This is a genomic window from Streptomyces sp. NPDC031497 (assembly GCF_055580905.1).
The window spans coordinates 1-115,343 of sequence record NZ_JBVIKO010000013.1 but is presented as its reverse complement, the minus strand read 5'-3'; the positions used below and the strand labels follow the sequence as shown (position 1 = coordinate 115,343).

The 115,343-nt window shown below is 72.6% G+C and carries 54 protein-coding genes (1 of these 54 running past the window's edge); 15 read left to right on the top strand and 39 right to left on the bottom strand.

Annotation, left to right across the window (positions count from 1 at the left end; all coding sequences use genetic code 11):
• Window positions 1–453, bottom strand: partial view of a Zn-ribbon domain-containing OB-fold protein gene (locus ACZ5K7_RS26045; RefSeq protein ID WP_468916695.1) — the 5' portion only. The gene continues 489 nt to the left of window position 1, outside the view; only the first 453 of its 942 coding nucleotides appear in the window; it begins with the start codon at window positions 451–453; its stop codon lies beyond the left edge, outside the window.
• A 12-nt stretch (window positions 454–465) separates the two neighbouring features.
• Complete coding sequence (locus ACZ5K7_RS26040; protein ID WP_468916693.1) at window positions 466–1,266, bottom strand: crotonase/enoyl-CoA hydratase family protein; 801 nt, start codon at window positions 1,264–1,266, stop codon at window positions 466–468.
• 186 nt (window positions 1,267–1,452) lie between these two features.
• On the opposite strand from ACZ5K7_RS26040, the gene ACZ5K7_RS26035 reads away from it, so the two are divergent.
• A complete protein-coding gene (locus ACZ5K7_RS26035) occupies window positions 1,453–3,063 on the top strand; it encodes an acyl-CoA synthetase (protein WP_468916690.1) in 1,611 nt (536 codons plus the stop codon).
• 302 nt (window positions 3,064–3,365) lie between these two features.
• On the opposite strand, the gene ACZ5K7_RS26030 is transcribed toward ACZ5K7_RS26035, so the two are convergent.
• The 4 genes from ACZ5K7_RS26030 to ACZ5K7_RS26015 form a co-directional block, all read right to left on the bottom strand.
• Window positions 3,366–4,202 (bottom strand): alpha/beta fold hydrolase, encoded by an 837-nt coding sequence (locus ACZ5K7_RS26030; protein WP_468916687.1) that lies wholly within the window; start codon window positions 4,200–4,202, stop codon window positions 3,366–3,368.
• A 62-nt stretch (window positions 4,203–4,264) separates the two neighbouring features.
• Window positions 4,265–4,984 carry a class I SAM-dependent methyltransferase gene (locus ACZ5K7_RS26025; protein WP_351707458.1) on the bottom strand — a complete coding sequence of 240 codons (720 nt, stop codon included), beginning with the start codon at window positions 4,982–4,984 and terminating at the stop codon, window positions 4,265–4,267.
• A gap of 28 nt (window positions 4,985–5,012) precedes the next feature.
• A complete protein-coding gene (locus tag ACZ5K7_RS26020; RefSeq protein WP_468916684.1) occupies window positions 5,013–6,548 on the bottom strand; it encodes a purple acid phosphatase family protein in 1,536 nt (511 codons plus the stop codon).
• Window positions 6,549–6,615: 67 nt separating this feature from the next.
• On the bottom strand, window positions 6,616–8,118 hold the full coding sequence (locus ACZ5K7_RS26015) for an acyl-CoA synthetase (RefSeq protein WP_468916682.1): 1,503 nt from the start codon (window positions 8,116–8,118) through the stop codon (window positions 6,616–6,618).
• Window positions 8,119–8,226: 108 nt separating this feature from the next.
• On the opposite strand from ACZ5K7_RS26015, the gene ACZ5K7_RS26010 reads away from it, so the two are divergent.
• From ACZ5K7_RS26010 to ACZ5K7_RS25995, 4 genes are all read left to right on the top strand, one after another.
• Window positions 8,227–10,635, top strand: coding sequence for a penicillin acylase family protein (locus ACZ5K7_RS26010; RefSeq protein ID WP_468916679.1), 2,409 nt, complete (start codon window positions 8,227–8,229; stop codon window positions 10,633–10,635).
• 247 nt (window positions 10,636–10,882) lie between these two features.
• Window positions 10,883–12,340 carry a cytochrome P450 gene (locus ACZ5K7_RS26005; protein ID WP_351707446.1) on the top strand — a complete coding sequence of 486 codons (1,458 nt, stop codon included), beginning with the start codon at window positions 10,883–10,885 and terminating at the stop codon, window positions 12,338–12,340.
• A gap of 5 nt (window positions 12,341–12,345) precedes the next feature.
• Window positions 12,346–13,353, top strand: coding sequence for a (-)-alpha-amorphene synthase (locus tag ACZ5K7_RS26000; RefSeq protein ID WP_468916675.1), 1,008 nt, complete (start codon window positions 12,346–12,348; stop codon window positions 13,351–13,353).
• 187 nt (window positions 13,354–13,540) lie between these two features.
• Window positions 13,541–16,450, top strand: a complete 2,910-nt coding sequence (locus ACZ5K7_RS25995) for an ATP-binding protein (protein ID WP_468916672.1) — start codon at window positions 13,541–13,543, stop codon at window positions 16,448–16,450.
• A gap of 13 nt (window positions 16,451–16,463) precedes the next feature.
• On the opposite strand, the gene ACZ5K7_RS25990 is transcribed toward ACZ5K7_RS25995, so the two are convergent.
• The 9 genes from ACZ5K7_RS25990 to ACZ5K7_RS25950 all read right to left on the bottom strand — a co-directional run bounded on the left by ACZ5K7_RS25990 (window position 16,464) and on the right by ACZ5K7_RS25950 (window position 27,349).
• Window positions 16,464–18,017, bottom strand: coding sequence for an acyl-CoA synthetase (locus ACZ5K7_RS25990; protein WP_468916669.1), 1,554 nt, complete (start codon window positions 18,015–18,017; stop codon window positions 16,464–16,466).
• Window positions 18,014–19,123 (bottom strand): nitronate monooxygenase, encoded by a 1,110-nt coding sequence (locus tag ACZ5K7_RS25985; protein WP_468916667.1) that lies wholly within the window; start codon window positions 19,121–19,123, stop codon window positions 18,014–18,016. The genes ACZ5K7_RS25990 and ACZ5K7_RS25985 overlap by 4 nt, the downstream gene beginning before the upstream one ends.
• A 190-nt stretch (window positions 19,124–19,313) precedes the next feature.
• A complete protein-coding gene (locus tag ACZ5K7_RS25980; protein WP_468916665.1) occupies window positions 19,314–20,879 on the bottom strand; it encodes a phytoene desaturase family protein in 1,566 nt (521 codons plus the stop codon).
• A gap of 111 nt (window positions 20,880–20,990) precedes the next feature.
• Window positions 20,991–23,219 (bottom strand): serine/threonine-protein kinase, encoded by a 2,229-nt coding sequence (locus ACZ5K7_RS25975; RefSeq protein WP_468916663.1) that lies wholly within the window; start codon window positions 23,217–23,219, stop codon window positions 20,991–20,993.
• A gap of 120 nt (window positions 23,220–23,339) precedes the next feature.
• On the bottom strand, window positions 23,340–24,185 hold the full coding sequence (locus tag ACZ5K7_RS25970) for an oxygenase MpaB family protein (RefSeq protein ID WP_351707426.1): 846 nt from the start codon (window positions 24,183–24,185) through the stop codon (window positions 23,340–23,342).
• A 9-nt stretch (window positions 24,186–24,194) separates the two neighbouring features.
• A complete protein-coding gene (locus ACZ5K7_RS25965; protein WP_468916660.1) occupies window positions 24,195–25,373 on the bottom strand; it encodes an acyl-CoA dehydrogenase family protein in 1,179 nt (392 codons plus the stop codon).
• 103 nt (window positions 25,374–25,476) lie between these two features.
• Complete coding sequence (locus ACZ5K7_RS25960) at window positions 25,477–26,709, bottom strand: MFS transporter (RefSeq protein ID WP_468916657.1); 1,233 nt, start codon at window positions 26,707–26,709, stop codon at window positions 25,477–25,479.
• Between the two features lie 15 nt (window positions 26,710–26,724).
• Window positions 26,725–27,198 carry a cyclase family protein gene (locus tag ACZ5K7_RS25955; protein ID WP_468916655.1) on the bottom strand — a complete coding sequence of 158 codons (474 nt, stop codon included), beginning with the start codon at window positions 27,196–27,198 and terminating at the stop codon, window positions 26,725–26,727.
• Window positions 27,191–27,349, bottom strand: a complete 159-nt coding sequence (locus tag ACZ5K7_RS25950; protein ID WP_468916652.1) for a hypothetical protein — start codon at window positions 27,347–27,349, stop codon at window positions 27,191–27,193. The genes ACZ5K7_RS25955 and ACZ5K7_RS25950 overlap by 8 nt, the downstream gene beginning before the upstream one ends.
• A gap of 196 nt (window positions 27,350–27,545) precedes the next feature.
• On the opposite strand from ACZ5K7_RS25950, the gene ACZ5K7_RS25945 reads away from it, so the two are divergent.
• Window positions 27,546–28,532, top strand: a complete 987-nt coding sequence (locus ACZ5K7_RS25945; protein WP_468916649.1) for a methyltransferase — start codon at window positions 27,546–27,548, stop codon at window positions 28,530–28,532.
• Between the two features lie 140 nt (window positions 28,533–28,672).
• Here the strand turns inward: ACZ5K7_RS25945 and ACZ5K7_RS25940 are convergent, their stop codons facing one another.
• Complete coding sequence (locus ACZ5K7_RS25940; RefSeq protein WP_468916647.1) at window positions 28,673–29,959, bottom strand: cytochrome P450 family protein; 1,287 nt, start codon at window positions 29,957–29,959, stop codon at window positions 28,673–28,675.
• A 628-nt stretch (window positions 29,960–30,587) separates the two neighbouring features.
• Between ACZ5K7_RS25940 and ACZ5K7_RS25935 the strand changes: the two genes are divergently transcribed.
• Complete coding sequence (locus tag ACZ5K7_RS25935; protein ID WP_468916644.1) at window positions 30,588–31,484, top strand: hypothetical protein; 897 nt, start codon at window positions 30,588–30,590, stop codon at window positions 31,482–31,484.
• Between the two features lie 55 nt (window positions 31,485–31,539).
• Here ACZ5K7_RS25935 and ACZ5K7_RS25930 read toward each other — a convergent pair whose 3' ends face one another.
• On the bottom strand, window positions 31,540–34,503 hold the full coding sequence (locus tag ACZ5K7_RS25930) for a helix-turn-helix transcriptional regulator (protein WP_468916641.1): 2,964 nt from the start codon (window positions 34,501–34,503) through the stop codon (window positions 31,540–31,542).
• 203 nt (window positions 34,504–34,706) lie between these two features.
• On the opposite strand from ACZ5K7_RS25930, the gene ACZ5K7_RS25925 reads away from it, so the two are divergent.
• Window positions 34,707–35,351: a sigma-70 family RNA polymerase sigma factor gene (locus tag ACZ5K7_RS25925; protein WP_351710703.1), complete on the top strand. Its 645-nt coding sequence runs from the start codon at window positions 34,707–34,709 to the stop codon at window positions 35,349–35,351.
• Between the two features lie 28 nt (window positions 35,352–35,379).
• Here ACZ5K7_RS25925 and ACZ5K7_RS25920 read toward each other — a convergent pair whose 3' ends face one another.
• The 6 genes from ACZ5K7_RS25920 to ACZ5K7_RS25895 form a co-directional block, all read right to left on the bottom strand.
• Window positions 35,380–38,112 (bottom strand): ATP-binding protein, encoded by a 2,733-nt coding sequence (locus tag ACZ5K7_RS25920; RefSeq protein ID WP_468916638.1) that lies wholly within the window; start codon window positions 38,110–38,112, stop codon window positions 35,380–35,382.
• Between the two features lie 96 nt (window positions 38,113–38,208).
• A complete protein-coding gene (gene eccCb, locus ACZ5K7_RS25915; RefSeq protein WP_468916636.1) occupies window positions 38,209–42,222 on the bottom strand; it encodes a type VII secretion protein EccCb in 4,014 nt (1,337 codons plus the stop codon).
• A 40-nt stretch (window positions 42,223–42,262) separates the two neighbouring features.
• Complete coding sequence (locus ACZ5K7_RS25910) at window positions 42,263–42,661, bottom strand: YbaB/EbfC family nucleoid-associated protein (protein WP_351710697.1); 399 nt, start codon at window positions 42,659–42,661, stop codon at window positions 42,263–42,265.
• A 183-nt stretch (window positions 42,662–42,844) separates the two neighbouring features.
• Window positions 42,845–87,292 carry a lonely Cys domain-containing protein gene (locus ACZ5K7_RS25905; protein ID WP_468916633.1) on the bottom strand — a complete coding sequence of 14,816 codons (44,448 nt, stop codon included), beginning with the start codon at window positions 87,290–87,292 and terminating at the stop codon, window positions 42,845–42,847.
• 13 nt (window positions 87,293–87,305) lie between these two features.
• The gene (locus tag ACZ5K7_RS25900) at window positions 87,306–87,836 is read right to left on the bottom strand and encodes a WXG100 family type VII secretion target (protein ID WP_351710693.1); all 531 of its coding nucleotides are present in this window, start codon (window positions 87,834–87,836) and stop codon (window positions 87,306–87,308) included.
• Between the two features lie 14 nt (window positions 87,837–87,850).
• Entirely contained in the window at window positions 87,851–91,105 is a 3,255-nt protein-coding gene (locus ACZ5K7_RS25895) for a WXG100 family type VII secretion target (protein ID WP_468916629.1), read from the bottom strand.
• Between the two features lie 197 nt (window positions 91,106–91,302).
• On the opposite strand from ACZ5K7_RS25895, the gene ACZ5K7_RS25890 reads away from it, so the two are divergent.
• On the top strand, window positions 91,303–92,025 hold the full coding sequence (locus ACZ5K7_RS25890; RefSeq protein WP_351710689.1) for a hypothetical protein: 723 nt from the start codon (window positions 91,303–91,305) through the stop codon (window positions 92,023–92,025).
• Window positions 92,026–92,100: 75 nt separating this feature from the next.
• On the opposite strand, the gene ACZ5K7_RS25885 is transcribed toward ACZ5K7_RS25890, so the two are convergent.
• Both ACZ5K7_RS25885 and ACZ5K7_RS25880 read right to left on the bottom strand, forming a co-directional pair.
• Window positions 92,101–94,818, bottom strand: coding sequence for a right-handed parallel beta-helix repeat-containing protein (locus ACZ5K7_RS25885; RefSeq protein WP_351710687.1), 2,718 nt, complete (start codon window positions 94,816–94,818; stop codon window positions 92,101–92,103).
• Window positions 94,815–95,636, bottom strand: coding sequence for a hypothetical protein (locus tag ACZ5K7_RS25880; RefSeq protein ID WP_468916625.1), 822 nt, complete (start codon window positions 95,634–95,636; stop codon window positions 94,815–94,817). Before ACZ5K7_RS25880 ends, ACZ5K7_RS25885 begins: the two co-directional genes overlap by 4 nt.
• Window positions 95,637–95,886: 250 nt before the next feature.
• Here ACZ5K7_RS25880 and ACZ5K7_RS25875 point away from each other — a divergent pair, with 250 nt between their 5' ends.
• Complete coding sequence (locus tag ACZ5K7_RS25875) at window positions 95,887–96,585, top strand: response regulator transcription factor (protein ID WP_351710683.1); 699 nt, start codon at window positions 95,887–95,889, stop codon at window positions 96,583–96,585.
• 103 nt (window positions 96,586–96,688) lie between these two features.
• On the opposite strand, the gene ACZ5K7_RS25870 is transcribed toward ACZ5K7_RS25875, so the two are convergent.
• The 8 genes from ACZ5K7_RS25870 to ACZ5K7_RS25835 all read right to left on the bottom strand — a co-directional run bounded on the left by ACZ5K7_RS25870 (window position 96,689) and on the right by ACZ5K7_RS25835 (window position 106,969).
• Window positions 96,689–98,083 carry an EsaB/YukD family protein gene (locus tag ACZ5K7_RS25870; RefSeq protein WP_468916622.1) on the bottom strand — a complete coding sequence of 465 codons (1,395 nt, stop codon included), beginning with the start codon at window positions 98,081–98,083 and terminating at the stop codon, window positions 96,689–96,691.
• Window positions 98,084–98,132: 49 nt separating this feature from the next.
• On the bottom strand, window positions 98,133–98,456 hold the full coding sequence (locus ACZ5K7_RS25865; RefSeq protein WP_351710679.1) for a WXG100 family type VII secretion target: 324 nt from the start codon (window positions 98,454–98,456) through the stop codon (window positions 98,133–98,135).
• A gap of 65 nt (window positions 98,457–98,521) precedes the next feature.
• A complete protein-coding gene (locus ACZ5K7_RS25860) occupies window positions 98,522–98,845 on the bottom strand; it encodes a WXG100 family type VII secretion target (RefSeq protein ID WP_351710677.1) in 324 nt (107 codons plus the stop codon).
• Between the two features lie 205 nt (window positions 98,846–99,050).
• Window positions 99,051–101,594 (bottom strand): hypothetical protein, encoded by a 2,544-nt coding sequence (locus ACZ5K7_RS25855; protein ID WP_468916618.1) that lies wholly within the window; start codon window positions 101,592–101,594, stop codon window positions 99,051–99,053.
• 131 nt (window positions 101,595–101,725) lie between these two features.
• Window positions 101,726–104,224 carry a hypothetical protein gene (locus tag ACZ5K7_RS25850; protein ID WP_468916616.1) on the bottom strand — a complete coding sequence of 833 codons (2,499 nt, stop codon included), beginning with the start codon at window positions 104,222–104,224 and terminating at the stop codon, window positions 101,726–101,728.
• Between the two features lie 201 nt (window positions 104,225–104,425).
• Entirely contained in the window at window positions 104,426–104,863 is a 438-nt protein-coding gene (locus ACZ5K7_RS25845; RefSeq protein WP_468916613.1) for a YybH family protein, read from the bottom strand.
• Window positions 104,864–104,909: 46 nt separating this feature from the next.
• On the bottom strand, window positions 104,910–105,746 hold the full coding sequence (locus ACZ5K7_RS25840) for an EamA family transporter (protein ID WP_468916611.1): 837 nt from the start codon (window positions 105,744–105,746) through the stop codon (window positions 104,910–104,912).
• The gene (locus ACZ5K7_RS25835; RefSeq protein WP_468916608.1) at window positions 105,746–106,969 is read right to left on the bottom strand and encodes a Glu/Leu/Phe/Val dehydrogenase dimerization domain-containing protein; all 1,224 of its coding nucleotides are present in this window, start codon (window positions 106,967–106,969) and stop codon (window positions 105,746–105,748) included. The genes ACZ5K7_RS25840 and ACZ5K7_RS25835 overlap by 1 nt, the downstream gene beginning before the upstream one ends.
• A 274-nt stretch (window positions 106,970–107,243) precedes the next feature.
• Between ACZ5K7_RS25835 and ACZ5K7_RS25830 the strand changes: the two genes are divergently transcribed.
• Window positions 107,244–107,693, top strand: coding sequence for a MarR family winged helix-turn-helix transcriptional regulator (locus tag ACZ5K7_RS25830; protein WP_468916932.1), 450 nt, complete (start codon window positions 107,244–107,246; stop codon window positions 107,691–107,693).
• A gap of 63 nt (window positions 107,694–107,756) precedes the next feature.
• Here the strand turns inward: ACZ5K7_RS25830 and ACZ5K7_RS25825 are convergent, their stop codons facing one another.
• Together ACZ5K7_RS25825 and ACZ5K7_RS25820 are read right to left on the bottom strand one after the other, a co-directional pair.
• Window positions 107,757–108,887 (bottom strand): ABC transporter permease, encoded by a 1,131-nt coding sequence (locus ACZ5K7_RS25825; RefSeq protein ID WP_468916606.1) that lies wholly within the window; start codon window positions 108,885–108,887, stop codon window positions 107,757–107,759.
• A 193-nt stretch (window positions 108,888–109,080) separates the two neighbouring features.
• A complete protein-coding gene (locus ACZ5K7_RS25820; protein WP_468916604.1) occupies window positions 109,081–109,866 on the bottom strand; it encodes an SDR family NAD(P)-dependent oxidoreductase in 786 nt (261 codons plus the stop codon).
• 270 nt (window positions 109,867–110,136) lie between these two features.
• Between ACZ5K7_RS25820 and ACZ5K7_RS25815 the strand changes: the two genes are divergently transcribed.
• Both ACZ5K7_RS25815 and ACZ5K7_RS25810 read left to right on the top strand, forming a co-directional pair.
• Window positions 110,137–110,802, top strand: coding sequence for a TetR/AcrR family transcriptional regulator (locus ACZ5K7_RS25815; protein ID WP_468916602.1), 666 nt, complete (start codon window positions 110,137–110,139; stop codon window positions 110,800–110,802).
• Between the two features lie 286 nt (window positions 110,803–111,088).
• Window positions 111,089–112,162, top strand: a complete 1,074-nt coding sequence (locus tag ACZ5K7_RS25810) for an alkene reductase (protein WP_468916600.1) — start codon at window positions 111,089–111,091, stop codon at window positions 112,160–112,162.
• Window positions 112,163–112,187: 25 nt separating this feature from the next.
• Here the strand turns inward: ACZ5K7_RS25810 and ACZ5K7_RS25805 are convergent, their stop codons facing one another.
• Both ACZ5K7_RS25805 and ACZ5K7_RS25800 read right to left on the bottom strand, forming a co-directional pair.
• Window positions 112,188–112,511, bottom strand: coding sequence for a hypothetical protein (locus ACZ5K7_RS25805; RefSeq protein WP_468916599.1), 324 nt, complete (start codon window positions 112,509–112,511; stop codon window positions 112,188–112,190).
• 107 nt (window positions 112,512–112,618) lie between these two features.
• Window positions 112,619–112,993 (bottom strand): four-helix bundle copper-binding protein, encoded by a 375-nt coding sequence (locus ACZ5K7_RS25800; RefSeq protein ID WP_351710655.1) that lies wholly within the window; start codon window positions 112,991–112,993, stop codon window positions 112,619–112,621.
• A 138-nt stretch (window positions 112,994–113,131) separates the two neighbouring features.
• Between ACZ5K7_RS25800 and ACZ5K7_RS25795 the strand changes: the two genes are divergently transcribed.
• The gene (locus tag ACZ5K7_RS25795; protein WP_351710653.1) at window positions 113,132–113,497 is read left to right on the top strand and encodes a DUF6479 family protein; all 366 of its coding nucleotides are present in this window, start codon (window positions 113,132–113,134) and stop codon (window positions 113,495–113,497) included.
• Between the two features lie 2 nt (window positions 113,498–113,499).
• On the opposite strand, the gene ACZ5K7_RS25790 is transcribed toward ACZ5K7_RS25795, so the two are convergent.
• Window positions 113,500–113,955 carry an RpiB/LacA/LacB family sugar-phosphate isomerase gene (locus ACZ5K7_RS25790; protein WP_468916595.1) on the bottom strand — a complete coding sequence of 152 codons (456 nt, stop codon included), beginning with the start codon at window positions 113,953–113,955 and terminating at the stop codon, window positions 113,500–113,502.
• Between the two features lie 97 nt (window positions 113,956–114,052).
• Window positions 114,053–114,448: a peptidoglycan-binding domain-containing protein gene (locus ACZ5K7_RS25785; RefSeq protein WP_351710649.1), complete on the bottom strand. Its 396-nt coding sequence runs from the start codon at window positions 114,446–114,448 to the stop codon at window positions 114,053–114,055.
• A 533-nt stretch (window positions 114,449–114,981) separates the two neighbouring features.
• Here ACZ5K7_RS25785 and ACZ5K7_RS25780 point away from each other — a divergent pair.
• Window positions 114,982–115,343, top strand: a 362-nt coding sequence (locus ACZ5K7_RS25780; protein ID WP_468916593.1) for a DNA-directed RNA polymerase subunit alpha, incomplete at its 3' end; no start/stop codon positions are given.

Sequence of the window (115,343 nt, the reverse complement as noted above, 5' to 3'; positions counted from 1 at the left end):
GGGTTCGGCCGCTTCACCGTCGTACGGTTCGAAACAGGCGATGTCGGTGATGGCGCCCGACCGTTCCTCGGCCCAGCGGACACGGACCCGCATGCCGGTGCGGACGGCCTCGGGGCCGGGGGCGTCCAGGGCGTGCAGCAGGGCGGTGTCGGCGCCGTCGAGGCGGACCAGGACCCAGGCGAAGGGGGTGCCCAGGGGCTGGCCGCGGCGGGGCTCGTGGTTCCAGGCCCAGGTGGTGACGGTGCCGGTGGCAGCGACCTCGACCAGGTCGCGGATCTCCTCGGCGGTGACCGGGTCGTACTCGACGGGCGGGACGAGGACGCGGCCGTCGCCGGCCTTCACACCGAGGACGACGCGTTCGCGCAGCCCGGTGAGGAATGCGCTCTGGACCGGGCCGAGGGAACGGGTGAAGGGGAACTCGACGACGAGGGGGGCTTTGAGGACTTCTGGCATGCCCGGTCTCCTTCAGTGACGCTGGTAGAGGGGCGGTCGCTTCTCCGCGAAGGCGCGGGCGCCTTCCTTCGCGTCGGCGGTGTCGAAGACCGGCCAGCCGCGCTTGAGTTCGGCGGCGAGCCCGTCGGTCTCCGTCATCTCCGCGGTCTCGTACACCGACGCCTTGACCGCCTCGACGGCCAGCGGCCCGCAGGCGTTGATCTGTTCGGCGATCTCCAGGGCCTTGCCGAGCGCTCCGCCGTCCGGGACGACATGGCCGACGAGGCCGATGCCGGCGGCCTCGCGGGCGGTGTACGGCCGTCCGGTGAGCAGCATCTCCAGGGCGTGGGTGCGCGGGATCTGGCGTTGCAGCCGGACCGTGGAGCCGCCGATCGGGAAGAGCCCGCGTCTCACCTCGAAGAGGCCGAAGGTCGCGGACTCGCCCGCGACCCGGATGTCGGTGCCCTGGAGGATCTCGGTGCCACCGGCGACGCAGTAGCCCTCGACGGCGGCGATCACCGGTTTGCGCGGGCGATGGTGGCGCAGCATCGCCTTCCAGTGCAGGTCCGGGTCTGCTTTCAGCCGGTCGCGCAGGTGCTCGCCCGCCATGCCCTGTCCGGCCAGCGCCTTGAGGTCCATCCCGGCGCAGAAGGCGCCGCCGGCTCCGGTGAGCACGATCGAGCGGACCTCGTCGTCCTCGTCGGCCTCGATCCAGCCGTCGTACAGGCCGACGAGCATGGAGATCGAGAGCGCGTTCTTGGCCTCGGGCCTGTTGAGCGTGAGCACCAGTGTGGCGCCCTCGCGCCGTACGGTGAGGTGTTCTGTCCCACCCATGGACCTCTCCCCTCTGCCGGAACGAGAACAGGTTGCAGTAGGGCGGGAGGCACTTCAAGGGTTTTCTGACAGACAGTCAGATTTCTTCGCGGGAACCCTTCCCACTTGCCGCGCCCTTTGCTCTGATGACCGGCGAACCGACAAGTGCGCCTTTCTTCGCCATGGTTGCCGGGGTCAGGAGGAGCGGTGGAGTACAACCTTGCCGATCTGTTCGAGTCGGTCGTCGACGTGGCCGCGGACCGCGAGGCGCTCGTCTACCTCGACCACCCCGGCACGGGTGCGGAACGCCGGCTGACCTACGCGGAGCTGGACGCGGCCGCCAACCGCATCGGCCACCACCTGGCCGACAGCGGGATCCGCCCGGGCGAGCACCTCGGGCTGCACCTCTACAACGGGGTCGAGTACCTCCAGACGGTGCTCGGCTGCCTGAAGGCGCGGGTCGTACCGGTCAATGTCAACTACCGCTATGTCGAGGAGGAGTTGGCGTACCTCTACCAGGACGCCGACCTGGTCGCGCTGGTCTTCGACGCGGAGTTCGACGACCGGGTGGCGGCGGCGCTGCCGCGGGCACCGAGGCTGCGGCATCTGCTGCGGGTGGGCGAGCCGGGGTCGGGCCCGAAGGCCGTGCCCTTCGCGGAGGCCGAGGCGGCGGGGTCGCACGGACGGGGCTTCCCGGCGCGCTCGGCGGACGACCAGTTCATCATCTACACCGGCGGCACCACCGGGATGCCCAAGGGCGTGATGTGGCGTCAGGAGGACCTGTTCTTCGCGGGGCTGGGCGGTGGCGCGCCGACCGGAGAGCCGGTGAAGCGGCCGGAGGAGCTCGCCGAGCGGGTCGCGGCGGGCGGCGCGGGGATCACCTTCTTCCCCACTCCCCCGCTGATGCACGGCACGTCGACCCTCACGACGTTCATCGGCTTCAACTTCGGGCAACGGGTGGTGATCCACCGCCGGTTCGTGCCCGAGGAGGTTCTGCGGACCGTCGAGAAGGAGAGGGTCACCAGCATGTCGCTGGTCGGCGACGCGATGCTGCGCCCGCTGATCGACGCCCTGAAGGGGCCGATGAAGGGCACCGACTGCTCCTCCATGTTCAGCGTCTCCTCCTCCGGCGCGATCCTCTCCGAGACCGTGCGCCGGCAGTTCAGCGAACTCGTCCCGAACTGCATGCTGCTGAACAACTTCGGGTCCTCCGAGTCCGGCTTCAACGGCACCGCGACGAACGACTCCGGGGCCGGCAGCCAGTTCCGCGTCCGCGTGAACTCCCGTACGCGGGTGGTCGATCCGGCCACCCATGAGCCGGTCGCGGTGGGCGAGATCGGCCGGGTAGCGCAGAGCGGCCATGTCCCGCTCGGCTACTACAACGACCCGCGGAAGACAGCCGAGACCTTCTTCGAGAAGGACGGCCGGCGCTGGGTGCTCCTCGGCGACATGGGCACGGTCGACGAGGACGGGGTCGTCACGGTGCTCGGCCGGGGCTCGCAGTGCATCAACACCGGGGGCGAGAAGGTGTACCCGGAGGAGGTCGAGCAGGCGCTGAAGTCCCATCCGGACGTGTACGACGCGCTGGTGGCCGGGGTGCCGGACGCCAGGTGGGGCAACCATGTGGCGGCCGTGGTGCAGCTGCGCGAGGGCGCCGGCCGGCCCTCTCTCACGGACATCCAGACCCACTGCCGTACCCAGCTGGCCGGATACAAGATCCCCCGTCAGCTGGTGATCGCCGAGTCCATCCAGCGGTCGCCGAGCGGCAAGGCGGACTACCGGTGGGCGCGGGAGGTGGCGGTGGCCGCCGACCGGTAGGGCGCAAGGGTGTGCCGGCGCTGTGGGTCGGCCCGGTGGCCGTACTCTGTGCGCGCGATTCGATGTGGATCATGCGCGCGGTGTTACGACGGCCGCTCGGAAGGACCTCCGGTGTCGCACCCCACGCCTCCTCAGCCGCCGGACACCGACGCCCCGTCGAAGGCCCCGCCCGCACAGGCCGGGCCCGGCGGTGACGACGGCCGGCGGCGGAGCCACCGGCCTCTCGCCCGGGGGGTCACCGTGGGGACACCAGTTCCGCGACCGCTTCCTGAAGGCGTACGGGCCACGGAACCGAGCCCGGTTCAGGCGTTCAGGAATCCGACGGTACGGCGGACGAACTCCTCGGGGTCGTCGAGCCAGGGGTAGTGCGCGGCGCCGGGCTGGACGGTGACCTGGGCGTTCGGGAAGGCCGCGGCGGCGCGCCGGACCAGTGCGGGGCTGGGTCCGCCGTCGGCTTCGCCCGCGTACAGCAGGACGGGGGCGGTGAGGGCGCGCAGAGCGGTCCGGGTGGCGTCGGGGGTGAAGGCGCCGTCGGCGAAGTAGCGGTCGCCGGCCTCGTCATTGGTCTGTTCCTCGGCAGCCGCGTCATGGGCCCGGGCGGCGTCGTCCCAACGGCCGTAGAAGAAGGGCATGAACACCTCGTCGAAGTCCCCGGTGCCGTTCAGCCACGCCTCCAGCGCGGGGAACGCTTCGGCGAACCAGGGCTCCGCGGCCCGCTGCCGGGCCGCCGCCAGCCGCTCCTGCGGGGTGGTCCGCAAGCCGAGGGCCGAGGGGTTTCCGGTGATCAGCGCGAGCCGCCGTACCCGGTGCGGACGGGCCGCCGCGTACAAGATCGCCAGGCTCGCGCCCGCCGAGTGCGACAGTACGTCCATGTGGTCGAGCCCCATGTAGGCCCGCAACATCTCCACATCGTCGACCTGTTGGTCGCAGCGGTACGACGCCGGGTCGACGGGCACCGCGGAGTCGCCGGTCCCCCGCAGATCGAGCAGGATCAGCCGGCGGTGGGCTGTCAGCCCGCCCAGGTCGCCGAGGTAGGCGGAGGCACGCATGGGTCCGCCGGGCAGTACGACGAGCGGTTCGCCCTCGCCCCGGACGTGGTAGGCGAGGCGGGTCCCGTCCGCCGCGGTGAAGGTGGGCATGCGGCTGATCATGGGGGACGGCGGCGCGGTGTCGCAACGGGGTTCGACGGGCGGCGCCCGAGTCAGACGCTCGCGCCCGGCTTGGTCACCCGGAAGGCGAACTGGCCGCAGAACGTGAGTTTGCGCAGGTTCACCAGGGCCGTGTGGCGTCCGCTCTTGCGGGCCCAGGTGTCGATCTCCGTGTTGAGCGGCGACTCCGTCTGCCAGAACCGGCCGTACTCCTTCTTCCGCGAGGAGTGGTAGGTGCGCATGATCAGGGTCACACCGTCCAGCGAGGGCCGGATCTCCTCCAGGGCCAGGCCGGCCTCCTCCACCAGCACCCGGAAGCCGTACGGCGTGTAGTTCCACAGGCTGAAGGAGTGGTAGGGCTCGAACTGGGAGGTGCTGCCGATGAACAGTCCGCCCGGACGCAGCACCCGGCCCACCTCGGCGAGCAGTTCCCTGGGCCGGGCGACGTGTTCGAAGACCTGGTGCGAGTAGACCAGCGGCACGGCGTCGGAGCGGAACGGCATGTTGACGCCGTCGAAGTACACCACCGGGTCGCCGCCGGGCGAGCGCTGCGCGGCTTCCGGGGAGTCGCTGATGTCGAGCCCCACCCACCGCACGTCCGGGGCGTGCCGGCGGAAGAGCCCGGCCGAGGTGCCGCGCCCGCATCCGAGGTCGACCACCCGGTCCGGTGCCCGCGGCGAGCTCATGGCCTCGTCGAGGTAGTAGCGGGAGGTGACCTGGCGGGCGTGGTCGTCAGGAATGCAGTCGTGCATGAGTTCCCACAGGGTCGACATGCACCCACGCTACGGAGGCGTCCGTGCCTCAGGCCGCATCCAGGCGGGGAATCGGGACGGCCGTCATCCCTTGGGGCGAACCGGACGGCGCGGACGGCTGTGCCGGGCGGCCGATGCCGGACAGGTCGTGGACGGCCACGCTGTTGCGGTCGGCGACCGTGCGGCCGAGCGCGTGGTACGGCCACAGTCCCCCGGCCTGCCGTCGGCTGCGCTCGTTCCACTCCAGGGCCTCGGTGCGGCGGGCCCGGAAGAAGTTGAGGGCGTAGCCGCCGGAGTGGATCCGCAGCAGGAAGAACCCGCCCGGGTACTCCTTGGCGGCGCCGACCTCCTGCAGGGTCACCCGGGGGGCGAGGGGCACATGGGTGCGCTTGTTGCGGTGGGTGTGGCCGGCGTGGTGGAGGAACACGCCCGGGGCGGCGGCGTAGGCCCGCAGGATCGCGCGGGCCTGGCGGCGCCCGAGGCGCTGTCCGGGGCTCACCGGGAAGAGGGCGTCCCGGACGGTGAGCGGATGGTGTCCGAAGACCACGGTGGGCTGTTCCCGGTGGGCCCGCAGCCGGCGGCGGAACCAGGACAGCTGCTCGGCGCCGAGACCGCCGGCGTCACCGCCGTTGCCGCGCTTGTCGTAGGTGTCGAGGCCGATGATCCGCAGCCCGCCCACGTCGTGCTCGAAGTAGCCGGGACCGTCGGGCGTACCGAACGCGCGGCGGAAGGTGTCGCCCTCCTTCGCGTTGCGGTCGTGGTTGCCGCGGACGACGAAGTAGTCCCGCCGGTGGGTGCCGAAGCCGTCCAGGATCCCTCTGGCCTCCGCCAGGTCGCGCGGTGCGCCGCCCGCGGAGATGTCACCGGCGGCCAGCAGCAGCTCGGCCCCGCGGTGGCGGGCCTCGTCGACCACGGCGCGGCTCATCAGCTCCGGGTAGGCGGTCAGCCCGGCCCGCTGGGCCACGCCCCGCAGGAAGGGCACGCCGGCCACCAGACCGGCGACGGTCTCGCCGATGTGCAGGTCGTTGCAGAGGGCGAGGGAGAGCAGGTGGCGGCCGGGCGGGGGCTGGGGGGTGGTGAAGGAGTAGGGGCCGCCGGGCGAGCCGAGGCCGTGCCGGGAGGTGCCGGCCGCGTTGCCGCGGACCAGGTGCAACGCGGTGGGTGTGGCGGGCACGCCCTGGGAGCGGGCCTGGTAGTAGTAGGTCTGGCCCGGTTCCAGGCCGGTGAGTTCGACATGGTGGTGGGCGGTGGGCCGGTCCTCGCCGGCGGTGCGGTTGAGGCGGGCGGGATGGGTACCGTAGACGATCTCGCCCTCCGTGACGGCGGGCAGCATGCGGCCGGTGCCGTCGTCGGTGCCGGGCAGGGCGGTGTGCCAGGTGATGACGGCGCGGTCCTCGGTGAGGGTGACCAGTTCCAGGTGGACGGCGGCGAGGGAGCGGGGGTGACGGGGCGCGGGGGCGGTGGCGGACCTGAGCAGGGCGGGTGCGAGCAGGAAACCGGAGCGCAGCATCTCGCAGGGGCCGGGGATGCCCGCGAGTGCGCCGAGGGGGACGGGGAGGCAGCAGCGCATGTCTGCTATGTGCACGCCACCGGTGAACGGCGGACGTGGTGCCGGAAGCCGCGCAAGGTATGGAACCAGACGTCTTGGGTCCTCACGGGGCCTCACCGAACCGCTCCCGCAGTTCCCGCTTCAGGATCTTCCCGCTGGCGTTGCGGGGCAGCGCGTCCACGAACAGCACCCGCTTGGGCGCCTTGAAGGCGGGGATCTTCTCCTTCACATGGGCGATCAGCTCGGCCTCGCCGACCTCGCCGCGCGCCACGACGACCGCGGTGACGGACTCGATCCACCGCTCGTCGGGCAGCCCGATCACGGCGGCCTCGGCGACCGCCTCGTGGGTGTAGAGCGCGTCCTCGACCTGTCGTGAAGCGACCAGTACGCCCCCGGAGTTGATGACGTCCTTCACCCGGTCGACGATGGTGAGGTAGCCGTGGGCGTCGCGTACCGCGAGGTCGCCGGAGTGGAACCAGCCGTCCCGGAAGGCCTCCTGCGTCTCCTCGGGCTTCTCCCAGTACCCCTCGCACAACTGCGGGGACCGGTAGACGATTTCGCCGGGCGTGCCGTCGGGGACGTCCTCGCCGTCCTCGTCGACCACCCGCGCCTCCACGAACAGCACGGTACGGCCGCAGGAGTCCAGCCGCCCCTTGTGCTCCTCGGGCGCCAGTACGGTGGCCAGCGGCCCGATCTCGCTCTGTCCGAAGCAGTTGAACAGGGCCAGTTTCGGCAGCCGTTCGCGCAGCCGCTCCAGGACGGGCACCGGCATGACCGACGCCCCGTAGTAGGCCTTGCGCAGTCCGCTCAGGTCGCGTGCTGCGAAGTCGGGCCGGTTGGACAGCCCGATCCACACGGTGGGCGGCGCGAAGAGGCTGTCCACGCGTCCGGCCTCGACCAGGTCGAAGAGGGTGTCGCCGTCCGGGCCGTCCAGGATGATATTGGTGGCGCCGACCGCCAGGTAGGGCAGCAGGAACACGTGCATCTGGGCGGAGTGGTAGAGCGGCAGCGCGTGCGCGGGCCGGTCACCGGCGCTCAGGTCGAGGGCGGCGATCGCGCTCAGGTACTCGTGCACCAGCGCCCGGTGGGTCATCATCGCGCCCTTGGGCAGCGCCGTGGTCCCCGAGGTGTACAGCAACTGCACCAGGTCCTCGGTACGCGGTTCGGGACCGTCGTACGGCGACGCGTCCGCGAGCCGGGCGAGGAGCGAGCCGTCGGCGTCCCGCAGCGGCAGCACCCGTACGCCGTCGGGAAGCCGGCCGGCGAGGTCCGGGTCGGCGAGCACCAGTGAGCTGCCCGACTGGCCGACGATGTAGGCGAGGTCGTCGCCGGTCAGGTTCTGGTTGACCGGCACGTGCACCAGGCCGGCCCGGGCGCAGGCGAGGAACGTGATCAGGTAGGCGTCCGAGTTGTGCCCGTAGGCGCCGATCCGGTCGCCGCGGGTGAGGCCCTGGTCGAGCAGGACGCTCGCCGCCCGGGAGACGGCGTCGTCGAGTTCCCCGTACGTCCACCGGCGCTCGCCGTACTCCAGCGCCACCCGCGCGGGGGTGCGCCGGGCGCTGCGCCGCAGCACCCCGTCAACCGAGCTGCCCTGTCCGTGCGTCATGACTCGTGATCCTCTGCCCGTCGCCGGGAGAGGTCAAGCACCATGGCACCGCACCCGCGCGCCACCGGGCTCAACCGCTTTGTCCCGCAACGACGTTGGGAGACACAGATGCGTACCACCCGCGCGAGACGGCTGCTCGTCGCAGCCGTCGCCCTGCTCACCGCCTCGGCCGCGTTACCGGCCGCCTCGGCCGAGCGGGCCGCCCGTCAGGACCGTCCCTCGCACGGCTCGCTGTCCGCCGTCATCCGCTACACCGAGTACGGCATTCCGCACATACTCGCCGAGAACTACGCCGACCTGGGCTTCGGTACCGGCTGGGCCCAGGCGGCCGACCAGGTCTGCACCCTCGCCGACGGCTTCACGACCGTACGCGGCGACCGCTCGCGCTTCTTCGGTCCCGCCGCGGCCACCGACCTCTCGCTCTCGTCGGCCGGGAACAACCTCTCCAGCGACCTGTACTTCCGGGGCGTACGCCAGTCCGGCACGGTGGCGAGGCTGCTCGCCGAACCGGCGCCGCTGGGCCCGAGCCGGCAGGTGAAGGACCTGATACGGGGGTTCGCCGCCGGATACAACACCTGGCTCGCGAAGCACCGGATCACCGACCCGGCCTGCACGGGCGCCGCCTGGGTGCGGCCGGTCACCACGCTGGACGTGGCCACCCGTTACTACGCCCTCGCCGTGCTGGGCGGCCAGGGCGGTGCCGTGGACGAGATCACCGGGGCGACGCCGCCCACCGGCGCCCCGGCCGCGGAACGGGGCGTTGATGCCGCGGCCCTGGTCAAAGCCGTACAGGACCGGTCCGCCACCGCCGACATGGGATCGAACGCGGTCGCCTTCAGCGGCGCCACCACTGCGAACGGCCGGGGTCTGCTGCTGGGCAACCCGCACTACCCGTGGCAGGGCGGGCGCCGGTTCTGGCAGTCGCAGCAGACCATTCCGGGCGAGCTGAACGTGGCCGGCGCGGCCCTGCTCGGCACGCCGACCGTGGCCATCGGCTACAACTCCCGGGTGGCCTGGAGCCACACCGTCGCGACCGGCGTCCCCTTCAACCTGACCCGGCTCACCCTCGACCCGTCCGACCCCACCGTCTATCGGGTGGACGGCAGACCCGAGCGGATGACCAGGCGGACCGTGACCGTCGCGGTCAAGGACGGTGCCCCCGTCACCCGCACCCAGTGGTGGACCCGCTACGGCCCGGTGGTCGCCGACCCGGACGGCGATCCGCCGCTGCCCTGGACCGCCACGACGGCCTACGCGTTCAACGATCCCAACGCCGCCAACTTCCGGTTCCCCGACACCTCGCTCGGCTTCGGCAGGGCGCGCTCCACGGCGGACGTCCGGGCGTCCCTCGACCGGCACCAGGGGCTCCCCTGGGTGAACACCGTCGCCGCGGACTCCGCCGGGCACACGCTGTTCACCCAGTCGCAGGTGCTGCCCCGGATCACCGACGACCTCGCGGCCCGCTGCTCCACCGACCTCGGCAAGGTCACCTATCCGCAGGCGGGGCTCGCGGTCCTCGACGGCTCGCGCGCCGACTGCACGCCCGGCAGTGACGCCGACGCCGTCCAGCCCGGGACCTTCGGGCCCGCCCGGATGCCCGTCCTCCAGGACGCGCCGTACGCGGAGAACTCCAACGACAGCGCCTGGCTGGCCAACGCCGACCGGCCGCTCACCGGGTACGAGCGGATCTTCGGCTCGGTGGGGACGCAGCGCGGGCTGCGGACGCGGGGCGCGATCGAGGACGTGGCGGCGATGGCGGAGCGGGGCGGGCTGACCGTCCAGGATCTTCAGCGACAGGAGTTCGCGAACCGGGTGCCCGCGGGCGACCTGGCGGCGGCCGACGCGGCGAAGGCGTGTGCCGCGCTGCCGGGCGGGACGGCGACAGGCAGCGACGGCACGGCGGTCGACGTCTCCGCGGCCTGTCCGGTGCTCGCGGCCTGGGACCGGACCATGGACACCGGTAGCCGGGGCGCCCTGCTCTTCGACCGCTTCTGGCGGAAGCTGACGGCCGCGGTGCCGACGGCCCCGCGGTGGCGGGTGCCGTTCTCGGCGACCGACCCGGTGCACACCCCGAACACGCTCAACACGGCCACGCCCGAATTCGCCACGGCCCTCGCCGACGCCGTGGCCGAACTGCGCGCGGCGGGCATCCCGCTGAACTCCCGGCTCGGCGAGCACCAGTTCGTCGTGCGCGACGGGCAGCGGATCCCGGTCCCGGGCGGCACCGAGGCGCTGGGCGTCTGGAACAAGATCGAGCCGGTCTGGAACGCCGGCCAGGGCGGCTACACGGACGTCGCGTTCGGCTCCAGTCACATCCAAGCGGTGGGCTGGGACGACAGCCACTGCCCGGTGGCCCGCACCCTGCTGACGTACTCCCAGTCCTCGAACCCGAACTCGCCGCACCACAGCGACCAGACCCGGCTGTTCTCGACCGGGAAATGGGTGACGGCGCGGTTCTGCGAGAAGGACATCCTTTTGTCCCCGGCGTTGAAATCCATCCGGGTGCACCAAAGCTGAGTGCGTGCGGTCCCGTTCCTCATGGGGCGGGACCGCACAGGAGTGACACGAGGAAATCCCGGTCGACGCGTATCGCATCAAAAGTCGGGCAGACCAGGGGGATTCTGCTTCAGCGTGCTCCCGTGCGCCCCTCTGGGGAAAGGTTTCGGGAAATCGAGGAACGTGAAACCTGGGCAGGACTTGTCTCGGACGTTCAACCCGAGACAGGTTCACTCATGTCACGTGTAGCACCGGGCAGGAGGTTTCCATGAACCGTGCTGTGCCTGAACAAAAACGAACATGGACGACGGGTACTGCTCCCGGCATATTCCCTCTTCTCGGCCACGGTATCGCCTTCTACCGTCGGCCGCTCGCGTTTCTGAATTCTTTGCCCGCACACGGGGATCTGGTCGAGATACGGCTGGGCCCCCAGCGTGCCTGGATGGTCTGCCACCCGGAGCTGACCCACGAGGTCCTCATGGATCCGCACACCTTCGACAAGGGGGGCCCGCTCTACGACAGACTGGGCAGTCTGATGGGCGACGGCCTCGTCACCTGCCGCCAGCCGACCCACCGCGACAAACGCAGGCTGCTGCAACCGGCCTTCCGTCCCTCCCACGTCGCCGCCTACACGGACCTCGTCACCGAGGAGGCCGAGTCGGTGTGTGAGGCCTGGCAGGCGGGCGGGACCGTGCCCGTCACCGAGGCGATGATGACCCTCACGACCCGTGTGATCAGCCGGGTCCTGCTCTCCGACTCGCTGGACGACACGACGACCGCCGAGGTGCGGGACTGTCTCGCGGACGTCGTGCGCGGCCTGTTCCTCCGCACGGTCGTCCCGGTCGACGTCCTCTTCCGCGTCCCGACCCCCGCCAACCGCCGCTATCGGCGCGCCCTCTCCCGCCTGCACGCGATCATCGACACGGCGATCGCCGGGCGCCGGCTCGGTGCCGACCGCGACGACGTGCTCGGCGCACTGCTGGCGGCCGCGCGCGGCACCGACGGAGCGGCGGCGATCACCGACCAGGAGATCCACGACCACCTGATCACGCTGCTGCTCACCGGCGCCGAGACCTCGGCGCTGGCTCTGGCCGCGGCCTTCAGCCTGCTGGCCCGCAACCCCGAGGCGGAGCGCCGTCTGCACGCCGAGCTCGACGCCGTCCTCCCCGACGGCCGCCGGCCCGGCCCCGACGATCTGCCGCACCTCGTGCACACCCGGTGCGTCGTCTCCGAGACGCTGCGCCACTCCTCGCCCGGCTGGCTCTTCACCCGCGTCACCACCAGGGCGACCGAACTCGCCGGGTGCCGGCTGCCCGCGGGAGCCACCGTGCTCTACAGCCCCTACCTCCTGCACCACGATCCGTCGTGGTTCCCCGACCCCGAGCGTTTCGACCCCGACCGCTGGCTGCCGGGGCGGCCCACCGCCGCACAGCGTCGCGCGACGATGCCGTTCTCCGCGGGCAACCGCAAGTGCCTCGGCGACGAGTTCGCCATGGTCGAGGTCACCCTGGCGCTCGCGACCATCGCCGGCCGCCGTCGCCTGCGCCATCTGCCCGGCGCCACCGAACAGGCACCCCGCCCCGCGATCACGCTGGGCCCGCGTTCCCTGGTCATGACCTGCGAAGCCCGTTCCCGCATGCCGTCGGGCGCGACGCCCCGCGCCGACTCCCCCGCACCCCGAGCCGCAGCCGCCCCTCGCGCCTCGGACTCCCGAAAGGGCAGGTGACCACGTTGTCGGCAACACATGAGGACATCCCGGTCGGCGTACTGGACGAAACCCCGGTCGCCAACCTCCGCGACCTGATCGACACCCACCTCCACATGCCCTTTCCCTTCCAGCGCAACCCCCATGAGGCCGAGGCCGCCGCCGGCGTCGACGCCTGGCTGAGCAGGTGGGGTCTGACCGGCGAACCGGGCGTGGCCTCGATGATCGCGCGCACCCGGCCGGCCGAGCTCGCGTCGTACACCAGCCCGGCGGTGGACTGCGATCTCCTCCAGATCGTGGCCAATCAGATCGCCTATCAGTTCGTTTTCGACGACCTCGCGGAAGAGGTCGGTCGGTGCTCTCCGGGCAGGCTGCTGCCCATGCTGTGCGAGAGCGTCGCGATCCTGCGGGACGGCCGGCCGGCCGGCACCCCCCTCGGAGCGGCTCTGACCGATCTCCACCGACAGGTCCGGGAACGATGCACACCGGCACAGGCCGCGCGGTGGGCCTGGAAGAGCCGTGAATACGTACACGGGCTGCTGTACGAAGCGGTGGCCCAGGACCACCCCTTCCTCCTGCGTTCCGCGGACTGCACCTCCATACGGTCGCTGACCGCGGGAGTCGAGCCGTTCTACCCGCTGTACGAGGCCGCCCAGCCGCTCGAAGTACCCCTCTCCGAACTTCACCACCCCGTCGTAGAGCGACTCAGCCGGCTGTCGGCCGATGCGGCCGTGTGGACGGCCGACCTGTTCTCCGCTGTGAAGGAGAAGCGTGCGGGCGAAATGATCAACTTGGCCCTGGCACGCCAGCGCGAACACCGATGCTCTCTGCAGACCGCCGTCTTCCTGGCCGTTCAGCAGATCAACGGCACGGTCGAAGAGTTCCAGGAACTCCACAAGGCCGTCGAACCGGAGTTGAGCGCCGCCGGAATGGGCTACGTGGAGGGCATGATCGGCTGGATCCGCGGGTGTTACCACTGGTCCCGAACCGTGCCGCGGTACTCGGATGTGGCCACGGTCCCCGCCATGCCCTAGAGTCCCCGGCGCGCTCCGGCGACAGCGCAATCAGAGATGTCCATTCAACCGCCCGTACCCACTGGGCGGGCATTGTCCCCTCCACAGTTCATGATTCACCCTATGGTGCCCAATCCGGCCTACCGCACCTCGACGAGGCGTACGCTCGGCTTTCCCGCAGGCCGAACGACAGAAAGCGGTACGGCACATGGCAACGAAGCCGCGGCAATCGATCACGGACCAACCGACGTTGATCGAGCGCCGACGGGAACTTCAAGCCCTCGACGCCGCATTCCGGGAGCTGCGCCGCACCACGGACGGCAGGCCACGCGCAGGGCGCAAAGGACGGCTCGCCTTCACCGGGTCGGCCGGATTGGGCAAGACCGCGCTCATCACCGAAGCTCGCGCCCGGGCCGCGGCACACGGATTCACCGTACTGTCGGGCCAGGGTGGCGAGACGGAACAGGGGTCGGCGTTCCGCGTGGTGCGCCAGTTGATGCAGCCCTCACTGGCGAGGATGGACGCGGCCGAACTCCACACCTTCCTGGGAAGTTGGTACGACACCGTCGCCGCCGTGCTAGGTCTCGAAGCGAAGGGACCCGCCCCCGCGCCGGACCCGACGGGCGTCCGCGAAGGCCTCGACTGGGTCATGACGCGCCTCGCGGTGAAGAAGGCTCCGATCGTCCTGCTCCTGGACGACCTGCACTGGACGGACCTCGAGTCACTGAGCTGGCTCGCCTCCTTCGCACCACGGGTCGACGACCTCCCCCTGCTGATCGTGGTGGCCTACCGGCCCGACGAGCTGCCGTCCGAGGCGGGCGAACTGCGCACGCTCGTGGGAGATCACGGGGACCGCCCCCACAACCTGGCGCTGCTCAGTCCCGAGGGCGTGGCGAAGATCGTCAGGAACGAGATCGGAGAGGAGGCCGAGGACCAGTTCTGCAAGGAATGCTGGTCGGCCACCAGTGGGAGCCCCTTCGAAGCGGTGGAGCTCGCCATCGGACTGGCCGAGCGGAAACTGAGCGGCACCGAGGGCGACCTGCCCGCGATGCGTGAGCTGGCCGCGACGATCAAGGGCCCTGGGCTGATCGAGCGTCTGGAGCAGCTCGGCACGGCGACCGTCCGCTTCGCGCACACCGCTGCCGTGCTGGGGTCGCCCTTCTCGCCACAGCTCGCCGCGACCATCGCGGTGCTCGGCGACGAGGCCGTCACCGAGGCGACCGACAAGTTGCGCGCGGCCCGGATCCTGGCCGACGGTCACGGCCCCGAAGGCGAACTCGCGTTCGTGCACCCCCTGATCACCACGACGATCTACCGGTCCATCCGCACAGGCTTCCGCACCGGTCTGCACAACACGGCCGCGCAGGCCGTCCTGGCCGCGGGATACGGCCCCACCAAAGCCGCCCGGCACCTTCTGGAAGTCCCCTGCGACGACCGTCCCGAGACGGTCGCCTGTCTGCGCGAGGCTGCTCGCGAATACCTTCGCTCCGGGGCCACCGAGGCGGCCCGGCGTCTGCTGACCCGCGCGCTGCAGGAGCCGCCCCTGCCCGAGGACCGTGCCGCGGTACTTCACGAACTGGCGTGCGCCACGTTCCTGATCGAGCCCACGGCCACGGTGCGGCATCTGCGCCAAGCGCTGGCGCAGCCCCACGTCGACCCCGATCTGCGTGCCTCCATCGTCTACCGGCTGACGACGGCCATGGCCCACACCGATCAGCTGGCCGAGGCCGTGACCGTGGCGGCCGAAGAGGCTCGGCAGGCCACGAATCCGCGCATCAGACTGCGTATGCAGGCCGATCAGTTCGTGTGGAGCATGGTGCGTCCCGACGACGGCAACTCGCCCGCCCGCTCCCGGACACTGGCACGTCTGGCCGAGCAGTTGCCCGGTCGCAGCCTGGAGGAACGCTACATCCTGGGACTGCGGGCCTGGGACGCGGCCATGCGCGGCGAACCGAGGCAGACGTCCCTCGCGTATGCCGAGAAGGCCCTGAGCGGCGGCATGAGCTGGACCGACGAGAACCGGGGGTTCGAGGTGCCCCTCTCCGTCGCCCTGGTGTTCATGTACGGCGACCGTCCGCAACGGGCCGAGGAACTGTTCAGCAAAGGGATCGCCGAATGCGTGGCCAAGGGCTGGCACGGCTCCCACCTGGCCTTCGGCCAGACCATCGCCGGCTACATCCGCTACCGCCGCGGCTTCCTGGCCGAAGCCGAGGACCTTGTACGGGAGGGTCTGCGCATCGCCGACAAGGTGGACGGGGTGGTGGCCGCCCAGTGGTTCGGCGTGAGCATTCTCATCAAGACCCTGCTGGCCCGCGGGCGTATCGCCGAAGCTCGCGCATTCGCCGACGAGCACAACTTCGGTGAGGCACCTGTCAACGCCGTCATCTATCCCGACCCGCGCACCGTGTACGCGGAACTGCTCCTGGCGGAGGAACGGCACGCCGAAGCGGTCCGGCTGCTGTCCTCGGTCGGGGACTGGCTGGACGCACGGGGCTGGCGCAATCCGGCGTGGTGCCCGTGGCAGCTCCGGCTCGCCTCCGCGCTCGCCCCCACCTCCCCCCAGGAGGCGATCGGTCACGCCCGGGACGCCGTGCGGCGTGCCCGGGAGTTCGGGGCCGCCTCCGCCGTCGGCCAGGCCCTGCACACCCTTGCCGAGGTGACCGGCGGGCCCGCGGCCGTCGATCTGTACGCGGAGGCCGTCGACCACCTGGAACAGTCGCCCGCCGCCTACGAACTCGCCCGTGCCCAGGTGGACCACGGTGCCGCGCTGTCCCGCAACGGGCGGCTCCAGGAGGCCGCCGACCGGCTGTACCAGGGGCTGGAAGGAGCCGTCCACTGCGGGGCCGAGGCGCTCGCCGCGCGGGCCAGGGGGGAGCTGTCGGCGGCCGGGATGCGCCCGTTGCCGTTGCGCTATGTGCAGGCGGACACGCTGACCGCCCAGGAGCTCCGGACCGCCGAACTGACCGTCCAGGGACACCCGGTGGCCGTGGTCGCCAAGGAACTGCGCCTCACCGAGCAGGGCGTACGGCAGCTGCTGTCCCGTGTCTACCGCAAGATCGGCACCGATGCCGCCGGCCTCGCCGGGTTCCTGGAGGACCATCCTCGCCGGCACGTCTGAGGCTCTCGGGGGTTCACACCGGGCGGGTGCGGCCTTCCCAGTACGGGTCGCGCAGCCGCCGCTTGTACAGCTTGCCGTTGGGGTCGCGGGGCATCTCCGCGATGAAGTCGACGGTCTTGGGCCGCTTGTAGCCGGCGAGCTGTTCCGCGCAGTGGGCGAGGAGGGCGGCGGCGAGGTCCGGTCCCGGTTCGTGTCCCGGAGCGGGTTCGACGACGGCCTTGACCTCCTCGCCCCAGTCGTCGTGCGGGATGCCGAAGGCGGCGGCGTCGGCGACCGCGGGATGGGAGAGCAGCGCGGACTCGATCTCGGCGGGGTAGATGTTGACCCCGCCGGAGATGATCATGTCGATCTTGCGGTCGCGGAGGAAGAGGTAGCCGTCCTCGTCGAGGTAGCCGAGGTCGCCGACGGTGAAGAAGTCGCCGATACGGTTCTTCTCCGTCTTGGCCTCGTCCTTGTGGTACGAGAAGCCGCCGGTGTTCATCTTCATGTAGACGGTGCCGAGTTCACCGGGCGGCAGCCGGTTGCCGTCGTCGTCGAAGACCGCGAGTTCGCTGATCGGCCAGGCCTTGCCGACCGTACCGGGCTTCTTCAGCCAGTCCTCGGCGGTCGCGAAGGCGCCGCCGCCCTCGCTGGCCGCGTAGTACTCCTCGACGCTGGGCCCCCACCAGTCGAGCATCGCCCGCTTGACGTGGTCCGGGCAGGGGGCGGCGCCGTGGATGGCGTGCCGCATGGAGGTGACGTCGTAGCGTGCGCGGACCTGCTCGGGGAGGGCGAGCAGGCGGTGGAACTGGGTGGGGACCATATGGGTGTGGGTGCAGTGGTGTGCGTCGATCTGGCGGAGCATGTCCTCGGGGGTCCACTTGTCCATCACGACCAGGCGGTGGCCTATGTGGAGTGACGCGCCCGCGAACTGCAGGACGGCCGTGTGGTAGAGCGGCGAGCAGACCAGGTGGACGTTGTCGCCGAAGGGCCGTATGCCGAAGATGCCGAGGAAGCCGCCGAGATAGGCCGCCTCGGGGAGCTTGCCGAGCAGCGGGCGGCGGATGCCGCGGGGGCGGCCGGTGGTGCCCGAGGTGTAGTTCATGACCCAGCCGAGCTCGCGGTCCGCGGGCGCCGAGTCGGGCTGTTGGTCGAGGAGTTCGGCGTACGGCCGGAAGCCCTCGACCTCGCCGACGGCGTACCGGTGGGTGGCCGGGAGCCCGGCCTCGTCGGCGGCGTGCCGGGCGGGGCCGGCGAACCGTTCGTGGGCGAGCAGCACCTTGGCGCCGGAGTCGGAGACGATCCAGGCGATCTCCGGGCCGACGAAGTGGTGGTTGACGGGGACCAGGTAGAGGCCGGCCTGGGTGGCGGCCAGGTACGCGGTGAGGAACTCGGGTCCGTTGGGCAGCACGACCGCGAAGGCGTCGCCGCGCTCCAGGCCCGCGGCGCGCAGTCCGTGGACGAGTCTGTTGGCGGCGGCGTGCAGGCGGCCCGCGGTCCATTCCTCGCCGTCGGGTGCGACGAGCACCGTGCGGTCAGGCTCGCTGGTGGCCTGGGCCCAGAATCCGGCGGGGGGCGTGCTGGTCACTTGGCGCTCCTTCCGGCGATGCGGTTGATGCGGTCGACGGCCTGCTCGAAGCCGCGGGTGAGGTCGTCGAAGACGGCCTGGACGCTGCGTTCGCTGGTCATGCGGCCGACGATCTGGCCGACGGGGGTACCGAGCAGGGGCTCGACCTCGTACTTCTGGATGCGGCTGACGGCCTCGGCGACCAGCAGGCCCTGCAGCGGCATGGGGAGGGTGCCGGGGCCGTGCGGGTCGTCCCAGGCGTCGGTCCACTCGGTGCGCAGCTGACGTGCCGGTTTCCCGGTGAGGGCCCGGGAGCGGACGGTGTCGCCGGAGCCTGCGGCGAGCAGTTTGCGGGTCACGGCGGGCGAGGAGAGGTCGGCCTCTGTGACGGTCAGCCATATGGAGCCCAGCCACACACCCTGGGCGCCGAGACCGAGTGCGGCCGCCACCTGCCGGCCGCTGCCGATGCCGCCCGCCGCCAGCACGGGCAGCGGGGCGACGGCGTCGACGACCTCCGGGGTGAGCACCATGGTGGCGATCTCGCCGGTGTGGCCGCCGGCCTCGTAGCCCTGTGCCACCACGACGTCGATGCCCGCGTCCCGGTGCTTGACGGCGTGCCGGGCGCTGCCCGCGAGGGCGGCGACCAGGACGTCCTGGTCGTGGGCGCGGTCGATGACGTCGGCGGGCGGGGAGCCGAGGGCGTTGGCGAGCAGCCGGATCGGGTAGTCGAAGGCGACGTCGAGCTGGGTGCGGGCGACCTGTTCCATCCAGCCGGTGATCCGCCACCCGGACGCCTCGCCCTCGGCCAGCTCGGGCACCCCGTACTTGGCGAGGGTGTCCCGCACGAACTGCCGGTGCCCGTCGGGGATCATCGCCTCGACGTCGGCCTCGCTGACGTTCTCCACCTTCTTGGCGGGCATCACGACGTCGAGCCCGTACGGCTTCCCGTCCACATGCGCCTCGATCCAGTCGAGGTCGCGTTTGAGGTCGTCGGGGGCGGTGTAGCGGACCGCGCCGAGCACCCCGAACCCACCGGCCCGGCTGATGGCCGCGGCGACGGCGGGGAACGGCGTGAAGCCGAAGACGGCGTGCTCGACTCCCAGGGTCTTGCTCAGCTCCGTCTGCATGGGCGCAGGATGCCGCAGTCGACCGGCCGACGGAAGAGGTTTTCTGATGCTCCGTCAGATTTCTGGTCCGCCGGCCTTCTGCTGCGCCGGATTTCTGCTGCGTGCGCTTTGTGCTGCGTCGGCTTTCTGCTGCGTCAGGTTTCCGCCGTGCCGGTTTCTCCGGCGGCCACCGGGCCGGACGGGCCACCCGTCACTCCCCCTCCAGCACCGCCATCGCCGCGTTGTGCCCGGGCACCCCGCTCACCCCTCCCCCGCGCACCGCGCCCGCCCCGCACAGCAGGACGTTGGCGTGCCGGGTCTCGACGCCCCAGCGGCCGGTGCCGTCCTGGGCGTAGGGCCAGGACAGGTCGCGGTGGAAGATGTTGCCGCCGGGGAGGCGGAGGTCGCGTTCGAGGTCCAGGGGGGTCTTCGCCTCGATGCAGGGGCGGCCGTCCGCGTCGAGGGCGAGGCAGTCGACGAGGGGCTCGGCGAGATGGGCGTCGAGCTGGGCGACGGTGGACTTGAGGAGTTCCGCGCGTACCGCGTCGTTGTCGGCGGCGAAGAGCCGGGCGGGGGTGTGCAGACCGAAGAGGGTGAGCGTCTGGTAGCCGCGTTCGACCAGGTCACGGCCGAGGATCGTGGGGTCGGTCAGGGAGTGGCAGTAGATCTCCGAGGGCGGGGCGGCGGGGAGCCGGCCGGCCGCCGCCTGGGCGTGGGCGGTGGCCAGTTGCTCGTAGCCCTCGGCGATGTGGAAGGTGCCGGAGAACGCCTCGCGCGGGTCGACGGCGGTGTCGCGCAGCCGGGGCAGGCGCTTCAGCAGCATGTTCACCTTGAGCTGGGCGCCTTCGGCGGGCTCCGGGGCCGGGTCGCCGGTGAGGGCGGCGAGCTCCTGCGGGGCGGCGTTGACCAGGACGTGCCGGGCAGAGACGACGCCCTCCCCGTCGGCGGTGCGGTAGGCGACCTCGGCGGACCGGCCGTCCGTCTCGATCCGTACCGCCTCGTGTCCGGTGGCGAGCACCGCGCCCGCCGAGCGTGCGGCGGCGGCCAGTGCGTCGGTGAGGGCGCCCATGCCGCCGACCGGCACGTCCCAGGCGCCCGTGCCGCCGCCGATGACGTGGTAGAGGAAGCAGCGGTTCTGCCGCAGCGAGGGGTCATGGGCGTCGGCGAACGTGCCGATCAGCGCGTCCGTGAGGACGACCCCGCGTACCAGGTCGTCCGTGAAGTTCTCCTCGATGGCGACCCCGATGGGCTCCTCGAACAGGACCCGCCAGGCCTCCTTGTCGTCGATCCGGTGGCGCAGCTCCTCGCGCGAGGGCAGCGGCCCGGTGAGCGTCGGGAAGACGCGCTCGGCGACCCGGCCGGTCATGCCGTAGAACCGCTGCCAGGCCTGGTACTCCTGCTTGCCCCCGGTCAGCCGTTCGAACGCCTCGCGGATGCGGCGCTCGCCGCCGCCGACCAGCAGTCCGGTCGACCGGCCGTTGCGCTCCACGGGCGTGTACGACGAGATCGTGCGGCCGCGGACCCGGAAGTCCAGGCCCAGGTCGCGGACGATCTTCCTGGGCAGCAGGCTGACCAGGTAGGAGTAGCGCGACAGCCGCGCGTCGACACCGGTGAAGGGGCGGGTCGAGACCGCGGCGCCACCGGTGCGGGCCAGCCGCTCCAGCACCAGCACGGTGCGTCCGGCCCGGGCCAGATAGGCCGCCGCGACCAGGCCGTTGTGGCCGCCGCCGACGATGATGGCGTCGTAGGTCCTGGATGGTTCGGTGGCAGGGGGCATGGTTCTTCGTAACACATGATGATCTAGGTGGGTAAGAGGCTTGCCGGTTCGCACCGCGGGGAGGGCCGTTCGGACAGTGCGGATGGTGGGGGCTCGTCGCGGGCGCTCGTCTCACGGCCGTCCGCCGGATGCTCGCTGTTGGCGAAGGACCGCCACACGTCGGTACAGCTCCACGGCCTCGGCCCCTCGGCCCAATTGCTCCAGACAGTGCGCCTCGTCGTTCCTGCTGGCCAGCGTGTCCGGATGGTCCGGGCCGAGGACGCGCTCCCGTGCGCCGGCAACCCGCCGGTACTCCGTCAGCGCGTCCGCCCAGCGGCCCAGCCAGCCCAGGCCGACCGCGACCTCGCGGCGGCTGACCAGGGTGTCGGGGTGGTCGGGGCCGAGGACCCGTTCGCGGATGGCGCACACGTCCCGCGATTCCGCGAGGGCCTCCTCCCAGCGGGCGAGGCGGCCGAGGTTGACGCCGAGGCCGTGGCGGGCGCGCAGGGTCTCGGGGTGGGCGGGGCCCTGGACGCGGGCGCGGTCGTCGATCAGGGCGCGGTAGAGGGTGAGCGCGTCGGCGCTGCGGCCGAGGCGGCCGAGGCTGATGCCCACTTCGTAGCGGGCGGCGAGGGTGTCGGGGTGGTCGGGGCCGAGGGCGCGGGAGCGCGCCTCGGCGACCTCGCGGTAGGTCGCCAGGGCTTCTTCCCAGCGCCCTAACTGACCCAGCGCGTAGGCGACTTCGTAGCGGGTGACCAGGGTGTCGGGGTGCTGCGGGCCGAGGACGCGCGTGCGGGCGACGGCCACGTCGTGGGCCATGCGGTACGAGTCCTCCAGCCGGCCCAGCCTGCTGAGGTTGAAGGCGAGGTTGTGCCGGCAGCGCAGGGTGTCGGGATGGTCCGGGTCCATCAGCCGCTGCCGGGCGGCCAGTACGGCCGTGTACGCCTGGTGGGCTTCGAAGTGGCGGCCCAACTGGCCCAGGACGTAGGCCGTTTCCTGACGGACGGCGAGCGTGTCGGGGTGGTCGGCGCCGAGCAGGCGCTCCCGGGCACGGGCGACCTCGGTGTACTCGCGCAGGGCGTCGGCGGCGCGGCCGGTGCGGCTCAGGGTGAAGGCGATCTCGTAGCGGCTGGCGAGGGTGTCCGGGTGGTCGGGGCCGAGGAGGCGGGCGCGCTCGGCGGCGACCGCGCGGTGCACCTCGCCGGCCTCGGTCCAGCGCCCGAGCCGCCCGAGGCTGAGCCCGGCGTTGTGCCGGCCGGCGAGCGCGGCGACGGTCTCGGGGGCGGGGCCCGCGGGAAGGGGTTCGGGGGTGCCGTCGGCGGGGCGGGCGATCCACTCCCCGGTGAGCCCGGCCGCGGGGTCGGGCGGGGTGGTGCGCAGGCCGGCGCCGATCGCCTTGTGGCCGGTGGTCATGGAGCGGGTCCAGGACGGCAGCCGGGGCTCGCGGAACGCCGTTTCCTGGGGCCGTAGTTGGGGCTGCGCGGTGACGACGGTGGGGACGTACGTGGGCGTCGTACGCCCTGAGGTGATCCGGCGGCCCAGCTCCATGGCGTCGAAGGGTCGTTGCTCGGGCCGTTTGGCCAGCAGGTCCAGGACGACCTTCTCGAACCAGCCCGGCAGTTCGGCGCGGTGCTCGCGGGGTGGAGCGGGTGGGGTGTCGCGGTGGCCGATGAGGATCGCCCAGGCGTCGTCGAGGTCGAACGGCGGGGCCCCGGTGGCGATCTCGTACAGCACGCAGCCCAGGGAGTACAGGTCGCTGCGCTGGTCGACCTCGGTGCCGCCGATCTGTTCCGGTGACATGTAGTGCGGGGTGCCCATCGCGATGCCGGTGCCGGTCAGCCGGGAGGTGAGGCCGATGTCGCGGCCGAGGCGGGCGATGCCGAAGTCGCAGAGCTTCGCCGTGCCGTCGGTGAGCCGCATGATGTTGGCGGGTTTCAGGTCCCGGTGCACGATGCCCTGCCGGTGGGTGTAGGCGAGGGCGGCGGCGACCTGCTCGGCGATGTCGACGACGTCGCCGACGGGCAGCGGATGGTGCTTGTTGTCCTCCATGAGCTGGCTGAGGTTGCGGCCGTCCAGCAGCTCCATCACGAGGTAGAGGATGCCGTCGTCCTCGCCGAAGTCGTGGACGACGGTGACTCCGCGGTGGGACAGGGCGGCGGCCACTCTCGCCTCACGGCGGAACCGTTCGCGCAGGACGCGGGTGAACGCCTGGTCGTGGTGCGGGCCCAGCGGTTTCAGGCACTTCACGGCGACCAGGCGGCCGAGGGACTCGTCGCGGGCCCGCCACACCTCGCCCATCCCGCCCCGTCCGATCAGGTCGAGCAGCCGGTACCGCCCGTGGACCAGCCTGGTGTCAGCCATCGCGCGCCGTCGCCCCCCGTCGCTACAGCCCCGCCCTCCCCAGGGGGTCGCCGTCAAGGTACGGCCGCGCCGAACCGGCCCGTTCCGTGACACACCCCCCTGGTCGTCCAGTATGGCGGCCTAATGCCCGACTTTGTACGGTGCCGGGCGCGCGTACGGACCGAGCCTCGCCATGGCGCGCAGGATGTGTTTGGGCGGGAGTTGCCAGCGCAGACGTGCGGGAACGCAGCGCAGCAGGGTGCCGGTGGCACGCAGTCGCCGGGTCACGACGGCGGGTTCGGGGGCCGGTCTGCCGTACAGCTCGTGGGCGTACGGCGGCAGAGAGGCGTACGCCAGGTGGGCCACGCGCCGCCAGAGCACCTCGCGCGCCGGTATCAGGAGCGGGTGCGTCGGAGGGCGGAGCAGGAAGTCGTCCACCGCGCGTGCGTCCGCTCCGGCGGCGAGCAGCGGCCGTACCTTGCGGAAGTAGGCGGCCATGTCCGCCCGGTCCGCCGGTACGGCCGCGGGGTCGAGGCCGACCAGGCGGGCGCTGACCCGGTGCTCGGCGAGGTAGCGGTCGGCCTGGGTGTCGGTGAGGGGGAAGCCGGAGCGGCGCAGGACGTGCAGGTACGAGTCGATCTCGGCGCAGTGCACCCACAGCAGCAGCTCGGGGTCGTCCACGCCGTACCGCTCACCGGTGCCCGGGTCGGTCGCGCCCAGCATGCTGTGGATCTTCCGTACCCGGGCCCCGGCCCGTTCGGCGGCCTCGGTGGTGCCGTAGGTCGTGGTGCCGACGAAGTTCGCGGTGCGCATCAGCCGGCCCCAGGCGTCGCGCCGGAAATCGGAGTTCTCCATCACGCCGCGCACCGCGCGCGGGTGCAGGGCCTGGAGGTAGAGCGCGCGGATGCCGGCGACCCACATCATCGGGTCGCCGTGCATCTGCCAGGTCACGGAGTCCGGGGTGAAGAGTCCGGGGTCGGCGCTCATGGGGGCAGGCTAACGCCGGACCCGGGGCATCCCCAGTCCGATCCACGAGATGATCTCCCGCTGGATCTCGTTGTTGCCGCCGCCGAAGGTGAAGATGACCGCCGAGCGGTAGCCGCGTTCCAGGTCGCCGTGGAGGACCGCGCCGGCCGAGCCCTCCTTCAGCGGGCCCGCCGCGCCGGCGATCTCCATCAGCCAGGCGTAGGCGTCGCGGCGGGCCTCGGAGCCGTAGACCTTGACGGCGGAGGCGTCCTGCGGGGTGAGGGTGCCCTCCTGGACGGCGGTCACCATCTGCCAGTTCAGGAGCTTCATGGCGTCGAGGCGGGTGTGGGTGCGGGCGAGGTTGCGGCGCACCCAGGGCAGGTCGACGACGCGGCGGCCGTCGGCGAGTTTGGTCTCCATCGCCCAGCGCTGGACGTCGTGCAGGGCGCGAATGGCCATGGTGCCGTGGGCGGCGAGGGTGACCCGCTCGTGGTTGAGCTGGTTGGTGATCAGCCGCCAGCCCTGGTTCTCCTCGCCGACCCGGCGGGAGACGGGGACGCGGATGTGCTCGTAGTAGCTGGCGGTGGTGTCGTGCGAGGCGAGCGTGTTGATCAGGGTGCAGGAGTAGCCGGGGTCGGAGGTCGGCACCAGGAGCATGGTGATGCCCCTGTGCGGCGAGGCCTCGGGGTCGGTACGGGTGGCCAGCCAGACCCAGTCGGCGGTGTCGCCGTTGGTGGTCCAGATCTTCTGCCCGTCGACCACGTACTCGTCGCCCTCGCGGACGGCCCGGGTCTTCAGGGCGGCCAGGTCGGTGCCGGCGTCGGGCTCGCTGTAGCCGATGGCGAAGTCGATCTCGCCGGAGAGGATGCGGGGCAGGAAGTACGCCTTCTGCTCGTCCGTGCCGTACCGCATGATCGTCGGGCCGACCGTGTTCAGCGCCATCAGCGGGAGCGGTACGCCCGCCTGGGCGGCCTCGTCGAAGAAGATGAACTGTTCCATGGCGGTCAGGCCACGGCCGCCGTACTCCTTCGGCCAGCCGACGCCGAGCCAGCCGTCCGTGCCGAGCCGGCGGACCGTCTCCCGGTAGAAGCGTTTCTGCGCGGCCGGGTCGGCGTAGCGGGCGTAGGCGTTGTCCGGCACCAGGCCGGCGAAGTAGGCGCGCAGTTCGGTGCGCAGCCGCTGCTGCTCGGGCGTGTGGTCGAGGTGCACGGCGCCTCCAGGCTCCCCACGGGCGGTCCTGACGGCGCACACCGTAGAACGTGTTCCAGAAATTGGGAATGGCGACGCGGGTGCGTGACCCGGTCCGTTCCGGTCAGCCGTGGCCCGCGGCCCAGCCCACGTCGGTACGGACCTCCTTCGGTGCCAGGGCGAGGACCGACACCGACATGGCCAGGAACACCGCGGCGAACTGGGCCGGGCGGATGCCGATGGTGGCCGCGAGCGGGCCTGCGAGCAGCGCCCCGAACGGTGTGGCGACCACCGTGCCGAGCATGTCGTACGAGCCGACCCGGGCGAGCCGGTCCGCGGGGATGGTCCGGGCCATGACCACGTTCCACTGGACCATCATCAGTTCCACCAGCACCCCCGTCGTGAACGAGAACGCGCAGATCAGCCAGAGCGGCAGCAGCAGCGCCATGGCGAGGGTGGGGGCGGCGACCGCGGCACCGCAGAGCGCGACGAACCGCATGGGCCGCCTGGGGGTGAAGCGGGTCGCGGCGCCGCACCCGACGACCAGGCCGAGCGCCTGGGCGACCAGGATCTCGCCCCAGGCCGCCGGACCGCCCAGGCTCGTCCTGGCGACCACGGGGCCGAGCACGCTGTACCCCCAGGAGCAGGCCATGAAGACGAGTGAGTACTGCAGCACGATGACCCACAGCCAGGTGTGGGAGCGGAACTCCCGCCAGCCCTCACGGAGTTCGCGCAGCGGTTCCGGGGACCGGGCGGGCGCCGCGCGGGCGGTGCGGATCAGCAGGTTGGGCACGACCGCGGCGAGCATCCCGGCCGCGTCCGCCGCCAGCGCCCAGCCGGGCCCGAAGGCCGCCACGGCCACCCCGGCGAACGCCCCGCCGCCCACCGTCGCCGCGTTCATCACCAGCCGGCTGAGCGCGTTGGCCCGCCGCAACTGCGCGTCCGGCACCAGGCGGGGCAGCAGGGCCGTGGAGGCCGGGAGGAACAGGGCCAGGGCGGTGCCGGTGCCGGCCTCCAGCAGCATGATGTGCCACACCTGGGCCTGCCCGGTCAGCAGCAGGAGGGCGAGGGCGCCTTCGCAGCACGCGGTGAGCAGACAGGACGCGGCGATGACGTACTGGGCGCCGAACCGGTCCGCGACCACTCCGCTGACCGGCATGAAGACCAGCGCGGGGGCGATCTGCGCCGCCAGGACGTGCGACAGGTCCGTGACGGAGCCGGTGAGACCGAGGACGGCGAAGGAGACGGCGACCATCGAGACGGCCGTCGCGGCGGGGGCGAGGAGCCGGTCGAGGAGCAGCATGCGGAAGCCGGGCAGGCGTGACAGGCGCTGCGGCAGGACCGGTTGGAGGGACATGGCGGTGTGATTTCCTCAGGTGTCGGTCCGCGGGAACGCCACGGCCCGGCCCGGGGCGCCGGTGCCGCCCTGGAGCGGGACGGGGAAGCCCGTGAACCAGGATCCGCGGCCCGCCACGCCGCCCAGGTTCGTCAGGTTCTCGTGGATCGGGATCCCGGCGGCGACGAACGTCGTGTGCGCCGGGGACACCGAGTCGTCCGGGTCGTCGCGGCCGGGCTGGTCCACTCCCAGGGCCTTGACCCGATGCTCGACGACCCAGCGGCAGGCGATCTCGTCCAGGTCCCGGTAGCCGGTGAGATACGCGTCGGTACCGCCCAGCCGGTCCGCGTCGAAGCCGTGTCCGGCCGCGACCCCGCGGAAGCTGCCGCCCATCGCGAACGCGGGCCGTCGGCCGCGGTCGCGGGCCACCTCCGCCATCGCCCGCAGCGCGTTGTACGGCCCCCAGGCCGCCACGCCGGGGATGAAGAGAAACCGGGAACGCTCAGGCATCGGCCGGCCTCCGCCCGGACGGCGCGGACAGGGCGCGACCGACGGTGCGGGCGTCCCGGGTGCCGTCCGGCCGCGCGTCCTGCCGGGAGGGTCCGGCGGCACGCACGGTCACGACCGTGCCACGGTCGTACCGGTCGCGGTGCGCTCTCATCGGGCCATCTCTCCGTCCGAGACCTGGGCCCGGATATGTCACGGGCCCTGGGGTGATGCCGGTCGTCACCGTACGGCCGTACCACGGGGACACTGACAGATCCCCGAACGTGGACCTGTCGGGCGCGGAGCGCGCGCTCCTACGTTTCCGACGTCGATCGCACGTGCCGACCCGCCGAGTTGGAGCCCCGCCGGTCATGACACAGCAACCCCACGAGATCATCCACGCGCACATCTACAGCGCCTACACCGCACGCTGCCTCCAAGCCGTCGCCGACCTGGGCATCGCCGACCACATCGACGACGACCCGGTACCCGTCGGTGAGCTCGCCGCGACCTGCGGCACCGACCCCGACGCGCTGCACCGCGTACTGCGCCTGCTGGCCGCGCACGACGTCTTCGAGCAGCGGCACGGCGGATACGTGCACACCCCCGCCTCCCGTCTGCTGCGTGACGATCACCCGATGAGCGCGCGTCCCCTCGCCCGTCTGATGGGACTGCCGCTCCACTGGCACGGCCTCGCCCGGCTTCCGCACACCGTCACCACCGGGGAACCGGGCATCGACGTGCTCGACCCCGGCGGGCTGTGGGCCTATCTGCAGGGCCATTCCGAGGAAGCCGAGATCTTCAACCGGGCCATGACCTCGAAGGCCGCCGCCGACATCCCGGCGATCGTCGAGGCCTACGACTTCACGCCGTTCGCCACGATCGCCGACATCGGCGGCGGCCGGGGGCACCTGCTGCGCGCCGTCCTCGACAGCGTGCCCGCCGCCAAGGGCGTCCTGTTCGACCAGCCGAGTGTCATCGACCCGCTGTCCTTCCCCGACCAGCCACGGCTGACGCCCCGGGCCGGGGACTTCTTCAGCGCCGTGCCCGCCGCCGACGCCTACATCCTGATGCACGTCCTGCACAACTGGGACGACGAGCGGGTGGCGCGCATCCTCAACACGATACGGGACGCCGCCGCCACCGGTGCCACACTGCTCGTCATCGAGAACGTCCTGCCCGACGAGCGGCCGGACCCCGCGGCGCTCTCGATGGACGTGATCATGCTCGCCCTCACCCGCGGCCGCGAACGCACGGTGGGCGAGCTGTCCGTGCTCCTCGAAGGCGCCGGCTTCCGCTTGACCGGTGTGACGGAGGCTTCGGGGTCCATGCGCATCGCCGAAGCGACGGCGGTCTGACCGACCGGCCGACGACGGGGCCCTGCCTCGGCGGCGGTCAAGAGGCCACCCCGCTCGGGGCGGAGGTGCCGCAGATCGAGGCGGAGGCAGAGCGCGTCGTGGAGCGGCTCGTCGGACGGGGGAGGGCGCGGGTCGGCTGATCACCGACCGCCATCGATGAGCCGCCGGGCGGCCACCGAGGTGGCCGCCCCGTCCGGCCGGTGCGCGGCGCCCAGCACGACGGGCAGTTCGACGACGTCGTTGCCCATGAAGGAGTGCTGGGGCTCCAGTTCGCCGGGGGCGATGGAGAGGGTGAGGCGAGGGAAGCGGTCGAACAGGGCCGGCAGGGCGACTTCGGCTTCGAGCCTGGCGAGCGGGGCGCCGAGGCAGTAGTGGATGCCGTGGCCGAAGGCGAGGTGCTGCTTGTCGGCGCGGTCGATGTGGAAGGCGGCCGGGTCGTCGTGCACGCCCGGGTCGCGGCCGGGGGCGCCGAAGCCTATGAGGATGGCGTCTCCGGCCCGCACGATGACGCCTTCACCGAGGTCGATGTCCTCGGTGGCGAACCGCAACGGCAGGTGCATGATCGGCGGGTGCAGACGCAGCGTTTCGTCGATCACGTCGATCCAGCGGGCCGGCTCGGCGAGGACGGCGGCGAGTTGGTCGGGGTGGGTGAGGAGTTCGCGTACAGCGGCGTCGATCAGGGCGACGGTGGTCTCGGCGCCGCCGCCGATCACCGCGATGAGGGTGGAGATGAGCTCCGTCTCGCTGAGCCGGTCGCCGTCTTCCTCGTGGGCGGTCAGAAGCAGGCTGGTCATGTCGTCGGCGGGCGTGCGGCGCTTGGCCTCGATGAGGGTGTGCATCACGCGGTAGAGGTCCTTGCCCACGGCCTCGGACTGCTCGGGCGTGACGTCGGTGGCGAACACGGCGCCGATGACGCGGAGCATCTCGGGCCGCTGGTCTGCGGGGACACCGAACAGGTCGCAGATGACTCGGCTGGGCACGCCGTGCGCGAACTCGGCGCGCAGGTCGACGCGTTCGTCGGCGTCACGGTCCTCCAGGGCGTGCAGGAGATCGGTGACGATGCCCTCCACCGCGGGCCGCATCGCTTCGATCCTGCGGGCCGTGAACGCCCTGCCGGTCAGCTGCCTCAGCCGGGTGTGGTCGTCGCCGTCGGACGTGAACATGCTGATCACGTCGACCCACGGATACAGCCACGGTATGGCGCCGGGCCGGTGTCCGGGCCACGACTTGCGTGCGTCCTTGGAGACGTGCGGGTGGACGAGGAGCTGCTTGGCGATGTCTCCGCGGGTGACCGACCACGCGACGACGTCCTCGGGCATGCGCACACGGACAGCGGGCCCGGCGGCACGGAGTTCGTCGGCCTGCTCGTACAGTCGTGCGCCGCCGTCGCCGTCGAGGGTCACGGCCTCGTTGTGGGTGCTGGTCACGCGGTACCTCCTGTGGGTGTGGCCGCTCTGTGGGCACGCGCTGCGGACTTGGGGCGGGTGGGCGTGCGCGTCGTGCCGGCCGCTCCGGATGTCGCGTCGCCGGAGCACGGGGAACCGGTCGCCCCGGACGAGTTCGGGCCCGCACAGGGTGACAGCGGTCAGGCTGGATGAGCGCGCCCTCGGCGCATCGAGTGCAACGACACCGTAGGGCGCACCGCGAGGACGGGCACAGATCCCCGAACGGGGACCTGTCAGACCCGGGGCCGGGTTCCTACATTTCGTCCTACGCGAACCACGGCCGTTCGCCGATCAGCCGACGAACCGGCGAGTGGCGCCGGTTCAGCTCTCCTTCGGCTTCGGGCGGCACCTGCGCCGAGACCCCATCCGGCCCGCACGCCTCCTGAGCACCTCACCTGTGATGCGGAGAGGAAGAACAGGCACCATGACGGAAACCATCGAAAGCGCGGCCGTGGATGGAGATTTCACCTTCAGACCGACAGATGGGATCGGGCGAAGCCGAATATTCTTCAACACGCTGACGAACAGTGACGACTACCTCGAAAGGTGCCGATTCCTCGACGTCCACATGCGGAACGGCAGGGGAAGCCGGTGGTCCGTCCGGGGCCTCGTGGCGGATCCGCTCCCGGCCGCGGAGATCGGCCGGCGGCTGGGCTTCGCCACGCCCGTCGAGGTCACCACCATAACCGCCCCGGCCGCCGGGAGCGGGCCGGCGTACCTGTGGGTGTCACGCAACAGATCCGAACGCCTGCCGGACCAGGCGGCGCAGGACGAGACTCTCCGGCGAATGCACCGGCTGGAGGGCTACCAGCGGGCTTTCACCGGACGGTTCCGGGCCGAGACGGAGACGCTGCTGGACAAAGCCGCCGACGCCGGCCTGCGTGTCGTCTGCAACGACCCCCCCGGTGACTGGGGTTCCGAGCGCGTCGACGCCCGGACCTTCACACGGCTGATCTCCAACCTCTTCTACTACGACGCGCCGACCGCCGACCTGATGCTCCGGGGGACGGGCTACTCGACCCTCGGCCACTACCTCTTCGCCCTGCGGGCACCGAACGGGGCCCAGCTCTGCTATTTCATGATCGCTCAGTGGCCCTGGGGCTGGGAGGGGACGTACACCATGCTCGACGGGCGGTACGCGGGTCCCTCCATTCGGCTGGGCGCGGCCAGAATCCTCATGCTGCTGGCGAATGCCCTCTTCCTCGGCAGGCACGGCGCCGACGCGCTGGTGTACGGCGAGGCCAACGCGATGAACATGCGGCCCTGCATCCAGTCCGGGTACGTCGGCCAGGTGCCGCACATCATCCCCGGCCCGCACCCGGTGCACGTCAACGTCGCCTGGGCCGACCACCCCGTGGGCACGTTCGGCACCGACGGGCAAGCCCCTGGCACTCCCCCGTCGTTCACCGACACCCCGTACGCCCACTACTCGGTGGGGCGTCTGGCGCCGGAGCTGGTCACCCCGTTCGCCGAACGGGCCCTCACGTTCCTCGACGTCCGCGGATGAGGCGAAGCAGCCCCGGCCGCGTGTTCTGCGACGGCGCGGCCGCCCCCTCGCCAAGTCACTCGCGCCCTGCCGCACGGGGTGGTGTTCCCGAACCGGGCCGGTGGGTTCCGCCACCGGAAGAGAACCCGGAACGGCCCGTATCCGCGGTCGCCGCTGTGGCGGTCGACGAACCGCGGTGGCCCGGCGTCCCGGATCCGGATCCCGCGACGGCTCCGACCTCGCGCCGGGAGCGGACCTGGAGCTTGGTGAGGATGTGGGAGACATGGGTCTCCACGGTGCGGCGCGAGAGCAGCAGGCGGGCGGCGATGTCAGGGTTGGACAGGCCCTGGGCGACCAGGCCGGCGACGTGCCGTTCGGTCGCGGTCAGCGCCTCCCAGCCGGAGGACGGACGCGGGTGGGCTCCACGACTGCCGGAGCGCAGGCCCAAGGGACGCAGGCGGGCGGCGGCACGGCGTACGTCCCAGTCCGCACCCAGCTCGGCCCAGACCGCGAGGGCCTCGTCGAACGAGGCGCGGGCCGCGTCGAGGTCTCCGGACGCGGCCTGGACCGCCGCGAGGTCCTCCAGGGCATTGCCCAGATCCGGCGACCGGTCGGCGGTGCGGTGGTAGTCGATGGCGACGAGCAGCCGTGCTTGGTCCTGATCGAGCAGTCCGAAGCACCAGTCGGCGGCGGCCAGTGCCCGCGGCTTCGGCTGACGGTCGGCCTCCTGCCGGGCGGCGAGCGCCGCGGCGCTCGCGGTCTGCCGGTCGTCGGCGGCCAGCGCCAGCCGGACCAGGGCGGGCAGCCATTCCGGGTGGTTCCCGACATCGTGCGCGTAGGTGTCGGTCAGCAGCTCCGCGAGTACAGCCACGGCCTCGGGGAGCCGGCTCGCGTGCTCGGCGACGAGACCGCGCGCCAGCAGCAGGTAGGCGGCGGCCACGGGTCCCCCCGACGGAACCTTTCTGCCGCCCGGGGCGTCGAGATGACCGGCCGCCTCCTGCCACTGACCGCGGCGGGCGCCGATCAGCGCCAACAGGCCCTGCCGGGACAGCCGCCACAGCGGCGGGAGGTCGGTGACCTCGTCCAGCACCGCCAGCGCGTCGTCCCAGCGACCGTGCTCGTAGTACCTCTCGGCGCTCTGGACGAGGGTCATGGACAGCCGCGTCGCTCCGACCCGTTCCGCGAGCGTACGAGCCTGGACCAGCGCCTCCTCCGCCTCCTGGAGGCGGTCGACACCGTCCAGTTCGATGACCCGGTGGCCCAGCAGGATGAGCCGCAGGTCGACGAGTTCCGGATCGTTGCCGATCTCCGCCAGCGCCTGGCCGTTGACCGCCAGCGCGCCGGTCTGGTCACCGTGCCGGCTGCGAATGACGGAAGCGGCGAGCAGGGCGTATCCGACGGCGGTCGGATCGCCCAGCTTCCTGCCCTCCTCCAGCGCCTCGGCCATCGCCAGCCGGGCCCTGCCGGTCTGGCCCAGGAGATGCCGGGCCAGTGCCACCAGAGCCAGCAGCCGGGCGCGCCAGACGGGCCCGAGCCGTGCGTCGGCGGTGGCGGCGCGCCAGTTCTCGACCACGTCCCCGTAGCGGCCGGTCCGCATCCCGATGGTGCTGAGCAGCCATCTGACCCGGCCGATCAGCTCGTAGTCGGCCGCCTGCCGCAGCACGGTTCTGGCCAGCTCCTCCGCGCGGTCCAGGGGGCCCATCCGGAAGTAGAGCGCGGCCAGTTGCGCGGTGAGCAGGGGGAGCCTCGGATCGTCCGCGCGCGCCTGCCGCAGGGCGTGTTCGAGCAGTTCCGCGGCGACGACGGGGGCCCGGACGACGAGTCGCTCGGCGTTGTCGGCGAGCCATTCCCACTCCCAGTCCTCGGCCGTGCCCAGCACCGGCAGGATCAGCTCGGCCACCCGCTCCACCGGCGCCCCGGAGGCCATCAGCTCCTGCGCCGCGCGCCGGAGGAACGCCGTACGCAACGGGGTCGGCATGGCTTCGTACAGCACCTCCTTCAGCAGGCCGTGCCGGAAGCGCAGCCGGGACCCCGCGGACTCCAGGACCCCGGCGCCGAGCGCCTCCTCCACCACCCTCAGGAGGGAGCCCGCTCCGCTGCCCACCGCCGCCGCCAGATCCGTCACCGAGAACTCCGGCCCGAGCAGCGACGCGGCGCGCAGTGCCTCCTGGGCGTCGGCCGAGAGCGAGGCCAGCCGGTCCGCGATCACGTCCGTCAGCGCGTTGAGCTCCCGCACGTCCCGGCCGGTCGCCGTCAACTCCACGCGTCCGTCCGCCGAGTCCAGCGCGCCGACGCGTGCCAGGGCGTCCAGGAGTTCGCGTACGTAGAGCGGGTTGCCCGCCGCGGACCGCAGCCGTTCGGTGAGCATCGGTCCGGGAACCCCCCGCGCCAGCGCTCCGGCGAGCTCCGCCACCTGGGCTTCGGGCAACTGGTCGAGCGAGACCAACTGCCCGCCACGGGACCGCAGATCGCGGCGCAGCGCCTCCAGCTCCGGCCGGCCCGGCGCCGGCCGGCAGGTGCCGACGACCAGCAGCGGCAGCTGGACCGAGGCCCGGCACAGCCGACGCCACATCAGCAGGCTGGCGTCGTCGGCCCACTGCAGGTCCTCCACGGCCAGCACCAGCGGGCCGGACGCACACAACCGGTCGACCAGTACGAGCAGTTGCTCCGTCGCGGCCACCACCGGGTCACCGGCGAGCAGGCGCATCGTCCAGCCCGGCGCCTCCTGCGGCTGCTCCAGGGCGAGCGCGGCCTCCGCACGGCGGGGATCGGCCGAACCGGCCTCGACCCCCAGGAGCCGCGTCATGACCGAGAGCGGTAACCGCCGGCCCAGCTCGTCGCACTGCCCGGTCAGCACCTCGCAGCCGGCGGCATCGGCTTTGGCCAGGGCGTGCGCAAGCAAGGTCGACTTGCCGATGCCCGGTTCCCCTTCGATGAGCAGGCTTCCGCCGCGCCCCGCGGCCACGTCGGTGACCAGCCGTTCCAGAAGGGCTTGTTCCGTGTCCCGCCCGATCACCGGATGCAGTTGTTGTCCGAGCATGTTCATGACTCTAGAACCTCTCCATGAGGTGACACTCCCTTTCGGGTTACGCGTGGGGAAACTGGGTTTTCGGCCAAGCGGCCACCCCGCTCACTGAGACGGCGCTCTCCCGTACCTCCGGGATCTCAGTGAGGCTCACGGATGTCTCCGTATCCCCACTGGCGCAGGCTCGTCCCATCGGTCGGCAAACGATGGGGCAGCTCATGACGACGGCACTCGCACCCGAGGCAGGCACGTGCGCACCGCAGTCCGCGGAACAGAAGATGCGGATGATCTACGACGTCAACAAGAACTCCCTGATGCGCAGTCTGCTCGGCTGGACCCAGGGGGACCGGGCGGCGGCGGAGGACCTCGTCCAGGAGACCATGCTCCGGGCGTGGCGGAACCTGGACATCCTCCCCGACGATCCCCGGGCGGTACGTCCGTGGTTGCTGACGGTGTCGCGACGGCTGGCGATCGACATGCTGCGCGCCCGCTCGGCGCGTCCCACCGAGGTGGAGGACGACCCGCTGGAGTCGATACCGGTGGCGGCGGAGCCGCTGGAGCAGGTCCTCGACCGTCAGGTGCTGCGCACCGCGCTGGCCGGGCTCTCCGCGACCCATCTCGCCGTGCTGACCCAGGTCTACTTCCTGCACCGGCCGGTCCGGCACGCGGCCGAGGCGCTCAACGTCCCGGAGGGCACCGTGAAGTCGCGCACCCACAACGCCCTGCGGGCCCTGCGTGAGGCGCTCGGCGACCGCAACGGGGCGACCCCGCGGGCGCGTACGGCGGCACGCGGACACACCTCGTCGGCCCCGGTCCGCTGTCATCCGGGTCAGCGCCCGGCTCCGGCCCACGCCCCGTTCTGAACCCAGGCACCGAGCGCCGGGGGCGCGCTCACGCCTCCTCACGCCGGACATGCAGGGCGACCTCGTGGCGGGAGCGGATCCGGAGCTTGGTGAGGATGTGGGAGACATGGGTCTCCACCGTCCGGCGGGACAGCAGCAGTCGCCCGGCGATCTCGGGGTTCGTCAGCCCCTGCCCGACGAGTTCCGCGACCCGCCGCTCGGTGCCGGTCAGCGCCTGCCAGCCGTTCTTCGGCCGCTGCCGGGCGCCCCGCACCCCCGGGCGGACACCGTAGGGCCGCAGGCGGGCGGTGGCCCGCCGCGCGTCCCACTCCGCGCCCAGCGCCATGTACACGTCCAGCGCCTCGGCGAGCGTGGCACGGGCCGCCGTGAGATCACCTCCGGCCGCCTGTACGACGGCCGCGTCCTCCAGGGCGTTGCCCAGTGCCGCCCGCCGTCCGGAGGCACGGTAGTACGACGCGGCGGCCAGCACCGGCGCCGGTTCGCCCGCCAGCATCCCGGCGCACCAGCCCAGTTCCACCCGTTGCCCGCTCTTCGCCGACGCCGCGCACACCCGGGCGACGGCCCGTAGCGAGGCCAGGTCGCCGCACTCCTGCGCGGCCCGGACCAGGACGGGCAGGAGAGCGTTCGCATCGATCACCCGTTCCCCGCCGTCCGAGGCCAGGTACGGCATGAGCACCTCGACGACCCGCTCCGGGCGAGCGGCGTGCTCGGCCTCGAGGGCCCATGCCCGCAGGATGCCCGCGGAGTCGACCGCCCGCTCGTCCAGGACCCGCCGGTCACCGAGGGCCGCCAGTTGCCGGGAGGCCTCCCCCCAGTCGTCGCGCTGCCCGGCGATCAGGGCCCGCAACGCCTGCCCGGCGCCGGGCAGCCGTATCGAGTCAGGGACGTCCGGGGCCGGTTCGAGTTCCGCGAGGGCGTCGTCCCACCGGCCCGTCGCATAGTGCAGTTCGGCGATCCGGGTGCGCAGCGCGCCGACCGCTCGGGGCCTCGCCGTCTGCTCGGCCGACGTGAGGGCCTCGCGCGCCGTCGCCTCGGCCTCGGTGAAGCGATCGAGCGCCATAAGTACGGCCGAACGGTCGCCCAGCGCCGCGAGCCGCAGGTCGACGAGTTCCTCGTTCCCGGCGGCGAGGGCGAGGATCTCGTCCGTGGTGGCGAGGGCGCCGTCGAAGTCGTGGGTGAGGGTGCGCAGTACCGAGCGCGTGTACAGGGCCTGGGCCGTGGTGAGAGGGTCGGTGAGTCGCTGCCCCTCCGTGCGGGCCTGCTCGGCGGCCTGCCGCGCCTCGTCGCTGCCGGCTCGACCGACCAGGGCCGTTGACAGCAGCGCCGCGTCGCGGGCCCGCCACAGCGGTACGGCGTGCTCGGCGGCGTCGGCCAGGACCGTGGCGGCCTCCTCGCGCCGACCGGCGCGTAACAGGGTCGAGCCGAGGAACCACGCGGCCCGCCCGGCCCGTTCGGTACCGCTGACGACGATGTCACGGGCCATCCGCTCCGCCTGCTCGTCCAGGCCCAGACGGAAGGCCACGGCAAGGAGCCGGTCCTCGACGTCGGCGCGGCGCGGATCGGCGCCGTCGAGCCGGGCCAGGGCGTGCTCCAGCAGCCCCGCCGCACTCTCGGGGGCACGCACCGCCAGGGCGGCCGCGTTCTCGGCGATCCAGCCCGCCTCCCAGCCCTCGGCCTCCGCCAGTACCGGCACCACCAGGGCGGCGACGCGCTCCACCGGAGCGCCGGCGGCGATCAGCGCCTGCGCGGCGTGCTGATGCAAGGCGGCTCGTAGGGCGGTGGGCATCGTCTCGTAGAGGGACTGTCGTATCAGCCCGTGCCGGAAGCGCAGTCCTGCGCCGTCGGCTTCCACCACGCCTGCGGCCAGGGCCTCGTCGACCGCGCCGGCCAGGGCGGCAGGCGATTCCCCCGCCACCGTCGCGAGCTCGGCGACCGAGAAGTCCGGGCCCAGGACGGCCGCCGTGCGCAGCGTGTCGCGGGTGGGTGCCGAGAGGAAGTCCAGCCGGTCCGCGATCACCGGGGCGGGCCACCCCACGGTCTCCTGGGGGACATCGGCGACCCGTTCCGCCCCGTCCGTCTGCGACCGGAGCAACTCCCCTATGTACAAGGGGTTGCCGGCCGTCGACGCCAGCAGCCGGGAGAGCCGCGGCCCCGGAGCGCCGCCCAGCCGCTCGGTCGCCAGCTTCACCACCTCGGGCTCCGCGATGCCGTCGAGTACGACGACCATCCCGCCGGAGTCGATCAGTTCGTGGCGCAGCCGCTCCAGTTCGGGCCGGACCGGTACGGGGCGGCGGGTCGCCACCAGCAGCAGGGGCAAGCGGGTTGCCGCCCGGCTCAGACGCTCCCACAGCAGCAGGCTCGCCTCGTCAGCCCAGTGCAGGTCCTCGATCGCCAGTGCCAACGGGCCGGAGGCGCACAACCGGTCCACCAGACCGGCGAGTTGCCCGATCGCCGTCGTTTGCGGGTCTTCGGCGGACGGCCGCTGGTGCCAGGCGGCCAGCCCGTCCACTCCGAGCGCCTGCGCGGGCGCCCGGAGCGGGAACCGCTGGGTCACTTCCTCGCACTGCCCGCGCAGCACCCGCAAGCCCTGCGGCTCGGCGGCGGCGAGGCCGGCCGACAGGAGCGCGGACTTACCGATCCCGGGCTCGCCCTCGATCAGCAGAGCCCGCCCGCGCCCCGCGCCGGCGTCGGCCGACAACGCGCCCATGAGGGCGAGTTCGGCGTCCCTGCCGACGAAGGACGCCGTCGATTGCACCGCCATGGGGGCAGCGTAGCGATCACCGACGAGACGGAGGTTCCGCGCACGTGAACGTTTACCGTTCCGCTTCCGTCGCAGGGCTCCGTCTCGCCGGTCTCCTCACGCCTCCAGGGCCACCTGGATCAGGGTCGGCGGAGCCTGTCGGCCGATCAGGACACCTCGACCGGGCGGGCGTTGGGCCGCGCGCTCGCTGCCGAGCACCACGCCCTCGCGTGGATCCCCGGACAGCACCAGACCGGCGGTGCCCAACTCCTTCACTCTCGTGAGCAGTTGCTCGGACATCGCACCACGGGCGCTGCCGGCGACCCGGCGGGCCACCACCAGGTGCAGGCCGATCTCACGCGCCTGTGGCAGGAAGTCCATGAGCGGATTGAGCGGCGACGTACGGCCGTTGGAGACCAGGTCGTAGTCGTCGACCACCACATAGAACTCCGGGCCGGTCCACCAGTCGCGCCGTCGCAGCTGCTCCATCGTCACGTCCCGCGGGGGCAGCCGCTCGGTGAGCTTGGCGACGACCTGCTCGACGTAGACCTGCGCCGCGTTGGCATCACCGATGTAGGCCCCGACGTACTCCTCGTCCACCGCCCCCATCAGGGCGCGCCGGTAGTCGACGACGATGAACCGGGTCTCGAACGCCGTGCGGCGCCCGGCGAGCCCCTTCATCCAGCCGCGCAGGAAGCTGGACTTGCCGGAGCCGGCGTCACCAAAGACCAGGAAGTGCGGGTCGGCGTCGGTGAGGTCGAGGTGTACCGGGGCGAGGTCGCTCTCGGCGATGCCGATCGGCACGCCCGGGGCCGTGTTCTCCTGCGGGATCCGCCTCGCCAGCTCGGCGGCGGTGAGCCGCTCGGGCAGCATCCGGATCGGCGGTGCCACGGCTCCCGACCAGGAGGCCGCGAGCTTGCCGATCGCCTCCTCCTGCGCCTCGGCGAGGCCGTCGGCGGTGTCCTTGCCGTCGAGCCGGGGCAGCGCGACCTGGAACTGGATGCCGGGCGGCGCCATGCCGCGGCCGGGGGCGGAGAGCCCGAAGGCGCGGGCCGCGCGGCGGTTGATCTCCGAGTCTCCCGGGTCGTTCAGGCGCAGTTCGAGGCGTGCCGAGATGGCGTCGCGCAGCGCCGTCCGGATGTCGGCCCAGCGGCCCGCGGTCAGCACCAGATGGACGGCGACGCCGAGGCCACGGCCCGCGATGTCCAGGACGGCCGCGTCGATGCCCTCCATCTCGCCGCGTACCGCACCCCAGTTGTCGATCACCAGGAAGACGTCGGCGGAGCGCATGCCCTTGGGCAGCCGGTCGGTGTTGCGCATCCGCCGGAACTCGTCGGCGGAGTCGATGCCGAGGTGGCGGAAGAGCCGCTCCCGTTCGGCGATCAGCTGGCGCACCTCGGCCAGTGCGCGCCGGGCGCGGGCCGGGTCGTGCCGGCCGGCCACCCCACTGACGTGCGGGGCCCGTTCGAAGGGCTGGAGCGAGCCGCCGCCGAAGTCCAGGCAGAGGAACTGCGCCTCGGCGGGCGTGTGGGTGAGCATCGTGGAGAGCATCAGGGTGCGCAGGAAGGTGCTCTTGCCGGTCTGCGGGGCACCGACCACCGCGAGGTGGCCGGCCTTGGCGAAGTCCGGTACGAGCGGCTGCTGGAGCTGCTGGAGCGGTACGTCCAGGACGCCGACCGGGGTGCGCAGTGCGCCCTTGTTCTGCCACCAGTCGGCGGACATCCCGCGCTCCGGATGGACCACGACCGGTCCGGTGAGGTCATCCAGGGCCAGCGCGGCGGGCAGCGGGGGCAGCCACACCTGGTGGGCCAACTGGCCTGCCGTACCGAGCCGTTCGACGATCACCTGCATCTCGCTCGGCCCCTCCAGCATGGGGCGCGCCCGCTCGCGCTGCTCCTCCGGCTCCGCGTCGGGATCGGGCGGCAGCCGCAGCGCGAAGTGCACGGGAGCGGTGGGCGGCGGCCCTGCGGCGAGGGCACGCAGTTCCTCCGACAGGTGGACCCCGGAGACATGCGCGACCCGGAAGCGCTCCAGGACCGTCTCGGCGACCTTGAGGTAGGCGGAGCCGGGGATCGGCGGCAGCCGGTAGGCGTCCGGGGTGCCGATGACGACCCGGGACTCCGCCGCCGAGAAGGTGCGCAGGCAGATCCGGTAGGAGAGGTTGGCCTCCAGGCCGCGCAGCCGCCCCTCCTCCAGGCGCTGGGTGGCGAGCAGCAGGTGGATGCCCAGAGAGCGGCCGACCCGGCCGATCTGGACGAAGAGGTCGATGAAGTCGGGTCTGGTGGCCAGCAGTTCACCGAACTCGTCCACGATGACCAGCAGATACGGCAGGGGCTCCAGCGGGCGGCCGTCCGGTCCGGTGGCTCCGGCGGCGCGGCGCAGCTGGTACTCGCGGACGTTGTCTATGTTGCCGGCGTCGCGGAGCATCTTCTGCCGCCGCTGCTGTTCGCCGACGAGGGCGTCCTTGACCCGGTCGACCAGGGCGACCTCGTCCACCAGGTTGGTGATCAGGCCCGCCACGTGCGGCAGGTCGGTGACACCGGCGAAGGTCGCGCCGCCCTTGAAGTCGACCAGGACCAGGCTGAGGAGTTCCGGTGAGTGGGTCATGGTCAGACCGGTGACCAGGGTGCGCAGCAGCTCGCTCTTGCCGGAGCCGGTGGCGCCGACGATCAGGCCGTGCGGGCCCATGCCGCCCTGCGCGGACTCCTTGAGGTCCAGGACGAGTTGCTGGCCGCCGCTGTCGAACCCGATCGGCATGCGCAGCACCTCCTCGTCCGCCGCTTCGACCCACAGCGACTCGGGGTTGAAGCTCTCCAGGTCGGCGATGCCGAGCATGCTGGGCAGCGACATGGTCTGGGCGAGGATCTCCTCGCCCTCCGCGGACAGCCGCAGCGGTGCCAGCGCCCGGGCGACGGCCTCGCACAGCGGCAGCTCGGCGCGGGCCGCGACGGCCATGTCGACCTGTGAGCGGGTGTCGGCGCGGCGGCCCTCCACGGTGACGATGCCCTGTGCGTCGAGGCGCACCCGGATGTCGGCGCGGGTCGGCTCGTCGCTCTCCTGGTCCACCAGGCAGATGACGGTGAGGGCGCTCTGCGGGCCGGCCGCGGCGAGGAGTTCGGCGGCGAGCGGCGAGCGGGCCCAGGCCGCCCGGGGCAGGTAGCGGTCGAGGACGACGATCAGGCGGCGCCGGGTGTCCGGGCCGTCCCGGTCGGTCAGGGACAAGCGGCGGGACGGCTGCTGGGCGGCCGCCTCCAGGGCCTGCTGGAGATGGTCGGCGATGCCCTCGAAGTCCTCGGCGACCAGGGTCACCACGCCGGCTTCCCCGCCGGTGTCGGGTTCATGGGTGTGCGGCAGCCACTTGGCCCAGTTCCAGTCCTCGCCGCCGGTCGCGATGGCGATGCCGACGTCGTCCGGCGCGTGCAGTACGGCGATCTGGCAGAGCAGGGCGCGCACCGCCTCGCGGGCCACCTTGGGCGGCCCGAGCACACTGACCACACCGGCCTTCGCGAGGTCCAGTACGGCGGGCTGGTCGCCGACCACGGACATCGAGTCGACCAGCCGGTCGGCCGCCGTCTTGGCGCGCGGGTCGTACTCCACTGTCGGGTCGTTGCGGGTGGACATCCGGATGGGCGTCGACAGCGGCGCGTTGCCCGCGCCTACGGACACCTTCAGGAAGTCGGGGTCGGTGACCCGGCGTTCCCACACGCGGCGGCGCTGGGACGCGATCGCCCACAGCCGGCGCGGCGAGGGGAACTGCCAGGCCGCGAGGGTGCGCTGGCTCTCCGCCACCTGGCGGGCGGCCCGCCGAACCTGGACGAGATGGTCCAGGTAGCGGTCGCGGGCCCGCAGCTTCTGTTTGCGGGCCTGTCCGCGCATCTGCATCCGTACGCCGACGGTGACGCCGATGGACAGCACGACGAACGCGATGCCGAGCAGGACCAGCATCCGCCGGCCGCCGGACATCAGATAGGCGGCCATGCTGATGCTGGACAACAGCGGCATCAGCAGCATCAGCCAGCTGGCGTTGCTGTCCTTGCCGACCGGCTGCGGCGGCGCGGAGAGCACCACCGGGTCGGTGGGCAGCGTGGGCGGCACCACCCTGGCGGGCCGGTGGAAGATGATCCGGGACATCAGAGCTCCTCGACGCTCACGGTCTGCTGCACGGGCGCGGTCACCGCCGGGAACGGCGCTCGGGGAAGCGCGGTGCGACGGCGGGCCTCTTCTTGTCGTTCTGCTCGCCGTTCAGCCCGGCCAGAATGTCCTGCAGGCCGCCCGTGATGCCCGACATGACCTCGGTGCGCTGTTCGGTGACGGTGTCGTGGGCGCTGTCGATGGCCTCGACGAGGAGCCGGACCAGCCGCTCCGGGTTGTCGGGGTCGATCACCGACGGGTCGATGCGCAGGTCCACGACCCGGCTCTCGGCCGAGAGGGTCGCGGTGACCATGCCGTCCGCGCTGTGGCCCGTGGCCTCGACGTTGCGCAGGTCGAGCTGTGCGTCGGCCACCGTGCCCTGCATCCGCCGGGCGTGCTTCGCGAGCTCGGAGAAGTTGATCTGCTCATACTCGGGCATCCGGCCGTCTTCCTCTGAGGGTTCCGAATGAGTTCCTGCCAACCGCGGCGGCCGCGCCGAGCGCTGTTGTTCCGGCTGCTCGGGCTTTCGACCGCGGTTGTTCCAATGAGAGATACGGATGCGAGGCCCGAACGGGTCTCTCCCGTTTCGCCGGGCCCCGCATCTCCATGTCACGTCTCCGTGTCACGTCTCCGTGTCAGCGCGACGGGTCGACGGGCAGATGTCGAACGGCTGGTGCAGGGTGCCGACGGTGAGCATGGCGCGGCGGTTCAAGGTGTTGGCGACGACTCGGGCCAGCGCCATGCCCGCCAGGGAACTGCCGCCGTCCTGCATGGTCAGATGCAGGTCGACATGACCGACCGCCAGTCCCTGCCTCGCCAGCTCCGCCTTGATGTGCTCGGTCAGCCTGGCCCCCAGTGCGGGCGCGGCCTGTTCACCCGTCGCCGTGTCACCTGCGGCGAGCGACTCGTGCAGATCCCGTAGCTCGGCCGCCGCTACCGCGTCCTCCACCCTGAACACCCGCTTGTCGAGCACCGGCTCGATCGGCAGCCGGAGTGTGGGCCCGGCGGGGAGCGCGGGCGCGTGCGTTACGTCCGATCCGTCGTCGTAGGGCCGGTAGTGCGGGTTGGGCAGCCACTCGCCGAGGGTGTTCTCCTCCTTGCCCGTGCCGGGGACGATCGTCCAGGCGCCCTTGAGGTAGCGGGACGCGATGCCACCCGCGAAGGCGGCCTCGACCGCTCCGGCCGCCGGGTAGGAGATCCCGAACGCGCCGAGCGTTCCGGCGACGTCGATCCCGGCGGGTGCGTCGACCTCCCAGACATGGCCCGCGCCCAGCCGCTGCGCCGCCGCCTCACGGGAGGTGCCGGCGACCACGAAGCCGTGGCCTGCGCTGTCCCGGTCCCCCATCTGGGCGTAGGCGACGAGGTCCAGGCCGGTGCCGGCGGGCACCAGGCCTTCGGCGAGGACCGCTTCGGGACGACCGTCGTCCGCGACGAAGAAGTGCCGTCCCGGGGAGAGCAGCGGCGGCGGAATGATGTCGGCCGCGTGCGCCGGCACAGCGGCATTCGGCATCGGCCCCTCGACAAGGTCCACGGCCGGGACATTCACCGACGCCCTGACACCGTCCACCGCGCCGGGGACGGTGTGGATCAACGGCTCACCGGCCGGCCGGGGGTCTGCCGTGCCGCTCTCCTGCGACGGCGCGGCGGGCGTGTCCCGGGCCGGCTCCGGTGCCCGCCCGGCGTCCGTGGCCGAGGCGGGCGCAGGCGTCGGCTCCTCCCCCTGCCCGGCCGGACGCGAGGCGGCCGGACCCGGCTCGCCGAACACGTCGGGCAGCAGGGCCTCCAAGCCGTCCGCCACCGCGTACCGGCCGCCTGCGTCCGGCTCCTTCTGCAGCGGGAGCATGCCGTACAGACCGCCGGGCGCGATCACCCGCAGGACACCGCGCGGGCCCTGGAACTGGAACTCCACGTCGAAGCGGTACTGCCGATAGCGGCGGGTGCCGGTCCGGTTGTTCACCTCGGTCTCGTCCAGCCGCCCCGACTCCTCGACGGAGTCGTCGACCTCATGCTCGTACGGCATGAGTGCCAGGAACGCCACGTCCTCGCCGTCGGTGCCGCCGGCCTGGGGCCCGAGGCTCCACACCAGGCCGCCGCCGCGCTTGACCTCCTCCTTGGCCTCCTCGTCGTCCTGCGTGTAGTGGCGCGCCTTGAAGCGGGACCCGTCCTTCGGCCCGATCGCCTCGGCCTTGAGGATGTTCATGCCGACCAGCACGGTGCGGTCACCGACCGGCAGCGGTCCTTCGCCGAGACCGCGGCTGATCAGTCGGTCGCCGCCCACCGGCACCTGGTAGGCGTGGTCCAGCAGGTCACCGATGTTGGACAGCAGCATGCCGGCGCCGGTGAAGTGCTGGTACCGCATTCCGGTGGGGTGGCTGAAGTCGAGGCCGGGCACCTGCCAGGCGCCGGGCGCCGAGAGGTCCTTCGGCGGCCGGAAGGGAGACCCCGCGGTCGCCGCCCAGCGGGCCACCGCGGCGGCTCCGGGAAGCGCCCATGGGTGCAGTGCCTGGGCGAGGATGTCGTACGGGCTCTGTTCCCTGGCCGCATGGACCTGCGACGCCTGTGGCGCCGGGTGCCAGGCGGCTCCGGTGCCGTGGACCGGGGTGAGGTCGGGGGCGGGACCGTCCCAGACCAGGCCGGCGGGGACCACGACGCGTACGTCGCCGGTCGTCTTCTCGTCATGGTTCCAGACGAAGGGGCGGCGGGAGTGCCACAGCTCGGCCGCCTTCCTGCCCTGCCGGACGGCCCGCCCCGCACCCAGCACCGCCGCCTTCGCTCCGCGCAGCGGAACGTCGAGGATCTCGGGCGGTTCGGTGCTGACGCCCATCTCCAGGGTGAAGGTCAGCGGGTACTCGAACTCGTGCGAGGCGTCCTCGGGGGCGGCCCGGTAGATGTCGAGATACCGCTCGGCCTTGTCGGTCGTGCGGTGCCCGCCGCCCTGGTAGCCGACGCTGCCTTCCAGGCCGCCGCCACCGTGCTGGTCGCCGCCGACGACATGGCCCTCGACCCCGCCGCCGTAGCGGGAGCCCCGGGTGACTGCCGTGCTCTCCTCGTCCTGCGTCTGGGAGCGCACGGTCAGCTTCACGTCCGGCCGGGGCCGGTCGGAGACGGCCTGGCCGGGCTGGGCCGTGACCCTGACCCACAGGTACTGGGTGGCGCCGAAGGCGCGCGGCAGCGGGAGCCAGCGGACCACACCGGTGCCGCCGATCAGCAGCCGGTACTGGTTGCGCAGGGCCTCGCCGGAGTACGACGACACCAGTTCACGCAGCAGCAGATTCGGCCGCTCGGCGTCCTGGTCGTCTCCGGTGCGCAGGATTCCGCGGGCCCGCAGCCGGTTCTTGATCCGGTCCAGGACGTCGTCGGCGTGCATCCGCTCCGCGTAGCCGGTGCCGGGCAGCAGCGCCGGGTGGACGTGGTGTTCCGCGCCGCCGCTCGGGGCTGCCTGCGGCGCGAGGCCCGCCAGTTCGGCCAGACCGAGGTCGGCGACCAGCCTCTCGGGAATCTGAGTGTCCAGGGCGTCCCGGACCCGCAGGTAGCGGGTGCTGCTGCTGGTCTTGTCGCCCTTCCAGCGGAGCAGGGTGACCTCGAAGACGGGATCCATCCGGAAACCGTGCGAGGCACCGCTGTAGACGGCCTGGGCGATGTCCATCTGCGACCGCTGGAGGCCCTTGCGCCGTTTGCGCTCCGGGCGGGCGCTGCCATGGAGGTGGAAGCCCGCGGTCAAGAACGGCTTGTCGCCCTTGCCGTGTTCCGCCCCGGCCTCCGGCGTCGGCTGGGCACCCCTGCTGGCGAAGCCGTGACCGACATGGAACTGCGGGCCCAGCGAGCCCTCGGGACCTCCGCGCCAGCCGTGTTCCTTGCCCCGCTTCAGACCGCTGTCCCCCTGCATGTACTGCGCCAGCTCGGCGCTGTCGACGGGCGACTGGTGCCGCGGCCGGTAACCGCGCACCCGCAACCGTACGACCTGCTTCCAGCCGTCCTTTCCGTCGGGCAGCGCGACCAGACGGCCGGACGTGCCGGTCTCGTCGGCGAAGTGCGAGGCGAGTTCGGAGGGCGAGGCCAGGTCCTTGATCTCCCCGGGCCAGTTGAACCGGTCGTCGAGCCGGCTCTCGGGCAGGTCGTTGGCCCGGGCATACATCCCCGCGGTCATCCGCGCCAGTTCGGGCAGGGCGAAGAAGGCGGGGAAGACGCCGGAGGTGCCGCCGTGGGCGAAGTCGACGTGTTCGTCGTCCGGCCAGAAGAGCAACTCCTCGGACCGTCCGGCGAGTTCGACGGTCTCCGCGTCGAGGGGCCGGTCGGGCACGAACTCGTGCGGGATCGCGATCCTCGCGGCGGTGTCGCTCGGCTGCTTGATCCACCAGGCGTCCGAGTCCTTGGGGGCCGGCCGGTCGATCCACCAGCGGTGCGTACGTCCGCCGGCGACGGGGCGTACCGCCAGTTCGTAGACGACGTCGTAGAGGTGCTCGTCCACCTCGCCCTTGGTGACGGCACGCCGGAAGGACTTGACCGTGCCGTCGAACTCATGGCCGTCGCCCTGTTCGTAGCGGGCGTCGGCGCCGAAGTGGCCGAGCTGGAAGCGCATCCAGTCCTCGACGTCGAACCGGGCTCCGGCCCCCGCGCCCACCTTCGCCGTCCAGCGTCCGCCGCGGTGGCCTCCCACCTGCGCGGACTCCTGGGCCCGTGAGTCGACCTTCATCGGGTAGGTCGCGGGCGTGTCGCTGACCCGTTCCCGCAGGTGTGCCTGGGCGAAGAGCTGGTACTCGCGCCCGCCGACCCGCACGGTGTGCTCCACGCCGTACATGGCCTGGGTCAGGTCGCTCTCCAGCGCGGGCCTGCCGAACCAGACGGACAGGTCGAGATCGGTCTTCGACCAGTCGGTCTTCTTTCCGCGTGTGGCGGCGGTGTGCAACTCCACCAGTTTGGCGCGCAGTTGGTCGTGGACGAGTTCCGCGCCGGGCAGCGACACCTGCTTGCCGAAGCCCAGTCCGCGCCGGGCGGCCAGGGCCAGCGGCTCCCGCGGATGCGGCGCGGGCAGCGGGTCGTCGAGGTGGGCGGGACGGCGGTACGCGGACTCCGGCAGCGTGAGCGCGGCCTCCCGCAGCAGCGCCCGCACATACGGCCGGGCCGCCACCGGGCCGTCCTCGGGCCGGGCGGTCTGGCGCAGCGCCGGGGTGTGCACCCGGCCCAGCAGCCGCTGTTCGAAGCCCGGGGCGTCCTCGCGCGGCACGGCGACCTCGCTGTCGACGACCTCGCGCACCGGTTCGACGGTGTGTCCCGGCCAGCGGATCTCCACTGTGATCCGCTGACCCGCCAGATAGCGGCTCACCTGGCCCTTCAGCTCCAGCCGGGTACGTCCGCCCGACTGCTCGGTCAGGCCGTGCCCGGTTTCGCGCTCATAGCCGAAGGTGACGCCGAGCCCCGGCGCGGCACCGGTGACCCGGCCGCCCTGGCCCTGGGCGTGCGGGGTGCCCGCGGCCTCCCCGCCGGGGTGGGCGGAGTCCGGGTGGTGCAGACCCACCACGTCGACACCGAAGCCGGTCGCGGCCTTGCTGACCGCCTGCCGGCTCTGCCCGGCGGAGGTGGCGGTGCCGGTGTCCTCACGGGTCTTCGACTTGGTGTCGCCGAGGTACTGGACCCGGTCGATCGAGGCGCTGATGACGAAGTGGCCCTCGAACCACTGCGTCAGCCCGGCGGAGTTGCGCCGCAGCGGGACCCGCACCTTCTTGGAGACGACGCCGTTGCTGCCGAGCGTGCGGCTGCGGTTGCGCACCGACTGCTCGTTCAGTACCTCGAGCACCTCTTTCATGACCGCCTCGACGGCCGTGGCGGGCAACCCGGCGGCGAGCAGCCGTCGTTGCAGCGAGGCGACGACCGGGATCAGGTCGATCGCGTTCAGCACCTCCCGGGCCGCGGACGACGATCGCCGGGCACTCTTCCCACCGCCTACGAGGGGTGCCTCGGCGTCCGGGCGGGGGCCGCCCTCGGCGGACAGCTGCTTCGGGAGGTCGAGGACGAGGCGGCCGGGGGCCACCACGCCGTGCGGGCGTTCCACGCCGTCGACGAAGACCAGTACCTTCACCCCGCTGTCGAAGCGGGTGTACTTCTTCACCAGCAGCTTGCGGCCCGCGGTGAGGGTCCGCTTCCAGGACTCGGCCCAGGAGTTGGCGGTCTTCGCCTCGAACCTGGGCAGGCCCGGGAGCACCGCCGACGCGGCCTGGGACCCCAGCGTCAGGACGGAGAGCATCATGGCGTCCAGACCCCGGGTGACCTCGTGCTCCGTCTGTCCACCGGTCGTGGTGGACGCGAACGCGTCCCCGTAGACGCGTACTTCGCCCTTCGGCGGTTGCGTGCCCGGTACGACCCCGGCCGGCACCGGCCGCAGCCAGACGAGCCGCCCGTCCACCACCAGCGTGTGACCGCTGCGCAGCAGCCGCTCCCAGTCGTGTTCGGACGGGTTCAGCAGGAGCTCCCGTACGGCACGTTCGATGCCACGTCCCAGCTCCGGGCTGTCACCCTCCGCGCGTACGGCGTCGGTGACCTGCCGGGCGGAGAGCTCGCGCCCGCCGTCGTCCTCCCACGGCTGCACGGCGGCCACGGCCGCCTGCCCGAGCGCCCGCCGTTCCAGATACCAGGGCGCCTCGAAGGCCTCCGCGTCCTTCGGCTTCTTCTCCTTCTTGGGCTTCTGCGCCTTCTCCGTCCGCGCGCCCAGGACGGGTGACGGCGGGGTGACGCGGATGGCGGGAACGGGGAGAGCGACGCCGCCCTCCGGCTCGGCCGCGGTGCCGGGGCCGTGCTCCTCCGCCCCGGACACCTGAGCGCCCTCGGCGGGCAACGCACCGGCGGCGACGGGCTCTTGGGCGGTGGACGGCTCGACGGCATCAGGTGCGAAGACGGTCCATGCCAGGACGTCGTCCAACTCGCCGGCCGTCGCGAGGACCGGCGCCTCCAGGTGTGCCGCGACCTGGTCGGCGAACGGTGCTTCCCCGGTCGTCCCCGGTGCCCCGGCGCCGGGCAGCAGCAGCGCGGCCGGCTCCCCGGGCTCCCACTCGGTGTTCTCGCGGATCCACTGTGCCGTCCCCGCGGCATCCCGCGCCTGGCCGTCGATGACGGCGGAGGACGACCCGGGCTCGTACCGTCCGTGCACCGCGCTGAGGTTGGGCGGTGCTTCGCCGGCGGTGAGGTCGAGCGGCTCCCCGGCCGGATCCGGGTCGGTCGCCCTCGACCGGTCCGGCGCCGCGGAACCGGGCGTCGCGTCCGGTGCCTGCTCGGCCTCCGCGTGGGTCGGGGCGGGGAGGACGGTGTCGTTGTCGTCCACCGGCATCTCCGGCCCGGAACCCGGTGAGTAGTACGTGCCGGTCACCTGTCCCTGCGGGGCGGAGCCGCCGGCCAGTGACGGCAGCACGTCCTTGGGAAGGGTGGACCGCCACAGCCTCTCGGGCGGTGACTGCGGTGCCTGGCCGGGCAGTTCGGGCCGCACCGTGCCGAGCACACTGGTCCCCTGCGTGTGGACCACGTAAGTGAGGAGACCGTCGAAGGCCCAGCTCTTGCGGCCGGTCGCTTCGGTCACCGCGGCCCGCAGGTCGGGCGCCGCCGCCGGGCCGGGGACGACGAGTACGACGTCCCTGCCCAGATCCTCTTTGACGAACAGGGGATCGTGCGACACCAGGGCCGCGACCTCGGCGTGGGGCACCGTCCGCCGGATGCCGTCGCCGAAGTACCCGGTGACATGTCCGGGCTGCCACGAGCCGAGGATGTTCAGGACGAGCGGTGGCCTGGCGCCGGGCTGCTTCCAGGGCGCGTCGTAGACACCGGTGTCCTGGAGGTTTCCGCCGCCGGGCAGGACGGCGTGCCCCCGGACCGCATCGGCGTCCAAGTACAGGCCGGGCCCGCCTGCGTAGTTGCGCCCCATGCCCCGGGTGCCATCGGCATTGGCGATGAACGTCTGGGGGCCGTAGGCGCCCAGCGTCTCCAGGTGGAAGGCCGCCAGCTGGGTGAGGTCGCGGATGTCGCGACCGGCAGCGGCGGCCTGGACGGCCAGCGTCCGCAGGGCGTCCCGGTCGTTCTGGGTGGGCTGGTGGCCGTCCGGCAGGTGCAGTACCCGCCGGGCAGCGGCGTCGAGGTCGACGACCCCGGCCAGCCACTCGGTGGCCCTTACGGTCGCCCAGAACACGTCGGACCGCTCGTCCTCGCCGACCACCGGGGCGGGCTGGGGCAGGCGCAGGACCGTGGCCGTGTACGACACGAACCCGTCCTGGCCGTGGTCGTCACGCAGTTCCTCGGCTGTCGACCTGAGGCGGCCGAGCTTGGGGTGGCGGGTGAGCCAGGGCACGCCGTCCGGATCGTTCACCTCTTCGGCGGCCCACTCCAATGCGTTCCGGTAGTCGTCGGTGTCCAGCACACCGTGATAGCCGGCTGTCTCATCGGCGTCCGAACCGGCGTCGGATCCGTCGGACATCGAGTCGTCATCCAGCCGTTCCCGCTCCGCGCGGGCGACGCGCTCGAACAAGCCCATGTGGAACGGTCCGAAGGGAGCCAGCGAGGGGTCGGCCTGCCGCATCCGCTCCAGCGCGCCGATGCCCTGCAGGAGTTCGTCGTAGTCGTCCGCGTGCCCGATGCCATGGCCGAAGATCTGCCGCAGCGCGTACACCAGCCGCCGGGCCGTCTCGCGCACCTCCGCGGGGGCCGGGCCGTCTCCGTCGTGCAGCCGGGCGGTCCGCGCCACCGTGTCCAGCTCGTCCCCGAACGGCTCGGGCTCGTGGATCACCCACGCCTCGGGCTCAGCGCCCCGGCCGTGGATGTCGGTCAGGGCGACGTAGGACAGTTCCGTCACGCCACCCCGGACGAAGTGCGAGATAGCCATGGACCGTTGATAGCCCCGGACCTTCGCCCCGAGCCGGTTGGCGTCCTTCTGGCCCACCGGGCGTACCGCCGGCCGCAGCACATCGGCGACGAACGGAAGGGGGGCTCCCCAGTGCCGCGGCTGGAGGAGATCGCCGGGCGCCGCGGCGAAGCAGACCACGTCGTTGAGCCAGGCGTCCGGGCGGTGCTCTCGCAGGTCCTGCCAGCTCTGCCGACGCGCGAGCCACGCCGCGTGCTCCTCACCGGACTTGTACTCGACACCCCCGTTCTCCAGCGGGATCAGCACATGGCCCGGCAGCCCGTGCCCAGCGTAGTGGTACGCCGCGTCCAGCGGACCCGGGACCGGCATGGGCCGCACAGGCCCGTACTCTCCCGTGGCCGGGTTCCAGGGCATGTATGTCGTGATCTGGCCGAGCCTGCCGTGGTGCCACTCCCGCAACAGGGTGACATCCTCAAAGGGGAGCACCATGCGCCCCATGGACCGCCCCCGGTTGTCCACGATGGGGTTGGTGGTGACCCGGCGGTCCTGGTCCGACACGGTCTCCGCGGGGCGGTCCCCCGCGCGCAGACGGCTGAGGATCCAGCCGCCGAGGTGGGCGTCCCGGATCTGGGTGATGGCGATGGTGTGCCGGGTCTCCCCCGAGGAGGCGTCCGGCGTGATCACGACCGGGACTCCGCTGGGGGCGTAGACGTCCCGCCGGTGACGGTGTGCCAGGTGGCGCGGCATGACCACATAGCCGTCGGCCGCACGGTCGACGACCAGAACGATCGGGACGTCCTTCGGTGTGCCGGCCAGAACGTGGTCCAGCGCCAGCAGTTCGACGAAGACCGCGGCGGAAACGGTACGCGCCACATCGTCGCGGCCCCGCACCACGACGTGGTCCTGCCCGCCGGGGGCGATCACGACGTACGGCCGACGGCCCCCCACGGCGGACGGCCATGGTGCGGCGCCGACGTGGGGCTTCTGCCTGGAACCGTCCATGTTCAGGACCTGGACACCGGTGCGGCCCGGGTCCAGATCCGACACCGTCTCCGGGCCCCAGTTCCACCCGTACGCTCCCGTGCCGTCCGTGGCGTTCAGAGCGAACCGGCTGTCGAAGACGCCCTGGTTCCTGAGGTGGATCGCGGCCAGCGTGTCCAGGCTGACCGCCTGCGCGGCCGCCGGATCCTGGGCCAGCGCGAACAGTGCTTCGTACCCGGCGCTGTCCACCGCCGTGTCGGACGCGAGACCCAGCACCCTCCGGGCCACCGCCGCCACGTCGAACGCGCCCAGGCCCGGCTCCGGATCCGCCGCACGCAGCGCGTCCAGCCGCTGTACGGCCGCAGAAAGGTCCTGGTAGTCGGACCGGGACGATTCCGCGTCCACCCCGAACGCCGTCGCCAGCTCTTCGCGGTAGACGTCCGCGTCGTCCTCGTCCGCTCCATCGATCGACATGGCATCCTCGTCGACCGACATGGCGGGGGAACCCGTCGCGGGAACCGTCCTCGAGTTCCCGGAGTAGACGGCCGGTTCCGACGGCTGCTGTGCCACCGATTGCGTGCTCGGATCGAGCTGGGGAAGAACAGCCTGGGCCTCCTGAACGACACGGAGTGCCTCCTCCCGGACCTCGTCGCTGAGCGCGGCGGGATGCGGCGGCAGCGCCCGCACCGCGAACGACACATCCCGTACCAGCGTCCACAGCCGCGCATACGCCTCGGGGGACAGCGGCGCTCCGAGCGCGAACATCCCCAGCGTCTCAGCGACGGCCTGGGCGTCGACCTGTCTCATCGGCTCCCGGGAACCGCCGTCGGAACCCGGCAGACGTTTCGAGGTCACCAGCCCCAGGAAGGGCCCGAAGGCACGCACCACGGGATGGTCCACGATCTGCCCGACGGTCCCGCGCAAGCTCTCGTCGGAGAGCGGCTCCGGGAACCGGACGGACCGCTGGTAGGCGGCGCGTCCCACAGCCGACAGTTCCGCGACGGCGCGTTCGATCTCGTCGTCGGCCATGAGCTGACCGGTGTAGCCGAAGTGCCGCAGCTCCAGCAGTACCAGGGCGACCAGGAGCCGCCCGTGGTCACTGTCCAGGACCGGGTGGCCCTTCATGTCGACGGTCACGGCGTGGATCGTCTCCGCGGTCACCGCCACCAGCGGAATTTGACGTTCCGGAGCCGTGTCCGGCAGCTGTTCGATCTCCTGTCGGACCAACTGGTACACCGGGTGCCCGGCAGGCGGCAACCCTCGCAGCACGACGGTCAGATACTCGGCATCGACCAGCCGTTCGGGGGGCGTCGTCTCCTGGCCCGTAAGCCGCTGATAGGACGCCAGCACCGTGCCGAGAACGCTGTGGAACTGGACCCCGACGGCTTCGTGGCGGGTCCCCAGGAAGGTGAGCGTCCTCGGCCGCAGGCCCTCCCGGATGCCCGGCCACTCGGGGATGCCGGCGAACTGGGACCTGGACGCGGCCATCAGCATGTTCTTGACCAGTACCGGAACCGGGAAGGTCGTCATCAGCGGGTTGGCCCCGACATGGCTGAAGAACAGCCAGCCGTATCCCCACATCTCGTCGATGTCCGGGATCACCGACAGGAACGGGACATGCCCCACCGTCACGTCGGGCGAACCGGTGACGTCCCGTACGAAGGCCGCGGTGAGCTGCTGACCGAAGGCTCGGCCGGCATCGACGAACGGCCTCAACTGCGGGAAGGCGAACCTCCGCAGCGCCGCGTCCTGGCCCGCCCTCAGGCCGTCGGTGGGAACGCCCAGCGTGGGCTGGACATAGGCCGGATGGTCGGTCCCGGCGGCGCTCGGCAGGACAGCGAACGCACGGCCCTCGTCCGTGACCTCCCAGCCGTCGAGCCCGCCCAGCAGGTCCCCCAGGTTGCGCAGGGTGCCCAGGACATCGACCTCGCGCAGCGCCCTGCGGCCCTCCTTCAACCTCGCCAGCCCGGCCGCCACGCTCTGGCGCTCTTCCTCCGGATGCAGGGCCATGGGAGCGACCACGAACTCCGCGATGTACCGCCTGTCCCTCCGGGGCGGCGGCCCCCCTGGGATCGCCGCCTGACCGGGACCCGGGTGCCAGCGGCCGTCGGGGCCCTGATGGAACAGCGTGGTGTCCAGGACCACCTCGATACCGGGGCCGGTTGCGAGCACCTCACCGTTCTTGAACGCGAGTGCCACGGGCAAGGGCAGGAGGCTGTGCCAGTCCTCGACCTCCAGCCCCAGGGCACGGTACCCGCGCCGCCCCACCGCCCGGTCGACAGTGCTGTGCCCGAGGGACGAGGACTGCGTGAACTGCGGGACCGGGCCCTCGATCACACGTCCTGACAGGTCGATCACGACCATCCGTGCGTCGCTCGCGGCCAACTCCGGCGCCGTCGACAGCCACTCCTCGTCGGCCGCCTGGAGCTCCACCCAGACCGGCTCCGCCTCCTCCTCGCCGTCCGCCGGACGCGGCTGGTACGCCGCCCAGGCATGCCCCGCCTGATCCCCCTGACGCCGGGCCGTGATCAAGGCGATCGTGCCCGGTCCCTGGCTCCGTACAGCCGTCAGCGCGTCGTCCCACGACCCCAGCCGCTGCCAGCCGGGGCCCAGCGCCAGTTCCGCCTCGGCGTCGGCCTGGGACGGGCGTGGGCCGAGCACCGAGTCGTCCACCGTCCGCGCCGGCCGCACCCCGCCGGGGAACAGCACGTCGCGCAAGGAGATCAGCAGCGGCATACAGCCCAGTGCCGTCCCGCCCTGCTCCTCCGCCGCCGCACGCACGCGGCGCACCACGTCCGAGAGCTCCACGACATCGAGCGCCGCAGCAGCGCCGGGCCCGGACCGGGCGCCGGGCGCGGTGGCCACCGACACATGGTCCGTCGGCCCGGCATCAGCCGCCGCGGGTGGCCGCTGCACGGTCGGCCGGTACGCGCCGAGTTGTTCGACGGCGGGGCGCTGAACGCCCTCTCCCGGATAGCTCAGCTTCGTCCACCGCCGGGTGGCCGGGTCGCCGTAGACCGCCTGGGCGCCGAACAGTCCGCTGTCCCACAGGTGACGCATCACCCGGCCGACGAAGAAGGAGCTGACCGAGCCGCTCCCGCCGAACGCCAGCCAGCGCAGCGGAGTGGCGGAGTCACGGGGATCCCAGATGCCGTCCGTGTACAACAGGACGAGTTCGGCCGCGACCTCTTCCGGCAGCAGCGGCCAGCCGTCCTGCTCCACCGCCGACTCCCCCACGCCGGGCCGCAGCGCCAAGGTGAAGGAGTCGCTGTCCGCCAGCACGCCGTCGGCGGTGAGCGCGGTGTGGGCCGCTTCCTGCGCCAGCGGGTCGACGTCACCGAGCCAGCGCACCTTGTCACCCGTGCCGGCCAGCATCGTCAGGAGCGGACGCCGCGTGCCCGGCGCCTCCGTCCCGGGCGGCTGTTCTTCCTCGCCCACCATGCCGATCCAGGAGCCGTCCCCGGCGCTCCCGGCGTTGCGGCGCGGATTGCCGAGCAACGATCCATAGGCCGAGCCGGAGATCTCGTCCGGGTGGACGAGGATGGGCCGCTTCAGTCCGGGCACGAAACGGACCACGGGCTGACCGCCGTGCTGCCGTGCGTGTCCCCTGACGACCGCGGCGAAGATCATCTCTTCGAAGGCATTGGCCGGCACCCAGTGCATATGGTCCGGGTGCTGTACGCCCATCTTGTCGCCGATCATCGCGGTGACCACGATCGCGTGGCGCCGCGGATCCGGCCGGCTGCCGTCGGGCTCCTGGACGGCGTACATGTCGTGGTCGGCCGTGTTGTTCCGCCAGACACCGTCTTCGTCCCGTTGCTGGACGACTCCGTCCACCACCCGGAACCGACCCGAGTCGGTCAGCTCCCGCATGTCCGACGCCAGTTGGGCGAACTCCTCCGCGCGCTGCGCATGGCGCTGCCCGATCACGGACCAATAGGCGTCGTCCTGGTACTCGGGCGCGGAGCCGCGGTCCGGCAGTACCGGGGCGAAGAAGCCGACCAGGCCGATCGTCTCGGGCCGCGCGCCCAGCGGGACGTCCCGTTCGTCGATCGTCTTGGCCTTGATCTCCTTCGGCTTGGGCAACGCGCCCTCGCGCCTGTGCCGCACCGAGGCCGGGTTGGTGCCACGGACGTCGATGATCAGCCCGCGCCGGTCAGCGACCTCCTGGAACTTCTCCTGGTTCTCCACCGGTATCCCGTAGACCAGTTCGACCGTCAGCGGGGACGCGTTCGGGATACGTACATCGCCCAGCGCCCGGGCGGTGGTCTCCGCGGGGACCTCGTCCGCGAGCGCCCGCCCGGAGGAGACCCGACGCACCCGCGACGGGCGGGCTGTCGTGGACGCCTCGGCCGGGCCACCAAGGGCAGTCGGGGCCGGCACCACGGCCGTACCGTCCGGCTGGAACAGCACGGGGGTGATGTCCAGGGCATCGGCCACGGGCACCGCTTCCAGGCCCCAGAAGACGCTGCCGAGTTCCACGGCGGTGACGGAGCTGAGGATCTCGTGGACCTCCGCGATCCGCTGCTCCGCGACGGGCAGGTCCGCCGCGGTCTCCGAGCCGACCAGGACCAGGATCTCGATCGGGCCGTGCCCGGCCGTGTGCCGCTCGCCGTGGTGGGCGCGGGCGTCCTGGGCCAGCTTGGTCGCGTAGTCGAAGAGCACCCTCCTGGCATCGGCGTCGAGTGCCGTCTCGCCCTCGCCGAACGCCAGGACCAGCGGGTCGAGCCGGTACCGCTCCTCCAGCGCGGGGTCGGTCACCACGACTTCCACCGTGTCCGGCAGCGGCACCAGGAACGCCGAGGCGGCGGCCGGGACGGGCCGTTCGGGGGCGGCGGCACCGAGCTCGGTCCCGTCCGTGGCGTCCAGGGACTGCAGGGCCGCACCGAACTCCAGGTTGGCCTGGAAGAGGGCGCCCTGGTCGCCGGTCGTCAGAACCTGGGTGAAGGTCTGTCGCCAGGACCGGGCCTCCGCCGGGTCCATGCCGGAGTCGAGCGCGCGCTGTTCCAGGCTCGCCGCGCGTTCCTCGGCGGACTCATCCGTCCAGGTGGCCGTGGCGACGGCTGTCGTGCCGGTGAGCGAGGCGAGCCCGGACCCGGTGCCGATCGCGGTGTGCGTGCGGGCCGTCGTCAGCAGTTCGTCGAGCCGGTCGGCGAACGCCCGGTCCGACGAGCCGCGTCCGGCGCGGTGGTTGTCGACGAGAGCTGTCAGCTCGCTCCAGGTGAGCGGCCCGGTGACGCCGTCGGCGGCGCGCATCTCGTCGAGCGCGGCGAGCCCGCGCAGCCGGTCCGGATAGGTGTTCTCGTCATCGCCGACAGCGGCCCCGTACACCTCGCGCAGGGCCCGCACCCAGCGGAGCACCCGTGTCGCGAGTTCGTCGTCCCCAGCCGTGTCCGTGGCACCGAGGCGGCGGCCCAGCGCGGCCAGTTCCGCCGTACCGGGCTCCGGGCGGAAGTGCCTCCAGGAGGTGCTCGGGTTGTGGACGTCCTCGGCGTACAGCAGGAAGCGCGGCGGGCGGCCGCCGCCGGTGCCGAAGCGGGTCCGCTCGTCGGCGGACCACAGTGCGCGGCCCATCGCGTTCGCCATGATCTGCCCGGCACGCGGCACGGCCAGCCGGTCGCCGAGCGGCTCGGCGGCGATGTAGCAGGCGTTGACGACCACCGGCCGCTGGGCCGGCAGCGCCCGCACGCTGCCGCGGCGGCCGAAGTACGCCCCGGTCTCCCGTGCGTCCACGCGGACGGTCGTGCCGTCCATGAGCTGGAACTTGGCGTGGCCCTCCAGGCCGTCGGCCGGCCGTATCCCGTGGAAGCCGATGTAGTGGGCGTCCGCCGGCCACGGCAGCTCGTGGAGATCGCTCTCCTCCCAGTCGTCCTCGCCGGGGCCGGTCCGGCGGGCGTAGACGAATCCCCGGGCCTCGGACAGTGCCCGGCCGGTCCCCTCGGCCGCGCCGCCCGTCTGCTCCGGCGGTACGGTCGTACGGCCCGTGGAGCGCTGTCCGTCGAGGCTCACCTCGGTGACGGAGTACACCATGCCGTCCGGGATCTCCCGGCCGTCCAGGGTGCGGATCACGCCTTCCGGGCCGGTACGGCCGAGGCCGGGCGGGTTCGGGATCCAGTTCCCGAGCCGCTCCTCCGCGTCCTCGGGACGGACCAGGGCGAGCCCCAAGGTGCCGTCAACGGTCCGTGCCAGGGTCACCTGGCCGTCCGCCGCCCAGACGGCCGCGCCGGCGGCGTCCGCGACGGCCCGCGGTCCCTCGGGCACGCCCTCGCCCGCGAACGGCACACCCAGCACCAGCGGCCGGGCCGACCTGGCCGGCTCCGCCGCCCTGTCCTGGCGGACCAGTTCGGCCACATCCGACCAGGGCACCTCCAGGGTGCCGCCGTCCCGGGCGGGCAGATCCAGATACGAGGAGTCGCCCGCGCCCAGCAGGACGTACGGGTTCGTGCCACGCCACCGGGCGTCCTGCTCCGAACCGGCCACCTCCGAACCGTCCGCCTCCACCGTCCGGACCGTGTCCAGGTCCAGGGGCAACAGGGCGGCCCTGCCGGTCCAGTTGCGGCCCTGCACCGAGCCGTCCGGCGCGTACAGCAGCGTCTCGGGCCGCAGCGCGTCCTGGTGGCGCACCAGGTAGAAGACACCGAGCGCCGTCAGGCTCCCCGTCTGTCCCTCGTCGGCCGCCTCGGCGGCCAGCGAGAGCAGCGACCGCCGTTGCTCCGGCGTCACTTCGGCGTCCGCGCCCAGATACAGCACTCGCCGCGCCACCACGTCGACAACTTCGGGCGCCGGCCCGCCGCCCAGCCGCTCCACGACACCGACGGCGTCGAGCAGCGCGTCGTGGTCCGGCCGTTCGGCCGCGTCGGGACCGAACACCTGCCGTACGAAGGCCTCCGTGTCCTCCAGCGAGGTCGGGGACTGCGGCTGCGCCTGCGGCGTGGCCGTCGCCTCGTCTCCCGTGGCGGGGACGGAGGCGTCCGGCCCCGCGATGCTGCCGGAACGCCAGGGCCGCGTCCTGGGCGCGTCCTGGGACGAGCCCTCGCCGGACTCGTCGATGGTGGGGACCCTGCGCGGCCGGCGTTCGGGCCGTTGCAGGGCGCTGAGCCGGGTGGGCGGCAGCAGGGAGGTGCGGAAGGAACGCGGGTCGGTGGACTCGACCACCACCTCCCATTCCCTGGGCTGCTCGTTCGCGGCCTGGGTCCGGCTCCGGGTGACGACCTGGATCAGAAACGCCTCCGCGGTCAGCGGGTTCGGGGTGTCGGGGAGCTGCTGCTCCGTCAGCGCCCGGGCCAGCTCCCGCTCCAGCTCCGCCCGGATCTCGGCGGCCCGCTGCCCGGCCCGCTGCCCGGCCTGCTTGGCGGTGGCGGACCTGGCCCGGTTGGCCAGGGGGTTCCTCGAAGACCGCTGTGCCGGCGGCTCGATGACGTTCAGGGTCAGCGTCACCCCCGGCATGGGGATGTTCTCCCGCGCGTTCCACACCCCGACCTTGGCCAATGTCCTCGCCAGGTTGCGGATGTTCGTGGCCACCGTCTGCTGCGGCGCCGTCGAGGTGATGGTGTACGGATTCGGCAGCTTGTGACCGTGCGTGACGACATAGGTCAGCGGGTTGGCCACCCCGGAGACCTGCGCGGACAGCAGCCCGCTGTGGACGTCGTGCGCGCTCTCCCCGGGGCGCCTGCCGTACATCGTGAAGTACCAGCCGTCCTGGCTGGCGATACCGTCCTCCAGCGCGCTCAGCTTCGTCCTCAGCGCCAGGACGGCGTCGTGCGCGGCGTTCCTGGCCTCCCCGAACTCGGCACTCGTCGGCTCGGCGCCGAACTCCTGCAGCTGCGCGAACTCCAGCTCCAACCGGTTCACGTCCCGTACCAGCCGGATCACGTCCAGCAGATCGGCAAGCCGCCGCTCCTGCTCCGGCGCCTCCGGCTCGGCCGACCGGCCCCGCAGATGCGACTCCAGGGCGTCGAGCTGTTCCGTCGTCAGCGCCAGGTTGCGGCCGCGGGCCGCGTCCCGCAGCCGGGTCAGCGCGGGCCTGCGGGTGTGGTTCGTCAGCGCCACCTGGTTGCGGCCGTCCTCGCTGACCAGCAGCACCGTGGCGACCACGTTGCCCATCCGGTCCGCGGTCTCCGCCTCGTCCGGCTTGGCGAAGTTGGTCTGCCTGCCGGGCTCGCTCCGCTGGCCCGGAGCGGTCTCGGACTGGATCGTCTGGACGACGTACGCCTCAAGGATCCGCTCGGCCCAGGCGTGCTCGTTCAGTCCGGCCTGGGCCGCCGCCTGCGACAGCGTGTCGGGCAGCCAGCGCTTCCGTTCGTCCAGCACCTGGGCCGACCCGTAGTCCTGGCCCGGAGTGGGCAACGTCTCGCCCCGGGCCTGGTCCAGCCGGGACCCTTCGGCCATCTGGTCCACCGCCCACTGCGGTCCGACCTGGTCCAGGTTCAGCGGATAGTGGGCCACTTCGGCCAGCGCCTGTGCCAGCTGCGCCGAACCCTGGTACCCGACGTTGTTCGCGCTGATCTCCGCCGTAAAGGCCCTGCCACTGTCCGGATCCCGGAACACCGCGTGCGACGCCCGGCTTTCTCCTCCCGCGATCAACTGGGCCAGCAGATGCGCCCCGTCCTCCTTCGCCCGTCCGTTGCCGGTGAGGAACGCGGCCGTCACCTGGTGCAGCACGACGGTTCCGCCGTCCGCCCGGTCGAGCACCACGGACAGCTCCGGGTCGGCCTTCAGCCTGACCTTGGCGCCGCCGGCCGTCAGCTCCGCGTTCGCCCGGTCCACCACCCGCTGGGTCGCGAAGAACACCTGGGGGCGGGGCTCCGTGCCGAAGGCGATCGTGCGGTCCGCCGAGACCCACAACGGCGGCCTGTCCACCGCGGGTACCGACTTGAGATCCAGGCCGACGGTCTCGATGCCCGGAAGGCCTGCGGAACCCTCCTCGTAGCGAACCGAGCCCGGCTCCCCGACATAGCTGAACAGCGGATCCGTCGTGGCCCGGGCGCCGGTCACCTCGTAGTCGTGGACCAACTCGGGCCGCGGGCGGCGCGCCGCAAAGGGGTCCTCCTCCTGGGCGGACTCCTCCTGTCGTTCCTCCTCCGGGTGTTCCGAGTAGACCGACGACGCCTCCGAGTCGTCGTCCGGCTCCGGTGCCGGCTCCGGCTGCTCCGAGTACACCGAGGAGGCTGCCGCGTCATCGTCGTCGAAGACCGACGTCTCGTCCCACCAGCCGGTGCCCGGGGCTTCCGGCACGTCCCTCAACCGGCGCGCCCGGCGCGCCATCACACCCGTCGCGTTCAGCAGCGCGGCGTCCAGAGACTCCTCGTCGGTAATCACGGGACGACCGGTATTGGCGAATCCGTCCAGGGCGGCCGGTCGCGTGGGCACGGCGCCGGACGGCGCAGCGATCACGTCCGCAGGCCTGGTCGATACCCACAGCTCGGACACCGGGCGTGGGCTCTGGCCGCGCTGAATCTCCTGGATCACGCCGAGAACCGACGTGTGGCCGGCGGCGGGTGGTGTGGCCACTCCACCGGAGAACGACCATGTGACCCGGCCGGTCCCGGCGCTGACGGCGTCCCGCAGTCCGGCGGCGTCCGTCCCCGCCACGCCCAGCACGATGCCCATGGCCAGGTCGGCCTGAGAGCGGAGCGCCGGGTCGTAGGAGGCCAGCAGACCAACCTGGGCGTACGGCACCCGGACGCGGACCTTGCCCTCGGAGTCGAGGACCAGGGTGGCGTGACCGTCTTCCGCACCGCGCAGGCGCAGGACGTACGGCTGGGCGGTGCCGGTGCCCTGCCATGGACCGGTCTCGGCGCCCGTCGGCGTGACTCCGGCGTCACCGGACGTCTTCACGAAGGTCCGGACCTCGGAGGTGTCCAGCACCAACGGCTGGGCACCGCCCGCGTAGTTCCGGCCGGCGCGGGGAGAGCCGTCGGCGCCGTGGACGGCCGTCCGGTCCGCGAAGGCCCCCAGCGTCTCCAGATGGAAGACGGCCAGCTCCGTCTCGTCGTGGATGTCACGTCCGGCTATCACCGCCCGGGTGGCCAGCGTGAACAACTGGTCCCGCAGCCGGTCCGGTTCCAGCGGCTCCTCCAGGTGCAGCACGGCCTTACCGGTGCGCTCGCGGTCCGGCAGCTCCTCGAGCCACTGGATGGCCTTGGCCGTGGCCCACAGCAGTCGGGTGCGCTGGAACGCAGTGATGTTCGCCGGACCGTCGACCTTCACTCCGAGGAGCTTGACGGCCTGCGCGGTGAGCTGCCCCGGTGTCATCCGGTGCATCCCCTGGGCCGCCCGCTCCAGGGCGGGCATGTCTGGCAGGAAGCCGCTCAGCGGCGTCCCGGGCGCGTGGGCGGCGGCCCGCTCCAGCAGTGCGCGGTAGTCGGCGGAGGCCGGCGCGCCCTGGGCGCCCGGGTGCTGCCGCCGCTGGTCCGCTCGCGCGCTCCAGTGCAGCAGGTCCAGAGTGAACGGGCCGAACGGGGCGAGCAGCGGATCCGCCTTCCGCATCGCCTCCAGGGCACCGATCCCGCTCAGCAGGGTGTCGTAGCCGGGGTCGTGGTCGATGTCGTGGCCGAACACCTGGCGCAGCGCGCGCACCAGTCGCAGCGTCACATGGCGGGTCGCACCGGAGACCGGGCCGTCGCCGCTGTGCAGTCCGGCCGTGCGAGCACGGGCGTCCAGCTCGTCGTCGAGTGGTTCGGGCTCGTAGTCCACCCAGGAGTCCAGCCCGCCACCGCGGCCCTGTACGTCGGTCCACACCTCGAACACGTAGTGCGGCATCCCGTCCGGGGGCGTGATCCTGACCGCACCCACCGGCCGGCGGTTGGCGCGGACGTTCCTGCGCGTCTCGTTGGCGGTCTGCTGGCCGAGCGAAGTCCTGGCGAGCGGGTCGACGACGAAGGGCGTGACGGAGCCCAGGTGCAGATCCCGGTCCGCCGGGTCGTCGACGGCGGTGGCACTCCAGCAGATGAGCTGAAGGATCCAGCCCTCGTCGGGCATCCCCTGCACGCTTCCGCGCCGCGCGACCGAGCGCGCGTACTCCGCGCTCGTCTTTTCGAACTGCTGGACGGAGGCGCCGTTGACCACGGTCAGCAGGACGCTGTTCGGCAGGCCGTGCGTCTGGTCGGTGTAGAAGCGTGTGCCTTGGCCCTTGGCGGGCATCGCCAGTTCGGGGCCGAGCTGGCCCGTCGCCGGGTTGACGGATACGAACGTCGTGATCCGGCTGAGGAACGGCAGCGCGTTCTCACGCAGTCCGGCGATCTCGGCTGGACTCATGGAGACCCGGCCGGTCTGCCGCCCGTTCTCACCGAACGGCGCGGTGGACAGGGTGAGTTCCCACGGCGCCGCGTCCGCGCGGGCGGGACGCGCGAGCCCGGGCGGGCTCGACAGCCATGTCCCGACCGGCTTCCCCGGAACGGACGCCAGCGAGACGGTGCCCCGGCTGTCGGCCGGCGAGACCCGCAGTACCACGGACATCCCTGTCGGTGCGAACACCTCGCGGCCGAGCCGGTCGGCGACGCCACGGGACATGTCCTGGTAGCCGGCGCCGGCCCACGGCACCAGCAGCAGCGCCGGCACCTGTGGGGGCAGAGCGGACTGGACCCGGTCCAGGGCCAGCAGTTCGGTGAAGACACCTCGGGACACGGTGCGTACCCCACCGGTGGTCCGCACCTGTACCCCGTCCGGCCGGCCGGCGGTGAGCACCGAGTACGGCGGACGGCCGTCGACCTCCCGCGGCCACGGCGCGTCGGTCACCTCGCCGCGCTCCAGCGTGCCGTCCGGCCGTCGGGAGAGCACACCGGTCTCGTCCAGCACGAGTCCGGTGACCGGACCGTTGCCCCAGTTCCACCCGAACACCGTGCCGTCCGGCGCGGTCAGCGCGAACCGGTCGTCGAAGGCGCCCTGGTTCCTGAGGTGGATCGCCACCAGTGTGTCGAGAGTGCTCGCCTGCGCGACAGCGGGATCCGCCGCGACCGCGAACAACGCGTCGAACTCGGCCGCCCCCACGGGCGCGCTCGGGTCGAGTCCCAGCACGCGCCGGGTCAGGGCGGGCAGATCCAGTGGCCCCTGAGCGAGTTCCGGGTCGGCCTTGCGCAGGGCGTCGAGGGCCCGTACGGACGCGAGCGCCGCCGTGAAGCCCGGAGCCGACTCCCGCCCCTCGCCGAAGACCGCGGCCAGCGCCTCGCGGTGCGTGTCCGCTGCCGCCTCGTCGGACTCGTCGGCACGGCTCAGGTCGAGGGCGGCCAAGTCCGCCACCGCACCGTGATCCGCCGGCGGCGGCGCGGACGGGGAACCGGGCTGCGGAGAACCGGCGTTGGCGTAGCCCTGGGCTGCCGCCGACGGCAACTGTACCGCGGCCGGCGGGACGGTGGGATCGAGCAGCGGGAGGACGGCCTCCGCCCGCTGGACGACACCGAGCGCCCACTCCCGGAACTCGTCGACGAGCGCGCCGGGGTGCGGCTGCCGCGTCTGCACCGCGGACGAAACCCTCCGTGTCAACTCCTGCAGCGGCAGGTACATCGCGGGTGTCAGCGGCATCCCGAGCGCGAACCTGCCCAGCGCCTCGGCGATGCTCTGGGCACCGAACTCGCTCAGCGGTTTGCGGGGAGGGCCGTCGGGCGCCGGCAGCGGCCGCCTGCTCGCCAGCGCCAGGAAAGGCCCGAAGGCACGCACCACGGGGTGGTCCACGATCTGCCGGACGGCGGCCCGCAGACCGTCGTCGGAGAGCGGCTGCCGGTTGTGCACGGCCCGCTGGTAGGCGGCGCGGCCCACAACCGTCAACTCCGCGACAGCCTCCCGGATCTCCTCCTCGCTCATGAGGTCACTGGCGAAGCCGTGGTGCCGCAGCTCCAACAGCACCAGGGCGACCGCGAGCCGCCCCTCGTCGGTGTCCAGTTCCGGATAGCCGCTCATGTCGACGCTGACGTAGTGGATGTTCTCCGCGACCACCGCCTCGATCGAGAGCTCACGTTCCGGCGCGTCCTCCGGGAGCTGCTCGATCCAGCGCCTGGCCTCCTCGTACACCGGGTGACCGGCAGGCGGCAGGCCGCGCAGCGCGACGGTCAGATTCTCGGTGTCCAGCAGTCCGCCGGTGTCCGTCACCTCCTGGCCCGACCGACGCTGGTAGTGCGTGAGCATCCCGCTCAGGAGCGAGTCGAAAAGGGGCCGGATGGCGTCGTACCGGTCGTTGAGGAATGCACGTGTCCGCGGCTGGAGGGCCTCCCGGACACCCGGCCGGTCGGCTGCGCCGGCCAGCGGGGTCCTGGACGCGACCATCAGCATGTTCTTGACCAGCGGCCCTCCTCGCATGGCCGGTCGCAGGGTCTCCTGCAAGGGCCTGGCGCCGACGTGGTTGAAGAGGAGCCAGCCGTATCCCCACACCTCGTCGATGTCCGCGACCGCCGCCAGGAACGGAACGTGCTCCCTCGTCACATCGGCCTCGCCGAGAGTCTCCCGGACGAACCGTGCGCCGAGTTCCCGCCCGAAGTCCCGGCCGGCGGAGATGAAAGTCTTCACCAGGGGCAGCGCGAGCCTCTGCAACGCGACGTCCTGGACCATCCTCAGGCCGACGGCCGGAACCCCCAGCGTGGGTTGTACATAGGCCGGATGGTCCGCCCCGTCGGCACTGGGCAGGACGGTGAACTTACGGCCGTCAGCGGTGACTTCCCAGCCCTCCAGCCGCTCCACGAGCTCCGCGAGGGTACGGGGTGTCCCCGAGGCATCGGTCTCGCGCAACGCCCCGCGGCCTGCCGCCAGCGCCGCCTGCCCGTGGTCCGGACTCTGGCGATCCTCCTCCGGATGCAGGGCCATCGGATCGACCACGAACTCCGCAATGTGCAGGGTCCGCGCCTCGGCCTTCGGCTCCCCTGGGCGCGGAGCCGCCTGATACCAGCGGCCGTCGGATCGCCGGTAGAAGGCCTGCTGGTCCAGGACCACCTTGATACCGGGCCCGGTGGCCAGCACCGCGTGCTTCTCGGGCACGGTCTCCCCGGGCGTCAGCACGAGGATGTGCGAGTCCTCGACCTCGAGGCCGATGGCGTTCCGGTACTCCTCGCCAGGGGCCGCGGGGGCTGGTCCCCACTCGCCGGGCGGCAGGGTCGTCGCCGGCGCCTCCGGCCGCAAGGCCGCGGGGAAGGGCTGGAAGGGCAGGAACTCCTGCCAGTCGGTCGGCCGTCCCTGGGCGTCGTCGAGCAGGATCAGTTCGGCGGACCGCCCCTCCCCGGGCGGTACGACGGCGATCGTGCCCAGGGGGGCGAAGACACGCATCCCGGTCTCGTCCGCCACACTCTGCGCCTCGACGGGGTCGCAGACGAGCAACACCAGGATGTCGGTGGCGGGCAACGCGGCGAAGCTGGCACGGCGGTTCAGCATGTCGCCCGTCGCCATGCCGTCGGCCGGATGCGTCCTGCCTCCCCGTTCGGCGAGCCCGAGGCCCCGGGGACCGGCGTGTGAACCCCAGAAGTGCACCCTGGGCGCACCTTCAGCAGCACCGGAGAGCCAGGGCAGCGCCCGCCGGGTGCTGACCCGCTCCCCCGAGTCCGGGTCGACGGCGAACTGTGTGAAGGTCCGCAACTCGGCGAGGTGCGGATAGGCCGCCTCGCGCACCGCCCACTCCGCCTCCAGGAAGGAGGCGCCGATCCACACGTCGGGGACGGTGCTGACGACACGGTGCACGAGCGGACCATCGGCGGTATCCGCCGGCCCGTGCGGCACGGGCCGGATGGCGGCATCCGCATCCGCGCCCCGGCTCGGCATCAGCGGGGCACCGCCGCGCGGGCCTTGGAGGGGCCGCGGCCTCGACGCGTTGTCCGCGAGGATCTGCCCGATGTCGACGCCGAGTTCGCGCAGGCGATCCTCGGCCGCCTGGAACCGGGCCGCGGCGGCGTCCTCGCGTCGGCGGGCCGCCACCCGTGGGTCGGGGGCGCTGGCCGAACCGGTACCGGAACGCCAGGCCGCTTCCGCCGCCCTGAGCAGGGCACTCGCCTGGCGCCAATCCGCGGCAGCCTCCGAACGCTCTTCCATCGCCTCCTGCTCGTCCTGCGCCTGCTGCTCGGCGTCAGCCGGCACGGCCGCGGGCCGGGAGGGAACAGGACGCTGCGCTCCGGCGCCGAGGGCATCGGACCGCTGCGCGGCAGCCGAGCGCTGCACTCCGGCACCAGGAGCAGCGGCACCGGGAGCGGCACCGTCCGGCCGCTGGGCCGCGGCCGGGCGCTGCGCTCCGGCGGCAGGGGCTCCGGCACCAGGAGCAGCACCGCCGGGCCTCAGCGCCGCAACCGGGGGCTGCGCCCCGGCAGCAGGGGCTCCGGCGGCGGCCTCCTGCGCGGCGACCGGAGGCTGACCCGGGCGGGCCGGCTGGAGGCCCGCAGGTCCCGCAGCCGGGGGCTGGGCGAGCGGCCGGCCCGGCTGGGGCGGCCGGAGGCCGCCCGCCCGGTGGTTGAGGGGCGGGGCCGGGTTGAAGGGGGCGACCGGGACGGCGGCGAGGTACTCGTCGCCGCGTTCGTACACCGTCACCGCGTTCGCGCCCCGGGTGGTCGCGGTGCCGAAGGTGTCGACGGTGCCGTCCTCGTGGACGAGGGTCAGATGGATCCCGTTGGCGCGCGCGGTCAGCTCGGCGGCCAGCAGCGCGGTCGCCCGGTCCCAGCGCCGTGCCTCACTCAACTGGGTCCGGATCAGGGCCTCTTCCTGGGCGCGGGTGAGCGTCAGGGAGGCAGGGAGCCGACCGCCGCGCTGCCGGAACTCCCGGGCCTGCTCCGGGGTGAGCGCCACCCCGGCCGCCGTCAGCTCGGGCAGCCGGAACGTCGCCCGGGGGGCGAGCCGGGCGGTGGCGGGCAGCGGCAGGGCCGGTCCGGGGGTGGTCACGGTGACCGTGCCGGGGGCCTCCTCCCGGGCGGCCGCCAGTGCGGTCGCCACGGCCGTGTAGAAGCGGTTGCCGTCGCCGGGGGGCGCCATCAGGTTCAGGACATAGCCGTCGGGGTCGGTCAGCCGCGCCGGGTCGGTGCCCGCGTCGAACCGGGGACCGGCCGCGTGGACCGTGCCGGCCAGGCCCTCCCAGGTCCAGGGGCGGGCGGTGTGCGCGGGCAGGGCGCCCGCGGGGACGGACGCCGGGGGTGCCGCAGGCGCCGCCAGCTTTCCGGCCCGTCCTCGGGTCCGCGTCGGATCCACGGCACGGAAGCGCCGGTCCGCGAGGTGGAGCACCACCCGGTCGGCGTCCGGGGTGGCCGGGGCGTCGGGGTCGGGGCCGTAGTCCTGGAAGGTGCCGTCCGCTCCGACGATCCGGACCACGACGCCGAAGCGCTGGGCGGCGAGCGCCGCGAGCAGGTCGGCGGCGCTGTGGTCCCAGCCGGTCTCCCCGTCCGCGTCGGCCGGGCGGCGCAGCTGTGCCACGGCGACGGCGCGGCGCTGGGCGGCGGTCAGCGGCCGATGGCGCTGGTCGGGGGTGGGCCGCGGCCCGGCCGAGTGCGGGAGCACACCCAGGGCGTCGAACTCCCGCCGCTGCGGGGTGTCGTCGCCGAGGTCGATCCCGGCGGTGTTCAGCTCGGCGGCGGTGAAGGTGTCCTTCGTGTCCGGGGTGGCATAGGCGAGCAACGGTGAGTCGTCCGGCAGGGCGGCCACCTGGCCGGCGAACTCGCGGCGCAGGGTGTCCGCGTCACCGGGTAGTTCCAGACCCGCGGTTAGCGCGTGGAAGAAGGACCTGCCGTCCTTCGGCACATCCACCAGCCGGTGGATCGTACCGGTCCCGGGCTCGATCAGCGCGGCCGAGCCGTCGGCCGCGATGGCGTCGGCGTAGCGGGGGCGCGGCGCCGCCGCGGGCCGCGCGACGGGCGGGGCGACGGGTGTCAGTACCGGCTCGGGCACTCCGGCCCGGGTGCGGACCGCGGACTGCGGATCGTCGTCTTCCAGCCGGTGCCAGCGGGTCAGCCGGTCGGTCTCGGCCCGGGTCCGGTGGAGGACGCCGGCCGCGGCCTCGGCGGCGGTCTGCTGGGCGCGCACCTCCCGGACGCGGGCGTCGAGGGCGGCCTGCGCCGCGTCCCGGGCGGCGACCGCGATGCGTACGTTCTCGTCGGCGACGAGCACCGACTGATCCGCAGCGGTCCGCCGCTCGTCGGCCGTGTCCCTGGCCGCCCCCACGGTCCGGTCCCATGCGTTCTGGCGGACCTCCCGTTCGATCTGCCGGGCCCGCTGTTCGGTCTGGTGGAGTTCGGCGAGCCACTCCTCCGCCCCGTGCTGGTCCTCGCGGGCGCTGGTGAGCTGCCGGTCGAGGGCGTCGAGCTGCTCGCGCTCGACCTCCGCCCAGCCCTCGTGCTCGGCCTGCGACGAGCTCTGAGCCTCCCGCTCGGCTGCCAGCGCGTCGCGGGCGGCCGCCACCTCCGCCTGGGCGGTGGCCAGGGCGGTCCGGGCCTGCCGAAGCGCGTCCAGGTAGGCGGCCGGCGGGGGATCGACCGGGCGGTCGCGGTGGGCGTCGGCGGCCGTGATCGCGGCGTCCAGGTCGGCCTGGACGGCGGCGTACTCCAGCCCCGCGGCGGCGCGGGCCTCGGCGGCGGCGCGGCGGGCGACGGCCGCGGCCGGGGCGGCCGCGTCGAGCGCTTCCTGGAGGTCGGCGAGACCGCGGCGCAGGCTCCAGTACTTCTGGTCGGCGTCGGCCCACGCCTTGCCTGCGTCCCGTACCCGGTCCCAGGCCTCGGCGACCTGCGGGGGGAAGTTGGCGTCGGTGATCAGCCCGAGGTCACGGGCGACGTCCTCGCGGACCCAGGCGACGACGTAGGTGGCGGACTCGACCGCCTGCCGGCCGGGCTTGACCGCGCGGAAGGCGCCGCTCATGTGGTCACGGGTCCACACGCCGATCGAGCTGTCCTTGAAGTGCCGGGCCACTTCGGCGACGCTCAGCCAGACGACCGGGATCGCGAACGCCATCGCGCGGCCCGTCTTCGGCTTGACCAGGTCCTGCCTCACCAGGTCGTCGGCGGTGACCTCGCCGTCGGTCTCACTGGTGTCGAAGCCCGTGCCGCTCGCCCCGGGGCCGGCCACACCGACGGCGTCGGACCTGATCGCCGGGAAGAAGCCGACCGCCGAGTCCTGGGTACCACCCTGGGAGGGGGTCACGTTCCTGTTCTCGGCGTACCGGTCGGGCGCCTCCATGCGGATGCCGTCGGCGACCGTCAGCAGCTCCGCATGGGCGAAGCTGGGCCGGGAGTAGATGGTCAGCGACCCGTCGGACCGGTCCGCGAACAGGTCCTCGGTCAGCCCCGCCACCGAATAGCCCTCGGCGCTCGCGCTCTGGTGGTAGAACGCGGACAGCGCACTGGTGCCGGTGCCGTCCTCCAGTGCCTGCGCGGAGCCGGTGCCCGGTGCCGTCAGACCGCTGGACGTCGCCTTGCCCAGAGCCAGGTCCAGCGCGTCGTCGGTCAGGGCACCCGCGGCGCCGGCGAGCGCGTTGTCGTACGCCTTCGCCAGCGCGATGGTGTTGGCCGCCTGCACCCGGTGCGCCTCTATCACCGTACGGACCTGGAATCCGTCGGCCGGCATGGTGAACGGCCTTCGCGTGCCGTCGGGGTGCGGGGTGGCGCGCCAGGCCTCGATCTGTGCCGGTGTGGTGGGGATCCGGGCTCCCGTCAGCACGTTCACGCGCGACTGCCCGAGGTCCAGGTCCGGCGGGGGCAGCGGGTCCTCGTCGGCGTCCGGGGCGTCGTCCGCCCCGGTGTCCGGCAGCATCAGGCTGGCCGGCACCAGTTCCCGCAGTGTGCCTATGTCGCCCTCGGTGAAGACCCCCTGGGCCTTCTCCGCCTTCCGCTTGCTCCTGAGGGTGTCCTCCCCCGTGTCGCCCTCGATCTCCAGGTCGAGCTGGAGCCGGTACCCGGTGGTGAACTCGGCGTGCGGCTCACTGGTGTACACCGACCACAGCTTCGTACGGGTGGCCGACCGGGTGGCGGATGTCGTCTGCCGGTTGGCGCCCGTCTCGAGGTACGTCGGGCCGGCCGCCGTCAGCACCGGGTCGCTGGTGTGCACACCCTCGGTGACCTGCCCACCGATGTCGCGGCCCTTCGCCACGCTGAAGCCCTCGGTGACGGTCTCGACCGCCCACCGGTGGTCCTCCAACTCCATGGCCGGCCACAGGCCCTCGAACTCCTGGGCGCCCGGCACCAGCACGGCCCGCACCCGCACGGTCCGGGTGCCGATCCGGTACCGCTTCCAGCCGACGACGCCGATCCTGGCCGGCGCCGAGGTACCGATGCCCACCATCTCGCGACGCAGCGCGCGGACCACCCGGGACGAGACGAGCTGCCGGATGGCCTCCCGGCTCTCGTCGTCCATCCCCAGGTCACGGACCTTCTGGTCGAATTCGTCCAGTACCCGGCTGGTGTTGAGGGAGTTCACCGGATAGGTGGCGAACGGGCTGTTCCTGAACCACTGTGGCTGCGTCCACACATGGATCGCGTACGTCGGCACCGGGCCCTCGGCGTCCGCCGCGTCCGTGAGGACGCGCAGCAGATGGGCACTGCGCTCGGGAAGATGCCCGAGCCAGCCGCCGCGGACCCGCAGGCGCTCCCCGCCCCAGCCGCGCACCCCGCCCGGCAGCAGCCGGCGCAGCGGCGACAGCAGCCCGAACACCCGTATGGCCGCCGCGACCTCGTGTTCCGCGTCACCGGCTACCAGCACCTGGTGCCCCGCGTCGACCCGGTTGATGTCCGAGACGATGGTCCGGGCGATCTGGACCGACTCCCCCCGGGAGGTCCACCAGGGACGCACCATCACTCCGTAGCCGCCGGTGATTTCCGGACCGACCGGGTGGGAGTGGTTGTAGACGAAGGTGCCACCGAAGGACTGGGTGAAGGTCTTGCCCCGCGACCCCGACGCCTGGATGCTGCCGGTGACCGTCATCTCGGTCTCCAGAGGGGCCGGCCGGGCCAGCGCCCGCAGCACGCTCACCCGCACCCGGTGGACCACGGTCCCCATGTCGTCCAGGTAGGGCCCCTTGCCGAAGAGGCCGGTGGTGCGCGAGCCCAGCGGGCCGGAACTCTGGTCGAAGTCCGCCGTCAGATACTGCGGCCGCTGCGGGCGCACCGCCGCGTCATGCGCGGGCGAGCCCAGCGTGGTGAGGTGCCACGCCCCCCGGGACGCCTGCTGCAGAACCCGGTCCACGACGCCGGGCTCGCCGCCCAGCGCCACGACGGACACGGTCTGGTAGGGGTGTTCGGAGAGCGGCCCCGGCCGGTGGTCGTCGTCGATCGCCGAGAGTGCGCCCTCCGTCAGCGCCTTGGCCTCTTCGGAGGACATGGGCTCCTGGGTGATCCGGACGTCGTCCGGGAGCGCGTACGGGTTGTCGGCGCCCGGCGCGTGCGGGTCCCGGCTCGGCATGTGCTCCGAGGGCACGCTGATCAGCACCCGCGCCGCCACGGCGGGGTCGGGCGCGGTGTCGCCGACGACCTCGGTCTTGCTCTGCGTGAAGACGAAGAGCCGGGTGCCCAGGATGCCGAGCGAGGCGATGCCCCGGAACAGGCTGCGCAGACGCCAGTAGCCACCGGTGCTCGCCGAGACCGTGAGGCCGTAGCTGAACAGATGGGACGGCCTGGTGCTGACCGCCATCGGCTCGAACGCCGCGCCCGGGCCGTAGCCGATCCCGTGCTGTGTCCGGCCGTCCGCCTGGTAGCCCACCTGGCCCGTGCCGCCGTGCTTGGCGGAGCCGATGTTGTCGACGTGGCTGTCCCGCACCGACACCTGCAGTTCGAACCCGGCCCCGGAGCTCACCGACATGTTCTGCTGGCCGCTGAGGGAGGTGGATCCGGGGGCGCTGTAGCGCATCTTGAGGTCGTTCTGGGTGCCCTCGTAACGGAGGCCGGTCAGTTCGCCATCGAGCCAGATGTACCGGTAGCCACGGGTGAACCGGCCCGGCTCCACCAGTTCGACCCGGATGCCGGTGGTGGACAGCGCCCCCAGGTTCCCGGCCGTGCTGTGGTGCGACAGCGCGTTGATGACGGTCAGGGTGTTGGACAGCACCATCTGGTAGTGCGCGTGATTCCGCCACTCGGACGGGTCACCGAGATCGACGAACGGGGCGACCAGATCGGGGAACTTCCGGTGGACCGCCTCCAGGACCTGGTCCATCAGGGTGTCGAGCACGGTACGCCCGGGTCCGCCGGCCGCCTCGCCGAGCTCGATGCCCTCGGGGCCCTCCACCGCCGGGGTGATCCCCGTGGGCCGCTCGGTGTACCGGCCGTCCGCGAAGGTGAAGCTCTCCACCCGGCTCATGCCGAGGGTGGGCGGGTGGTCCTGGGTGAGATACGCCGGGGCGAACGGCACCGCGCCGCTCTGCCGGCGCAGGGTGGTGCCGTCGTCCCAGCCGGCCAGGCGGCGCGCCTCGGTCTGCGTCATCCGGTCCAGGCTCCAGGTGACGAACGGCGTCGCCGCCGGGTCCCCGGTCTTGCGCACATAGACGGTCTTCTCGACCAGATACAGGTCGGTGGTCGCACCCTTCGCCCGGCCCACCGCCTTGACCCCGCCGGCACCGCCCGTCACCTGCGAACGTCCCGACATGTGCCCGTAGCGGGCGACGGGGCCGAACTGGATCCGCATGCGCAGGCTGTCGATGAGGCCGAAGAGACTCGGCAGGTTGAAGGTCGGACCCGCCACGACGGTGAGGTCCTGCTGGAACGCCTTGGTCACCCTGCGCTCGTTGCGTACGGTCAGCTGACCGCTGTCCCGCAGTTCCTGGACGTCCTCCTCCGAGACGAGAAGGGCCCGCCCCGGGATCACCCGCTCGATCACGAACGCGCCCAGCGGAGTGTGCTTGTTGTCGTCGTCGAACAGCGGCGCACTGGCCACCCGGGAGCGGGACAGCCGCGCGGCCATCTCCCGGAAGCTGTCGGAGGAGAAGAGCGCGTCGAGTTCGTCGTAGGCGGAGGTGCCCTCCCGGGTGCCGATCCGGTCCACCGCCCAGTCCCGGATCTCCCGGATCGGGCCGAAGTCCTCGGTGAACACCAGCCGGTAGTCCGACTCCGCGCTGAGGTCCATCGTCCTCGGGGTCCGGCCCGGCTCCGACCCGTCCGTGAGACTGTCCGGCAGCCGCAGCGACAGACCGTCGCGCATGGCGAAGCCGACGGCGTGGTCCGGACGGGCCGTCTCCGCGGGCCTGCGCCGCCAGGGGGTGCCGAGGACGCCCCGACGAGCGGGCCGCAGCGCCCCGTCCCTGACGGTCAACTCGTAGTACACGTCGTCGAGATGCAGATGGGAGGGGCCGGTCGAGCGGTTCTCGGCCTGGCTCACCACCTGCTGGCTCATCAGGTAGTCGAAGGCGGTGGTGTATCCGAACCGTGCGGCGATCCGGCCGAATCCGACGAACATGGCGCTCGGCGGGCCGAGCGGCACACCCGGAGCGACCTGACGGGTGGTGGCGACCGTCTTGCTGGCCCCGGTGGTGGCCTGGCTGCGCCGCATGTTGTCGACCTTGGTGAGCTTGCCCTCACCGTCGCCGAACCGCTCCCACTCGCCGTAGTTGCGCACCCTGATCTGCAGCGTGCGGATCCGTCCCTCGACGGTGCGGTACACGAAGTCACGCCCGTCGGCGGCGAAGGTCCGGGGCTCGCCCGCCAGGGCCCGCCCCACCCGGTCGAGCAGGGCCGCGATCCCGTTGCGGAGCGGACGCCTTCCGCGCGGTCGCGGGTCCTGCGGCCGGGTCGCCGGGTCCTGTCCCAGCAGCCGCTCGATCTCCGCCATGACCTGGTCGGTGCCGCGCAGCACCACCGCGCTCTGCCCGAAGACGGCGGCGTCGTCGAGCACGGCCAGCCGGTCCGGGTCGGTGAGCACATCCGGGTCGTCCTCGGCCAGGAGCGTCAGCAGGTTGAGGTAGTCCGGCATCCTGCTGCCGTCCTCGAACCGGTTGGGGCCCTGGTGGACGGGCGGCGGCAGCAGCGCCCGGTCCAGCCGGGCCGGCCGGTGCAGCTCCAGTTCCTCGTCGATCCGCGCGCCGGGGAACCCGGGCCGCTGGACCGGGGCGGACGGGAGATCGGCCGCCGGGGTGACGACGATCTCCGGGAGCCGGCCCTGGTCCTGCGCCGGCTCCTGGGCCTGGCCCTGTCCCCGGTTCGCGGGACCTGCGGCACCCACGCGAGGGGCTCCGCCGGGTGCAGTGCCGAGCCTCAGGCGTATGAGGTCGGCTTCCTTGGCGTTCTTCCGCATGGCAATGACCACGCGAGCGGTCACGTCCGCGGTCGACTTCAGGTCCTTCTTCCAGTACGACGGCAGCGCTGCGTACGCCCTCGCCACGTCCCCGGCGGTCGCGGGGCCCTTGTTCCACTTCAGCCGCTCCAGCTCCCTGTTGACGGAGGCCTTGAGCTCGGAGAGATAGGAGGCCGACGGTGCGCCGGCGTCCGACGGGGACTGCTGCTGCGACGGCGACAGCGACGGCGGCTGCGGGGCGGCCGGGGGCTGGATCGTGGTGGGCGGTGCGGTGTGGCGGGCGATGCCGGACGGGGCCTCGGGGCCGAAGGTCCAGATCACCGGCTCGGACGGGGGTGCCGTGCCGGGTTCCAGGGTGGCGCCCACGAGGCCCAGGGCCGTACCCAGATCGTGGCCGACCGGGACGGCGCGGCGCTGTCCCGGCACGTTCAGGGCGAAGCCCTCGCCGGTGTCCACGCGCAGGTCCACACTGCCCGCGTCGTGCGGGACGGGGGTTCCGGCGACGATCTCCGTGGGGCCGGTCTGGACCGGCAGTCCCACCGGCGCGAACACCAGGGCGTTCAGCTCGTCGGCGACCTGAGCGCCGAAGGACGGGAAACCGGCCTGTACGCGCCCGGCCTGGCCCGCCAGGATGACGACGGGCAGCCGGGTGCCCGGTTCCCATGCCGTCCGGCGCTCGACGTACTGCGCGACTTCTGCCGCCGTCCGCCAGCGTCCGGCCAGGTACATGCGGTTGTCGCTGGCCCGGTACTGACCGCCCACGACGACCGCGCGGTCGCTCGTCGGCAGCAGCGGGGAGGCGTGGTCGCGGGTGGGCAGCTCGTGCCGGCCGACGAACCGCGCCCCGGTGAAGCCGCCGTTCAGGGCGACCTCCGGGGCCCGGGCGCCGGTTCCGCCGCCCGAGCTCGAAGTGTCGGCCGACGGCACGGCGGTGCCGTCCTCGAGGGTGGTGGCGGCCCGGGAGGTCTCCGACGCCGGATGCCCGAACGCCTGCTCCTGGGCCGCGTGCTGCCACTGCTCGTCCCAGCGGGCCGCTTCGGTGCGGGCGGCCTGTGCGGCGGCCTCGTCGGCGGCGGCCTGGCGCTGCACGGCTCGCGGGGCCGTGCCGCCTTTCGCCCCGGCCTGGGCCTCGCGCAGTGCATCGGCGGAGGCCTGCGCGGCCGAGGCGGACTCCTCGACGCGTTGCCGGTTCCAGTCCGAGACCAACTGGTAGACCTCGTCCCGCGTCTGCCACGTATCGGCCGCCCGGTCCGTGGGTCCGGAGCGCTCGGAGGGCTTGGCGGAGGTGAGCGCCGGCTCGTTGTGCACGGTCTCGGACGGCGTCGCGGTTTCGTGGATCTGCGTCTGTGTCTGCGTCTCCGCCGTGCGGGCGGACTGCTCCCCTGAGGCGGCGGGGGTGTTCTCGGCCGCCGTCTTGGGCTGCTTGGCCGCCGGCCGGGCTGTGGTCGGCTCCGCGGCCTTGGCCGCCGCGTCTGCCGCCCTGTTCATCCCGACTTCGGTCTCCAGGCGCCACTGGGCCGCCGCCCGATCGGCCTCCGCCTCCTGACGGTTCCGCTCAGCGTCCGCCCTCGCCTGCTCGGCGGCCTGCACATCCGACTCCGCCTTGCGCGCCGTCTCCTGGAGGTCCGCCTTGTAACGGGCGACCGCCTCCGCCACGCGCGCCTGTTCGGCCGTCGCGGCGGCCGGCGAGGGGGTCTTGGTCTCTGCCGACGCGGAAGACCTGGTTTCCGCGGACGCGGAGGTCTTGGCCTCGCCGGACGCGGAAGTCTTGCCCTCGGCGGACGCCGAGGTCCTGGCCTCCGCCGACGCTGCGGACCCGGCCTCCGCCGACGCCGTCCTGGTTTCCTCACCCGCGGCGCGCCCGGCCTCACCCTGCCGGGTGCCCACGGTGTCGGAACGCCCGGTCTCGCCCGTCCGCGCGCCGTCCGCCTGGGCCCCGTCGCGCCCGGACTCGCCGGCACTCCCCCGGCCCTCGGTCGTATCCGCGCGTGTCGTCCGTGCGGAGCTCGCGGTGTCGTGCTCCGTACGGGCGGTCTCGGCTACGGGTGCCTTCTCGTCCAGCGTCTTCAGGAAATCGGCGAGGGCCGCCGCGTACGGCGACTGCGGCAACTGCACCTCGGGCCGCTCCAGCACCGCGGCCTGCGCCGACGGATTCGCGTCGGCCTTCGCGGCGTCCGTACCGCTCCCCTGCCGGTCGGCGGAGGAGGCGTCGGCGCTTTCGCCCGGCTGCGACGACCCGGACTTCTCGGTCCGGGCACCGTCCGCGTCGTCGCGCGTGCCGGACGCGCGTCCGTCGCCGCTCGGCGTCACCGTTCCCGTCAGCGGGTCCTCGACGGCGGCGGCTCGTACGCCCTTGCCCTGCAGGAAGCCCGCCAACGCGGCCTGGTAGTCGGCCAGCGTCTCCGTCATCGTCTTCTCGTTGCCCGATTCCCACGCCTGGCGAAGTTCGCTCGCCCACGCCCGCGCGGCCTCCTCGGACATTCCGGCCCTGGACGCCTGCTGGAACACGGCTTCCTGCTGGGCATCCGCCCCCTTCCGGAAGTTCGCCTCTCCCTGTGCCTGCCGCGCGTCGGAGATGTGCGTCCGCAGCGCGTCCAGCACCCGCTGCACCCCGCCCGAGCCGCTCTCCTGGTGCTCGCGCGCGGCCCAGTCGCCCCACGCCTTGGCCTGCCCGACGAGTCCGTCCTTGGTGGGCAGGGTGCGCAGCGCGTAGTCGGCCATCAGGGTGCCGATGCGCTCCGTCGGCATATGGGACTGGGGCAGCTCGCCCTTGCTGCCCGTCAGCACCTTCTGCCAGGGCTCCTGCTTCGTCACGGCGGCCCGGGCCGGCTCCGGCCGCCTGCCGCCGGCCACGTCCGCGCGCTCGGTGAGGTGGTCGGCCCGGATCTGGGCCACCTGGGCCCGGCCCGCGGTGTCCCGGGCACCCTGCTCCGCCTCGGCCAGCCGGGTCCGCAGCCCGCTGATCTCCGCGGCGTGGACGTCCCCGCGCTCCTGGACCGCCTTGAGCTCCGCCTTCGCCGTCTCCAGCCGCGCCTGCCGGGCCGGCTCCCCGAGGGTCTCGGCCCGCCGGGCCTCGATGAACTGAGCCCGTGCCTCGGCCACCGCGGCGGCGTCGGACTGCTTGCGCTCCACGGCCTCCTGACGGCGCGTCACCGTCTGCACGTCCGACCGCGACACATCGGCCAGACCGCGCCCCGTGTCCTCCGCCGCCGCCTTGGCCTCCGCCACCCGGGCCTGTGCGGCCTGGATCGCCGGGTCGTCGGCCTTCTGCGCCGCCCGGAGGTCCGCCCGCGCCCCCTCCAGCCGCGCCTGCTCGGACGCCACCGCGTCCCGGGCCTCCGACAGCCACTCCCGCGCCGACTGGACGGCGGCCGGGTCGGCCGCACGCTGCTCCGCCGCCTCCAGCTCCGCCTGGGACAGCTGCTCCTCGCGGAGCCTGCTCCGGAGGGACTGCTCGACCTCCAGCACCTGGGTGCGTGCCGCGTCGACGGCCGCCGGGTCGACGCCCGCGCGCTCCTGCGCCGCCGACAGACCCTCCCAGGCCTCGTCCAGCCTCTGCTGTGCGGCCCGGTCGGCGGCGAGCGCCTCGGAGGCCCACGCCTCTCCCTGCGTCGGCGCCGTCTGTTCCGGCCGGTTCTTGTTCTGGGTCCGCAGCGCGGACTGCAGTTTCTGCCGGGCCGCCGCGGTGTTCTCCGGCGCCTCGTGCACGGCCGTCCGGGCCTCGTTGACCCGTGTCTCGGCCGCCTGCACCGTCTGGTCCAGCAGTTCGTCCAGCTTCGGCCGTGCCTCCGCGACCACCTGGTCCCGGTGTACGGCGGCCGACTCCGCCTCCTGCCGTGCGGTCTTGGCCTCCAGCCGCGCCTGAACCGCCTGTTCCGTCAGACGCACCGGGTCCGCCGCGCCGGACCGCCCGCCCGTCGTCTCGGACCGGTCGTTCATCAGGTGCTGGACCAGCGCGTCGCCCTGCTCCTGGGTACGTGGCCGGTCCGCGCGCTTGCCGGCCGCGTCCGCGAGGATCCGCGTGACCTGTGCCTCCCGCGCCGCGGGGTTGTCCCGGGGCAGTGACCGCGCGGTCAGGTCGCCCTGCGCGAACCGCCGCTCCAGCTGCGCGACGTGTACGGCGTCCTCGGCCTTTTGGACCTGGTCGAGCGCGGCCTCGCGCAGCGACACATCCGACCCGGGGCGTTGCATGACCGACCGGAATTCGGCCTGGGCCTTCGCCAGCTTCTGCTGTTCCGTCCTCAGTACGCTCTCGGTCTCGGTGAGCCGCGTCTGCGCGGCGTTCCGGTCCGCGGCGTCCGCCGCGCGGTGCGTGATCGCCTCCACGTCCGCCCGCGCGGCCGCGTCCTTGGCCTCGGCCTCGTACAGGGCACGTCCGTCCGCCGGCCGTGCCTCGGCGGCCTCCGGAGCGGTCCGGTCGCCGCCCTCGCTCCGGCGCGCGGTCTCCAGGTCGGCGAGCTTGCCCGCCAGGTCCTCCCGTGCCGCGCGCCCTTCCCCGTAGGACTCGGCGGTCCGGGTCTGAGCCGCCTGGAGTTCCGCGGTGTCGGACTCGCGCCGCTGTGCCGTCTCCAGATCGGCCCGCTCCACCGGCAGTTCCCACCGCGCGGCCCGTGCCTCGTGCCGCGCGGCCACCTGGGCGTCCTGGGCCTGGTAGGCCCGGTCGAGCGCGTCCGCGCGGCGCTCCCCGTCCGCCGCGGAGCCGGTCCTGTCCCGGAGCATCGAGGTGAGTTCCGCCAGCGCTTCCCGCACCTCCCGGCCCCTGGCCGCCAGCGTCTCCTGGGCCTTCGCGACCCGCGTCCGGGCGGTCTCGAGCGCTTCGGGATCCGCCTGGCTGAGATGCGCCGCCTCCCACTCCGCGCGCACCGCCGCCTCGTGCTCGACGGCCTCGCGCTGCGCACGCTCCGTCGCCGCCAGGCGGGCCTGTGCGGCCTGCACCGCCGGGTCGGCGGCGTCGCTGCGCCGGGCCGTCGGTTCCGCCTGTGCCCCGTCCAGTTTCCCGCGCGCCGTGCCCACGCCGTCCCGGGTCTCGGCGGCCCGGGTCAGGGCGGCCGCCAGCTCGGCGGCATCGGCCTGGCGTTGCCGCACGGCCGCCAGCTCGGCCCGCGCCGCCGTCAGCTCCCGCGCCGACGCCGACGCCACGGACTCGGACTCGGCCAGCCGCGACCGCGCGGCCTTCATGGCCGCCGACTCGGTCTTCTGGCCACGCCCCGCGGCCGACTCGGCGCTCTCGCTCCGCCATGTCGCCACGAGGTCCGCCCTCGCCCCCGCCACTTCCTGCCGGGAGGCCAGTCGCGACTCGTTGGACTCGAAGACGCGGGTCTGTGCCGCCTCGAGTTCCGCGGTGTCGGCCTGGCGTCGCTGTGCCGACTCCAGATCGGCCCGCGCGGACTCCGCGGTCCCCCGCAGCTCGGCGGCCCGCGTTTGCGCGGACTCCAGGGAGGCACGGGCCTCGGAGACCCGGCTCTGCGCCGCCTCCGCCGCCTCCCGCCTCTCGGAGGCCCGGGTCTGGGCGGCCTCCACCGCCTCCCGCTGCTCGGCGAGCCGAGCCTGCGCGGCCTCCGCGGCCTCCGGCGTCGCCGGCTCGGCGCTCTCGTCCTGCCGCGCCGTCTCCCGCTCCAGCTGCGCCTGTGCCCCCTCCAGGTCCCGCTCCGCGGAGGCCGCCGCGGACTCGGTCTCCGACGCCTGCTTCTGCGCGGACTCCAGGTCCGCCCGCTTCCCCGCCAGCTCCCGCTCCGCCGAGAGCGCCGCCGACTCGGTGTCCGACGCCTGCTTCTGCGTGGTCTGCAGGGCGTCCCGGGCCTCGGTGGCCTGGGTCCGCGCGGAGTCCAGGGCCGCGGCTTCCGCTTCCCGGTCCCGCGCGGCCGTCAGGTCGGCCCGGTCCGCGTCCCTGTTCAGCCGTGCGTCGCCCAGGACGTCCCGGGCCTCGGCGAGTCGCGCCTCGGCGGCCGCACGTTCGGCCTGGCGCTGCTGTACCGCCGTGAGACGGGTCTGCGCGTTCGCCAGTTCCGTCCGTTCGGCCTGTACGGCGTCCCGCGCCGAGGCGAGCCGTGCCTGCGCCGCGTCGACCGCGGCCGGATCGGTGTCCGCACTCCGCTGGGCCGCTGCCAGATCGGCCTGCGCCGCCTGCTCCTGCCGCTCGGCCTCCGACAGCGCGGACTCGGACTCCGCCACGCGCGTCTGCGCGGCCTCCACGGCGCCCTCGGCCTTGGCCGACTGCCCCTTCTTCGCCGCCTTCGGAGCGTCCTCGCGGGTGGCGGGCCGTGTGTTCGCGTCCAGGGCCTCCAGTTTCTCGGCACCCACGTGACGCTGTACCAGCTCGGCCAGGTCGGTCCGCGCCGCGCGCTCCTGCACCCGCGCGGACTCCAGCACGTCCTGGGACTTGGCGGCCTTCGTCTCCACCGCCCTGAGCTCCGCGGCGATCGTCTGACGCAGCTGCACCGCGGCCAGCTCGGCCCGGGCTTCCCGCACCTCCCGCTCCGCCGCCAAGACACCGGAGTCGCCCTCCGGCGCCCGCCCCCCGGTCTCCGCGTCCGCACGCTGCCGCGCGGCGTCCAGAGCGTCCTGCGCCCTGCCGACCCGCGTCTGTCCCGCCTCCAGCGCCTGGGCGTCGGCCTGGCGCCCCAGCGCCGCGTCCAGATCCGCGCGCGCCGCGCGCCACGGCTGCTGTGCGCTCTCCAGGGCGTCCCACTTCTCGGCGAGCCGCTGTTCCGCCATCTCCCGGGCCACGTCGCCGACCTGACGCTCCTGTGCCTTCGACAGGTTCTGCCGAGCCCCCTCCAGCGACTCGCGCGGGGTCGCCACGGTGGCCTGTGCCCGGGCGTTCCCCGCCTCGGGGGCCTTCGCCGACTCCCGCTCCGCCGCCGACAGCGCGGACTCGAGCTCCGCCACGCGTGTCTGTGCCGCCTCCACGTCCGCGCCGATCCGTGCCTCCGCCGCCTCCAGCGCAGCGGCATCGGCCTTGCCCTCCCGTGCCGCCTTCGCGTCGGCCTCCGCCGCCTTCGCCTCCGCGACCGCCGCCGACACCGCGGACTCGGTCTCCGACGCCCGTGCCTGCGCCGCCGTCACGGCTTCCCCGGTCTCGGCGGCCCGCGACTGTGCCGTTTCCAGAGCCGCGGCATCGGCCTGCCGCTGCTCCGCCTCCAGCTTCTGTTCTGCCGTACGCACCGCGGACTCGGTCGCCGCGACCCGTGCCTGCGCGGCCTCGACCGCCGCAGGCTCGGCGCCCTCGCGCTGCTGTACGGCCGTCAGCTCGGCCTGTGCCGCGTCCCGCTCCCCCCGCCTGGCGTCCAGAGCGTCCCGGGCCTCGGAAACCCGCGTCTGCGCGGCTTCCAGCGCCTCGGCGTCCGACTGCCGCCGCTGCGCGGCCGACAGCTCCGCCCGCTCTCCTGCCAGCTGCTGCCGTGCGGACTCCACGCCCGCCTGCTCCTTGGCGACCCGCGTCCGGGCCGCCTCCTGCGCCGACGCGTCGGCCTTGCCCTGCGTCGCCGTCAGGTCCGCACGCGCCGCCTGCTCGGCCCGCTCGGCCGCCGACAGCGCGGACTCGGACTTCGACACGCGCGTCTGCGCGGCCTCCACCGCGTCCCGGGCCTCGACGGCCCCCACGCGCGCGGCGGCCGGCGCCACGGCATCGGCCCGACGCTGCTGGTCCGCCGCGAATTCCGCCCCCGACCGGGCCGCCGGGGCCGCCGTACCGGGTCGCTCGCCGGTCTCGCTCCGGGCGGAGCTCCGGGGTGCTTCCTGGCCCTGCCCCGCCGTACGCGTCTGCCGCCCGTCGGTGTTACGCGCCGATGCAAGCACCTGCTCCGCCTCGGACCGCAGCTGCTGTTGCGTCAGCGCGTCCTCCGCGTCGAACACCTGCTGGAGCGCCGACTCGCGTACATCGGCACCACCGGCGTCCCGGACTTCCTGGAGCACCGCGTCCTTGTTCACCCGGGTCTCCGCCAGACGCGCCGCCGCCACATCCGCCCGGGCGGCCCACTCCTTCGCCACGGCGTCGTACAGAGCGAGTTCGGCCGACGCCACCCGCGCCTGCGCGGCCTCCACGGCCCCCGGCTCGGCGTCCGCGCGCTGCTGTACCGCCGCCAGGTCCGCGCGGGCCTCCCGTACTTCCGTCTTCCTTGCCAGTACGGCGGACTCGGCGTCGGACAGTCGCGTCTGCGCGGTCTCCATGTCCGCCCGGACCTGGGCCCGTTCGGTCTCGGCCTGCTTGCCGGTCACCCGGTCCGCCAGGCTCCGCGCGGCGTCGGCCTTCGCCGTGGCGGTCAGCGCGGTGTCCATGGCCTCGGCAACGGCTGTCTTCAGCGTCCCGAGCTGGGCGGCGCTGTCCTGCTTGCGCAGCTCCAGCACCTCCAGATCCGCGCGTGCCGAAGCGAGTTCGGCCAGCGCGTCGCCCCGGGCGGTCTGCGCCACGGTCAGGTTCGCGCGCGCCTCGTCGAGCGCGGCGGGATCGACGTCCTTGCCACGCTTCTGCGCGGCCTCCAGCTTCGTCAGCTTCGTGCCGACCGACCGCAGCGTCCGCTGCGTCGCCGCGTCGTTCTTCTTGGCCGTGGACAGCCGGGTCTCCGCCTGCTTGACCGCGGCGGTGTCGGTGTGATGAAGGCTCTTTGCCGCCTCCACCTGCGGGCCGAGCTCCGACTTCAGCCGCTCCTCCCGGGCCTGCGCCGCCTCGGCCTCCAACCGGGCCTGCTCGGCCTGCTCCACGGCCCGCGCCGGTTCCAGAGCCGTTTCCTCGGCCGTGGGCCGGCCTTCGGCCTTCGCCGCGGACGACCGGTCCGACGCCTGCTCCCGCAGGGTGGTGAGGCGCGACTCCAGCGCGTCCATCACCCGCTGCACGCCGGCGGAGCCATAGTCGCGATACTCCTGCGCGGCCCACTCGCCCCACTCCGAGGCCTCGCCCCAGCGGCTCGGCTCGTCCAGCGGCAGCTTCCGCTCCGCGTAGGACGCCATGTGGCGCGACACGGCCTCCTGGGTCAGATGCGCCGCCTCCAGGCCAACCCCGTCCGTGCCCTTGCCGAGCGTGCTCTTCCACGGGGTCCCGGCGGCGTCCTCGGAGGTCCGCTCCACCCCCTCTCCCAGCAGGCGGTCGGCCCGGTCCCGCGTCACCCCGGCCCGGATCTCCGCGACCCGCGCGGCGCCTTGCGCGTGCATTTCCTGGCGCTCGGCCTCGTACAGCGCGGTCTGCTTCGCGACGAGGTCCCTCGCGGCTCGGTCCGCTCCTGACAGCTCTTTGCCGGTCTTGCCGTTTCCGGGCGACGGGGACTTCGCCTCGTCGGACTTGGCCGCGAGGTCGGTCGCGTCGGCGGACTTCGCCGTGGCGGACCTGGACGTCGCGTCAGCGGACTTCACGTCAGCAGACTTGGAAGCCGCCTCGGCACGGGCCGTCTCGGCGATCTGGGCCCTCGCTGCCTCGGCCCTGTCCCTCGCCTCGGCACGCTGCGCGTCGGCGACCTTGTCGTTCACTTCCTTGCGGACCGCGGCCTTGTTGCTGTCCTCGGCCTGCTGGCGCTTCGCGGCCTCCTTGAGGTCCGCTACCCGCTGCCGTTCCGCCGGGGTGATGTTCGTGTCGGTGGTCGTCCGGTCCGACGCGGTCCGCCCGGATTCGCGGTCCTCCGACCTGGTGGCCGACCGCGCTTCGTCCGTGCCCCGCTGGGCTCGTGAGGTCTCTCCGGGCGCGCCCGTCCGGGTCTGCCCGGCCCCGTCGGCCTCGGACGCGGCCTTCGCCGATACCCCGTGCGGTGTTCCGCCGGCCTGCGAGATCCCCTCGGTCGCCTCCACGGGTGTGGTCTTGTCCTTCGCCGACCCTGCGAGCGCGGACGCGTTGCCGCCGTCGCCCGACGCGGACCTGGCGTCCGCCCTGCTGCCGCTCGCCGGCCGCGCGCCCTCGCCCAGGGCCGCCGCCGTGCCGGCAGGCCGCACTTGCCGACCGCCCAGACCGGCGGCCGACTTCAGCGGCCCGCGTCCCGCGTTCGGGACCGTGCGTGTCCCATCGGTGCCGCCGGAGGCGCGCTGCCCCTGGTCCGCACCGGAACGTACGGACGTGTCCCCGAGGTTGGCCTGGGTGCCGGGCTCCTTCGCCGCGGCGCTGCCCGCCGTCTCCGACGTGCCCGTACGACCGCCGCCCTCGAGCTGCCCGACCGACGCCTCCCGCACCGGACTCGCCGGATGGACGACCTCCGGCTTCGCCGACGGCACGGACCGCACCGGAGACACCGTCTCCCCCGTCCCCGCGTTGCGCACGGATGCGTCCGACGCGCCGTTGCGCGCCGACGCGTCCAGCGCGCTGTTACGCGTGGAGGCGTTCGACGTGCCCGTACGACCGCCGCCCTCGATCTGCCCGACCGACGCCTCCCGCACCGGACTCGCCGGGTGGACGACCTCCGGCTTCGCCGACGCAACCGACCGCACCGGAGACACCGTCTCCTCCGCCCCCGCCTTGCGTGCGCCCGTGTTCGGCGTGGCGGCGTGGTTGTCACCGACGGATCGCAGCGCGTTCTGCGCCTGCCGCACCCCGGTGTCGACCGCCTTCGCCGCGCCGGGTACCGCGTTGCCGCCCGTGTCCTGCGCCCTGCCGCCGACGGCACCCGTCGTCGAGCTCGGCGTCTGCGGAGCAACCTCGTGCGGGGCGCCGGTGGCCGGCTGGGCCTCCAGGTTCGTCCGCACCGCGCGCTCGGCGCCGGAGGCGCCCACCGACTCCTGACCGCCGGTCGAGTGTCCGACCGTCGAGGCGTCCACGGTCCGCTGCGCGGCCTGTGCCGTCTTCGCCACGCCGCTCAGGCCGGAGCCGACGTCGTGCAGGACGCTCTGGCTCGTGGAGCCGTCCGCCACGCCGCTCGTGATCCCGCTCGTACTCCCCCCGGCCGTCGAGGTCTTCGGCGCGGTCTGTACGGACTGGGTGGCGCCGTCGGTGCCGGTCCTGACCGCCGAGGAGCTTCCGGGCGAGGTGCCGGCGTCCACCGGGGTCACCTTGTTCGGTACGGTCGCCCCGCCGCCGGCAACCGGACCGTCGCCCGCGCCGGTCGTCGTCACCTTGGTCGGCGTCGGTGCCGGTGCCGTGTCCGTCGATGTGCGCACGGTGGTACCCGTGAGTGTCCGGGTGACGGCGGAGTTGACCGAGACGTCCGAGGACAGCGTCAGGTCGGACTTGGTGAGGCCCTTGGAGGAATCGGCGATCGTCCCGCTGATGGAGGAGACGGAGGTGACCGACGACGGCAGGGTCAGTCCCGTACCGCTGCCGGTGCCGGTGCCCGTCGCGGTGTCGCCCACCGAGGAGCCCACGTTCGCGGTGCCGACGTTCACATCGCCGACGTTGACATCGACCTTGAGCCCGTCCAGTTTCTCCTTGCCCACCTTGGCCAGGCTCTTGGTGACAGAGGCCACGGCCATGCCGACCCCGCCCCACAGCACCAGGTTCGAGATGAAACCGGGGATCTGCTCCAGGGAGGTGGGGACGGGAATGAGCTGCTGGGCGGTCGTCGGCAGACCGGCGGCGGCGTTGCCTGACGCCACCGCGGCCGCGTTGATGGCCATGAACTCGATGCCGAACCGGGCGACCTTCCCGGTGACGCTGGCCATCGTCACCGCCCAGTCGGGCAGGGTCTCCGTGACGGCGCTGACGGCGGATCCGACGAACTTGCCGACGTTGGAGACCATGTTGCTCATCGCGCTGACGGCTGTCGCGACCATTTCGGAGACCCTGCCCAGCAGGCCGACCATGGCGCCCAGCAGTCCGAGGAGTTCCGGCGCCGCGAAAATGAGCGCGCCCAGAAAGACGCCGACGAGACCGGCGATCAGTTCCGCCAGTGCCTGCTTCGCGAGCGTTTCCTCCTGCTCGGTGCGGAGCATGGCGTAGTAATTGATCATCTCGCCGGTGTCCCAGAACTCTTCGATGATGTTCATCACCGCTTCGCGCTGGTCGGAGAAAGCCTGAGTCATGTACATCTCGGCATCGCCCAGCCACGCCCCGTTGTTCAGGTCGAACTCGGCGCTGGTCATCCTGGCGGCCTGCTCGTCCAGGAAGTCACCGAATTCGATGAGGGCGTTACCGAGTTCGTAGACCGGGTTCGGGTCCCAGGTCTTGTTGATGCTGGGCGTGTCGTCGGACATGATCGGGGCTACCTCAGAATCCGGTTTCGTTGACCGCGGTGGTGTGGTAGTTCTCGTTCGGCGTGCCGCTCGGCTGGTCCACCGTGTCGGAGGGCGGACCCGAGGGGTGCGCGGCTTGCCATTCCGGACTGTTGGCCTGCACCATCTGGGTGTGGAACTGCTGGAACATCGCCTTTACGGCGCCTTCGCAGTTGGCGTAGTTCTGCGCGGCCTTGGCGATGCCTCCGGTGAGGACGTTGATGACGCCCTGGGCTCCCGGGACGTTTTCGTAGTACGCCCCGTCGGTGGCGTTGTTACGGTCCTCGGCCTCCTGCGTGCCGTAGAACTCTTGTGTCACCGCCGTCCAGCGGGCGTTGAAGTCGTCGGCGACGTCCGCGGCGTCGCCGGTCCACGAGAGCCGCAGTTCGCCCAGGGAGTTCATGATGTCGGTGAGTGCGTAACTGATGTTCTGGGCCGCTGAGTTCACTTGCTCGCAAGCCGTGTTGAGACTGTTCGGATCCACCGAGAGCGTGACGGCGTTGTAGTCACGGGGAATGGCTGACATGGCCTGATGCCTCCTCAGGAGCCCTGCGAATTGGCGGTGTTGGCGGTCTCGGCGGAGATGTAGTTCGCCTTGCTGGTCATCATGCGTTCGATCATGTCGGTGAGGAGGTCCTGGAGGTCTCTCATGGTTTTGTTGACCTCGGTGGAGACATCGCTGAACGTGGTGCCGGCAGGGCCTTTCCAGGCGTCTTCGATGACGCGGTACTGATCCTGGATGGTGTTGATGTTGTCCTCGATCACATCGGCCCGGTTCCGGACCAGGGTGATGGCCTCTCCCAACTGGCCGATGTCGACCGCCCAGGCTGCGGGGGTCATCACCGTCGAGCCGTCGGCGAGCAGATAGGAGCCGTCGCTCTGCTGGGTGGCGCCTTCGATTCCGTTGTCGGTGACCATGTAGGTGGAACCGTCGGAGCCGGTGAAGAGGCCGGTCTGGGTGTCGAGAGTGCCGGTGAGTACGGTGCCGTCCGCCAGGACGATGGTCGTCCCGTCGGAGGAGTAGAAATCGCCGCCGGACATATAGCCGTAGAGCACCGTGCCGTCGGGCAGGGTCTTGGTCACCCCGTCCTTCAGGAAACTGCCGTCCGGGGTGCTGATGCCGTGTTCGACCTCGCCGTCGGCCGAGACATAGACGGTCCCGTCCTGGGAGATCCAGCCGCCGTCCTGGGTGGCGGTCCCCAGCAGCGTCTGACCGTCGACGGTCTGCGAGGTGAGGAACTGCCCGTCAGCCGAGGTCTGTCCGTTCAGGACCGTGCCGTCGGGCTGGATCTCGACGGTCCCGTCCTGCGACACCCACGTTCCGTCGCTCAGCACGCTTCCGTACACCGGCTGGCCGTTGACGGTCCGCACCTGGCCGTTCGGCAGGAACGAACCGTCGGGCGCGGTCAGCCCGTACTCGACCTCATCCGTGGGGGAGACATAAACGGTGCCGTCCTGGGAGATCCACCCGCCGTCCTGGGTGGCGGTCCCCAGCAGCGTCTGCCCGCCGACGGTCCGCGAGGTCAGGGAGGAAGTGTCCTCCGACGTCGACTCCTCGGACTCGCCCGAGGTGGTCTCCTCGGTCCCGTCGGACGTCGTCGTCCCGTCGCCGGCGGTGGCATCGTCCACGACCGTGGTCGTGCCGTCGTCCGCGACCGTCGTCGTGCCGTCCCCGGCCGACGCATCGCCGTCCGCCACGAACGATCCGTCCGACGAGGTCTGCCCGTACTCGACCTGACCGTCCGCCGAGACATATACGGTCCCGTCCTCGGAAATCCACCCACCGTCCTGGGTGTCCGAGCCCAGCAGCGCCTGACCGTCAACAGTGCGCTCGGTCAGAAACCGCCCGTCGGACGAGGTCTCCCCATGCTCGACCACACCATCGGCGGTGACCATCGTCGTCCCGTCCTCCGACAGAAACGACCCATCATCCAACTGCGTCCCATAAACGGTCTGACCATCGATCTGCTGAACTTCACCATTCGCGAGAAACGCGCCATCAGGCGCCGTCAGACCATGCTCGACCTCACCATCCGCCGAGACATAAACCGTCCCGTCCTGCGAAACCCACCCACCATCCTGAGTATCCGAACCCCACATCGACTGACCGTCAACGGTCCGCTCGGTCAGAAACCGCCCATCGGACGCCGTCTGCCCGTGCTCGACCACACCATCGGCAGTAACCATGGTCGTCCCGTCCTCCGACAGAAACGACCCATCATCCAACTGCGTCCCATAAACGGCCTGGCCATCGATCTGCTGAACTTCACCATTCGCCAGGAAGGCCCCGTCCGGCGCGGTCAGCCCGTGCTCGACCTCGCCGTCGCTGGAGACATAGACCGTCCCGTCCTGCGAAATCCAGCCGCCGTCCTGAGTGTCAGAGCCCCACATCGACTGACCGTCGACGGTCCGCTCGGTGACGAACTGCCCGTCCGGCGTGGTCTGACCGTGCTCGACCACACCACCGGCCGTGACCATCGTCGTCCCGTCCTCCGACAAGAACGACCCGTCATCCAGCCGCGTCCCGTAAACCTCCACACCATCGACGGTGCGCACTTCACCATTGGCCAGGAACGCACCATCAGGCGCCGTCAGACCATGCTCGACCGTGCCGTCGCTCGAGACATAGACCGTCCCGTCCTGCGAAATCCACCCGCCGTCCTGCGTGTCCGAACCCCACAGATCCTGGCCCTCAACCGTCCGCTCCGTAACGAACTGCCCGTCCGACGTGGTCTGCCCATGCTCGACCACACCACCGGCCGTGACCATCGTCTTTCCATCCTCGGAAAGGAACGACCCATCATCCAATCGGGTCCCATAAACCGAATGGCCGTCGATCTGCAGAACTTCACCATTCGCCAGGAACGCGCCGTCCGGCGCCGTCAGACCATGCTCGACCGTGCCGTCACTGGAGACATAGACCGTCCCATCCCGGGAAATCCAGCCCCCGTCCTGCGTGTCCGAACCCCACAGATCCTGGCCCTCAACCGTCCGCTCCGTAACGAACTGCCCGTCCGACGTGGTCTGCCCATGCTCGACCACACCACCGGCCGTGACCATCGTCTTTCCATCCTCGGAAAGGAACGACCCATCATCCAATCGGGTCCCATAAACCGAATGGCCGTCGATCTGCAGAACTTCACCATTCGCCAGGAACGCGCCGTCCGGCGCCGTCAGACCATGCTCGACCGTGCCGTCGCTCGAGACATAGACCGTCCCGTCCTGGGAGATCCAGCCGCCGTCCTGGGTGTCGGAGCCCAGCAGATGTTCGCCGTCGACGGTGCGTTCGGTGAGGGACGGGCCGTCCGACGTGGTCTGCCCGGGATCTGGGTCGCCGGTGTCCGTCGTGGTCGTCGTTGCGCCCGTTTCCGGCGACGCTGATGTGGACGGTGACGGATGGGTGTCGCCCGCCGGCGTGACCGACGTCGGCTCCGTCGGTGAAGTCCCGTAATCGGGCTGTGTGTTGGGGCGGACTCCTACCGTGTCACCGGCGTCCGGATGATCCGCCGGCGGATGGCCGTGGTGGTCGGTGTGGGCCGGCGTGTCGGGCTCGCTCGTCGCCCGGGAGAAGAACGACCTGTCCAGGTGAGTCAGCGGTCCGCCGTCAGGCGAGTGGTCGGCCCCGTCGGGAAAGGAGCCGTGCCCGTCGACAACTGGTTCCGCCAGAGCCGGGTTTTGTGTGTCCGGCGCATCCGGGGTTTGGGCGTCGTCCTGGGCGGTCGAAACCGTCGCGGGTTCGAACAGACCCCGGTCCAGGGGAATCAACGCCTCGCCGTCGGTGTGCGCGTTCGTCATCTCGCCCCGTCTCCTCTCCCCGCCGGCGACTTCATATGTGTCCGCACGTTAAGGGTCGTGGAATGGTCGGAGACTGCGTAGATCCTTGTTACTGACGTACGGACGTCCTGGAATGGGGACGTCGAGCGACGGTCGATATCCCGGCACCATGGATAGGTCAATCAGAAGGCCGATGACCGAAGAAAGCGGGGTGTCCCATGGGCGACAGCGACGACGTGAGCCCGCACGCATCGGAATACCAGAGCGACCCCTGGGTACCGAACGTCGATCCGGACGCGAGCGATCACGGCGACCAGGAGGACGCGGCCGAGACCTACGCCGAGATCTACGGGGTCACGGCGACCACCAACCCGACCGACGACTCGGACGACGACGAGCCGCCGGACGAGATGGTGACCATGCCGAAGCTGAGCATGGCCTACACCACGTCCCCCGACCTGGTGCCCACCGCGCCGGGAGGCGGGTCGGGCAGCGCCATGCCCACCCTTCCGGACAGCAGCGCCTTCTCGATCGACCTCGGCGCGCTGCGGGCGGCGGAGCAGACCTTCCTCGACGCCGTCGCGAATGCGTCGAGCGCGTACGAAACCTTGCGGGCCAAGGTGCAGGGTGCCATCGACGACCCCAATCTGTTCGGCCAGGAAAACGGTCAAGTGGTGGGCGGCGGTCGGACGGCGAGCTGGGTCCCGGACGAACTCGCCGAGAGCGGAGCCCAGTTCGCCGAGGCGATCAACCCACAGCTGACAAAGGTCATGCGGGACGGCGCGGGCGGCATCGAACTGATGGGCACCTTCACGGCGCTGCTCAACAACGCCGGCCAGTCCTACGCCGAGACGGACTCGGAGTCGGCCATGCCGGACCTCGGCCCGCGCGCCCAGCCGGCGGTGCAGATAAGCGACACAGAGTCGAACTTGGCGATATAGCGGGTTCCGCGCACGTCGAACGGCGCCCGGCCACTTTCCGGCCGGGCGCCGTTCGTCATGCCGTCCGCGCCGCCCTCATTCGACGGCGACGGTCGGCAGATCGTCGGGGAGCAGGGTCACCAGGTCGTCCGTGGTCGGTTCCACCAGTTCCACGACCCGCTGCGCGTGCCGTTCCGTCATGCGCTGGAAGATCTGTCGGGCGGTGCGGCCGTTGCCGAAGCGGTCGTCGCGGACCAACTCGCCGAAGTAGCCGAGCAGGGCCTCGCGGGTGTCGTCCGGCAGCTCGTACTCGTGCTTGGCAGCGTGGAACTCGACGATACGGCCCAGTTCCTCGCTGCCGTAGTCGTCGAACATCAGGGTGCGGGTGAAACGGGAGGCCAGGCCCGGGTTGATGTCGACGAAGCGTTCCATCTCCTCGGGGTAGCCGGCCACGATGACGACGACGTCGTCGCGGTGGTCCTCCATCAGTTTGACCAGGGTGGCGATGGCTTCCCGGCCGTAGTCGTTGCCCTGGCCGGCGGGCGTGAGGGCGTAGGCCTCGTCGATGAACAGGACGCCACCGAGGGCGCGTTTGAAGACGGCGGTGGTCTTGGGCGCGGTGTGGCCGACGTACTCGCCGACCAGGGATCCGCGGTCGGCCTCGATGAGGTGGCCGCGGGAGAGCAGTCCGAGGGCGGCGAGGATACGGCCGTACAGGCGCGCCACCGTCGTCTTGCCGGTGCCGGGGTTGCCGGCGAAGACCAGGTGGCGGCTGAGCGGCGGGGCGGCGAGGCCGGCCTCGGTGCGCTGGCGGACCAGCTGCATGACCTTGACCATGGTGCTGACGTCCTGTTTGACGCTCTCCAGGCCGATCAGGTCGTCGAGTTCGGCCAGTACCTCGGAGAGGCTCTCGGCGCGGGTCTGCCGGGTTCCGGTGCTCTTGGCGTCCGGTGTCGCGGGGCCGCCGGCCCGCCCGCCCGGTGCCACGGCGAGCGCCCCGGCGCTCGGAGCGGGCAGCGGTTCGCCGCCGAGTGCCTCCTCGGGCATCGTGCTGATCTTCACGTCGTCGACGCGGCAGCGCTCGATGGTGGGGTCGGCGCCGTCGGCGAGTTTGAGGTCCTCGTCGGTGTCGTGGATACGGCAGCCGCGCAGCAGCGGTGTCGCCGCGCTGCCGACGTAGACGGCGGGGAAGCCGGTGGCGCTGATGTCGCAGTCCTCGAAGCGGCCGGCGGCGTTGTCGGCGAGGTAGACGCCGTTCTTCGCGGTGCCGGTGACGGTGGTGCCGCGGACCCGGGGCGTGGCCTTCGCCTGGACGACGAGGCCGGTGCCCTTGGTGTCGGTGATGGAGCAGTCGCTCAGCCAGGCGCCGGCGCCCTCGCGGACGAAGACCCCGGCGGCGCCGGTGCCGGTGACTCGGGTGTCGACGACGAGGGCGGCGGTGCCGGCGCCGATGTCGATGCCGACGCCGGAGCAGGAGCTGACGGAGCAGTCGTCGACGAGCGGGCGGTGTTCGGTACGCAGGGCGATGCCGGTGGTGGCCTTGGTGATCCGGCAGCCGCGGGCGGAGAGGTCGCCGCCGTCCACCTCGATGCCGCACAGCTCGGCGTCGTCGATCTTGGTGTCGGTGAGGGTCAGCATGGCCTGGCCCACACTGCGCAGTCCGTGTTCCGGGGTGCCCTGGACCCGGCTGTCGTGGAGGGTCACCCGGCTTCCGTCGCCCGCGTGGACGCCGGTGAACGCGGAGACGGTGACCGCGCAGTCGACGAGGCTGAGCCGTGAAGTGTCCGCCGCGTAGACGCCGTTGGCGCCGGAACGGGTGAAGGCTCCGCCGCGTACCTCCACCTGTGCCTCGCCGCCGGCCGCGAGTCCGGAACCGGTGGTGTCGGTCGTCGTGGTGTCGTGCAGCCGCAGCCGGCCGGCACCGGTGGCGACGACGCCGGCCGCACGGATGTCGCTGATCCGGCAGTCGATGAGAGAGGCGACCGCGCGTCCGGTGACATGCACCGCGTCCCGGCCGGTGCGGGCGATCTCGCAGCCGCGCAGCGCGACCCCGAACTCGCCGCCGGCGGACGGCGCTTCACCGGCCGCGTCGTCGTCGGGGGCGGTGTCGGCCCCGGCGTCACCGGTGATGACGACTCCCCCGGCCTCGCTGTCCCCGATCCGGCAGGTGCGCAGCACGGGCCGGGCGCTGTCGTCCACGGCGACGGCGGCCGCCCCGGTGTGGGTCACGGCGCACAGCTCCAGGGCGGCGCGGGCCGCGCCGGTGATCCGGATGCCATGGCCGCCGGTGCGGGTCACCGAGACCCGGGTGAGGGTGGGAGACGCGCCGTGGTCCACCAGGATGCCGACGGCGTCCACGTCGCTGATGCCGGTGTTCTCGACCACGGCCCGGCTGTCTCCGGCGAGATAGAGGCCGATGTCGCCGGTGTGGTGGAGTTCGCAGTCCCGGAAGACGGGGGTGGCGGTGCCGGTGACCTGGGCGCCGCCGCCGGTGATCTCGCAGCCGTTGACCTCCACCGCGCCCGCGGTGACCAGGACGGCCGGTTCCTTGCCGCGGCCTTCGAGGACCAGGCCCTGTATCCGGCCGCCGGGGCTCTGCACGGTGAGCGCCGGCCCATGGGCACCGGCGACGATCCGTACCGTGCCGCGGCCCTTCTCGGCGGCGAGGGTGATGTCACGGTCCAGGACGACGCTCTCGGTGTAGGTCCCGGGCTGGACGGAGATCACCGCGCCCTCCGGGGCCTCGCGGACCGCGGCGACGATGGTCTTGTACGTGCCCCAGCCGCGGGGGGCGACACGCAGTCCGGCGCTCATGTCGAGGTGCAGGTCAGTCGCAGCTGGGCGGCGGCGACATGGACGCCCTCGGCCGCGTCGCCGCGCTCGGCCCCGGCGTCCACGAGCCTGACGGTGACCCGGCCGGTCCGCACGGTGAACGCGGGCGAGGTGTACCAGCGGCCCTGGTGGGTCTTGCCGATCTGGTCGACCAGGAAGCCGCCGAGGGGCTTGGACTGCTTGTCGGCGCCGGTGCCGAAGGCGTAGTCGTCGTCGTAGTAGTAGAAGTAGGCGGGCGAGCCGCCGACCCGGGTACGGGAGGAGTTGGTGGGCACATAGCTGGAGACCCGGCAGGACGCGACCGTGAAGTGGGAGCTGAAGTCGTACTTCCACAGCGCGTAACGGGTGGCGTCGTAGCCGTCGGCCTTGCCGGACACCGGCATGGAGAGGTAGCCGCCGGTGCAGGCCTCGCCGGTGTAGCCGCCGCTGTCGGAGTTGGTCCAGGCGGTGGTTCCGTCGGCGTCGGTCCCGGTGGAGTAGCCGTACACGGCGAAGCTGGTGGAGCCGTCGCTGCTGGCGGCGCAGTCGGGGCCGGCGATGGCCTTCCAGGTCTGTCCGGAGCTCTGGCCGCCGGCCTGGTAGGGCGTGGCGTCCGGGCTGGGGGCGATCGGCCTGACCTCACTGGGCACGGCGAAGGCCGGGCCGCCGAAGGCGCCGTACACCAGCGCTCCGAGGGCGACGGCCAGGAGCGTGGAGATGCTCACCACGAGCATGCGTTTGCCGGTCAGGCCGCGCGGGTCCTCCGGCCGTACGGATTCGGCGAATGCGGAGGAGAACTCGCGCCAGTCCTCATCAATCATGCGAGAAAGCACCCCTCAATGTTGTGTTTCTGAATAACCCTGGGAAAGGGACAGGGATGGCAGGACGAATAGCCGCGGTGCGGCGCACGGGTGGGCAACTCGGCCACATGGCACCCGACTTGAGTTACGTACGAGGTCACGGGCAGGTTCACGTGTTTTCTCTCACGGGGCCCAGAGCGGGGATGGGGGCTGACGCGGCGACTACGTTCGTACTCAGGAACTCACCAAACCTGAGAATGGCAGGAGCGCCATGTCCCCCCAGATTTCTCAGATCGCCGTCGTCGAGCAGCACAGCCTCGTGCGCCTGGGTCTGGAGACCCTGCTCTCCGGCAGCTCCCTGCTGCGGGTGGTCGCGCTGGCCGCGGACCCCGCGCAGTTGCCGGAAGCCGACGCGCAGCGCCTGGACGTCGTCGTCTACGGCGCTCCGCCGCAACCCGGACCGTCGCTCGCCAAGACCGTCGCCGCCCTCACGCAGTGCGGACGGGTGCTGGTGGTCGCCGACTTCGCGGGCTGGCAGCCGGTGACCGACGCGCTGCGCGCCGGGGCCTACGGCTGTGTCGGCAAGCAGGCGGGAGAGCAGGAGCTGCTGCGCGCGGTGGAGACGGTCGCGCTGGGCGGTCTGCACATCGCGCCCGGCCTCGCCACCCGGCTCCACCACGAGCTGCGGCAGCCCGCCGGCACCCCCGTCCCGGCCCTCGCCCACCGGGAGCGGGAGGCATTGCGGCTGCTGGCCACGGGGCTGACGCACGGTCAGATCGCCCGGCGGATGGGACTGACGGAGGCCACGGTCAGCACCTACGTGAAGCGGATCAGGAACAAGCTGAACGTCCGCAACAAGGCGGACCTCACCCGGAAGGCGATCGAACTCGGCCTGCTCCAGGAGGACGAGTTCCGCAGCCCCGCGCTCGCCGGCGGCTTCTCCCCCGCCGGGTACTCCTCCGCCGCCTGACATCGCGCCGTGTCCTTCCCGCAAAGCCCCGTCGTGACCGCCGACCCGCACAGCCTTGTGCGGGTCGGCGGTCACAGTCGTACGGTCGTTTGTTGATGGTCCGTCAGATGTGGCGCCCCAGGCTGACGATGGCGCCGAACGCGCCGAACGTCGCCACCGCCAGGGCGACACTTCCGCCGGCCAGGACCGAGCCGAAGCCGGCCAGCCACCGGGGCCGTGCCATCGCCGGCAGGTCCGGGCGGCGCATCATGCGCCGGAATCCGTAGACCAGGAGCACGGCCGCGGTCAGGGCGCTGCACACGGGCCCCAGCCAGCTCCCCGAGCCGAAGCGCTCGGGGCCGGTGATCAGCAGGGTGAACAGCCCGGCGGTACCGGCCACCAGCAGCGGCACCACCTCGGCGACCAGCCGGGCCGACCCGGCGCGCAGCAGGGCCGCGAGCCCCAGCAGCCCGGCCGCGAGGTTGGCGTACGGGGAACCCGAGGCCGCCATGACCACAAGGCCGCCGCCGAGGACCAGGCTCAGGGCGCCGCTCCAGGTCGCCAGCAGGACGGTCGCGGCGCGCACGGCGCGGGCGACCTCGTCGTCGCGGGGTTCCTCCTGCACCCGCATCCTGACCCGCCGCCAGGTGAAGGCCACCGTGCCGCTGACGGCCGAGGGCACGACGGTGAGCAGGGCGAACACGACCACGGCGACCACGCAGGCCGTCTGGATCCCGCTGGCCCGCAGCGCCGCGAGGCCGATGCCGAGCACCGCCGCGACGGCGGCCGTGAACAGGGTGGCGGAGGTGGTCACCGCCGGCGCCGCCACGGCGGCGAGGAAGGCGCCGAGCAGTGCGCCGAAGGCCAGGGCGGCAACGGCCAGCCCGGTCCTGGTCATGACGCCTTCCACACCGAGCTGTTCGGTGCCGTAGCCCAGGGCGGCGGACCAGGCGCACAGGGCCAGCGCGGGCACCGCGCACAGGGCCAGCGTCATCCGCAGGGCCGCCGGGACGGACCAGCCGCGCTCCATCGCGACCCACGCCAGCACGGGCAGGGCGAGCCCCGCGGCCAGCGCGAGGTCGAGCAGGACGCCCGTGCCCGGGCGGTGCCGGGCGGCGAGCACGAACAGGGTGGCGACGAGCCAGCCCAGGGCGAGCGCGGTCAGGGTGTACGTGCGGGAGCGGGCGTCCCAGCGGCGGTCCAGGGCGCCCTCGGAGACCTCGGCGACCCGTTCGGCGACGTCGTGCACGACCGGGTCGTCCAGCTCGTCGGCGGTGGCATCACGCAGGTAGAGGACCTGCCCGTCGGTGACGCCCAGTTCCGAGAGCGACCACTCCGGGGCGAAGGGACTCCCGGTCGCCGCGCCCAGGGTCCAGGCCGCCGGCATGATGTCGGACTCCCGCTGGTCGCACAGACGGGCCAGGGTGTCGGCATAGCTCACGATCGGGGCGCCGGCCGGGACCGCGAGGTCCACCTTCCGGCGCTCGCCGACGACGGTGATACGGCAGTGCTCATCCACGATGACGATTCCTCAGGGATGCAGGGGTGTTCCGCCGCCGGGGCGACGGTCAGCGGTGCTGCCAGGTACGGGAGTTGGCCCACTCGGCCTCGGAGTAGTTGTTCCAGTTGACGTGCATCGCGTTGGCGATCTCGCCGAGCACGCCGCCCGGGCCGAAGAGACCGTTGGCGGCGTAGTTCCACTCCGCTTCCAGGCCCTCGAAGTACTGCTGTGCGGCGCCGTTCCAGTCCCCGCCGGCGAGGACCGGCTGGAGCTTGTTGATGAGGTCGTGGAGCTCGTCCGCGATGGTCTGGGCGACGCCGTTGATGTGCGTGCCCGAGCCGGCGAGCTCCTCCTTGACCATGAGGTTCGCGCCGTCGACGTTTCCTGCCATGATTCACTCCCTGGTGGTTCCGGATGCCGTGTGGGACGGTCGGGAAAGGCTGATCTGACGATGCGTCAGCTGAGGTTGGCACTCGACAGACCGGCCTCGATGTTGTTGATCGAGGTGATGTTCTGCTGCTCCGTGTCGGTGTAGTTGACGTAGTTGCCGCGCAGCCCGCTGGCGATGTCGGTGAGCGCGTCGTGGAGCATGCGGGAGTAGATGTCGTACTCCTGCATGAGGGCCTGGAAGGTGTCCTGGGCGATGCCCTGCCACCAGCCCTCCATGTTGACCACGTAGGTCTTGAGGTCCGAGAGTTGCCCCTGGATCTCCGCGGCCGTGCTGTCGCACGACGTCGCCGCCAGCGAAATCTGCTCCGGTGTCACCTTGAAGTCGGTCACCGTACTGCTCCTCTCCGGGTGGCCTGATACCGGTCCAGTTCAGCGTCGCAGCGACCGCGGGAGGTCGACAGATCCCCATTCCGGTGTCCCCGAGGCCCGGCGGACGGTGTCCTGGTCCGGAGCCGTGCTCATCCGGACACGCCAGAAGTCCCTTGCATGGCAAGGGACTTGATGTGACGTCACATGGAACTCCGGGCCTGGGTGCTCAGGGACCCTCGCCCACGGAACCGGCGCACCGCTCCGGCCAGCCTCCGCCGCCGGTCTGGCCGCCCCGGCCGCGCAGCGCCTCGTCCAGGCCGGCCAGCGCGGCCCGGTCGGCCTCGCCCAGTTCGGCGTTCGTGTCCTGGCCCGGTGCGGACGCCGGTGCACCGCCCGAGGCGGGCAGTTCGCGCAGCAGGACGACCGGGGACGGCCCGGCGCGCCTGACGTCGAGGATCATGAAGGGTGTGCCGGGGGCGAACACCACCTCCTGGACCTCCTCGGGCCCGTCGGGGGCGTGGAACAGCGGCCTGGCGAGCCGGCCGGTCACCGACCAGATCGCGTACCGGGGGCCGGGTGGCCGGCCCGCTCCCCCGGCCGCGCGCACGCCGCTGAGCGGGGCGCGGTCCCGGAGTACGGTGCCGGGGCGCAGCGGGTCGTTCTCCGGGTCCTCCGCGTGCGGCAGTGCGGAGCCCGCGCCGCGCAGGACCGCGCCCCGGTGCGTCGGCAGCCGGCGCAGCGCCGACACCAGGCAGGCGGCGAACGGCAGGAGCCGGTCGTCGCGGCCGTGGCAGGCGGCGGCCAGCGCGTGGTGGTCGAGCAGGCCGCCCGCCTCGTCGAGGTGGAGCCGAAGCGCCGTCAGGTCCGCTTCGGCGGCTTCCCGTTCGGCGTCAGCCATGGCCGGCAGCCTGCCGAGCGCGCGGGCGACGGCGGGCGCGTGCCGCTCCCAGGCCGGGCCGGCGAGCAGCCGCAGGGCCGTGTGCTCCGCGGGACTGCTGCGGTGGCCGGTACGGAAGGACGACCGGGCGAGCGCCGGCCGTACCGGCTCGGTGGCGTCGAGGCGGGGCGGGCCCGGCCGGGGTGTCGGCCCCTCCGCGGAGGCAGCAACCGGTGTAGGCCGCCGGCTCAGGTACTCCCACGCCTCGTCGAGATCGGGCCCGGCGGGCGGGTCGGGGACCACCGGTTGCCGGGGCGCCGCGAGCTCCTCCCGTCCCCGGATCAGATGCTCCCAGGCTCCGGCGAGATCCGGCGCGGCGACCGGATCGGCGGCGGTGCGGGGCACGGCCGGTGCGGCGACCGGACCGGTCGTGGTGCGGGGCACGGCCGGTGCGGCGACCGGACCGGTCGTGGTGCGGGGCACGGCCGGGTCCGCCGTGGTGCGGGGCACGGCTGGTGCGACTTCGGCGACCGGGGTGCGCGCGTACGGGACGACCTCGGCCCCGCCGGACCCGGCCGGTGCCGGGGCCGACGGGGCCTGGGTGCGCACACCGTGGCGGGTGGCCAGTTCGCGCAGTGCGGGAGCATCGTCCGCGGTGGTGCCGTACACCTGGAGCGTGGCGCCCGCGCACACCCGCGGCGGCAGCGAGCCGAGCAGGCGGTCCAGCGCGGGCCACAGCGAGTGGTCCGGCCGCTCCCCCGGGACACCGGCCTCGACGACCGGGCCCTCCGGGCCGACCGCGAGTCCCGCACCCGGGCGGACGGCACCGTGCGTACCGACCCACAGCCCCGCCCGGGTCACCGTCACCCACCAGCGGTCGGTGAGGCGGACGGCGCCGTCCGGCGTGCCGTCCGCGCCGGGGAGCGGTGCCGCACAGCCCAGCAGCCGGGGTTCCCGACCAGGGTGGCACTCGGCGGCGTTGACGAACGGCAGCCAGCCGATGGCACCGTCCGCCCCGAGCACGACGGAGCGGACACCTCGGGTGCCTCCGGACGGGCCGTCGGTGAGCAGCGGCAGCCCGGTGGCGGCCACCACCGGAGCGCCGAGCCGGTCGGCCACGTGCTGGGCGAGCGGCAGCAGGTCACCGGGGCCGCCGGGCGCCAACCGCACGCCGTCGCGCACCGGTTCGGGCAGGACGGACAGCAGAGCGGCGACGTCGTCCGCCGCCACCTCGTCGCCCGGCAGGCCGCCCACCACCACGGTGAGCCGGCGGGGGTCGAGCGGAACGGTGTGGTAGAGATCGCCCACAACCGTGCCGGGCGCCCGCGCGGGCCGCAGCAACAGGCCAGCGGGGATCCGCTCGATCACGTGCCCGCCCGTGGTGTGTCCGGGAACCGCGTCGAGCGCGACCTCCCACGCGGGTCGCGGGCAGCGCGCGCCGATCGGCACCGGGGAAGCGGCACCGGGGGCGAACCCCAGCCAGCCGCCGGGGGCGTACAGCGAGCCACCGGGCACGGTGTGCACCGCGGCGGCAGGAGCCTCCACAGTGACACCCCAGCCGTCGGCGATCCGCCGGGCCAACGCCGGGTGGCCCGGCCGTTCCCCGCCCGTGCCCGCCATCGCCAGGCGTAGGGCGGTACGGCCGGACGCGCGCAGCGAGTCGAGCAGTCCGCTCAGGCGGGGCCAGAAGTCCGCCTGCGCCATGGTCCCCGGGTCGGAGAGCAGCGTCACCGTCGGGTCGCCGGCCCAGCGCAGCACACGCACGATGTCGTCGACATCGGCGTAGCCCGCCGGCGCGGGGGTGCCGGAGCGCAGCACCACCAGGCGGTCGTGCTCCTCGATGCGCACAGCCGCGTCACCCACGGTGGCCCGGCCGGTGGTTGCCTGTGCCATCCCGGCTCACTTTCGGGTCGATATCGAGGCACGGTGCGGGCTACGACGCCGGTACGGCCGTCCGGCGCGCGGTCGGGGGCTTCCGCCTCGTCCGCCACGGCGCCGCGCACCCGTTCCTGGTCCGTTCCGCATCAGGAACGTCCCGCCACGGCCGAGCACGAGGTGGCGACCGCGTCCTCGTCGCCCCGGCCGACGACCGACGACTGCGGCGACAGGACACCGGTGTTCCTCGCCTGCCTGCCCGCCACCACCGGAACGGGCTCCCGCGGCGCAACCACCCGCCGCACCCGCGCGGCAGCGCCGGTGGCAGCGGCAGTGGCATCGCCGGCCACCGGAGACGTCCGCGGCTCAGCGACGGCCGAGGGCGTCCGCGCCTCGACGACAGCCGGAGACATCCGCGCCTCGGCAACAGCCGGAGGCGTCCGCGCCTCGGCGACAGCCGGAGGCGTCCGCGGCCCTCCGGCAGCCGCAAGCGCCAGCGCCTCAGGCTCGCTGACGGCCGAAGACGACCGCGACCCGCCGACAGTCTGCGCCGGCCGCGGCTCGTCGACGGCCGCGGTGGTCCCCTGCTCGCTGACAGCCGCGCGCGGCCGGTGGCCGCTGATCGCCGGAGGCGTCCGGTGGTGGTCGTGGGCCGCCGGCGGGGTCGTCACCGGGACCGGTACGGCGGACGGCAGATGCGGTGCGGGCGGAGTGGCGTGCGCGGCCTCCAACTGCTCCCGGTAGCGTTCCGCGGCGCGCAGCCAACGGTCGTTCGGGCCCGGCACCTTCTGCCGCAGGGAGATGATCGACGGCGCGATGCGCAGGGCGAGGGCGATGTCGGCGGTGTCCCGCCAGCAGGCGTCCGCGTTGCCGGCGGCCTGCTCGGCGTCCACGCTGTCCATGCCGGCGGTCACCAGCAGGCTGAACGCCACCCGCCGGTAGAGGTCCGCCGCGAGGGCGTTGTGTCCGGCGAGCCGCATCACGTGCGCCCTGATCTGGCGGATCTGCAGTGACGTGGGGTGCTCCGAGCCGTGGGCGGTGAACGCCTCGCGCTCGAGCGCGGTGGCGAGGGTCGTGGCGTCGTCGTACCGGCCCCCGTTGGCGGCCTGCACGATGCCGCCGATCCGCTCGCGGTAGCGGGAGAACCCGTCCGGCGCCGGTGCCTCCCCGGCCGGCGCGACAGCGGCCTGCGCGTCGGCGGCCGGTTCGGGCAGGGCGTCCGGGTCGGCCCCGGCGGTCGGCGGCCACAGCATCCGGACGCCGTGCTGTACGGCGAGCCTGCGCAGCATCCGGCTCTCCTCGGCCGAGCGGCCGGGGGCGTGCAGGACGGCGTACTCGCGTGCCTCGGGGTCGAGATAGTCGAGCACATGCGACAGGGCGGACCAGCAGGTCTCGTCGAGCGGCTGGTCCGACGGGCCGATCTCGACGGCGAGTTGGTCCGCGAGCACGGGGCGGTCGGCGAGCGGCAGAGGCTGTCCGACGGGTCCGAGGGCGAGCCCGGACCGGGTCATGGCGACCTGCCACCGCTCCGACAGCCGGACCACTCCGGCGTCCTGTTCCCGAGCGTCGGGCACCGGGGAGCGCCAGCGCAGCAGCCGGGGGCCGGCGGCCTCCTCGTCGCCGGACGCGGCGGGGCGGCAGACCACGGCTTCGACGTAGGGCCGCCAGGTGGGCCGGCCCGTGCCGTCGACGAGGACCGACCCGGGCACGGCATCGGCATCGGCACCGGCGTCCGGCGCCACGGTCCGGGCCGCCAGGGGCGGGCCGGTCAGCACCTCCACCTCGACATCCAGCGCGTCGGCGACCTGCTGGACGGCGGGCAGCAGGTCGCCTTCGGCGCCGGGTGCGACGCGGATCCGCGCACGCACCGCGGCCGGCAGCGCGGCGAGCAGCGCGGCCAGGTCGTCGGCGGGGATCCGGGCGCCGCCGCCGGGGCCCGGCACTCCGACCAGCACGGTCGGGTGGCCGGTGTCGACGGGCACCGCGTGGCACAACGCGCCGGGGGCGGGTGGCGGTGTCCCCGGGGGCTGGAGCAGAACACCGGCGGGGACGGGGCGGACGGTGTATCCGCCGGCCGTGCGTTCGGGCAGTGCCGCGAAGGCGGTCTGCCAGCCGGGAGCCGGATGGCGGACGCCGAGCGGTGTCGGGTCCGTGCCGGGCTGGAAGAGCTGCCAGCCACCGGACGGCTCGGCGGGGTCGGGGACGAAGAGGGTGCCGCCGGGGACGAGCAGCGCGCTGCCCGCGGGGGCGATCACGCCGAACCCCCAGGCGTCGGCGATCCGCTGGGCCAGCGCGGGCCGGTCGGCGCCCCCGCTGCCCGCGCCCGAGACGACCAGGCGCAGGGTGGTCGTACCGTCCTCCCGGAGCGTGTCGAGGACGTCGCCGAGCCGGGTCCACAGCGCCGGCGGCACCGGGCCGTCCACGCCGACGACGACGGTGGCGACGGTCTGGCCCCCTTCGGCGCCCAGCGACCGGGCGAGTTCGGCCACGTCGTCCGGGCCGGGGACGGCTTGTTCGGTGGGGCGCAGCAGCGTCAGCCCGTCGTACCGGTCGACGAGGACGGGCGTGTCGAGCTCTCCCGCCGTGCCGTCGGGCTGCTGGCCCCGGCCCGGTGCCAAGCGCGTGAAGAGAGTGCCCCAGCGGGACATGAACTGCTCCTTCCGTGACGGCATGCCGCCCTGCGCGGGCGTAGGTCCATGGGCGGCCTGCCGTCCCTGCGGAGCACCGCCGCCCGCGTGCGGGGGTCCGCCGTGGTGACGGTCCCCGCCGCGACGGGTCGGCCGCGCGGGTTCCCGGCCGCCTCCGCATACAGCTACGGATGGCCGGCAGGATCGGTTCGCCGCTCGCGGTTACGAGGGGTCGCCCGGTACCTGCCGGTCCGGGCCGAGCGGGGGGACGGCGGCCGGTGACAGGTGCTCGTGCACGCCGAGCCAGCGGCCGTCGGCCTCCCGGCGGAAGACGATGGTCTCCCGCTCGTGGAGGGTCTCCTCGCCGGCGTCGGTGGAGATGCGGGTCTCGACGGAGTGGGTGAACACCGCGGTGTCGCCCCAGAGTTGGACCATCCGGTCGTAGGAGAGACAGTTCAGCACGCGGAAGCCGTCCTCCAGCACCCAGCGCGCCATGACCCGCCGGTACTCGGCGACGGACTCGATGCGCTGCTCGGCGGTGTGGAAGACGAAGGTCGCGTCCGGGGCGAAGGTCGTGAAGTAGTCGTTCAGGCGTCCCTCGGCGTAGGCGGCCACGAGGTCGTCGGCGGCCTGGAGTACCTGTTTCTGGTCGTCGCTCATGTCGGTGTCTCTCCGGAGGAGGAAGGGGTGGGTGGGGGCGGCGGTGCTAGACGGCCACGAGGAGCAGCGCCCCGGCACCCAGACACAGCCCGAGCGCCTGAGGTACCGTCACGCGTTCGCCGTCGAGCACGAGTGCGAGCACCACGGTGGCCGCCGGGTAGAGGGACACGATCGGACCGACCACGCTCAGCAGCCCCCGGTCCGTCGCGAACAGGCAGAAGGCGAAGGCGGCCGAGTCGAGCGCCCCGGCCAGTACCACGGCCAGCCACGGCACGGGCGCGCCGCCCGCCTTCGGCCACCCGCGCAGCGCGCCCGGAGCCACGCACAGGATGGAGACGGCGCGGGCGCCCACCAGCGGCCACAGGCCGGCGTCCGGTCCCGGATGGGAGATGAACACCAGCTGGAGTCCGAGCGCTCCGCCGGCCGCCAGGGCCAGCAGCAGGGTGCGCGTCGCGACGGTGGCCTGCCTTATCCGCCCGGCCCGGCTCACCAGGGCGATCGAGAGCACCGCGCAGCAGACCCCGCACAGCGCGAGCGGGCCGGGCGCCGTCTGGACGGCCAGTCCGACCACCAGGGGTACGACGGCCACCGTCACCGCCGTGACAGGTGCCACCAGCACGATTCCCTCGGCCGCCAGCGTCCGGTAGAGCAGCACCAGCCCCAGCAGGCCGAGGGCGCCGGCCCCGAACCCCCAGGCGAGGGCGGACAGTCCGGGCCCGTGCTCGGCGGTCGCCGCCAGCCAGACGGCGATCACCGGGAGGGACAGCACCTGGGAGAGGAACACGACCCGCGTGGCCGGTACGGTCCGCGAGGCCCTGGCGCCGCAGTAGTCCGCCGCGCCCCAGCCGAGCGCCGCCACGGCGGCCAGCAGTGTGGTGACCATCAGGCACCCGTCCGGCTCAGCAGCACGTCGCGTCTGGCATCGGCCAGGTAGCGGGCCGCCTGGCGGGGTGTGCACACGGCGTCCTCCGCGAGCTTCAGCGTCTCCGTCACCAGGTCGCGCAGGGCTCCCCGCACCTTGGACAGGGAGGAGGCGGCGTCCGGGGCGACATCGCCGTAGAGCACCCACCACCACCAGGCGTTGGTCCCGGAGTTGGCGACGACGTCGGGTACGACGACACAGCCTCGGGCGCGGAGCCGCTCCTCCGCGCCCGCTGTCACGGGCAGGTTCGCCGCCTCCACGATGTAGCGGGCCGTGACCCGGTCCTGGTTGTTCTCGTGGACGGTGTAGGAGGTGGCGGCCGGGACCAGCACGTCGGCCGCGAGCGAAAGGCAGTCGTCGCGGTCGAGGAGGACGTCGTCCGGACCGAGCCGGCTGCGGTCGACGGCTCCGTACGCCCGGCGGTGGCGCAGCATGTCCTCCACGGCCAGGCCGCGCGGGTTGGCGACGGTGCCGTGGACGTCGGAGATGCCTACCACCCGGATTCCCGCCTCGTGCAGGAAGCGGGCCGTCGAGCCGCCCATGGCGCCGAAGCCCTGGACGACGGCGGTGGCGGACGTCCGGGAGACGCCGTCCCGGTCCAGGACGGTGAGGACCGCCTCCGCGACCCCGCAGCCGCCGACCAGTTCGGCGAGTCCGATGCCGTCGACCTCGACGGCGAACGCGTCGGAAAATCGTTTCCGCGCCGCCTGCGGGTCGGCGAGGGTGCGCACGACCGGGGCGATGCAGCCGTCCACGCCCAGTTCGCCGAGCACCTCGTCGATGAGTTCCGTGGTGGTGCCGAGGTCGTCGCCGGTCGCCCAGTTGTTCTCCAGGTACGGCCGGATGAAGGCGAGGAAGCGGGAGAGCACGCCGCGTGCCTCGCTGCTGAGCGGGTCGCAGTCGATGCCGCCCTTGGCTCCGCCCATGGGGAGGTAGCGGCCCGTGGGGTCGTAGTGCAGCGCCTCCTTGACGCTCATCGCCGCGGCCAGTTCCCTGACCTCGTCGTGACGGCAGCCTTCGCGCATCCGCAGGCCGCCGCTGGCCAGGCCCCGCACGAGCCGGTCGATGACGAGGAAGCCCTGACGTCCCGTGACGGGGTCGGTCCAGGTGAGTGACGCTTCGGGGGGTCGGGTTGCCGCGCCGCCGGCACGGGCCGCGGGAGGAGTGAGAAGACCGCTGTTCACGGCGATGGGCTCCTAGGGAAAGCCGATGCGGACTGACCACGGAGCGCCACTGGCGGTCGTGGAAGACCCGGAAGCGGTAACTCACGCGCGCTCCGACGGTAGTTCCGGCAGTGGATCACTGGGCAGTCCCCTTTTCGGGGGCATGGCCGGCGCCCCTCTTGGGGACCCTCGTCGCGGTAGCCTCTCCCCGTTCGATCAACTGCACAGGTCACGCGAGGAACCGATGAGCCAGCCGGAGACCCCAGGCGACACGACGGCACCGGCGGACGTACGCATGCCGGATTCCGTCACGGCCGGCGCGCTCAATCACGCGATCCTCCGCGTGGCCCGTCTGCACCGCATGCTGGCCGGCCACCTACTGCGCCGGGTAGGGCTCCACCCCGGCCAGGAGCTGGTCATGATGCAGCTGTGGGACCGGGGCCCGCAGCGGCAGACCGACCTCGTCCGGCTGCTCGGCTCCGACGCCGCCACCATGACGCGCACCGTCCGGCGGCTGGAGAACGCGGGCTTCGTCCGCCGGCATCCCTGTGCCACCGACAAGCGGGTCACCATCATCGAGCCCACGGCGGCCAGCAACGCTCTGCGCGGTGAGGTGGAGCGGGTCTGGATGGACCTGGAGACCAGTGTCGCCGAGGGCATGACCCCGGCCCAGCGGACCGAGGCGGTCGAAGTCCTGAGCCGTATCGAGGAGAGCCTCGCCCGCGCCACGTCACAGCAGACCTGACCGGGACGGGGGCGGACCTCCGCGGCGAGGCCGGGCGGTCTCCGACGGCAGGGTGACAGGCTGTCAGCGTCCTACCGCGAGGTCCGCCGAGCCGGCCGGCTTACGGCGGGCGGCGACGCGGTCCAGGACGTACTGGAGGGTGAGACAGCCCAGGCCCCAGGCGGCCAGGGTGGTGACGGCACCGGTGAGATGCGCGTCGTGGAAGTAGGCGGCGCCCCGGAGCCCGCGTACCGCCGCGGCCGGCGGCAGGACCGAGGCGAGCGGGGAGAGCCAGGCGGGCAGGAAGGTGGTCGGCAGGATGCCGCCGGAGGTGGCGTTGCCGAGGATCAGCAGGACCACGGAGGCGACCGGCATGCCGAGCGGCCCGAACACGCGCAGCAGCACTCCGGCGGCCGCGGCGGCCGCCCACGCCAGCAGGCCCACCACGAGGGTGACCACCGCGAACGGAGCGGGCAGCGCGCTCATAGCGGTGTGCCCGATCAGTGCCACCATCACGCCGGAGGCGGCGGCGAAGACCAGCATCGAGGCGACCCGGACGGCCAGCCGCAGGCGTGGCGCTATCTGGTAGGAGGAGACGGCGAAGAGGAAGCCGGCGAGCACCACGCCGAAGGCGGCGTAGAACACCGACAGTCCGCGGGAGTCGGCCGCCGCCAGGGGCAGTACGTCCTTCACCGGAAGCGGCTTGCCGACCGCGGCGGTCATCGCCGTGGCGAGGCTGGAGACTGTGGACGGGCCCTGTGCGCCGGCGACCAGCAGTCGCGTGCCCCGGCCGTCGGCGACCAGGGCGGCCGGAACCCGGTCGTGGACGACGGCCCGGCGGGCGTCCGCGGCGTCCGCGTACCGGTAGAAGGTGTACCCGTCGGGGGCCGCGTTGTTGAGGGCGAGTTCGGTGCGCGCGGCCACCTTGTCGGAGGCGGCGATGCCCACGGGCTGGTGGCGGGCGGACGGGGCGTGGAAGGCCGCGAGGTACACGGCGACGAACACGGTGCCTATCGCCAGCGCGGTGATCACCGGGACGAGTATCGCCTTCCGGGTGCCGGCGGCCGCCGCGAGCACCGGGGCGGGCAGTCCGGGTTCGGAGTCGACCAGCGCGTGCCTGGCGTGCCGTGCGTGATCGGCGGCCGGGTCGGCGTCCAGGGGGTACGGGGTCGGCTGGGGCGGCGCGCTGACAGAGGGCTGTATGCCGTGGTGCATGGGGCGAGGGCTTTCCGGGTCGGGCGGGCACAGGGCCCTCGTGGTTTTCCAGGGTCGGGCTGGGCGAGGGGCGTTCGTGGCTTGTCGCGAATGGACGAGGGACGGTTTACCTGCCCGGGTGGACGAGGGGCCGTCTACCCGCCCGGGTGGACGAAGGGAGGGTTCGCCGGCCCCGCTTCTTCGGGGTGTCCGCCTAGAACATCCCGCCGTCCAGGCGCAGCGTGCGGCCGGTCATGTAGGCCGCGTCGGCGGAGGCGAGGAAGGCGTATCCGGCGGCGACCTCCGAAGGCTCCGCCAGCCGCCGCAGCGCGACGCCGACCTTCAGCCACTCGGAGAGGTCCTGCTTCCCGGCCAGATCGGGGTGCAGATAGCTCGCGCCGTTCTCGCGGGCCATGTCCGTGGCGGTGCCGCCCGGGGCGATGGCGTTGATGGTGATGCCCTTCCGGCCGAGTTCCGCGGACAGGTTCAGGACCATCGACTCCACCGCCGCCTTGCTCGCGGCGTACAGGGTGTGCCCGAAGAACGCCTTCGACGCACTCACCGACGAGGTCAGCACGATCCGGCCGCCCTCGCCCATGTGGGCGACGGCGTGCTGGACGGCGAACAACTGCCCGCGCGTGTTGACCGCGAAGACACGGTCGAAGTCGGCCGGCGTGATGTTCTCCAGCGCGTCGAAGTGCTCGATGCCGGCGCAGGACGCGAGCACGTCCAGCCGGCCGAACTCGGCGACGGCCCGCTCGACGAGCGCTCCGGTCTGCTCCGGGACGGCGACGTCGGCCTGGACGGCGACGGCGCGCCCGCCGCCGTCGCCCAGCTCGGCGACGAGGGCGTCCGCGGCCTCCTGGTTGCCCCGGTAGCCGATCGCCACCGCCGCGCCCTCCTGGACCAGTCGCCTGGCGACCGCCGCGCCGATGCCACGGCTGCCGCCGGTGACGACCGCCACCTTGCCTTCGAAACGTGCCTTCTGCGCGGATGACACCACTGCTCTTCTCCAGGTCTCCAGGGAAACGTCGGGGGGGGTGCCTCGGGGGGCAACGGCCGCGGCGCCCGAACCCGGCGGGAGGGACGCACCGCGCCCGGGGCGTAGGCGTCCGGACGTCGCCGGTCCACGACGGGCACGCCCACCGTAACACCAACCGCAGGAAATCCTTCGGTTAGCCGCCCACGGGAATTCGGCTGACGTAATCTCGACCCGTCGACCCGCAGTGATCACGTCCGGTCGGCGCGGCCGAGAAAGGACTGGCTCACGGTGGCTTCCCGCACCCCTGGCGACAGCGGCGGACCGCGGCTGCGGGCGGACGCGGCCCGCAACCGGGCGCAGATCCTCGCCGCCGCCCGCACCGCCTTCCGCGAACTGGGCACCGCCGCCCCCCTGGACGAGATCGCCCGCCGCGCCGGCGTGAACATCGCCACGCTCTACCGGCGCTTCCCCGATCGTGAAGCCCTCGTCCAGCAGGTCGTCCTCGACGGGTTCGCCACGGTGGCCGACGCCGCCCGCCGCGCGCTGGACACCGCACCACGGGACCCCCTGGCGGCCGTCGAGGGGTTCCTGCTCCACCTGGTCGACGAACGGGACACACTCGTCCTCCCCCTGATCGGCGGCCCGGTCGCCACCAGCCCCGAAGCGGTCGAGCTCCAGGGCCGGATCGCACCCCTTCTCGAAGAGGTCCTCACCCTCGCCCGCTCCCGGGGCGCGATCCGGCCCGACGTGACGCACATGGACCTGATCACCACCGGGGCGCTGGTCTGCCGTCCCATGCCGTACCTGCCCGCGGAACAGGCCAAGGCCCTGGCCACCCGCCATGTGCGCATCTTCGTGGACGGCCTGCGCCCGAACGACCCTCGCCCGCTGCCGCCCTCCCCGACCCACCGGGAAGTCGCCGCCCACCTGCACATGGACGCGGAGAGCGACTGAGGCCGACCGCGGCGGAGCCAGTGGGGCCGGAACATTTTGCTGGCCACTTAATTCTTTCGCGGCACAGGGAAGCCCTCCGAGGGACCGGGACTCCGATCCCTCCCGGAGCGGATATTCCAGAAATCGCCAGTTCACAGCCCACATGGTCCGCCGCGGCACGACCTCCACCACTCCAAAGCGACGCAGGTCACACATATCGCCAGGAAGACAGGATGCGATTTACTTGTTCGGACAGTAAATGGCCACTCCGGTGGCCGGTCTACCCCATGAACCAAGGATGACGATCATGTCGAAGGCCTTCGAAGCGACCGAGCTCGGCGGCAGGCGCCTGGCCAACCGGATCGTGATGGCGCCGATGACCCGCTCCCGTGCCTACGGCGAGGGCAACAGCCCCACCGATCTGATGGCCGAGTACTACGCCCAGCGCGCCGGCGCCGGACTGATCATCACGGAGGGCACCCAGCCGTCGGTGGTCGGCCAGGGCTACCCCGACACCCCCGGTATCCACTCCGAGGAGCAGATCGCCGCCTGGCGCAAGGTCACCGACGCCGTCCACGCCGAAGGCGGCGTCATCTACCTCCAGCTGATGCACACCGGCCGCGTCGGCCACCCCTCCCTGATGGGCCGCACCCCGGTCGGCCCCTCCGCGGTCAAGGCCGCGGGCCAGGTCTACACCCACGCCGGTCCGCAGGATTTCGTCACGCCGAAGGAGCTCACCAAGGACGAGATCCGGGACACGATCGCGGACTACGCCGACGCGGCCCGCAACGCCGTCGAGGCCGGCTTCGACGGCGTCGAACTGCACGGCGCCAACGGGTACCTCATCCACCAGTTCCTCGCGCCGAACTCCAACACCCGCACCGATGCCTGGGGCGGCGGCCCCGAGCGCCGGATCCGGTTCGCCGTCGAGACCGCCGAGGCCGTCGCCGACGCCATCGGCGCCGACAGGACCGGCTTCCGCATCAGCCCCGGCAACCCGTACAACGACATCGACGAGAGCGACCGGACCGACGTCGACGCCACCTACACCGCCCTCGTCGACGCCCTCGCCCCACTGAATCTGGCCTACCTCCACCAGATGGAGGCCCCCGAGATCCGCGACCTGACCCTGCGCCTGCGCAAGGCCTGGCCCGGCACCTACGTCCTCAACCCGTTCACCGGCATGGAGCCCACCGGCCCGGACGCACTGGCCCTGGTCGACGACGGCACCGCCGACCTCATCGCCTACGGCGCGCTCTTCCTCGCCAACCCCGACCTGCCCGTGCGCCTCGCCCGGGGCGGCCCCTACAACACCCCCGACCGGGCCACCAGCTTCGGCGGCGACCACACCGGCTACACCGACTACCCCGCCCTCGACTGACCCCCATCGGTCACGCCTCTCGGAGCTACGTCTTGATGAGGTATACGAAATATGCGAGCCGCCCCAGTACCACGGCGAAGAGCGCTGCGGGCGGGGCGAGAAACCAGATGCTCAACCAGCGCTTGGCGACCGGGATCAGCGTGATCAGAACGGTCAGAGGTGCCAGGAGACAGACGATGTAGCCGGCGAAGACGACGTCGAAGGGAAACGCCTTGGGCGACAGGTAGGCCACCCAGGTGAAGAAGCCGGTGACGAAGTTCAGGAACGCGAGCACGGGGATGAAGACAACGGCGCCCAGGACGGTGGTGACGGTCAGCCGTCGGCGTACGGGTGTCTCCGGCGATGGCATCTCGGCTCCCCCTGGCAGTGACACCCTGCGCGCAGACTAAGCCGTCGCAAGGGCAGCTGCCGGGGTTCCGCCGAACTGGTGACCGATCTGTTCCCGGAGGTCACCGTTCAGGCCAGGACGGCCATGAACTCCGTGCAGGCCATGGCGCACGCCCGGCAGGCGGCCGCGCTCTCCTCGGCGCCGGGGCGGGTGTCGAATGCCTGCGCGCACTGGAGGCAGATCGTCCGGCACCACTCCAGCTGGATGCGCAGACCGGCCTCGTCCCGGGCGTTCTCCTCGGTCAGCGCCCGGCAGGTTGCGTCGCACACCTCGGCGCACATGATGCCCGTACGGCGTATCCGCTCCAACTCGACCGTCCCGTCGGGATCGAACACGCCGGCGCGCAGCGCACACATGCGAGCACACTCCGTACAGGCCTGTGCGCAGGCGAAACGATCCTCGAGGTACCCGTAGAGCTCCTGTTGAGAAGTCGTCGACGTCATGCACCCCGGGTTGCCGAGGTGCGGGCCCGGCAAACCCGCCGCCGGGGGCGGTTGCGGTTGACCGCCGTCGCGCGCCGTGCGCGGCCGGCCACCGAGCGCGTCCGGTTCGTCCCGTTCTGGGCGGGGTATTCCTTTGCTATGAGTACGGTATCGATGGAGCTGGCCGCTCCCAGCGGCCTGTTGAGTCTCGGGCTGTTCGTGGTGGCGGTGGCCGTACTGGCGATGCTCGCCGGGGGCTTCTGGCTGGGCAACCGCGTCAAGTACCGCGAGTCGCTCCGGCCGCGTCCCGATGAGCAGCCGAAGCTACCGCCGGAGGGCGCGGTCCATGAGATCCGGGAGAACCGCGAGTCGGAGGAGATTCCCCGGATGCCCAAGGGCGGACGTCCGCTCACCCCCTACGAGCTCAGCAATCAGCAGACCAGGCCGAGTACGTCGACGGACCGGCCGCGCTGGAGCAAGGGCAGCAGCGGCTCGTTCGGCGGTGGCGGGCTCGGCGCCCACTGACCCTAGACAGCCCCCCGGCCCGCGTCGAGACGTCCGACGTGGGCCACGTTCCCGAGATCCTCGACGTCCTGGCTCGGCGTTGCCGCGAACCAGGCGTCGAGGATCTCCTTGAGCACCGGCTGCGAGGTCAGGCGCAGGCTCAGGGCGAGGACGTTGGCGTCGTTCCAGCGGCGGGCGCCGTCGGCGGTGTACGCGTCCGTGCACAGGGCGGCGCGGACGCCGGGCACCTTGTTCGCGGCGATCGAGGCGCCGGTGCCGGTCCAGCAGCAGACGATCGCCTGGTCGGCGCCGCCGGAGGCGACCTCACGGGCGGCCGCCTCCGAGCAGACCGCCCACTGCGGGTCGGCGCCTGGCTCCAGCGCGCCGTACGTACGCACCTCGTGACCCCGGCGCCGCAGCTCCTCGACGAGGAGGCGCGCGACAGGTTCGTCCATGTCGGAGGAGACGGAGATCATCATGGTTCTCTCTCTTCTCCCCCGCCCGGAGGGCCAAACTCTCCGCGTCGACGGCACCGCCCACCTCATCGCGGAGCACACGTCAACAGGGCGTGTGAGCTCACCCGTTGCGCAGCCTCGTCCAGGTGTTCGGGCCGATGATGCCGTCGGCGGTCAGGCCGCGGCTGGTCTGGAACGACTTGGCGGCACTGGTGGTGAGGGGGCCGAAGACGCCGTCGACTCCCCTCGGGCCCACGTAGAAGCCCCAGAGCTGGAGCAGGCACTGCGCCTCGCTCACCGTGTTCCCGGCGGCGCCCTCACGGATCGTGGGCGGCGTGAGCCGGTTGTCGAAGCCGCAGAAGGCCGGATCCTTCGCCGCGGAGGGGCCTGCGGCGGCGAACGGGGCAGCGGCGGCGGCCGACGTCCTCGCAGGAGCGGGAGCCGCGGCGGCGACAGCGGCCGCACCGGCCAGCACGAGGACGGCGACGGAGGCTGTGAAACCTCGTTTGATCTGCATGATGCTCCTTCGGGGACGATCGGTGCCGGGCCGGGCGTTCGAGCCGTCCGCACCCGACGAAGCGAGGTAGACGCGGCTGAGCGGCCCCGATACGAGACCGCCCCGACGCCCGCACACCAAGAGTGACTGATTCGACACGTAGAGCAACAGAGCGCGTGAGGTGGCGCGCGGGGCAGGTCATCACCGACAGGCGGCCATCCCCCTGTGGACGCGAACCGGTTCACCCGGGCGCGCGTCCCGAGGACGACGCGTACGCCGTTGCCGCAGGCAGAGCGCCTTCATGAAGTCATCGGCCGACGGAGCACGGACACGTCGTGGGGCTCTCGTTTCGCCTGCCTCCCGGCGCGGGGCCACGCCGGCCGGGGGTCCACGTCCGCGACAGGGGCGGGTGGAGGGGGAGCCGGAAGCCTCCTCGCCGGGATGGAGTCGGGCGGGTCCGGCCTCTTCGCAGGCCTCATCGCCCGTGCCGCCGTACCCTTCGTAGTGTCTACGGCGTCACATAGCGGGCGCCAAACCACTGGAGGCAACACCTCGTGCTCATTGCTCAGCGTCCGTCCCTGACCGAAGAAGTCGTCGACGAGTTCCGGTCCCGGTTCGTGATCGAGCCGCTGGAGCCGGGCTTCGGCTACACCCTCGGCAACTCCCTGCGTCGCACCCTCCTCTCGTCGATTCCCGGCGCTGCTGTCACCAGCATCCGTATCGACGGTGTCCTGCACGAGTTCACCACCGTGCCGGGCGTCAAGGAGGACCTCACCGACCTGATCCTCAACATCAAGCAGCTGGTCGTGAGCAGCGAGCAGGACGAGCCGGTCGTGATGTACCTGCGCAAGCAGGGCCCGGGTCTGGTCACCGCCGCCGACATCGCGCCCCCGGCCGGTGTCGAGGTGCACAACCC

Excerpts from the sequence above, each read along its gene's own strand:
- ACZ5K7_RS26040 (WP_468916693.1), bottom strand. The coding sequence starts at position 1,266 with ATGGGTGGGACAGAACACCTCACCGTACGGCGCGAGGGCGCCACACTG.
- ACZ5K7_RS26030 (WP_468916687.1), bottom strand. The coding sequence starts at position 4,202 with ATGCCCACCTTCACCGCGGCGGACGGGACCCGCCTCGCCTACCACGTC.
- ACZ5K7_RS26025 (WP_351707458.1), bottom strand. The coding sequence starts at position 4,984 with ATGTCGACCCTGTGGGAACTCATGCACGACTGCATTCCTGACGACCAC.
- ACZ5K7_RS26015 (WP_468916682.1), bottom strand. The coding sequence starts at position 8,118 with ATGACGCACGGACAGGGCAGCTCGGTTGACGGGGTGCTGCGGCGCAGC.
- ACZ5K7_RS26010 (WP_468916679.1), top strand. The coding sequence starts at position 8,227 with ATGCGTACCACCCGCGCGAGACGGCTGCTCGTCGCAGCCGTCGCCCTG.
- ACZ5K7_RS26005 (WP_351707446.1), top strand. The coding sequence starts at position 10,883 with ATGAACCGTGCTGTGCCTGAACAAAAACGAACATGGACGACGGGTACT.
- ACZ5K7_RS25995 (WP_468916672.1), top strand. The coding sequence starts at position 13,541 with ATGGCAACGAAGCCGCGGCAATCGATCACGGACCAACCGACGTTGATC.
- ACZ5K7_RS25985 (WP_468916667.1), bottom strand. The coding sequence starts at position 19,123 with ATGCAGACGGAGCTGAGCAAGACCCTGGGAGTCGAGCACGCCGTCTTC.
- ACZ5K7_RS25980 (WP_468916665.1), bottom strand. The coding sequence starts at position 20,879 with ATGCCCCCTGCCACCGAACCATCCAGGACCTACGACGCCATCATCGTC.
- ACZ5K7_RS25975 (WP_468916663.1), bottom strand. The coding sequence starts at position 23,219 with ATGGCTGACACCAGGCTGGTCCACGGGCGGTACCGGCTGCTCGACCTG.
- ACZ5K7_RS25970 (WP_351707426.1), bottom strand. The coding sequence starts at position 24,185 with ATGAGCGCCGACCCCGGACTCTTCACCCCGGACTCCGTGACCTGGCAG.
- ACZ5K7_RS25960 (WP_468916657.1), bottom strand. The coding sequence starts at position 26,709 with ATGTCCCTCCAACCGGTCCTGCCGCAGCGCCTGTCACGCCTGCCCGGC.
- ACZ5K7_RS25955 (WP_468916655.1), bottom strand. The coding sequence starts at position 27,198 with ATGCCTGAGCGTTCCCGGTTTCTCTTCATCCCCGGCGTGGCGGCCTGG.
- ACZ5K7_RS25950 (WP_468916652.1), bottom strand. The coding sequence starts at position 27,349 with ATGAGAGCGCACCGCGACCGGTACGACCGTGGCACGGTCGTGACCGTG.
- ACZ5K7_RS25945 (WP_468916649.1), top strand. The coding sequence starts at position 27,546 with ATGACACAGCAACCCCACGAGATCATCCACGCGCACATCTACAGCGCC.
- ACZ5K7_RS25930 (WP_468916641.1), bottom strand. The coding sequence starts at position 34,503 with ATGCTCGGACAACAACTGCATCCGGTGATCGGGCGGGACACGGAACAA.
- ACZ5K7_RS25925 (WP_351710703.1), top strand. The coding sequence starts at position 34,707 with ATGACGACGGCACTCGCACCCGAGGCAGGCACGTGCGCACCGCAGTCC.
- ACZ5K7_RS25920 (WP_468916638.1), bottom strand. The coding sequence starts at position 38,112 with ATGGCGGTGCAATCGACGGCGTCCTTCGTCGGCAGGGACGCCGAACTC.
- eccCb (WP_468916636.1), bottom strand. The coding sequence starts at position 42,222 with ATGTCCCGGATCATCTTCCACCGGCCCGCCAGGGTGGTGCCGCCCACG.
- ACZ5K7_RS25910 (WP_351710697.1), bottom strand. The coding sequence starts at position 42,661 with ATGCCCGAGTATGAGCAGATCAACTTCTCCGAGCTCGCGAAGCACGCC.
- ACZ5K7_RS25905 (WP_468916633.1), bottom strand. The coding sequence starts at position 87,292 with ATGTCCGACGACACGCCCAGCATCAACAAGACCTGGGACCCGAACCCG.
- ACZ5K7_RS25900 (WP_351710693.1), bottom strand. The coding sequence starts at position 87,836 with ATGTCAGCCATTCCCCGTGACTACAACGCCGTCACGCTCTCGGTGGAT.
- ACZ5K7_RS25895 (WP_468916629.1), bottom strand. The coding sequence starts at position 91,105 with ATGACGAACGCGCACACCGACGGCGAGGCGTTGATTCCCCTGGACCGG.
- ACZ5K7_RS25890 (WP_351710689.1), top strand. The coding sequence starts at position 91,303 with ATGGGCGACAGCGACGACGTGAGCCCGCACGCATCGGAATACCAGAGC.
- ACZ5K7_RS25885 (WP_351710687.1), bottom strand. The coding sequence starts at position 94,818 with ATGAGCGCCGGACTGCGTGTCGCCCCCCGCGGCTGGGGCACGTACAAG.
- ACZ5K7_RS25880 (WP_468916625.1), bottom strand. The coding sequence starts at position 95,636 with ATGATTGATGAGGACTGGCGCGAGTTCTCCTCCGCATTCGCCGAATCC.
- ACZ5K7_RS25875 (WP_351710683.1), top strand. The coding sequence starts at position 95,887 with ATGTCCCCCCAGATTTCTCAGATCGCCGTCGTCGAGCAGCACAGCCTC.
- ACZ5K7_RS25865 (WP_351710679.1), bottom strand. The coding sequence starts at position 98,456 with ATGGCAGGAAACGTCGACGGCGCGAACCTCATGGTCAAGGAGGAGCTC.
- ACZ5K7_RS25855 (WP_468916618.1), bottom strand. The coding sequence starts at position 101,594 with ATGGCACAGGCAACCACCGGCCGGGCCACCGTGGGTGACGCGGCTGTG.
- ACZ5K7_RS25850 (WP_468916616.1), bottom strand. The coding sequence starts at position 104,224 with ATGTCCCGCTGGGGCACTCTCTTCACGCGCTTGGCACCGGGCCGGGGC.
- ACZ5K7_RS25845 (WP_468916613.1), bottom strand. The coding sequence starts at position 104,863 with ATGAGCGACGACCAGAAACAGGTACTCCAGGCCGCCGACGACCTCGTG.
- ACZ5K7_RS25840 (WP_468916611.1), bottom strand. The coding sequence starts at position 105,746 with ATGGTCACCACACTGCTGGCCGCCGTGGCGGCGCTCGGCTGGGGCGCG.
- ACZ5K7_RS25830 (WP_468916932.1), top strand. The coding sequence starts at position 107,244 with ATGCCGGATTCCGTCACGGCCGGCGCGCTCAATCACGCGATCCTCCGC.
- ACZ5K7_RS25825 (WP_468916606.1), bottom strand. The coding sequence starts at position 108,887 with ATGCACCACGGCATACAGCCCTCTGTCAGCGCGCCGCCCCAGCCGACC.
- ACZ5K7_RS25810 (WP_468916600.1), top strand. The coding sequence starts at position 111,089 with ATGTCGAAGGCCTTCGAAGCGACCGAGCTCGGCGGCAGGCGCCTGGCC.
- ACZ5K7_RS25805 (WP_468916599.1), bottom strand. The coding sequence starts at position 112,511 with ATGCCATCGCCGGAGACACCCGTACGCCGACGGCTGACCGTCACCACC.
- ACZ5K7_RS25800 (WP_351710655.1), bottom strand. The coding sequence starts at position 112,993 with ATGACGTCGACGACTTCTCAACAGGAGCTCTACGGGTACCTCGAGGAT.
- ACZ5K7_RS25795 (WP_351710653.1), top strand. The coding sequence starts at position 113,132 with ATGAGTACGGTATCGATGGAGCTGGCCGCTCCCAGCGGCCTGTTGAGT.
- ACZ5K7_RS25790 (WP_468916595.1), bottom strand. The coding sequence starts at position 113,955 with ATGATGATCTCCGTCTCCTCCGACATGGACGAACCTGTCGCGCGCCTC.
- ACZ5K7_RS25785 (WP_351710649.1), bottom strand. The coding sequence starts at position 114,448 with ATGCAGATCAAACGAGGTTTCACAGCCTCCGTCGCCGTCCTCGTGCTG.